Below are 111623 nucleotides of genomic sequence, written 5' to 3' on the forward strand. Positions count from 1 at the left end.
AGCGAGGGGCTGAGGTCCAGGGTCGTCCGCGAGTACCGCGAGGGCTACGCCCCGGCCGGGGTGGTCTGGGGGACCGACCCCGCCGTCGGCACCGCCGTGCCGGAGGGCACGGTCGTCACCGTCTACGCCACGCCCAGGGACGAGGAGCAGGTCCCGGAGGTCGTCCTCCCCGACCCGTCTTCCTGAGGTTCTCCTGGGCGGAGGGGCCGGCGACGAACCGTCCCCTCCCGGCGCCCTAGCCGAACCTGTGGTTCCGATCGACCATGTCGGCGACGAACGGGTAGCGGTAATCCGTCCCCTGGTTCACCTTGTACGCCGCGTAGCACTGGTGCACGATGGGGACGAAGGTCGCGAGCAGCATCACCGGGACGAGGAGCAATCCGATGACGACCAGGCTGAGGAGGGCCGTTATCGTCCAGCCCACGCCGAGGATCACGATCCACGCCACCTGGTACCAGAGCGATTGCATCGCGTGGAACGCGACCCTGTCCGAGCGGTCCTTGTAGACGAGCCAGATGACGAGGGCCGCGATCGGGCCGCCGATGCCGGTGATGAGGCTGAGCAGGACGCTCAGGTGCGAGAGCATGGACCACGTCCGCTCGTCCCTGGCGCTCAGGCTGGAGCCATCCGTCGCGGGCCCCTGGTCGCTCGTCCCGAAGGAGCCGTACTCGGAGCCGCCCCTGGTCTCGTCTCCGGTGTTGCCCTCGCCCCCCACCCTTATGCGGCGGAGCCGGGACTCCCCCTCGTTTCCGTAGTTCGGGTCCTGCTGCATGGGCCACTCCTTTGCTCGTTGTCCACGACACTACCCGCGCTTCCGGTCCTCGGCAAGCCCTCCCCCCGGCCCCTCAGAAAGCCGTTCGCCGGATCGCCACGTTGCGGTAGAGCAAGAAGACCGCGACCGCCAGGGCGCCGCCGTCGCTCTCGGGGAACGTCCCCCCGTAGCTCCGGCCCGCGAGGCCGCCCGAGAGCCTGACCTCGTCCCCGCCCGCAAGGAGACGCGCGACCGATACGTTGCGCAGAACGTTAGTCTCGGCCCCGTACGCCTTGCCGCCGCAGAAGATCCTGAGGGGCTCCCCCGGCCTCTCGGGGCCCGCGATGAGGGTCTGGGCGCCGCCGGTCCTCATCCGGTAGCGCGCCCCGAACTCGCCGGTGCGCTCGATCTCCGAGACGCTCCCCCCCGCGTGGACCTCGGCGGCGTACGAGCCCATCATCCGTAGCTCGCCCCACTCCTTGCCCCCACGGTCCAGCAGGGAGAACCGCGAGCCGAGGAGCCCGCGGGCGCGGGCGCGGAAGGAGCCGCCGAGGTCCCGGGCGAGCGCGTCCCAGACGGCTGCGGGAGAGGAGGTTCGTGAGGCTCCATCCATACACGCTTATACGCGCGGTCGCTCGTTGAAGTTTCGCCGCCGGGGGTAGTACATTAGGGCGTCGGGGCAACGAGAGAGCGAGGGGGGCCATGGAGCTCAAAAACAAGGACGAGCTCAAGACGGAGATCCTGCAATCCTGGCTGAGGAGCGCCTGGGTCTATCCGATGCGCAGCCCCGAGGGCTCCGGGCAGGAAGGGGTCTACATGCGCCTGACCCCCGGAGGACGCCTGAAGATGCGCCGCAGGATCGGGGAGCTCGAGGCCCAACTGGGCGTGAAGGGCACCGAGGTCGCCGACCAGGAGGAGGCCGGCACCCTCCCCGCCGAGCGCGACAAGGTCGAGCTCGCGATGATGGTCCAGGCCTACACCTCCGAGCGCCGCTTCATACAAAGCCAGGGCACCCCCCTGGGCACCGCGGCCATCGAGCTCGGCGAGGCAGCCGGGGAGGAACCCCCCGGCCCCGCGGCGACGCCCGCAGGGTAGCCTCCGGGGAACGCGAAACCGGGGTGCGGCTCCAGGCCGACAAGAGAGCGAACCGGGCCGCGGCGGCGGTTAAAGCGCCGCTCGTTTGTGGACGATAACTAGATCGTGCGCAGGACCGACGATACGCGATCCGGGTTCGACGGGGGGATCGCCCCCGGCACGTTCGGCGTGCTCGCGGGCGTCGCGGAGGAGGTCGTCGTGGAGCCCGAGAACCTCGAGGGTGCGCTCCGGAGGATGGTCGTGGGGCTCCGGGAGGGCCTGGGGCTGAGGGCGCTCACGCTCTCGGCCTCCGTGACCGAGGGGCGCGGCCTCGAGGCGAGGAGCGGCGTGGCGGGCGGGACGGCGGCGGAGCTCCCCATCCTCCGCGGCAAGAAACACGTCGGCACGCTCCGCGCCTACCCCGGCTCGCTCGACGACGGGCGGAGGGAGGTCCTGCGGGCCGCGGCGGGCGTCGCGGCGCTGGCCCTCGACGCCGCGTACGCCAGGGAGGTCGCCGCCCAGAAGACGGCGCAGGGGAGCGTCGTCCAGATCGCCTCGGAGGCCCTCGGCGTCATCAAGGAGGAAGGGGACCTCTACCGGACCGTGCTCGTCCTCACCCTGGAGCTCCTGGACGCCTCGGGCGGGGCGATCCTGCTCGGCGACGGCGGCGTCGTCTCCCTGGGCTTCGAGGGCTCCGAAGAGACCCTCGAAGCGTTGCGCGAGGTGCGTTTCCTAGGCCGAAGCCCCTGGATGGGGCGCATCGGCGGCCACCACCTCCTCGGCGTGGGGCTCGGCGGCGACGAGGGGGCGGTCTTCCTCACGCGCCCGACGCGGCCGTACACCGAGGCCGAGGGCGTCTCCCTGAAGCTCGTAGCCCGCCAGCTCGCCCGCGCCCGCGAGCGCAGCCGCCTCTACGCCTCCCTGGAGCGGACCTCCACGGAGGCCATCTCCGCGCTCGCCGCCGCGCTCGAGTCGCGCGACGACACCACGGGCGAGCACATAAGGAGGACGCAGGCCCTCGCCGGGGAGGTAGCCGAGGAGATCGGGCTGAGGCCCGAGGGGATCCGCGTCGTCAAGTACGCCGCCATGCTGCACGACATAGGCAAGATAGGCATCCCCGACTCCATCCTCAACAAGCCCGGCGGGCTCACCCAGGAGGAGTGGCGGGCGATGCGCCGCCACCCCGCGACCGGCGCCGACATCATCGGCAGGATCGCCGGCTTCGAGAACGTCGTCGAGGCGGTCCTCGCCCACCACGAGCGCCACGACGGGCGAGGGTACCCGGCGGGGCTCGCCGGCGACGAGGTGCCGGTCGCGGCGCGCCTGATCTCCGTGATCGACGCCTACGACGCCATGACCAACGACCGCCCCTACCGCAGGGCCATGACCCACGAGGAGGCCCTCGCCGAGATCGAACGCGGCTCGGGCACCCAGTTCGACCCCGCCGTGGTCGAGGCCCTCAAAACAGTCCTGCACCACGGAAGAAAGTGAGCTCCGCATGACCGAGGCCATCCCCTTCACGCAAGCCCAGAGCATAAGCGTCGGCGCCCACGTCTGCGCGATGCACGAGGCGCCCGGCGCCGTGCTCGGCGTGCTCGCCAGCACCTTCGCCGCCGGCCTCGAGCGCGGCGAGCGATGCGTCCTCGTCGCCCCGGAGTCCTCGGCCTCGGAGGTTCGCCGCCGCCTCCGGGAGGAGGGCGTGGACGTCGAGACCGTCGAGGGCGAGGCCCTGCTCTTCCTGACGGACCGAGACCCCCTGCTCGCCAACGGGGGGACCGAGTTCGACCCGGATCACCTCCTCGACGCCATCAAGGGCCTCTTCACGGCGACCGTCGAGGCCGGGTACAACGGCCTGAGGCTCTCCGCCGACGTCCCGTGGCTCACCCGCGACGTCCCCGGCGGCGAGCGGGCGATGGAGTTCGAGTCCAAGGCGGACGACCTCGTCAACGTCCCCGGCGTGCCGCTCCTCGCCATCTGCCAGTACCGCCTCGCCGACCTCGATCCCGAGGATTCCCTCGCCATCCTCGAACGCCACCCCCTCACGCTCGTCGGCGGAAGGGTCCACCAGAACGAGTCGTACGCGAGGCCGGACGGCTCTTCTCCCGCCTGAGACCCCCGGAGCCTCGCAAAACGCGCGTCCCTGATCGTGGCGTACACACGCCTGCTCCGGGTCCGGAGGTCCGTCGAGGGGCGGATCTGGCGGTGGAGCGAGGACGTCCCCACGCTCTCGTAGCTCTGCCGTCGTCGTCTCTGCGGAGACCCCGCGCCGGTACGGCCGAGCCCCCGCGTTCGTTTCGCCCGGCGGCGTAAGCGTTCGCGTCGCCTCTGCCGCGAGTTGGGCCGATCGGCCGGTACACAAGGGTTCGTGGTGGGTATATGCTCCCCCGCACAGTTCCGAGAGGAAGGAGCAGGACCCGTGTCGGAGAAGAAAGAGGCCGTACCCGAGCCCGCCGGTCTATCCAGGAGGAATGCCCCGGTGGGCACCAGCGACGAGTACTACGTCCCCGACTACGTCATGCGCGATTTCGGCGAGGCGGAGGAGACGTCGTCCCCGTCCGGCGGAACCTCCCGCGGACGCGCGGGCTCTCTGCTCTGAGACGGACCTCTTAGTTTTTCGAGAGTTTCGAAGTTCAGGCCGGGGCGACGGGGCCCCGGCCTCTCTCGTCTTCGCCCTTCGCCTCGCGCTCGCGGCGCATGGCCTCCGCCAGGTCCTCGACCCGTTTCAGCCCCGACCTGACGGCGTCCTGTACGTTCGTCGCCCCGCCCTCCGGCTCGGACGCCTCCTTGTAGGCCGCGCGGAGCTTCTCGAAGTCGGGGTGCTCCCTGAACAGCCCGATCGCCTCCTCGTGGTCGGAGGGCGGGACCAGGTACTCCCGCTGCACGGTGACGGGGTTGATCCAGGTGAAGCTCCCCTCGGGGTCCGAGTAGGTGAAGTTCTTATGCATACGCCCTCACGGTAGCATGCGCCCGGCCCTCGCGCCCGTCCCTCAGCCGCCGACGGTGGCGGGAAGCTCGTACAGCGCGCGGTCGGCGGGGGAAGAGGAGCGGCTCATGGCGGCACCGCGATTTTCCAGTAGGTCCGTGGCCCCCTCGGGGGTCGGTATGTTCTCGGTGCCCCTGACGAACACCGCCACGGGCCGCCGCTTGTCGCGCAGCTCGAAGACGCACTCGCCCGTCCTCCCGTCGCGCGCGAAGAACGCTATCCGGTACCCGTCGGACTCCGCCAGAAGCGGCACGACCTCGTTGTCGAGGCGCTCCGGGAGCCACGGCTCCCAGCCCTTCTCCTCGAACGTCTCCCGCACCTCGTCGAAACACCGCCACGCCTGCCAATCCCACATCGCCCGCTCTGCCTCCTCCGGGATCTCCATCCCCGTCTCCTCGTAGGAGCATCATGGTAGGCGGTCGAGGACGGGCGTCGCCTCGGACGGGGGGCCAAAGATCCGGGCCCCCGGGGGCGCGCGGGTCGGCCGAAGCTACAGCCGCCGCGCCCCGGCTCGATACAATGTGCCGCGACGTATACGTACGAGTCCTGGAGGACGCATGGCCGAGACGATAGACCTCTACTACTGGCCCACCCCCAACGGCTGGAAGGTCAGCATCGCCCTGGAGGAGCTGGGGCTTCCCTACAACGTCGTGCCGGTGAACATCGGCGCGGGCGACCAGTTCGAGCCGGAGTTTCTGAGGATAAGCCCGAACAACAAGATGCCCGCCATCGTCGACCCGGAGGGGCCGGACGGGGAGCCCATAAGCGTCTTCGAGTCCGGCGCCATCCTGCTCTACCTCGCCGAGAAGACCGGCAAGCTCTTCCCGAATGAGCCCCGCAAGAAGTACGAGGCGATGCAGTGGCTGATGTTCCAGATGGGCGGGGTCGGCCCGATGCTAGGCCAGGCCCACCACTTCCGCCAGTACGCCCCCGAGACCATTCCCTACGCCGTCGACCGCTACACCAACGAGGCCGCCCGCCTCTACGGCGTGATGGACCGCCACCTCGCCGGGAACGAGTACTTTGCGGGCGACGAGTACACGATCGTGGACATCGCGGTCTACGGGTGGGTCGTCCCCCACGAGAACCAGGGCCAGGACCTCGACGACTTCCCGAACCTCAAGCGGTGGTTCGACGCCGTGAGCGCCCGCCCGGCGGTCCAGAAGGGCGTCAAGGTCGGCGAGGAGTTGAGGCAGAACATCAACGAGCTCGACGAGGAGTCCCGGAACAGGCTCTTCGGCAACAAGCCCTCCGGGAGCTAGGAGGTCAGGCGTGGGGGCCGGCGCGGCCCCTACGCCGTTCTGCGGTTCAGGCGGCGTTCGAGGCCGTTCGCCAGGTAGATCAGGGGCAGGCAGATCGCGAGGTAGATGAGCGCGGCGGCGATTAGCGGCGTGCCGTTAAAGGTCTCGGACTGGAGGACGCGCGCGGCCCTCAGAAGCTCGGAGAGCCCGATCACGCTGACGAGCGAGGTGTCCTTGACGAGCATGACGAACTCGTTCGTCAGCGGCGGTATGACGCGCCGGAAGGCCTGCGGGACGATGATGTAGCGCATCGTCTGGGTGTAGGTGAGGCCCGAGGCCCGGCCGGCCTCCATCTGGCCCTTGTCGATGCTTTCTATGCCGGAGCGGAAGATCTCGGCCACGTAGGCTGCGCCGTTCAGGGCGAGCGCGGCCAGCCCCGCGAAGAACAGGCTCGTGAAGCGGATGCCCACGAGCGGGAACGCGAAGAACAGGATGATGATCTGGACGAGCAGCGGCGTCCCCGGAAGACGTCGATGTAGAGCTGCGCCGGGAAGCGCAGGAGGCGGCTCCTGGAGATCTTCATCAGCGCCAGCACGAGCCCGAGGACGATCCCGAGGACCTCCGCGAAGAAGGCCAGCGAGATCGTCACCAGCACCGCCTCCAGGATCGGGCCGAAGTTGTCGAAGACGAGACCGAAGTCCAGGAAGCGCTCCCTGAGCCGCCCCAGGTTGAAGTTGCTCGGGTTTATGTCTATCTGCAGGAGGTGCAGGTACGCCGCCGCGTTCATCGTGAGGCCCCGGTCCCCCTAGCCCCTACGGGATCTCCTCGGGCTGCACGCCGATGTGCCTCTCGTAGATCTCGGCGTAGGTGCCGTCGTCTTTTATCTCCTGCAGCGCCTCGTTGACCCTGCCCACGAGCTCGCTGTCCTTGGGGAAGGCGATGCCGTACTGCTCGCCGGTCGGGATGGTCTGCACGATCTCCAGCGAACCGCCGCTGGACTGCTCCCTGTCCGCCGAGACCGGGAAGTCGTTTATGACCGCGTCGACCGACTCGTTCTCCAGGGCCGCGAAGGCGTCCTCGACGGTGTCGAAGGTCGTCACCTCGGCGACCCCGCCCTCGTCCCTCAGGGCGGTCGCCTGGTCGGCGCCGGTGGTCCCTATCTGGACGCCAACGTTGGACTCGGCCAGGTCGTCGGTCGACCGGATGTCCGAGTCGGAGCGGACCATGAGCGACTGGTCGGCGTTGAAGTACGGGTCGGAGAAGTCCACGTCCTGCTGGCGCTCCTCGGTGATGGTCATCGCGGAGATGGCCGCGTCGTAGTTGCCGGACTGGAGGCCGCCGATGATGCCGTCGAAGGTGACGTTCTGGAACTGGGGCGTGAAGCCGGCCCTCTCGCCGACCTCGCGCATGAGGTCTATGTCGAAGCCGGCGGGCTCGCCGCCCTCGTCGTACTCGAACGGCGGGTAGGCTATGTCCGAGGCGACGACGATCTCCTCGGCCTGCTCCCCGCCACCGCCACCGCCGCCGCCGCAAGCGGCGAGCGACAGCGAGAGCAGCATCGCCAGCACGAGCAACGCCGCGCCCCTGAAGTTCTTCACCCTACCCACGTCCTTCCCGTATCCCTTGTAACCTCGAGCATCGTTCACCCGCCGTGAACCGGGGGTTGGGCGGATATTAGCGGTTGGGAGACCACCGGCGCAAACCCGCTCCTCACCCCGCCGCGCCGCACCAGTCCGCGAGCAGGAGCGCGACGGTCTTGGCGGCGGTCAGGAGGTCTTCTACGCTCAGGTGCTCGTCGGGGCCGTGCGCCACCCCACGTCCCCGGCCCCGTACATGACGCAGGGCATCCCCCGAACAGGACGAAGAGGCGCATGTCGGCCCCGTACGGGACGGCCTCGACCGCGGGCGCACGGCCCGTGACCCTCTCGTGGGCCCCGCGACCGATCTGGCGAGGGGAGAATCCGCGGGACCTCGGACGGGGCGAACTGGCCCCCGATCCACTCGAGCTCCGGCGGGTGCTCCCGGAGCCACGAGTCCCCTCCGGCGATCTCCGCGACCCGCGCGGCGACGAGGGCCTTGACGTCCCGGAGGTGCTCCCCGGGGATCAGGCCGATCCTACCCTCCGCGACGAGGCTCTCCGGCACGGTCGAGGCCCAGTTCCCCGAGCGCACGAGCCCGACGCTCAGGGGCGCCTTGTCCTCGATGCCCTCGTACAGGGGGTGCGAGAGCGAGGCCTCGCGCTCGCGCTCCAGCGCCCGCAGCCCCTCGAAGACCGGGACGAACTTCTCGAGCGCGGAGACGCCCCTGCCGCGCACCGCCGCGTGCACGGCGCGCCCCCTGACGGTCAGCCGGAAGACCAGGGAGCCGCCCTGCGCGGGGACGAGGGCGAGGCGCGTCGGCTCCGTGATGAGGGCCGCGTCCGCCCGGTAGCCCCTCAGCACGGTGGCGAGCGCCCCGAGGCCCCCGTCCTCCTCGCCGACGGTCGCCGCGACGGTCACGTCGCCCGCGAGCTCCACTCGTGCGTCCGCTAGCGCCCGGAGCGCGGCGATGTGGGTCACCAGGCCGCCCTTCATGTCGCAGGAGCCGCGCCCGTAGACCCGTCCCCCCTCCACGGCTCCGGCGAACGGGTCGTGCGTCCACGTCGCGGGGTCGCCGGCCTCGACCGTGTCGATGTGGGCGTTCAGGAGGATCGATCGCCCCCCGCCGCGCCCGCTACGGCGCCCGATCACGTTCGGCCGCCCCTCGTACCGGGCCTGCTCGCCGACGTGCTCCAGGTACGGCGCGACCTCCTCGGGCGTCGCCTCGAACGTCTCGACCGAGAGCCCGGTCTCTCGGAACGCCCACTCGACCGTGCGGGCGAACGGCCCCTCGCCGCCGGTTATGGAGGGGACGCGGACGAACTCCTGGAGGAGCCGGACGGTCTCGCCGCGGCGGGCGTCGACGGCGCGCGCCAGCTTCTCCGGGAGGGACGCCTCCAAGCTCGGCCCCTAGCGCGCCCCCGGGGTCCTGCGGTCCAGGCTGCGCTTCGTGAAGTAGTTGATGAAGTACAGGACGACGCCGGCGACGAGCAGGATGCCCGCCCTCAGGAAGATGGCGCCCTCCTGCTGGACCAGCAGCACCACGATCACGATGATGGCCACGATCGGGATGAACGACGGGGCGCTGAAGTGGTTGTGGTCCACCCGGTCGCGCTTGAGCGCCAGGACCGCGACGTTCACGACGGTGAAGACCAGGAGGAGGAGCACGACCGTCGTGTCCGCGAGGTCGCCGACGTCGCCCGAGGTGACGAGGGCGAGCAGGATCACGGCGACGAAGACTATCGCCACCCAGGGGGTCCCCCGCCCCCGGTGGGTCCGGCCGAGGATCGACGGCATGACGCCCTCGCGGGCCATCCCGTAGACGACGCGGGAGCCCATTATGAGGTTGGCGAGGGCCGTGTTCGTGATGGCGACCAGCGCGATGAGGCTGAAGATCTGGGACGGGAACGCGAGCGGACCCTCCGTGATCACGAGGCTCAGGGGGGCGGTCTCTTCCGCGGCGAGCCTCGCGGGGTCTATGACCATCGTGGCGGTGAACGCGACGAGCAGGTAGACGATGCCGGTGATGAGGATCCCGCCGAAGAGCGCCCTCGGGAAGCTGCGCGCCGGGTCTTGGGTCTCCTCGGCGACGTTCACCGAGTCCTCGAAGCCGACGAGCGCGTAGAAAGCGGTCGAGGCCCCGGCCAGCACCGCGAGCGCCAGGCCCGTGTCGGCCGAGAAGGTGAAGGGACGCCCGACGTCGGCGCTCCCGTCCGAGAGGGCGAGCACCCCTATGACGATGACCAGCAACAGCCCGGAGAGCTCGATGACGGTGAGGACGAGGTTCGTCTTCAGGGACTCCGAGATGCCGATAAAGTTGATGGTCGAGAGCACCGCCACGAACAACACCGCGACTAGCAGCGTCGGCAGGTTGACGAACGCCGACAGGTAATCCCCGCCGAACGCCCGGGCCGCCGCCCCCGCGCTCGCGAGCCCCGAACACACGACCGCGAAGGCGACCATGAACGAGAAGAACGGGTTTCTGAAGGCCCGGTTGGCGTAGAGGGCGGCCCCGCCGCCCCGGGTACTTCGTCACGAGCTCCGCGTAGGCGAAGGCGGTGAGGGCGGCGAGCACGAACGCGACGAGAAACGAGACCCAGACCGCCCCCCGACCTCCCCGGCCACGCTCCCGACGCGCACGTAGATGCCGGTCCCGAGCATGTCCCCGATGATGAAGAGCAGGAGGAGGCGCGGCCCTATCGCCCTGCGCAAGCCCCCCGGCTCTTCGACCCTGCTCTCCGGTACCCCTACCGAGTCCGACATCCCTACTCCTCCCTCTTATCCCGACGGTCTACCGCGCCGAAGGGGCCGCGCGGATCAGGCAAGAAACTCGAGGCCGGCGACGGTCGGCGGCTCCGCGGGCTCCTCGACGACCTCGAAGCTCGTACCGGGGAGGCCCCTCAGGTCCTCCTCCCGCAGCCGCGAGAGCTTGCCGCCCACCGAGAACGCGTTGACGCGGTTGAGCCCGTAGACGCCCGGCACGGTCTCCGGCGGGAGCGGCGCCTCGAGCATCACCCGGGTCCTCTTCGAGCCGTCCGCCGTCCACTCGCTGTTCTCCGCCGGGAAGTACGTGGCCTCGAAGTAGAGCTCCGTCAGGGGGTCCCGCTCGTGCGAGAAGGCCACGAAGACGCGAGAGAGATTCGACGCGTGCTCCAGGACCAGGCCCATCCTGACGACATCCCCCGCCATGTACCGCCGAACGCCGTCCACCCATTCACCTCCCGAAGAATGCCGGGGACATCCTAACCCAGGCCGCCCGCGCCCCGCCAACCGCCGGGGAGGATTCGGACGGGTGTGGGGGCGTAGCGCGGTCTCTAGGAGTGCAGGATCTGGCCGAGAAAGCGCTTCGCGCGCTCGTTCTCGGGCTCCCGGAAGAAGTGCTCGGGCGTCCCGGTCTCGACGATGCGGCCCTCGTCCATAAACACGACCCGGTCGGCGACGCGCCGGGCGAAGCCCATCTCGTGGGTGACGACGACCATCGTCATGCCGCCGCGGGCGAGGTCGGCCATCGCCTCGAGGACCTCGTTGATCATCTCGGGGTCCAGCGCCGAGGTCGGCTCGTCGAAGAGCATGATCCTGGGCTCCATCGCCAGCCCGCGGGCGATCGCGACGCGCTGCTGCTGGCCGCCGGAGAGGCTCTCGGGGTACTTGTTGGCCTGCTCGGGGATGCCGACCCGCGTCAACAGCTTCTCGCACCGCTCGTCGGCCTCGCCCTTGGAGACGCCTTTGACCTTCGTGGGGGCGAGCTTGATGTTCTCGGCGACGGTCTTGTGCGGGTAGAGGTTGAAGCTCTGGAAGACCATGCCTATCTCGCTGCGCAAGGTGTTCAGGTTCGTGCCCCTGTCGTGGACGCGCATCCCGTCCACGATCAGCTCCCCCGAGGAGATCTCTTCCAGGGCGTTGATGCACCTGAGGAGCGTGCTCTTGCCCGAGCCGGAGGGCCCGATCACGACGACGACCTCGCCCTCCTCGACGGAGAAGTCGATGTCCTTGAGGACCTGGAAGTCCCCGAAGTACTTGTTCACACCCCTGAACTCGATGATGCTCATCTATGCGCCCCGCCACCGTGTTAAGTTACGTAACAGTAGGAACAGCCCGTCGAATAATACATTGGAGGAGGTCCTTTGGACAGCCTGTTCGACGTCGCCGAGGCGGCGAGAACCGGGAGGAGAGGCTAGGAGAGCTCGCGCGTCAGGTCTCCGTGTGCACCCGGTGTGACCTGGCGCTCAACAGGACGAACACGGTCTTCGGCACGGGCGACCCGTACTCGCCGCTGATGCTCGTGGGGAGGGGCCGGGCGAGAACGAGGACGCGACGGGCCTCCCGTTCGTGGGGAGGGCCGGCAAGCTCCTCGACGACATCCTCAAGGCCGTCGACCTCACCCGCGACGACGTCTACCTCACGAACGTCGTCAAGTGCCGGGCGGCCCAGCCCGAGGGCGGCCGGATGAAGAACCGCCCGCCGAGGGCCGGCGAGGTCAACGCGTGCAACATCTACCTCGAGGGCCAGAGGGAGGCGATAAGGCCCGAGATCATCCTGTGCCTCGGCGGCCCCGCGGCTAAAGCGATCATCGACAAAGACTTCAGGATCACCAAAGACCGCGGCAAGTGGTACGAGGTGGGCGGCGGACTGGCGATGGCGACCTTCCACCCGGCCTACGTCCTCCGCCAGCGCGACGACGACCTCGTGCGCGCCAAGCGCGCCGTGTGGAAGGACGTCCAGGCGGTCTACGCCGAGTACCAGAAGGCGCTGGAGGCGCGGGACCAAGACCCCGGCCGGTAGCTCTCCCGCGGGGCGTGCCGGCGCGTCCCCCTCTCCCTTCTACGCCCCTCGCGGCCCGCGCTAAAGCTTTTCCGGGAGCCGTCCGATAAATCTGCGTGCGCCAATTCGTCTGGCGCCGATCGGTCGAAGAAGCGCGGATGCGGCGCGGAGAACAGGAGGGAAAAGAAAAGATGAACGAAGCAGAGATGGCAGTAATGAGCGGTGGCGTCGTGAACACCGCGTGGAGCCCGGTCCTGGTGGTGCTCTCGTACCTGATCGCCTCCCTCGCCGCCTACACGGCGCTGGACCTCGCCGGGCGGGTCGTGAACTCGATCGGCGTGGCGCGCAAGGTCTGGCTCTTCGGCGGGGCCGCGGCGATGGGCCTCGGAATCTGGTCGATGCACTTCGTCGGCATGATGGCGCTGAGCTTGAACGTGAACGGCGAGCAGGTCGGGATGGGCTACAACCTGCCCGTGACGGTCCTCTCCGTGCTTATCGCGATGGGCGCTTCGGCGGTCGCGCTGTACACCGTCAGCCGCGAGAGCATGGGCATCAAGCAGCTCGCGATCGCCGGCCCGATCATGGGCATCGCCATCGCGGGCATGCACTACACCGGCATGGCGGCGATGCGCATGGCGGTCGAGATCAACTGGAACTACGCCGTCGTGGGGCTCTCCGTGCTTATCGCGATCGCGGCCTCCGTCGTGGCGCTCTTCCTGGCCTTCCGCTTCGGCCGGACCGAGGGCAACCTGAAGTTCGTCCTGATGGGCGTCGCGGCGCTCGTCATGGGCGTCGCGATCGTCGGCATGCACTACACCGGCATGGCCGCCGCCTCCTACGCCGCGCTCGACCTCGCCCGCGTGATGGAGGGCAGCCACGCCAGCCACGGGTCGCTCGGCTACGGCGTCGGCTTCGCCACGCTCCTCGTGCTCGGCTTCGCCCTCGTGGCCTCGACCCTGGACCGCCGCTACGCCGCCCAGGCCAGGGCCCTCAACGCCCGCCTCGCCGCCCAGCAGCGGGCCCAGCAGGTGGCCTCTCAGGAGGGCTAGGGACCTCCCCGGCCGGCGCGCCGGGGCGCGGCCTCGGACAGCGCATCCGGCCAACGCGAGGCCCGGGCCCACCAGGCCCGGGCCTCGCGCCTCTTGCGGGCATGGACGTCCACCGCGAGGGCTGAGAAAATCCCGAGCGTTAGAGGCGTTACGCCGGTAGAATCGACGAGGTTACGCGAGCCGGAAGGGTTGATCGCAGGACATGAGACGCATCTTTGGCAGCAGGCCCACGAGGTTCGAGAGGGGCGACGCGGTCAGGCTCAAGACCGCCCTCCCCGCCAACGGTCTGGAGCGGGGCATGGTCGGCACGATCTCCGAGGTGCGCCGGACGAAGCTGCCGTCCTACGACGTGCAGTTTCTGAACGCGAGCGGGGTGGTCGGGCGCTCCGTGGTGGACGAGACCGATCTGATGCCGGCGGACGGCAGGAGGTTCGACGACAACGACGTCGTGAGGCTCAGGAGGGACGTGCCCTCCGAGGGGCTCGCGACCGGGACCGTCGGCATCGTCTCCGAGGTGTCGCCGGGGCCGCCCGTCAGGTACATCGTCGAGTTCGTGAACGCCAGCGGGGCCGTGATCGCCCGGTCCGCGCTCTTCGACGACGACCTCGCCTCGCCGGACGAGGCCCCCGAGAGCGACGCCGGAGCGCCGAGCGATGGGGGCAGCGGCGACGCGCCCGAAGAGACCGGCCTCGCGGACGACCAGCTCGACCAGCTTATCGCGGAGCTCCGGACGCAGGGACAGGCCATGCAGCAGCAGTCCGCGCAGGAGCAGGCCGCGCAGGAGCAGTCTGCGCAGGCCGGACCGCCCTCCCCGCAGGCCGAAACGCCTGCTCGGCAGGTCGAACCGCCGGTCCAGGAGCCGGACGAGCCTTCGGGCGTCGTGGACGATGCGCCGCCCTCGGACGGTCGGATCACCAAGTTCGTAAGGGGCGACGCCGTGCGGCTCAACGCGGCCCCGCCCTCGGCCGGCTTCGAGGCCGGGGCCGAAGGGACCGTGACGTGGGTGATCCTGGGCCAGCCCGTCGCGTACCTCGTCGAGTTCCGCAACGCGTCGGGCGGGACGGGCCCTCCCACGAAGGTGGAGGAGCCCTACCTCTCGTTCGCCAGGTAGGGGCCGCCCGGCGGGCGCGGGAGGTAAGCGTATTACTAACCGTTTCTGATCCTGGCTGTTATGATGCGCTAACAAGCAGTGTCAAAGCGTCGAGAAGGGCCGTTTATTTTGGTCAGCACAACTCCCAGCACACGCATGATGGACTCCGTAGACAAGGATCTGCTCAACCTTATCCAGCGCGAGTTTCCTCTGGAGCGGGAGCCGTTCGCGGCGCTGGGGCGCCCCTTGGGTCTGGCCGGGGACGAGGTGATACGGCGCATAGAGGCCCTCAAGAGGGGGCGCGTGATCCGTCAGATCAGCGCTATCTTCGATACGCGCGTGCTGGGTTACCAGTCGACCCTCGTCGCCGCCAGCATCCCCGCCGAGAAGCTCAACTCCGCCGCCAAGGCGATAAACTCGCACCCCGGCGTCTCCCACAACTACGAGCGCAACAACCCGTTCAACCTCTGGTACACCGTCGCCGTCCCGCCCGACTCCCGCCTGGGCCTCGAGGGGACGGTGGACGTGCTGCACAAGATCAGCGGCGCCGAGAAGACGCGCATCCTGCCGACCTTGAAGCTGTTCAAGATCGGGGTGACGCTGGACATGAACGCGGGCGCGACCGCCAAAAAGGAGGCCCCGCAGTACGGCGAGTCCGACCGCGCGGGCGCCGACCGCAACGTCTCCGACGAGGACAAGGCGGCGATCCAGGCGTTGCAGGAGGACATCCCGCTCACGCCCCGGCCGTTCGACCTCTGGGGCCGGCAGGTGGGCCTGGGGTACGAGGATCTTCTCGAGCGGGCCTACGACTTGCAGCGGCGCAAGATCATGCGCCGCTTCTCGGCGGTCCTCTACCACCGCAAGGCCGGCTTCCGGGCGAACGCGATGGGCGTGTGGAAGGTGCCGGAGGACCGGGTCGAGGAGGTCGGGCAGGCCTTCGCCCAGTACCAGGCGGTCTCCCACTGCTACCAGCGCCCGGTCTACGAGGACTGGCCCTACGCCCTGTTCAGCATGGTCCACGGGCGCAGCGAGGAGGAGTGCGAGGCGGTCCTGGACGCCATGGGCGAGGAGACGGGCCTCACCGAGCGGCTCTCGCTCTACTCCACCCGCGAGTACAAGAAGACGCGCGTGCGCTACTTCACGCCGGAGATGGAGGCCTGGGAGAGGCTCTACGCCGGCGTCCTCCGCTAGCGCCCCGCAGACGGCAGACCTCCACATGGACGCCCCCTCCCCGGTCTTCGGAGCCGGCGCGGGGGGCGTCTCTCGTCTTGGGAGATCTGCGTGCTGAGTGGTGCCCTGATCGTGGCCTTGCTCGTGGCGCTCCTGGCCGGGAGCGTCTCCGGGCTGACGGGGTTCGGGCTCGCCCTGATCGCGGTTCCACTCCTCTTGTTCGTCTACGAGCCCGCGACGGTGGTGGTGCTCGTCTTCGTGCTCTCGGTGTTTATCAACGTCGCGGTGGTATGGGACTCTTGGCACGATGCCGACCGTAAACTGGTGCTCGCGCTGCTCCCACCGGCGGCCGTCGGGGTCTTTGTCGGGGCGGAGGTGCTGTACTACGCGGACCCGCTCTACATCCGGCTCGGCGTCGGGATGATCGTGGTCTTCTCGGCGTTGCTGCTCCTGCGCGAGGTGAGGATACCGAGGGCGGAGGGATGGTTGGGCACGGTGATCGCGGGCTCGACGAGCGGTATGCTGTCGACCTCCACGGGCCTCGCCGGCCCGCCGATAGTCCTCCTCTTCGCCGCGCGCCACCTCCCCAAGCACGCCTTTCGGGGCTCCAGCGCCCTCTACTTTCTGGCGATGAGCGTCGTGGGCCTCGCCGCCCTCGCGAACCGCGGCCTGCTCGACTGGGCCCGGCTACCGCTCGCCCTCGCGCTCGTCCCCGCCGCCTTTCTTGGCAAGGTCCTGGGCACCGCGCTCCTCAACGAGGTCTCCGACAAGACCTTCCGCGTCGTGACCCTGGGCGTCGTGATCCTCACCGGAACTCTGGGCGCCGCCACCGCCGGGTGGGCGCTCCTGTAGACGGGGAGCGGCAACCACCGGTCGTGGCACCCGACGGAGAGTTTGCTACAATAAAGTAACAAAGTGTTTGGTCCGAAGAAAACGGTGGGCGCGGGACGGAAGACGACCGGACGGTTGTCTTTTTTCGTGCTGCTCGTCTCGCAGCTTGCGGCGACGGCCGGTTTCATGTTCGTCATGCCCTTCATGCCGCTGTACGTGCAAGGGCTCGGGGTGGAGGATGCGGGTCGCGCCGCGGCGTGGGCGGGCCTCCTGAACACGGCGACGGCCGTGACGATGGCGACGGCGGCCCCGCTCTGGGGCGGCTGGCGGACAAGTTCGGGCACAAGCCCATGCTCCTCAGGGCGACGCTGGCCGGGGCCGTCGTGGTGGGCTCATGGGGCTCGTGACGGCGCCCTGGCAGCTGCTCCTCCTCAGGCTCCTGCAGGGCACGCTCACGGGACGGTCGCCGCCGCGACTGTGCTCGTCTCGGCGACGGCGCCCGAGGGAGGGAGGGCCAGCGGCTCGGGACGTTGCAGATGGTCATCTTTCTGGCCGCCGCGCTGGGGCCGTTCGCGGGCGGGTTGTTCGCGGACCTCGTCGGCATTCGGGCGTCGTTCGGGGTGACGGCGGCGCTGCTCGCGGGCTCCGGGCTGATGGTCCTCTTCGGGGTAGGCGAGGCGAAGCCCGTCCGGGAGGCCTCGGACGAGGAGGACGGGGATGAGCCCCTCCACCTCAAGAGGCGGCTCGCGCCGGTGCTCGCGGCGCTCTTCGTGACACACCTGGCGATCACGGGCGTCGTGCCCGCGGTCCCCGGCTTTCTGGCCTCGCTCGTCGGGGAGACGGCGCGGGTGGCGGGGCTGGCCGGCCAGATTATCGGGGTCGCGGCGCTCGCGGCGGCCCTGGGCTCCCTCGTCGGGGGGAGGCTGGCGGCCCGCTTCGGGGCGCGGCGGGTGGTGATCGTCGCGCTGGTGCTCGCCGGGCTGGCTTTTCTGCCGCAGGCCGGGGTCGGGAGCGTCGCGGAGCTATGGGTGTTGAGGATCCTGTCGAGCTTCTTTCTCGGCATCGTGATCCCGGTCGTGAACCTCGCGGTGCGCTCCTCCGTCCCGTCCGCGCGCCAGGGGGCCGCCTTCGGGCTCTCCGCCTCCGTCACCTCGGCCGCGCTCGGCATCGGACCCTTAGGTGGCGGGCTCCTGGCGGCCCGCTTCGGCTTCGAGGCACCCTTCCTCGTGCCCGGGCTGCTCCTGCTGGGGGCGGGAGCGGCGCTGGCGGCGCTCGCCGTCGCGCAGAGGAAGCCGAGGTACGGCAAGATCTTTCGCCTGATCCTGGCGCACCTCGTCAGCCGCTGAGCCCGTCGGGATCGAAGCTCCGCAGAAGAAGGCGCCTCTTCGCTCTCGGCGACGAACTCCGACGGTACGCGCGGCATCGGGTCGAACGCGGAGCCGCGAGGTAGACGAGCAGCCTGGCTTTCCCCCGCTGTTTAAGCGCCGAGCTTCTCCGCGAGGTCCAGAAAGTCTTCGGCGTTGACGTCGAAGGAGGGGTCGGGGGGTTCCGGTTCCCGGTCGGGGCCCCACTCCATCTGGCGCAGCACGTAGGCGGTGCGCAGGCCGTGGGTGCGTGCGGCGCGGAGGTCGGAGGGGTGGGCGGCGACGAGCATCACCTCTTCGGGCTCAGGCCGAGGAGGTCCGGCACCATGAGGTAGGCCTCGGGGTCGGGCTTGTAGTGGCGGACGAGCTCGGCGGAGAGGACGAGGTCCCAGGGGAGCCCCGCGTTCTTTGCCATGTCTTTGAGGAGGGCCACGTTGCCGTTCGAGAGGGTGGTGACCGTGTAGACCTTCTTGAGGCGCGTCAAGCCCTCGACGGAGTCCGGCCAGGGGCGAGGCGGTGCCACGCTCTGTTGAGGTGGTCCCTGTCCTCCTCCGTCAGGCCCTCGATGCCGAACTCCCCAGAAGCTCTTCGAGGGAGGCCCGGTGGAGCCGGTCGAGGCTCTGCCAGGGCGTCTCGCCGCGCCGGACGCGGTCCATGGAGGGGCGTACCTCCCCGCCACGCGTCGGCGAAGGCGGGCCAGTCCACGCCGCGTAGGCCCTTCTCGCGGCCGAGGGCTTCGCCCTCGCGGATCACGGACCCCGCCAATCCACTACCGTGCCGAAGACGTCGAAGGCCAGCGCCTTCAAGGAGCCCCCGTCGCTCAACCGCTCACCCCTCCCCGTGTCCCCGCCCGTCACGAGGGCAGGATTATACCGGCGCCAGGGGCTCGCGTGGTCCGGGGCTGGTGCCGGAAGGGGTCCTACGGGCGGAGGGTAGCCAGGGCCGGCATCGCGCCCGCCGCGACCTTCCCCGCGTCGACCATGGTGCTGGCGAAGTCGTCGCTGCTCACGCCCAGGGGCGGCATCCCCGTGCCCTCGGCGATCCGGCGGGGGAGGGGGTCGATCACGACCCGGCTGATGTTGGCGTACGGCCCGTAGAGCAACGAGACGAGCTCTCCGGCCGTGGTCTCGCGGACCTGCCAGTCCGGGCCCAACTCCTCGAGGCCGAGGAACAGCTCCGCCTCCTCCTCGAAACCGAAGACCACCAGCGCCTCCCCGAGGCCGTCGGCGTCGACGGTGCATGCCTCCGCGTGACAGAAGCCTTCTCTGACCAACGTCCAGTACCTTGGACGCCTGATCTTCTCGTCCGTTACGCTCTCCGACATCTCTCTGCCCCTTTCCGGAGCGCGGACCCCATGCCCGCGTCCACGACCCTTTGGCACCCACCTCGCCGGTCGTCTCCGTAGACGGCATCTTAACGCCCGGAGACCACCGTCGAAAGCCGGCGCGGACGCTGCCCCGCGAGAATGGGCCGAAAGGTGTAGGGCGCGCGACGATGCCGCGAGGTTCTCAAGGTGTAGTGTTGCAGGCGCGTTTAAAGCCGTACAACAAGTGGTGATTCGGGTAGACCGATAGGTGTCGCGGGCCCATAATCCCCTGGGTTGGCAGCTTCCGGGAGAGGAGGACCTTTGTCCGTTAGGGTAGGCGCGCAGATTCAGCCGCAGCACACGGAGTACGGCCCGATGCGAGACACGTGGCTCAGGGTCGAGGAGATGGGGGCGGACACGCTCTTCACCTGGGACCACTTCTATCCGCTCTATGGGGAGCCCGAGGGCAAGCATTTCGAGTGTTGGACCATGCTTGCGTCGATGGCCGAGGCCACCGAGCGGGTGGAGTTCGGGGCGCTGGTGACTTGCAACTCCTACCGGAACCCCAACCTCCTCGCGGACATGGCGAGGACGGTGGACCACATCTCGGGCGGGAGGCTCATCCTCGGGATGGGGAGCGGCTGGTTCCAGAAGGACTACGACGAGTACGGCTACGAGTTCGGGACGGCGCCGGGACGCCTCAAGGAGCTCGACCGTTCGATGCCGGTGATAGAGGAGCGCATGAAGCGCCTCAACCCGCCCCCGACGCGCGACATCCCCGTGCTGATCGGCGGCGGGGGCGAGAAGGTGACCCTGCGGATCGTCGCCGAGCACGCCCACATCTGGAACGGCTTCGGCGACCCCGAGGCGGCCGGCCGCAAGAGCCGCATCCTCGACGACTGGTGCGACAAGGTCGGGCGCGACAGGGCCGAGATCGAGCGCTCCGTGCTGATACAGCCGGACAAGATCAAGCACGCGGACGAGTACGTGGAGAACGGCATCACCCACCTGATCTACGGCGTCGGCGGCCCCGACTACGACCTCTCCCCGCTGCAGGAGCTTATAGCCTGGCGAGACTCCCGGAACGGGGGCTAGCGGGACCCACCCGCGTCCCGAAGCGGCTCTTTCGCCTTCGGGACGCGGTCTCTGCCCACGGCTCTTCTGAAAGCCTTGAGCGCCGCGAGGGAGGGGAACGGGACCCTGCTGACCATCAGGGCCCCGAGGGCGAGCGAGGCCGCCAGCGCCAGGACCGGCGGGGGCCCGGCGGCGGCGAGCAGGGCGAGGGCGAGCCCGGCGGGCGGGATGGGGAGGCCGAGGTAGCAGTCCTCCCTCTTGACGAGCGGGAACCTGGCCAGCCGGGCCGCTCCGCAGGCCAGAAAGCCCGCCGAGACCGCGAGGCCGACGTAGGGCATGCCCTCCTGCAGCGTGCTCAGGTACAGGGCGAGGGCGGGGGCGGCGCCGAAGGAGACCACGTCCGCCAGCGAGTCGAGGTTGGCGCCGAACTCCCCCTCGACCGAGCAGAAGCGGGCGAGCGCGCCGTCCGCGAGGTCCAGGCCGGCCGCGAGCGCGACGAGGACGGCGGCCTCCACGAAGAGCCCCCCTGTGGCTAGCGAGAGCGCGACGAAGCCGGCCGTCAGGTTGCCGAGCGTCAGGATCGAAGGCAGGAGGTTGCTCAACGCCCGGTCCCCCCGGCGGGCGGGGTCGCGCGGCGCGCGATCGGGGTGAGCCCGGCCAGGACCCTCTCCCCCGGGGAGACCAGAGGCTCCCAGCCCTCGGGCAGGATCACGTCCGTGCGGGAGCCGAAGTGGATCAATCCTATCCTCCCGCCCGCCTCGACCTCGTCCCCGACCCCGACCCAGGAGGAGATCCTGCGGGCTATCGAACCGGCTTTGGGGATCACGACCGCCGACGTCCCGTCCCCGCCCTCGACGACGAGCCGGTTGCGCCGGTTGCCCTCCGAGCTCTCGAAGAGCGCCGGGGCGTACCCGCCCTCGATCTCCTCGAAGCGGGAGACCGTGCCCGCGATGGGGCTGCGGTTGACGTGGACGTTGTGCAGCGAGAGGAAGGTGCTTATGCTCAGGCCGCGTCCCTCGGGCAGCGCCTCCTCCTCGACGGGCTCCACGCTCTTGACGAACCCGTCCGCCGCGGCGTAGGCGACCCCGGGCTCGGGGACGAGCCTGCGCTCCGGGTCCCTGAAGAAGGCGAGGACGCCCAGGGAGGCCACGAGCCCCGCCCAGCCGAGCCTCCTGCGCCCGAGGACGAGGAGCAGGGCGCCGAGCGCGAGGGGGGGAGGAAGTAGGACCGGGCGACGGCCCAGCTTCTGCGCGTCATGCCCCTCCTCCTGAGGAGCTTTCGGTCTTCTCGCAGGCGAAGAGGAAGGCGGGGGGACGTTGAGGGGCGAGAAGCGGCGCCGGATCCCGCCGAAGAGGCGCTCCAGATCGGGCAGGATGTTCTTGGAGTACTGGAGGACGAGCATCGAGCCCCCGGGCCTCAGCGCGTCGCGGGCGGCGACGAGGATCTCCTCCTTCAAGCTCGCGGGCAGCGTCGTGAAGGGCAGGCTGCTCACCACCGCGTCGGCCTTGCGCCCGGAGAGGTAGCGCTCGACGTTCTCGGCGGAGTCGTTGATCACGGTGAGGCGAGGGTCGGGGAGGCGCGCGGCGACGGCGTGGGCCAGGCGCTCATCGACCTCGAAGGCGAGAAAGACGCCGTCCGGGCCGAGGCGCCTCAGGATCTCCTCCGTGTACACCCCGATGCCCGTGCCGAACTCGACGACGACGTCCGCCCGCGAGAGGTCCTCCATGTCCAGGAGGTCCGCGACCGCCCGCCGCCCCGTCGGCCAGACCGCGCCGACCCTTCTCGGGTGCAGGATCATGGACCCCAGAAAGAGCGCCCGGCGGTACAAGTCCTGGCCGAGGCGGGATCCCGGCTTCTTCAACACCAACCCCCAATCTCCCCGGTCTTCGGGGGACGCCCCTCCCGGGCAGATACGAAATCCGACAAGCTACGTCGGGGCAGTATAGGGGAGTGTCCGGCCTTGTTTCGTGAGCCTTTCCACCACCTTGTGCGCCTCTTCGCTACGGCCGGCGGTCGTCCGGCCTACAATCTCCTGGTGCAAGAGGGCCGGACATAACGAGCGCGGACGGTCCGGGGGGACGCCACGCCGTCGTCGTGGGCGCGGGATGGGGGGGCTGCTCGCGGCCCGCGTCCTGGCCCGGCACTTCGGGCGCGTGACGGTCCTCGACCGCGACGCCCTCGCCCCTCGCGGTTCGGACGGGGCTCGCCGCAAGGGGGTGCCGCAGGGGAGGCACCTCCACAGCCTCGCCACCCGGGGCGGGGAGATCCTGGAGCGCTACTTCCCCGGCCTCGACGCCGAGCTCGCCGCGGCCGGGTGCCCGAAGCTGGATCAGGCGGCGGACGCCGTCACCGACCTGCCGGCCGGGCGCCTGCCCCGCTTCCGCTCCGGCATAACGATGCGCGCCGCGAGCCGGTACGAGCTGGAGGCGCGCGTCCGCCGCCGCGTCGAGGCCGAGCCTTCGGTCCGCTTCCTCTCGGGCCGGGAGGTCGTCGGGCTGGCGACGGGCGGCGACGGGGCCGTCACAGGGGTGAGGACGCGGGCCCGGAACGGCTCGGTCGGCGGCGCGACGGAGGTTCTGGGGGCGGATCTCGTCCTCGACGCGAGCGGGCAGGGCTCGCGGGCGCCGCGCTGGCTGGAGGAGCTGGGGTACGGGGCGCCCGAGGAGGAGGTCGTCGACGCCAGGCTCGGCTACGCGACCCGGTGGTACAGGGTGCCGGAAGGGTTCTCGGGGGCTGGAAGGGCGCCTCGATCCTGCCCGGCTGGCCCCACAGCCCGAGGGCGGCACGATGCGCCGGGTGGAGGGCGGCTTGTGGACGGTCGTGCTCGTCGGGATCGGCGGCGACTACCCCCCGACGGACGAGGACGAGTTCGTCGAGTTCGCGCGCTCCCTGCACAGCCCCGCCATCTACGAGGCCATAAAGGACGCCGAGCCCGTCTCGCCCGTCTACGGCTACCGCCGCACCGCCAACCGCCGCCGCCGCTACGACCGCGCGCGTCTCCCCGAGAACTTCCTCGTGCTCGGCGACGCCGCCTGTGTCTTGAACCCCTCCTACGGGAGCGGGATGACCGCCGCCGCCCTCTCCGCCGAAGCCCTCGACGCGTGCCTGCGGGAGTCGCGGCGTCGCGGCCCCGTCTCGCACGGCTTCGGGCGTCGCTTCCACAAGCGCCAGCTACGGGCCGTCGCGCCGTGCTGGACCCTCACCGCGAACAGCGACAGGCAGTGGGCCTCGGCGACCCCGGAGGAACTCGGCCCCGCCCGCAGGGTCCTCCACCGCGTCTCGGAGGAGGTCATGGGCCTCGCGGTCGAGAGGGAGGACGTCGCCAGGGCGCTGCTGGAGACGAAGAACCTCCTCGCGCCGCCCTCCGCCCTCCTGAGGCCGGGGATACTCCTCCCGGCGCTGTGGCGGGCGGCGTTCGCGCCGCGCACGAAGCCCCGCGACCCGCGAGAGGAGGAGAGCGCGTGGACCTCGACGCCCACAGGGGCGAGCACCGGCTCTTCCTGACCTTCGCCGCCTCACGCCGGGACGGGGACCTTGCTCGCCAGGATCTCCTGCTGGAGGGGAGCGGCGACGGCTTCGCGGAGCGCGACCTCCGGCGCGGCGACCTCTTCGGGGACGGGACGGGGAACTTCGACGGGGCACCGGTCCCGCCCGCAGAGGTGGCGGCGGTGCGCGAGCGGTTCGGGGTCGAGCCCGGCGCCTTCACCGCCCTGCTCGTCGGCAAGGATGGTACGGTAAAGCACCGCTCCGACGAGCCGGTCGGTCTCGAGGAGCTTTATGCTCTGGTGGACGCCATGCCCATGCGCCGGCGGGAGATGCGCGAGAGGGGCGAGGCCTGACGCCGTCCGGAGCGGGGCACGAAACTTTCGGCCGCTTCCTGGGTATACGAGAGAGTCGGAGAGCAAGCTTCGGGCTCCCCCGTGCGGGGACCCGACACGGGAGAAGATCTTGCTAGAAAACATGGCCCAGTGGGTTCTGGACGTCGTCTCTGCGCTGGGGTACCTGGGGCTCGCGCTGCTGCTCATCGCCGAGAACCTGTTCCCGCCCATACCGTCCGAGGTCGTCCTGCCGCTCGCGGGGTTCCTCGTCGGGCGGGGGGACCTGAACCTCTGGGGGGCGCTCGTCGCGGCCACGGCGGGGAGCGTGCTCGGGGCCGTCGCCCTGTACTCCCTGGGAAGGTGGGGGGGACGCCGGCTCGTCCTGCGCTACGGCTCGTGGCTGCGGGTCGACGAGGAGAGCCTCGACCGGGCCGAGGGCTGGTTCCGGCGCTACGGCGACGCCCTCGTGCTCTTCGCCCGCGTCGTCCCGATCGCCCGGAGCATCGTCTCGATCCCCGCCGGAACGGCGAAGATGCCCCTCGTCCGGTTCGTCGTCCTCACCGGCGTGGGCTCCGCGGTCTGGAACGCCTTGCTCATCGGGGCCGGCGTGATGCTCGGCGCCAACTGGTCGGTAGTTCAGAACTGGATCGGCTCCTACTCGAACGCGGTCCTCATACTGGCGGCCGTCGGGCTCGCCGCCTACCTGCTCTTGCGCCACTTCCGCCGCTCCGAGGGCTGAGCCCGGCAGCAGCGGCGCTCCGAACTCCGGAGGGTACGCGGGGAAAGAAGTCACAAAGCGTTGCATGCGTGTCCCAAGCCTCGGGTAAAATACCCCTAAGAAGTCACGAATCGTTTCCAGTCGGAAGGGGCAGGTTTGTACTCGGAGCTGTGGCAGTTTGCGTCCTTACTAGGTTTCTTCGCTGTCGCATTCGTGCTTTGGATGTGGATCGTCTACCTCCCCGGCCGGACGCTCGAGCGCTGGGAGGACCGGCGCGTCGAGGCGCGCAAGGAGCCTCCGGTTCCAGGGAAGGGCGGCGTCTAAGAGCCTCACGGGCCGTCCCGATGCGGGGCGGCCTTTCTTCTACCCTCAGCCGCTGCGGAAGTGGCGGGACCAGATCGCCTTGTCCTGGCGGCCCTCGACGGCGGCTCTGAGATGATCGTTCAGGGGGGTATCCGGGTCCTGGGCGAAGGCCTCCAGGACCTCGTTGAACTCCAGGACGTGATCCCGGTTGCGTATCTCGCCGAGAAACGCGCCGGAGTCGGCCTCGCTCATGCCCTCCCGCTGCGCGAACTCCGCGATGACGGCGTTCATCAGGGCCATGAGGAAACGCTGGAAGTCCTTCTCTTCGAGGCTCGCCGGCGGCGCTTCGAGCATCCGCTCGTCGAACATGCGGCCGAAGACCAACGCCGCGTCGACTATGCGTCTGCGGTCTTCGGGGCTCCTGTCGGGCCCCCAGGCGAGGTCCATCGTCTCCTCGTCGAGCATCCCCAGGTAATCGGCGCACTCGCGCCTCCCGCCGGCGTATTCCGCGTCCATGAGCGGATGGTACCACCCGCGCTCGGGCCGACGGTTGGGGACGCGCAGCGGCGAGGGGATCGTGTGCAGCGTTCCATAAACCCTGAAGGCCATCCCCCGTCGGGGATCGGCGTCTACGTTCTCCGACGGGGGGGCAGGGGGGTGCGGTTCCGGGAGCCTTCGGGTGCCTGTTTAGTACCTGAGCAGGCCGGCGAGACCCTCGAACTCCTGACGGAGGACGTCGGCGGGCTCGTCGGGGACGCGCTCCTTCTCGATGTCCTCGTTGGGGGTCGCGGCGACCTCGTTGTGGGCGACAAAGTACTCCACGCGGGCGTCGCGCGCGGCGGCGAGGTCCACCAGGACGTCGTTCAGGGGGCGCACGCGGGTCTCGCGGCCGCAGTACGGGCACTCCTCCCGCGCCACCTCCGTGATGGCCAGCTCGTCGTGGTCGCACCAGCGGATCTCGGCGTCCAGGCCCCACAGGGCGAGAATCTGATAGACGCGACCCTCCTGGAGGGCCTCCACCGTGTCCTTGATGCCCCGCACGCCGTTCTCGCGGGCCGCGTTCAGGAGCTCCGCCTCCTCCTCGCGCTCGACGTGCTCGACGACGCCCTCGATCCTCTCGAAGATCTCGCCCAAAGCGGCCCCGGTAGCGAGGTGTTCCTCCGCCACCACCCTGTCCTGCACCTGCTGCGGGAGGGCTTCCCTGAAGGGCGAGGTCCTCTCCTTGGTCCCGGCGATTATGAGGCGCCGGACGTTGTCCCCGAACACGACCTTCTGCGTGACCTCGCCGGCCTGCTTGTAGAAGCGGTGCAGGTTGGCGTCCTGCTTGCGCCCGGCCGGGTCCATGTCGCTCGAGCCGCCGCTGACGGGGTACATCCCCGTGGGCTTGAGATCCACCTCGCGGAAGAACCCGCTCCCGACCGTCTCTCCCCGATCCTCCTCGGGGATGACCGGCGGCGTGGAGACGAAGAAGCGGAACTCCTCGGCCTCGACGATCGCGACGCCGTAGGGCTCGTGCTCGTCGACCGCGAGGACGAGGGGGGCGACGTGAGGGTCCCCGAAGCGGACGACCTCGGGGAGGTCGACCTGCAGGGCGTAGCGCTCGAAGAGCCCGTCCGCGGCGACAAAGAACACGAGCGTCCGCGCGCCGGGCGGCGGCGTCCCGCCCTCGACGTCCTCGCGCACGGGGCTCGCCACCTCCTCCGGCAGGTCTTCTATGCCCTTGAAGGCGTCCTTGAGGCGGATCTTGTAGGCCTGCCCCTGGTTCGTGTTGTATCGGGGGTTCACGCTCAGGTACACCGAGAGCACCGGACCCTCGTGCGCGTCGAGCCGCTCTTTCAGCTTCTTGATCTCCTCGGCCTGCGCAGCCATATGTCACCTCTCCGATCTTGATCTAGAACATCCCCGCGACGCGGCGAAACGTCGGTCCCGCACCACGGGTAACACAAAGGATTAATACCGCCGCGCCGTACCCCCAAAACCTGCGGGATAGGGTGCCGCGCCGGGGACGGGCCACCGCACGGATGCTCCCGTCCCCCAAGCCGAGCGATACCGCCGTCGCGCGGCACGGCACGGCGGGCGACGGCTCTAGAAACGGCGCGAACGCAGTCCAGAACGGGGACTTCTGCTCCCGTGCTGTGGCCCCAAGCGTTTTGGGACCGGACGTTCGACGCGCGGCGAAGGGGCATCGGGCCGTAGTAGACTCGTCTCCGTGCGCGTTTTGATCTCCGGCTGCGGCTACGTGGGCTCCGCCCTCGGCCTCCTGCTCGCCGCGGAGGGCCACACGGTCTTCGGCCTGCGCCGCAACACCGCCGCCCTTCCCGCCGGCATTACCCCCGTGCGCGCCGACCTCTCGGAGACCTTGCCGCCGGACGTCCTCCCCCGGGACCTCGACGCCGTCGTCTTCGCCGCCTCGCCGGGCGGGTCATCCGACGAGGCTTACCGGACCGCCTACGTGGAAGGTCCCCGACGCGTCCTCTCGGCCCTCGGGGGACGGGACGTAGGGCGCCTCGTGCTCGTCTCCAGCACGGGCGTCTACGGCCAGAGGGAGGGAGAGTGGGTTGACGAGGGCTCGCCGACGGAGCCGGGGGGCGTCTCCGGGCGGCGCCTGCTCGAAGGGGAGGGCCAGGTGCTCGGCGGGACCACCCCGGGGGTGGTGCTGAGGCTCGGCGGCATCTACGGGCCGGGCAGGAACGGCATGATCGAACGCGCTCTGCGCAACCCTCCTCCGGACGACGGCCCGCCCCAGTACACCAACCGCATCCACCGCGACGACTGCGCCGGCGCCCTCCGGCACCTCCTCCTGCTCCCCGACCCGGGGCCCGTCTACCTCGGCGTGGACCACGAGCCCGCCGACCGCCGGACCGTCGCCGAATGGCTCGCCGCCCATCTGCGCCGGGACCCGCCCGAGAACCTCGCCTCACCCCGGAACGGGGCGCGCGACCGGCCCGGACGGACGAACAAGCGCTGCAGCAACGAACGCCTCCTCCGCTCCGGTTACGAGTTCCGCTACCCGACCTTCCGGGAGGGCTTCGCCGCCCTGCTCGAAGAGACCGCCCGCCCCGACTAGAGGGCGCGCAACCGTGCGGGTGCCACGCGGGCCCCGAGCGTCGAGGCCCCGGATGCCGCAAGGTACCCGGCAGAGAAGCGGTTGCTCGCGGCCCGGAACCCTCGTCTTCGCCGCGCGAGGCGGCCGGGTAGATGGGAACTACTGACGGCTACGACCATCGGCTACGATCCGGGCCGTCCGGTGTAACGCAAGTTGGGCCGTATGGTTGATGCGCGGTCTCTCGGCCGCGTCGAAAATTATCCCATGAGGAAGACGCGAGTCCTGCTGGCGAACGCCCCGCGCTCCTACCGTGAGGTCATAGCGAGCGCGGTTCACGACCTGCGGCCGAACCTGGACGTCTTCGTGGCGGAGCCCGGGGAGATCGAGGGGAAGATGGAGAGCCTCGCCCCCGACGTGGTGATCTGCAGCGAGGTCTACCCGGCCGTGGAGCGGGGGGCGCGGGCCTGGATCCAGCTCTACCCCGAGGGCGAGCAGACGGCCGTCGTGAGCGTCGAGGGCGAGCGCGTCACCCTCCCGAACCTGGAGTTCTTCGGCCTCCTATCCGCCGTGGACAGGGCGGACGCGGCGCTCCGGCAAGGCACCGGAGCCCCCAGGAGGGACTGAAACCCCCACGCCCCTCCTAACCCGGCTCGGACGCCGATCCGTTCGCGAGGGGTGATCTAGAGCCCCCAAGCTCTAAAGCGGATGCGCCCTCTCGGGGTCTCGACCGGTGAGTACCGCCGCCACGTGCGTGTGCTTCACCGGACGTCCCCACACGTTCTTTCGAAACCTCGCCGCGGCATCTGCAACCCGCAGCGAGACCGGGGCTTGCGAGCGGAGCGGGCGGGCAAGGCGGACGCGGCTGGGAGGGGCGTGGAGGAGATCGAGACCGCGGGTCAGCGCAGCGGCAGCTCGTAGAAGGCCGTGTCGCACGGCCCCACCATCCGCCGTCCGACGCCGCGGAAGCCGTACTCCTCGTAGAAGCGGCGCAGCTTCGGACGATCGGCGGCGCAGTCCAGGCGCAGGTACGCCTTCCCCTGCTCCAGGGCCCTCGCCCTCGCCCAATCGAGCATCGCCGCGGCGGCCCCGCGCCCCTTCAGGCGCCTCGCCACGGCCAGCTTGTGGACGAACAGGGACTCGCCCTCCGGCGCGCCCGGCCAGAAGACCCCGTCGCTCTCCTGAACCACCATCGCCGCCGCCGGTTCCCCATCGAGCACGCCGAGGCGCATCTCCCGCAGGTCGTAGCGCTCGAGCAGGGCCCCTGGGGCGAGCTCGTCGGCCGTCCACATGGGACGACCCCCCGCCTCCAGCCACCCGGCGACCTCCAGCAGGACGCGGGAGAAACGCTCGAGTTCCTCTCCAGTGGTCACCGCTCGCACGTCTAGTCGCACGCGAACGAGTATAGCCGCGCGACGACGACCGGACGGCGTGTTCCCGCAACCGGAGCGTGTTGACATAGGGTAGGGGGGTATAGTAGTTTAGGGATATCAGAAGGCTTGCAGGAGGTTCGCGGGTGGGCGAGGGAGGACTGAGGAGGGTAGCCGTTCCGGTCACCGGCATGACGTGTGCTGCGTGCGTGCGCAGGGTCGAGAAGGCGTTGTCGAGGGTCGAGGGCGTCTCGGGGGCGAGCGTGAACCTGGCGACCGGGAAGGCCACCGTCGAGCACGGGCCGGGGGTGGGGACCGGGGATCTGGTCTCCGCCGTGGAGGGGGCCGGCTACGGGGCGGGCTTGGAGAAGACGACCCTGGGCGTGACGGGGATGACGTGCGCGGCTTGCGTGCGCAGGGTCGAGAAGACCCTCGGGAAGGTGCCCGGCGTGCTGCGGGCGGAGGTGAACCTCGCGACCGAGAGGGCGACGGTCGAGCACCTACCGGGGGAGGCGCCCTTCGGGGAGCTCCGGCGCGCCGTCGAGGGCGCGGGCTACGGGGTCGAGGAGCCGGAGGAGAGCGGGGGAGAGGAGCGTCCGGACGCCCGCGAGCGGGGGTACGCGGAGCTGAGGGCTCGCTTTCTCGTCGCGGCGGTGCTGACGGGGCTTATCCTGCTCGGGAGCCTGCCGATGATGCTCGGGTTCATGTCACCCGTGCCGGAGCGTCTGCTCGACCTCGGGCTGCTGGCGCTGGCGACGCCGGTCCAGTTCTGGGCGGGGTGGCGGTTCTACCGGGGGGCCTGGGGGGCCCTGAGGCACGGGACGGCCGACATGAACACGCTCGTCGCGGTCGGGACGAGCGCCGCTTACCTGTACAGCGCGGCGGTCGTGCTCCTGCCGGGGCTCTTCGCGGGGGCGGCGGGTGATCGGGCCGACGTGTACTTCGACACCTCGGCGTTGATCATCGCCCTGATCCTGCTGGGGAGGCTCCTCGAGGCGCGGGCCAGGGGGCGGACGAACGAGGCCATAAAGAGGCTGGCCGGTCTCCGGGCGAAGACCGCGCGGGTGCTCAGGGGCGGCGGCGAGGTAGACGTGCCCGTGGGGGAGGTCGTCGTCGGGGACGTCTTCGTCGTGCGGCCGGGGGAGAAGGTACCGGTAGACGGGGTCGTGCTAGGCGGCGAGTCGGCGGTGAACGAGGCCGCGATCTCGGGGGAGTCGATGCCCGTCGTCAAGCACGCCGGGGACGAGGTTATCGGGGCGACGGTCAACGGGACCGGCTCCTTCAAGGCGCGGGCGACGGGGGTGGGGGAGGAGACCGCGCTCGCCCAGATTATGCGCCTCGTGGAGGAGGCTCAGGGCTCCAAGGCGCCCATCCAGAGGCTCGCCGACAGGATCAGCGGGGTCTTCGTCCCCGTCGTGATGGCGCTCGCGGCGGCCACGTTTCTCGTGTGGCTCTTCTTCGGCCCGGAGCCCGCGTTCACGCACGCCCTGTTGAACTTCGTCGCCGTCCTCATAATCGCCTGCCCGTGCGCGATGGGGCTCGCGACGCCGACCTCGATCATGGTGGGGACCGGCAAGGGCGCCGAGAGGGGCATCCTCGTGAGGGGCGGGGAGGCGCTGGAGGGGGCGCACCGCCTCACCACCGTCGTCCTCGACAAGACCGGGACCCTCACGCTCGGCAGGCCCCGCGTCACCGACGTCGTCGCGGCGGACGGGCTCGCGGAGGAGGAGCTTCTCCGGCTCGCGGCCTCCGCGGAGAAGGCGAGCGAGCACCCCCTGGGCGAGGCGATCGTACGGGCCGCCGGGGAGAGGGGCCTGGCGCTCGAGGAGCCGGAGGGCTTCGACGCCCCGACCGGGCGCGGCGTCCGGGCGGAGGTGGGGGGCAGGAGCGTTCTGGTCGGGAACCGGACGCTCATGGAGGAGCACGGCGTCTCCGAGGACGGGCTCGCCCCGCGGTTCGAGGAGTTGTCGGTGGAGGGCAAGACGCCGGTCCTCGTGGCGGTGGACGGGAGACCGGTGGGCCTCGTCGCGGTCGCGGATACGGTACGAGAGGAGGCCCGGAAGGCCGTGGACGCCTTGAAGGGCATGGGCCTCGGGGTGGTCATGCTGACCGGGGATAACGAGCGGACGGCGCGGGCGGTAGCGCGGGAGCTCGGGATAGAGAGGGTACACGCCGGGGTGTTGCCGGGGGAGAAGGAGGGCGAGATCCGCGGCCTCCAGGCCAGGGGCGAGGTCGTCGCGATGGTCGGGGACGGCATCAACGACGCCCCGGCGCTCGCGCGGGCGGACGTCGGGGTCGCGATCGGGACGGGGACGGACGTGGCGATGGAGGCCGCCGACCTCACGCTCGTCTCCGGCGACGTGCGCGGGGTGGCGCGGGCGATAAAGCTCTCGCGGGCCACCATACGGAACATCCGGCAGAACCTGTTCTGGGCGTTCGCGTACAACGTGCTGCTCATCCCCGTCGCGGCCGGGGTCCTCTACCCGTTCCTCGGTGAGGAGGGCTTCCTGAACCCCGTGCTCGCGGCGGCGGCGATGGCGCTCTCGTCGGTGACGGTCGTGACCAACGCGCTCAGGCTCAGAAGGGTGGAGGTCTAGGTGGAGATCCAGGAGGGAGGAAGCGTGGAGCAGGGGCGAAGCAGGCCGGGGGGCATGCCCGTCACGGCTACATCAAGGCGAGGGACAAGGAGAAGATCCAGAACAGGCTCAGGCGCATCGAGGGGCAGGTGCGGGGCGTGCAGAGGATGGTCGAGGAGGAGGCGTACTGCGTCGACGTCCTCACGCAGCTCGGGAGCATCGTCTCGGCGAGCGAGAAGGTGGCGCTCCTGCTCTTGAAGGACCACACGGAGCACTGCGTGCGCGGGGCGATAGAGGACGGCGAGGGCGCCGACGAGAAGATGGAAGAGCTCATGGGCGCCATCGAACGCTTCCTGAGGGTGTAGGGGAGATGGCGACCGCCACGACTTCGACGCGAAGCCTGCCCCCCGGACCAAAGGGACGGCCCGTGGTCGGGAACCTCCTGGCCTACTCGCGCGACCCTCTGGGGTTTCTGACGCGCTGCGCCCGCGAGTACGGCGACGTCGTCCGGCTCGGGTTCCCGGGGCCGCCGGCGTACCTGATCTCGCACCCCAACGGCGTCGAGAGCGTGCTGGTGAAGAACAACCGCAACTTCGTCCGGGACCGCTACACCCGCGCGGAGCTCCGCATCCTCGGCGACGGCCTGCTGGTCAACGAGGGCGACTCCTGGCGGCGCCAGAGGCGGCTCGCCCAGCCCGCCTTCCACCGCCGCCGCGTGGAGGCGTTCGGCGAGACGATGGTCGCTTTCACGGAGCGGATGCTGGACGGCTGGCGCGACGGCGAGACGCGCGACGTACACGCGGAGATGATGCGCCTGACCCTCGAGATCGTCGCCAAGACCCTCTTCGACACGGACATCTCCCGGGAGGCCGAGGGGGTTGGCAGGTCGATGAACGCGATCATGGCGCGCTCCTCGGGCCAGGGCAGCAGCGTGTTTCTGAGGATGCTCCCCGAGAGCCTCCCCACCCCCGGCAACCTCGCCTACCGCAGGGCGACCCGCCGGCTCGACGGGCTCATCCACGCCCTCGTGCAGGAGCGGCGGAGGAGCGGCGCGGATGCCGGGGACCTGTTGTCGATGCTGCTCCGCGCGGAGGACGAGGACGGCGAGGGGATGAGCGACCGGCAGCTCAGGGACGAGGCGATGACCATCATCCTCGCCGGGCACGAGACCACCGCCATAGCCCTGTCTTGGACGTGGTACCTCCTGGGGGCGCACCCGGAGGCTGAGGCCAGGCTCTCGGCGGAGCTCGAGGAGGTGCTCGGCGGGCGCGCCCCGGCCGTGGAGGACCTGCCCCGCCTGCGCTACGCCGACGCGGTTATGAAGGAGTCCATGCGCCTCTACCCGCCGGCGTGGGCCGTCGGCCGCGAGGCGATCGGGGACTGCGAGATCGGGGGCTACCGGGTCCCCAAAGGGACGCAGATGTTCATCAGCCAGTACGTGATCCAGCGCGACGAGCGGTTCTTCCGCGACCCCGAGGCCTTCGATCCGGACCGCTGGACGAACGGCTCCACGGAGGGCCTGCCCCCTTACGCCTACTTCCCCTTCGGCGGCGGCCCTAGGCTGTGCATCGGCAACGGCTTCGCGAAGATGGAGGCCCTGCTCCTCCTCGCGACGGTGGCGCGGAGGTTCCGGCTGGAGCTCGTCTCCGGGCGGCCACCGGTGCCGCAGCCCTCGATCACGCTGCGCCCCAGGGACGGCATACAAACCGGGCTCCGCGAGAGATAGACGTTGGCGACCCCGAAGAGAGGAGAAAAGATGACCGAGAAGACGTTCAACGTGGAGGGCATGAGCTGCGGGCACTGCAAGGCCGCCGTCGAGGGGGAGCTGGGGAAGCTCCCCGGGGTCCGGCGCTCGAACGCGGACTTCGAGAGGGGGACCGTCGAGGTCTCCTACGACGAGGGCAGGGTCGGCACCGACGAGCTCGAGGGCGCCATCGAGGAGGCCGGCTACGAGGTAAAGGCTTAGGCCAGGGGAGGAAGATCATGGAACACGGGGCTTCGCTCAACAGGCTCGCGTTCAGTGCGACGGGACACTGCCTCACGGGATGCGCCATAGGCGAGGTCCTGGGGATGGTAATAGGATCGGCGCTCGGGTGGAGCAACGCCGCCACCATCGCGCTGGCCGTCGTGCTCGCCTTCTTCTTCGGGTACGCGCTGACGATGCTGCCGCTCGTGAGGTCGGGGCTCGCCCTGAGCGCGGTGCTGCCCCTGGCGTTCGCCTCGGACACGCTCTCGATAACGGTGATGGAGATCGTGGACAACGCGGTCATGCTCATGATCCCGGGCGCGATGGAGGCCGGGCTCACGAGCCCCCTGTTCTGGGGGAGCCTCGCCTTCGCCCTGGCCGTGGCCTTTGTCGTGGCCTTCCCGGTGAACCGCTACCTTATCGCGCGCGGCCGGGGACACGCCGTCGTCCACCAGTACCACGGGCGGCACGGCGGGCACGGGGATCGAGAGGAACACCACAACCACTGAGCGACGGTCGGCGGAGGGGTGCGAACGGATGGTAGAACGTCTCCCGTGAATGGCAAGCGCACAGCGGGGTACGGAGGCCCCGTGGCCGGGAGGGACAGGCTCGTCGCCGCCCTCCTGACCGTCGCGCTGCTCCTGTGCCACGGGGCCCTGGGCGCCCTGCACCAGTCCCCCTCGCAGCCGGCCGGGCAGGGCGCGGGCGGACATCACGTCTCGGCGGCGGGGTCGTCCGCCGAGGACCACCACGCGAAACACCACGAGGCCTCGCTGGCCCACGCGGACTACGCCGCCGCCCTGTTCGTCGTCTTGCTCGGGACGGCGCTCGCGCTGTTTCTGGGCCGGTTTCCGGCGCGGGGCCTCGCCGTCGCTCCCCGCCTCTTCTGGCGCGTCTTTCTGCCTCTATTCCTCCGCCCGCCGCGCGGCCCCACGCCCCCGCTCCTGCAGGTGTTCCGGCTGTAGGACGTCTGCTACGGCCCCCGAACGGGGGCGCGGATGGACGCAGCAGATCGCACCGAAATAGAGGAGATGTACGTGAAGGTTTCGAGAAGGCTCGGGCTGCCCGGGCTGCTGTTCGCGGCCGCGCTGGCGCTCGCCTCCTGCGGGGGCTCCGGCGGAGGATCCGGCGCGAGCACCCAGGCCTCCGAGCAGGCCGCTCCGGAGACGACCGGCGGCGGGATGTCCGGCATGGACATGGGCGGCACCACCGGTGGCATGCAGGGTATGGACGACGGCTCGTCGAGCCCGGAGGAGATGGCCCGCCGGATCGTGGCTCCGAACGGGGAGTACTCGGACGCCGCGTTCGTAGACTCGATGATCCCGCACCACGAGGGGGCCGTGGAGATGGCCGAGGTCGCCCTCGACAACGCCGAGCACGAGGAGATACGAACGCTCGCGCAGAACATCGTCGACTCCCAGCGGGCGGAGATACAGCTTCTCGGCCAGATGCGCGAGGAGCTCGGCGGCGCGACCACCACGAGCATGTCTCAGGAGGAGATGGAGGGGATGATGGGCATGTCGGAGGACCCGCAGGCCCTCGCCGAAGAACGCCCCTTCGACAAGGCCTTCATGGACGCCATGACGCCGCACCACGAGTCGGCGATCGCGATGGCCAACGTCGCCCTCGAGGAGAGCGAGGACCCGGAGATACGCCGGGTAGCGCAGGACATAGTCTCCGCCCAGGAGCGCGAGATCTCCGAGATGCGCCGGTGGCGCGAGGAGTGGTACCCCGAGGGCTAGGCGAGACCCCGGCGCATACTACGAGCTCCTGGCAAGCCGTCCGCGCCGCGGAGCCGCGTACGGCCCGCGGCGCGAACGGCGGGATCGAGTCGACTCCTGCGAGATCGAGCCGGCCGCCCAGTCCGTCCTCTTCCCCCTGGCCCTCGCCTCGCTGCTGAGCGGGATCTTGCAGCCGCGCTCGCCCTCGTAACGTTGCTCGCGGCGGCGGTGCTGGCGGTGTACAAGCCGCTGGCACGACCCCGTACGGGCAGCGCAAGCAGGGGGAGGAGAAGCGAAGGCGCGGCGGGGATCTCGGCAGGTGGCGTCCGGATCTTGGCGGCCGCATCGGTTACGCTCTCGGCTCGAAGAGTCGGGCGAGTTCGTCGAAGATCTAGACGAGGAGGTTTGGCCGGGCGTGCTCCCCTACGCGGGGCTTTTCGTTCTGAGCTTTCTGGCCGCGACCGTGCTGCCCCTGGGTTCGGAGGCGACGCTGGTCGCCGTGGTCGCTGCCCGCGGCGAGATCCTCGCGCCCGTGCTGGTGGCTACGGTGGGGAACGTGCTCGGCTCCTGCACCACGTACTGGATCGGCCGCAGGACGGCCGAGGCGTTCGTCCGTCGGCGCGGGCTCGCAAGAGGGGAGGAACGGGCGGCGCTGGTGCTCCGCCGCTACGGGGGATCAGCGTTGCTGATCTCGTCCCTGCCGGTGGTGGGCGATGCGCTGGTCGCCCTCGCCGGAGCGACGGGGATGGCCCGAGGTCCTTCCTGTTCTGGGTGACGCTCGGGAAGGGCCTGCGGTACGCGGCGGTGGCCTGGGTCGCCTCGTCCCTGTGACGCGCGGTCCGTGCCACGAGGTACGACGCTCGTCGCGGGCCGAGCCGCCGGGCAGGGGGTGCCCCTACCGGCCTCTTCCTGGCGCCCCGAGAGCGGGCGTTTCCCGCGCACCCCCGGTCCGGGAGACGTCGGCGACGTCCATGAGCCCTTTCGACGCGCAGGGGGAGCCGACTGGCTCCCGCGAATGGTCGAGTGCCGGCGCTAGGAGGGGGTAATGGGCGCCGGTACCCGTAACAAAAAGATCATACACCCAAGATGGCGGTTTATGACCCCCATGAGGCACAAAATGTTGGATTTTTTCGTCCGCGCGGGGGCTCGTTCCGCGTTTTCCGTTTGCGAGGACCAGTTGTGGGGGAAGAAGCTCGGAATCGAGTCGAAAGACATCTGATAGCGAGTAGTTAGAGGAGGAAAACGATGGCGAAACTATCCACGGCAGCCTGGGTCGCGCACGATCTGGGTCTCTCGGCCAGCTTTGGGGGCTTGCTCTTCGGCAGGACGGCCATGAACCCCAGCTTGAAGTACATCGAGTCTTCCAAGGCGGATCGCGGTAGGGTCCTGAACAAGACCTGGAACCGCTACAACGCCGTCAACGTCCTGTCCTTCGGGTTCGCAACGGCGAGCTGGTTCGCCGGCCGCGCCGCCCTCTCGGGCCGTTCGATCGGCAAGGACGCCGAGAACCTCTCCCGCATCAAGGACTTCCTGTACATCTCGGGGGCCGTGAGCGGCCTCGCCAGCGTGATAAGCGGTTACAGGCTCGCCAACCAGGCCCCGGACGGCGCGGTGCCGATCGAGGACGGGAGCACGCCCGCCGCCGAGACGCCCGAGCAGGCCCAGAAGCTTATAAGGACCGTCAACGTTCTCGGCAACGTGAACCTGGCGATCACCGGCAGCCTCATCGGTATCACCACGGCGCTCGCGATGAAGGCCCAGGAGTCCGGTGGGTGGACCATCACCTCCAAGCTTCTGCCGTAGACACCTAACCAACGCAGACCAACACGTCGCGCCCCCCGGACCACAAAGTCCGGGGGGCGCGATGCGTTCCGGCGGGGCGGCCCCCGACCGCGTGGCTCTTTCCGGATACCGGCGCGTCGGGAGGGGCAGACGCCGGTGCTGCTCGGCCTGGACTCTGGTGTGTCTTAGGAGGGGTACTTCCTGCTCGTCAGCGCCGCCAGCACGTCCGCGGTCCCGAGGGCGACGTGCGGCAGCCAGTAGCGGGTGCCCTTGCCGGCGAAGCCGAAGAGCCACGGCGAGGAGGCGAGCAGGGCGCCCTTGGCGGCGTCGAGGGCCAGGTGTACGGGCATGGGGATCCTCCTGACGAGCCCGAGCTCGTAGTCCGTCAGGAGGCTGTACACGGTGCCCGCGCCGCCGACGATGCGGGGCATGCGCGAAGCGGCCGGCGAGTCTTTCAGCCCCATTATGCTCGGGACGGCGAGGTTGAAGCCGCTGGCCGCGTAGTCGAGCACCCCGTGGACGCTCGTGGGTATGACCCGCGGCGGGTTTATCTTTCCGTGCCATCCTGGCGCAAGGTCCAGGCTTATCCTCGTCGTGGGCATCGGGCTGCTCCTGTTCGGTGGGGTTCGCGGGGGGTGTACCCGGAGCTCTGATGGCCGCAAACGAAGATCCGGGCTGGGCTTTTAGGAGGGGGGTAATTTTTGCCAGCCCGGTCTGAAAGGATAGACGCGGCCGGTAGCGAGATCGTTACACCCCTTCCCGGGGTTCCGTAGCAGGTTCCCCCGCGCCGCGCCCTTCGAGGAGTCGCGCCGCCTGCTCGGGGGTGGGTATGCGGCGGACCCTCACCTCGAGGTCTCTGTCGACGTCGTAGAGGTCGAAGACCGGCGGACGGGGCTCGCCGTCGGGACCGTCCGGGGCCGGCCAGGCGGCGATAGAGAGCCTCTGTGGGGCTTCGGAGGAGACGGAGACGGGTGCATCCGCGACTATCATCTCCATGTCGCTCGGGGTCGAGCAGATCGCGTTGCCGCCCCTGTAGCGTATCTCCCACCCCTTCTCCTGGAAGGCTCGTGCGATCTCCGCGTTGGTCACGACGCTCTCGTATCCTCCCGGTCCCGCCGGCGGTCGGGTCCCTTGCCGGTGGCGTCGGGGCCCACGGTCAGTTGCTCTGGACCCTGGCGCGCAGGGCGGAGAAGGCGAGGGCGAAGGAGACGGCGCCCACCGCCGCGACCGCGGCGAAGGCCGGGGCGAGGTCCGAGGGGACCCAGCCGGCGGAGATCAGGGACCGCAGGCCCGCGAGCAGGTAGGTGACGGGGTTGTAGTCCGCGACGGTGGCGAGCCAGCCCGTGAGCGCCTCCTGCGGCAGGAAGGTCGTCGTCAGGAACGCGAACGGGAAGAAGAGCAGAAACGACGAGTTGACGGCCGCCGGGTTGCCGGTGCGCAGGGCTATCGCGTACGGGAACCCGGTGAACGCGAGCCCCCAGAGGCCCGCGAGGAGGAGGAACGCGAGCACGCCCAGGGGTCCGGTCTCGAAGCCGACGCCGAGGGCGAAGCCCAGGGCCAGCACGGGCAGGCAGAGGGCGACGACGAGGACGAGGTCGGCGACCATCAGCCCGAGGAGCAGGCTGGAGCGGCTGATCGGAGAGACCAGCAACCGGTCGAAGTAGCCGGACTGGATGTCCGTGACGAGCGCCGAGGCGCGCGAGACGCCGGTCACGGCGAAGACGATGGCGACGGGGATCTGGAACGCCTTGAAGTCCCCCACCCCGGTGAACTGGGAGATGTCCGAGAGGGAGCCGACGTTGACTATAAAAAAGAACAGAGGGATGATCAGGGCCGGCACCAGCGCCTCGGGCTCGCGCGGGATGGCGCGCAGCGCCCTCCCGGCGACGCTCCAGAGGTCCCGCCAGAAACCGGCCGGGCGCGCGCCTATGCGATTCTTCGAGCTTCCTCCGCTGACCGTAGCAGCGCTCTTGACGCTCATCGCTCTCCCTCCTCGTCGGGGCTCATGTGGTTGCCGGTTACCTCCAGGAACACGTCGTCGAGGGTCGGGGTGCGCAGGGTGAGCCGCTCCACGGATATCCCCGAATCCTCGAGCGCCGCCGCGACCGGGCCGACGATCCGCGAACCGTCGTTCGTCGCGACGGTCAGCTCGCCGTCGCGCGCTTCTACCCGGTCCACCCCCGCGAGCCCGCGCAGCCGGTCTACCGTCCCGTTCCGGAGGCCCCCGGAGCCGTTGGCGCGCGTGCTGACGACCACGAGGTCCTGGCCGACCGAGCGCTTGAGGTCCTCCGGCGTGCCCTCCGCGACGATGCTCCCGCCCGAGATGATGCCGACCCGGTCGGCGAGGCGGTCGGCCTCCTCGAGGTACTGGGTCGTCAGGAAGATGGTGACGCCGAGCTCGTCGTTGAGGCGGCGGACCTCCTCCCACACCTTCGCGCGGCTGACCGGGTCGAGGCCGGTCGTCGGCTCGTCGAGGAAGAGCACCTGCGGGTTGTGGACGAGGGCCGCGGCGAGGTCGAGGCGGCGGCGCATCCCGCCGGAGTAGCCGCCCACGCGCCGGTCGAGGGCGTCGCCGAGGTCGATCAGGTCCCCGAGGTCCTCCAACCTGCGGTCGATCTCGCGCCTCTTGAGGCCGTAGAGGCGGCCCTGGAGGCGCAGGATCTCCCGGCCGGTCTGCTTGGCGTCGAGCGCCGCCTCCTGCAACGCGACCCCGATGCGGAGCCTCACCGCGCCGGGGTCGGCGACGACGTCCCGGCCCGCGACCGAGGCGCGCCCGGCAGTCGGGGCCAGCAGCGTGACGAGCATGCGGACGGTCGTGGTCTTGCCGGCGCCGTTCGGACCGAGGAAGCCGTAGATCTCGCCGGGCTCCACCGCCAGGTCGACGCCGCTCACCGCGACGTTCTCCCCGAACCTGCGGACGAGACCCTCGGCCAGGATCGCCGGTCCGGCCCCGTTCTTCGCGTCGAACCGTGCGCTCATACGCTCGCCACCTCCGGGTGTGCTCTGGTCTGGATCATGCTTCCTCCCACAAGGATTCTACGCGCGGCCCCTGGCCCTCCCAACGCACGCTTCGGCGGCTCTCGCCGGAGACCGACTCCTCCGCGAGCCCCTCGTCCACGACGAGCAAGATCTTGCCGCGGGCCCTCCCCTCCGCGCTGTAACGTTGCGCCTCGGCCGCCTCGGCCAGCCCGTAGGAGCGGTCGATCACGGGCTTCACGAGACCCCCGGAGATCCAGCGTCCCACCGTCTCCAGATCTTCCCCGCCCGGCCTGACGAGGATGGACTCCATGCGCCGGCCGCCCCTGAGACGGGCCAGCCAGCGCGGAGAGAGCTTCCCGATCACCGGGTTGACGGTGACGAAGACCCCGTCCGGCCGCAACGCCTTGCGGACCGCCCGGAAAGAGAGGACGTTGGCGGCGTCGAAGACGGCGTCGTAGCGCTCGCCCCCGGCGAGGACGTCCTCGCGGGCATAGTCGAGCACCTCCTTCGCCCCGAGGCTGCGCACGAGCTCGGCGTTCCGGCCGCTCGCCGCCCCTGTGACGCGGCCCCCCATCGCGGCGGCGATCTGGACGGCGAAGGTCCCCACGCCCCCGGACGCGCCGTTGACGAGCACGCGGTCGCCGGACCGGAGGTTCGCCCTGTCCCTGAGCGCCTGCAGGGCGGTGAGCGCGGCCAGCGGCACGCCGGCCGCCTGCGCGAGCGAGAGGCCGGGTGGGACCCTCGCCACGTCCCGCTCGGCGACGGCCGCGTACTCGGCGTACCCGCCCCCGGCCGTGTTGGGCAGCATGGCGTAGACGGCGTCGCCGGGCCGGAGACGCGTGACGGCGGGCCCGACGGCCTCGACTACCCCCGCGACGTCCGAGCCCGGCACGAACGGCATCTTCAGCCTCACCGCGAGGCGGAGTTGCCCGCTGCGCAGACGCCAGTCGGCGGGGTTGACGCCCGCCGCCGCGACCCTTATCAGGACGCCGTCGTCGGCGGGACGGGGCTTCGGTACCTCCGTCGGCTCCAGCACCTCCGGCGGTCCGTAGCGGCGGAAGCCGAGAGCCCGCATCTTCTGCTCCATCCGTTCTTCTCCTCTCCCGAGATCCATCAGTTGTCGCCCACTAGACGGCCCCGGAGCGCGCGGTCCCGACGGGGGACGGGCGGCCCCCGCCCGGCGCGCCGAGGACGACAAGCGCGACGACCACGATGGAGACCGTCGCGGCGACGGTTGTCAGGAACGAGGCGTCGTACTGGCCGACGACGACCCCGACGAGCGCCCAGAGCACGGTGGCGGCGTAGGCCCCGTAGCCCTGCGCCGGCCCCGACTTGCCGGCGGCGGCGATCGCGGCCGCCAACGCGCTACCGGCCAGCAGAAGAACGGAGCCCAGCAGGGCCTCGCCGGTGCCTCCTCCTTCCACGAGGCCGAAGCGGACGGCCTCGGAGTCCACGCTGACGACGTTGGCCGCCGTCAACCAGCCGAGGTAGATGCCGACCGTCGGGGCGACGATCCAGCGTTCGGCCGCGCTCAGAGCGCTGCGGTCGGAGCGGGCGAGGCGGAGGTAGGCCACGAGCAAGAGCGCGAAGGCGAGCGAGAGCATCGCCAGGGCGAGGAGGAGCTGTCCGGCGGGGACGAAGACCGACCACATGCCGATGCCGAAGAACGCCGCCGCCGTGGGCCACCCGACGCGCCGCAGCACCGGATCCGTGCGCTTCGAGGGCAGCGCCGCGTAGACGGCGTAGGCCAGGGAGAGGGCGAAGATCAAACCCCATATCCCGAACGCGTAGAGGGCCGGCTCTATCAGGGGGGTGCTGCGGCCGGTCTGCTCCTGGATCGCGGACGCCGCGGCGGCCGTCACCCCGACCTGAAACAGCGCCCCGCGACGTTGGCCGCCTGCCGCGCCACGTCCGCCCTCGTCCCGTTGCTCATCCTCCGCCGCCTCCCTCTGGGGAACGACCGGGGCGTTGCGCCGCCCCGATCCCCTGCGTTGCGGGCCCCGTCTCCGAACCCGGGCCACTACCCGCCCCCGCCCACGACGCGGACGACGTACACGGGGACGTCTCGCCGGAGGCCCCTCCCGCCAGCGCCCGCGCAGCCGGACGAGGTTGGAGCGCACGAGGGATCTGAACGCTGCGACCGCGTCGCCCTCGACCCCCGCCCGCGAGCACAAGCTCCGCAGGTCGTCGGGCCCCAGCTTCAGGGCCGCCTCCCCGCCGTCCCGGGATTCGGCCAGCGCCCGGCGCAGCTCCTCGAGCAGCGACCGCGTCTCCCCCCGGCTCGCCTCCGGGACGACGCTCGTCAGGCCGCCCCTTGCGTCTCTCCTCACGTCCTCCCTACCTCCTCCCTCTGCCTCGCGGAGAGGCCCCGCAGGGAGGCCTCGATCGCCGCTACCGTCTGGGCGGGTAGCTCGAGCTCGGGCGTGGCGCGCGCCCGGTTGATGAACGTCAGCGGAACGTCCGGGTTGAGCGCGGCGAGCCTCCGGCCGTTCTCCACCCCTACCTGGCGCTCCTCGGAGCCCCAGATCATGGCCGCCGGCACCGAAAGGTCGCGCACGTACGGGGCGAAGTCGTACCTGAGGTCCCCGGTGAGGAAGGGGAGCGCCGAGTACGCGGCCCCCGGCTTCCTCGCCGACCACAGAAAGCCGTCCACGACCTCGCGGCTGACGGCGCCGGGATCGTAGAACCCCTGCGAGACGAGCCACGAGCGTATAAAGGAGCGGCTGTGGAAGACGAGCCGGTAGAGCAACAGGTTCACCGGACGGCTGCGGGCGACCGGCGTGAGGGTGTAGCGCGCCAGCGGCCCGAAGGAGTCCCGGCCGAAGTCCTTGCCGCCCGAGGGGGACATCATCACGAGGCCCGCGACGGAGCCCGGGTCCGTCCTCGCCAGTCTTGCGGAGAAGCCGGCGGCGAGGGACTGGGCCACGACCACGGCCGGCTCCCCCACGGCCTCCCCGAGCAGCGCCCCGAGCCCGGCCACGTAGTCGTCGAACATCAGGAGGCGCCGCGGGTGCTCCGATTCGCCCCAGCCGACCAGGTCGGGCACTACCACCCGGTACCGACCCACGAAGGCGGGCGCGACCTTGCTCCAGATCCAGGAAGAGGCGCCGCCCCCTACCCCGTGCACGAACACGAGCGGCGCGCCCTCGCCGGCCTCGTGGTAGACCATCTCTCCCACCGGCGTCCGGACGCTGCGCCGCACGAAGCCGTGCGCCTCGTAGACGCCGCTGGGCTCCGCCGAACCCTCCCGGCGGAGCGCCCCGACCTCACCTACCGCCGAGATCCTGCGGAACGCCCCGACCGCGCCGGCCGCCGCCAACGCCCCGGCGGCGACCGCCAGAACCCGTCTGCCCGAAGTAGTCATCGATCTCTCCTCTCGCCCTCGTCGATTCGACCGTCCCCCGGCCCCGAAGCCGCCCGACGGTCCCCGAACTTCTCGCCCCGCAGGATCAACGTCCCATGACCGACACCTCCTCTACCGGCGTTTACAAACCTACCGATAAGTAAGTTGCTGGTCCAAAAAACAAGCCCCCGTCTCATGCGCGGGCGCCCCCCAGGAAGAGGTCGACCATCCGGTCCGGGAGGTCCGCGCCGTCCTCGGGGAGGATGGGGGAGTTTGGGGGCGTGTGCTCGATCTCCATCAGACCGGAGGAGAGGCTCAGGAACGACCAGGTCAGGAAGTCCGGGTCGTTGTCGCGGAGCTCTCCCGATTCGATGGCGGAGGAGATCACACGCCGTATCGGGCCGTACAGGGCCCGCGAGAAGCCCTCGCCCAGCCCCGCCCGGTGCTGCTCGTGCACGAACTTCGCGACGTCGCGGAGCTCGTCCATGGGCTGCCTGGGGTCGCGCTCCGCCATAAGCCAGCGCGCCGCCGCCCTGAGCTTCTCCTCCCCGGTGGTTCCTGCCGAGGAGATGGCGCGCTCCAACCCCTCCCGGTGCTGCTTGAGGGCGCGGTGCGCGATCTCCACGAAGAGCTGCTCCTTGCCCCCAGGGAAGTGGTAGTACAGCGCGGGCTTGCTCACCCCGACCTCCCGGGCGACCTCCTCCAGCGAGACCCCCAGGTACCCCACCCCCGCCAGCCTCGCCTCGGCGACGTCCATGGCCCGCTCCCGGGTGCCCCGAGCCCCGCCCCTCTGTCCATGTCCCTTCTCCACGATACCGGCATCGTACCACTTACCTATCAGTAAGTAAATAGGGAAGAGCGTCGAATCGGAGCGCCTGTAGACCCTCGGGCGCCAGGGGCGTGTTCCGCTCCCCCGGGGAGGAGTCCTCCCACCTCCTAGGTAGTCTGGCGGCTCCAACGCTCGACGAGCGGTCCCTGCGAGCCGTGCAGGGGGTCGGCGTCCGGCAGGGGGACGCTGCGGATATTCTCCAGGACCTCGGGGCGTTCGCCCTCCTCGCCGGTTCTGAGGTCGTAGGACTCCTGGCCGCGCGGGTAGGCCCCGAGCACGGAGAAGTCGCCGCTGGAGCCCTCGTTCTTGTGCCCCACCCCGGCCGGGATCACCACCACGTCGCCGGCCCGGACCTCGACTACCTCGCCCTCGGGCCGCCGAAGGCGATGCTCGCGCTCCCGCCGAGCACGCACAGGACCTCGTGGGAGGTCGAGTGGTAGTGGTGGTAGGGGAAGACCCCGTTCACCCATGCGCCCCCCCAGCCGTTCTCGGCGAGGATCTCCCTGCACCGGGACGGGGAGCGCTCCGGCCCCCGAGCGCCCCGGATAGTAGAGCAGCGGCAGCTTCGGGTTGTTCGGGATGCGGCCGTCGTCGTCGAACCGGTACTCGCGTGCCTCGGCCTTCTGCGCCCCTTCGCTCACCGTTGCCTCCCCTGTTCCGTCTCGTCGCCACCGGACGAAGCATGTTTACCACTTTCGTGTCGTGGCGGAGGCTAACCGGTCCTCCTGCCGCGTCTCCCCGCCCTCAGGAACGCGCCGGGGGAGGGGGAGACCCTCGGCGACGGTATGCTCCCCTTCAGGGCCTCCCGCAGGCTCCCTATCCTCTGCACCAGGAAGGCGAAGCCCCGAGCGTCGGTCCTCTCTACCCTGCCATCCAGGAGAAACGCCCCCTCGCGGTGGAGGAGGTGGCCGAACCTCTCGTAGACGGAGCGGAAGATCGTGGTCTGGAGGAGGCCCGCCTCGTCCTCGATCACCAGAAAGTACACGGGGTGGCCGCTCTTCGTCGGCGGGCTCTGGAGGCACTCGATCAGGCCTGCTGCGCGCGCCCGCGTCCCGTGGGGCAGCCGTAGCACTTCTCTGCCGGACAGGACGCCGAGGTCTTTTAGAGCCTCGCGGTAGGGCGAGAGGGGATGGCGCGAGACGTTCAGGGAGAGCGCCTCCCACTCCATCCCCTCCCGGGCCGTCCCGGAGACCGGTAGGCGCCTGACGCCCCGACCCTCCCTCGCCGCCCACCAGCTCGCCGGGTGCGGCATCGGCAGCTCCGGCTGGCTCTCGCGCCTGCCGCGCTTCTCCGGCAACTCTTTCGCCGCCTCCAGCGCCCCCGCCCGCCCGTTCGGGCCCGTCAGGGCGTCCAGAAAACCCGCCCTCGCAAGCGTCTCCAGCGAGTCCTTCTCCACCGCGGTCCTCCGGTACAGGTCCGCGACGGAGGCGAAGGGACGCCCGGAGCGCTCCGAGAGGATGGAAGACACGGCCGCCCGGGAGAGGCCCCTGGAGTAGGAGAGGCCGACCCTCAGCGCCGCCCCGTCCCCCTCGACCGTGAAGCCCTCCCCCGAGAGGTGGACGTCCGGCGGCAGCACCCCCAGGCCGATCCTGCGGGCCTCGTTGAGCAGGGTGCGCGGGCTGTAGAAGCCCATGGGCTGGCTGTTCAGGAGGCCGCAGAAGAACTCGGCCGGGTGGTGAACCCTCATGTACGCGCTCGCGTAGGAGAGCTCGGCGAACGAGGCCCCGTGCGCCGCCGAGAAGCCGTAGACGCTGAAGCCCTCCATCCACGAGAAGACCTCCTCCGCTTTCGCTTCAGGGACGCCCCGGGCCACGGCCCGCCCCACGAACTCCTCCCTCAGGGCCAGCATCGCCCCCGGGCCCCTCTCGCGGGTCATGGCGCGGCGGACGAGGTCGCCCTCGGCCAGGGAGAAGCCCGCAACCTTGTGAGAGATCTCCAGCACCTGCTCCTGGAAGACCATGACGCCGTACGTCGGCTTCAGGACCTCCGCGAGCTCCGGCAGCGGGACCGAGTACGGCTCCAGGCCGTTCTTGCGCCTCACGTAGGGGGTGACGAGGTCGCCCCTCATCGGGCCGGGGCGGAAGAGGCTGATCTGGGCGACGAGGTCGCGCAGGCGCCGCGGCTTGAGGCGCGTCGAGAGGTTCATCTGGCCCGGGGATTCGAGCTGGAACATCCCGGCGTTTCTGCCGGTCCGGATCAGCGCGTACGTCGCCCCGTCGTCCGGCGGCGGGGCGAGCGGGTTTATCTTCCTGCCGAGCTTCTCCGAGACGAGCTCCCCGGCCTTGCGCAGGGCCGTATGCATCTTCAGGCCCAGGAGATCCAGCTTCGGAATCCCCACGTACTCCAGGTCGTCCTTATCGTACTGCGCCCTCAAGAGCCCCTCCCTCCCGGAGGGCTCCAGCGGCAGGAGCTCCGAGAGGTGGCGCCCGCCGCTGCCGAAGACCGCGCCGCCGTTGTGGGTCCCCGCCTGCCACAGCCTGCCGTAGAGCCTCGCGGCGAGCTCCATGAGGAGCCCGTACCTCTCCCGGTCCTGCAGGGGATGGTCGCGCATCGCCGGCTCCCGGAGCGCCCTCTCCCAGCCCCGGATCGGACGGACGAGCGCGTCGCGGTCCCGCACCCTCGCGGGCACGTGGCGCGACAGCTCGTTCGTCTCCGCCGGGGAGAACCCGAGCGCCCTCGCCGCCACCCTGACGGCCCCGCGCAACGAGAGGGTGTTCGCCGTGGCGGCCACCGCGGCGCCGCTGCCCTCGTACCTCCGCATCAGCTCGTCCCTGACCCCGTCCCGCCCCTCCGAGTCGAGGTCCAGGTCTATGTCCGGCGGGTCCCTCCGCCCCTCGTGCATGAACCTCTCGAAGAGGAGCCTGTGGGAGAAGGGCTCCGGGCTCGTGAGCCCGAGGCAGTACGACACGAGCGAGTTCGCGACGCTCCCCCGCCCCGTCACCGGGACCTCCCTGTCCCGGGCGATCCCCGCCGCCTCGTGGGCCAGCAGAAAGTACGACGCGAACCCGAGCTTCTCTATGCACTCGAGCTCCTTCTTCAGCCTCGCCCGCACCTCCCCCCCCGGCCTCCTGCCGTACCTCCTCAGGACGCCTACCTCCGCGAGCCGGCGCAGCTCTCCCTCCGGCGAGACCCCGGGCGCGGGCCGGACGCCGGGCACGTGGACCTCCCCCGAGAGCTTCACGGCGCCCGCGCACCTCTCCGCCACCGCGGCCGCCGCCTTCAGGGCCTCCGGGCGGTCCTCGAAGACCCTCGCCATCACCCCCGGGGATCTGAGGTACAGACGGTCCGTCGGCCTGTACTCCGGGCCGGGCAGCCGCGAGAGGGCCGAGGCGGCGACGAGGGTCTCGTGCAGCCGGTGGTCCGCGGGCCTCAGGTACGCGACCTCGTTCGTCGCCAGGGTCGCCAGCCCCTCCTCGCCCGCGAACGCCGCGACCCTCCCGACCCTCCTCCGGCCCCCGGCGGTGCCGTCGTCCGACAGCTCCACGTAGAGGCGGCCGTCGTCGAACGCCTCGCGGAGCGCGCGGACCACCCCTTGGGCCTCCCCGGCCCTCCCCGACAGGACGAGCGCGGGACGAGTCCGAAGGGGATCGCCCCCGTCAGGCACACCAGCCCCCGGCGTGCCCGAGCAGGTCATCGAGCGAGCAGACGGGACGTCGCCTCTCGGCCGAGGAGCACCTGTAACGCGTGACGAGGCGGCAGAGGCTCCGGTAGCCCTCCATCCCCTCCGCCAGCAGGACCACGTGCCCCAGCAGCCCCCGGAAGCCCACGCTTACTTCGGCGCCCACCACCGCCCGAACGCCGCCCACCGTCGCGGCCCTCAAGAACCTCGGCACGCCGTAGAGCCCGTTCTGGTCCGTGAGCGCCAGGGAGCGCATCCCCATCTCCGCCGCCGCCCCCACGAGCTCCTCCGGCGTCGCCACCCCGTAGCCGTACGAGAAGCCGCTCCTCACGTGCAGGTGCGCGAAGCCCCCGGGGTCTGCCCCGGGGGACCGGCCGCTCAGTCCGCGGTCCCCACGAGGGACCACGCGCCGTCTTGCCGCGCGAGATCCACGACCGCCCCGTCCGAGAGGAGCACGCGCACGACCATCCTGTCCCTCGCCCCCTCGCCCACCACCCGCCGACCTCCCGCCAGCGGGCCAGGGTCTCCACCACCCTCGCCTCCCCCCGCCACCTCCCGCGGCCCCGGGGACGACGCACGACGACGAGCTCGCGCCCCCGGCGGTGCTCCACCTCGACGCTCTCGTCGAGGGCACGAACCGTCTCGCCGCCCCAGCCGGGCCTCTCCACCTCCGACGCCCTGCAGAGCCACGGCGCGCGCAGCAGGTGCTCCGCGACCGCCCTCCTGGACGCGCGGGTCGGGAACAGGGGCTCCTCGAACCCCTCCGGCCGCGCGGGGTAACGGTGTATCTCCGAGACGCCGACTCCCTCCATCTCTCCCCTTCCACAAGGGAGGAGCCAGCCGCCTCTGGGGTAGGAAGGGGTGGGAAGCCCGTCCCCTCCGGGTACAATCCGAGGGACGGGCGTCCTCATCTTCCCAATACCCTCGCAGACCGTTCCTGGTTGGCCGCCGGCCGGTTCGCGAGGCCCGGGGTGGGGGCGCTCCTCTTCTACGTCTTCTATGTTCTCCGCATCCACGCTACCACAAACCGTAGTTTGCGGTCCAGGGTGTTATGGGCTAGAGTGCCGTCGCGAGGTCCTTGGCGACGGGGGTGTGCGGTGGTGCCCGAGAACTGGAAGACGCGGATGGAGATGCTCCGGCACCTGGCTCGGGTGGCGGCGAGGGGCGAGGGGGCGCCGAGCGTGCGCGAGGTGGGGGAGGCCGTGGGCTTGAGGAGCTCGCAGACGGCGCACAAGCACCTCAAGAAGCTGGAGGAGGCCGGCTACGTCGAGCGGGAGGGCGCGTCGAGGCGTGCGCGCGGCATCCGCCTCACCCGGAAGGGCTGGGAGGCGGCGGGCGAGATGCCGCTCCTCGGCAGGATCGCCGCCGGGCGGGGCTTGGAGGCCGTGGAGGTGGGGGACGAGGCCTACTCGCTGGCCGCGGAGCTTCTCGGCTCGCGCTCCGGGAGGCCGCGCTACCTCCTCAGGGTGGTAGGCCAGTCCATGATCGGGGCGCACATCGCCGACGGGGACCTCCTGGTCGTCGAGGAGGACGAGGACCCGCCGGACGGGACGGTGGTGGCGGCGCTCATCAGGGGCGGCGAGGAGGTGACCGTCAAGCGGCTCTACCGCGAGAGGGACGAGGCCGGCGAGACCCTGAGGCTCAGGCCCGAGAACGGAGAGCACGAGGACCTCGTGGTGCCCGCCGAGGACGTGGCCGTGCAGGGGCGCGTCGTCTACGTGGTCCACCCGCCCAGGGGGAGGCGCTAGGTCCACGGGGGAGGCTCTGCCGCCGTCCTACCTCGTCCTCGCGATCGCTAGGGGACACGGGGCGACGACAGCCCTTCTTCGTAGGGCTCTGCAGGCACTCGATCGGAGATCGGACGCATACGACCCGCATCGGCCGATCGAAGTCGTCGACAGAGCAATCCGCAAGACGAGTCCTCGCAAAAGTCCTCTGTAGCGGGGCATACAGCCATGCCATAGACTACTAACCTGTACTACAACCAAGGTATCGACAGGAAGAAAAAATGGAAACCGTAAAATTATCCCCGAAGTACCAGATCGTTATACCGCGTTCGGTGCGCGAGGGGCTGAAGCTCGTTCCGGGTCAGGAAGTGGCGGTTATACGCTATCGCGGGCGGATCGAGTTGGTACCCATGAAGCCGGTGAGGGAGATGCGCGGCTTCTTGCGCGGCCTCGACCCCGAGGTCGGGCGAGAAGCGGATCGGGAGCTGTGAGCGAGGCCTCCGGCAGGAACGTCGTGGACTCGTCGGGGTGGCTCGAGTACTTCGCAGACGGGCCCAACGCGGACTTCTTCGAGGCTGCGGTCGAGGACGCCTCCTCGCTCGTGGTACCGACGATAAGCATCTACGAGGTTTTCAAGCGCCTCCTGCGGGAGTCCGGCGGCGAGGATGACGCCCTGAGGGTCGTGGCCGCGATGCAGCGCGGCGAGCTCGTGGACCTGGGGGCGGAGCTGGCGCTCGACGCGGCGAGGACGGCGCACGAGTTGAAGCTGCCGATGGCCGACGCCGTGATCCTGACGACCGCCAGGGCCTGGGGGGCGACACTATGGACCCAGGATGCGGACTTCGAGGGCCTCCCCGGGGTACGCTTCGTGCGCAAGGAAGGTTAGGGCCGCACGACGCGGATCGATGCGGGTACGGGCGGCTCCCCGCAACCCTTGTTTTCATCCGGCGGAGAAACGAGCCCGGGAGTTCCCCGGTGCAGGGGGGGAGGCGCCCGAAGGCGAGGGAGCGGGTCCCGAGAGCCCGGGCGGGGACGACAAGTCGTCCCTCGCGAGCCCATCGCTGATGGGGGAGCGACGAGGGATCGGTAGCCAGGCTGCTCTACCGCGTGGGCCCAGGACATCGCCGCGCAGGGACGTGTCGCCTGCGTCGTCCGTCCAGAGGGCGCCGGGGGTGGGCATAGAAGCCTGGCTCCGCCGTCCCGCTCTTGGGGGTAGAATCCGCCTTCGTCAGGCCGAGCGAGAGGTAGCCGCGAGATGTTCCGTGCGATAAAAGTATCTGTTCCGTCTTCCCACATAGTCATGGGGCAATGCCCGTGAGCGGGTTCGACGGGGGGGAGGGAGGTTCGGCGCCGCTGGCGCTCATGATCGGGACCGTCGACGAGCCCGGCATCCTGCACGAGTTGACCCGCGTGATCTTCGAGCACGGGGCGAACATAACCTACGTCGACATCGCCGAGCGGCGCGAGAGGCACTCGACCGTCTACTTCGAGCTGGAGGACGTCTCGGCGGGTTCGGAGGCCGCGGAGGTGCTGCTCCGGGACCTCAAGGCCCTGCCCGTCGTGCGCGAGGTAGAACGGGCGCCGTCCTTCGCCAAGGTCTACGGCAAGAGGATCATCGTCGTCGGCGGCGGGGCCCAGGTGGGGCAGGTGGTGGTCGGCGCCGTCGCCGAGGCCGACCGCCACAACATCCGGGGGGAGAAGATCTCCGTGGACACCATCCCGCTCGTCGGCGAGGAGGACCTCGCCGCCGCCGCCCGCGCCGTCGCCCGCCTCCCGCGCGCCGTGGCCCTCGTCCTCGCCGGGGCCCTCATGGGCGGCGACGTCGCCCAGGCCGTCCGCGAGGTCCGCGAGAAGGGCATCATCGTCCTCTCCCTGAACATGGCCGGGAGCGTCCCCGACGCCGCCGACCTCGTCGTCAGCGATCCCGTGCAGTGCGGCGTGATGGCCGTCATGGCCGTCTCCTCCAGTGCCCGCTTCGACATCCGCCGCCAGACGGGCCGACGCTACTAGAGCCCTGTGGGCTCCTTAGCCCCAGACCTCCTCGGCGACCTCGACGATCAGGCGGAGCTTGGCCCATTGCTGCTCCTGGCTGAGGGCGTTGCCCTCGACGGTGGAGGAGAAGCCGCACTGGGGGGAGAGGCAGAGCTGGCCTATGTCGACAAACTGGCTTGCTTCTTCGATGCGGCGCTTGAGGGTGTCCTTGGATTCGAGCTCGCCGTGTTTGGTGGTGACGAGGCCGAGGACGACGGTCTTGCCCTCGGGGACGAAGCGTAGGGGTTCGAAGCCCCCCGAACGCGGGTCGTCGTACTCGAGGAAGAAGCCGTCGACGTCGAGCTCGCTGAAGAGGGCCTCGGCGACGAAGTCGTAGCCGCCCTCGGCGACCCAGGAGGAGCGGAAGTTGCCGCGGCACATGTGGGTGGTGACGGACATGCCCTCGGGCCTTCCGGCCAGCGCGCGGTTTATGTTGCGGATGTAGGTCTCGTGCTGGTGCTCGGCGTCGCCGCCCAGGGAGACGATGTGCTCGCGCTGGCGCGGGTCGTTGAGGTAGGCGAGGCTCGTGTCGTCGAACTGGAGGTAGGCACAGCCTAAAGAGCCCAGAGCGCGGACCTCTTCGGCGTAGGCGGCGGTGAGGTCCTCCCAGAACGCTTCGAGGTCGGGGTAGACCTTCTCGTCTATGGCGGCGCGTCCGCCGCGGTAGTGGACCATGCTGGGGGAGGGGATGGTGAGCTTCGGGGTGGTGGAGTTCGCGGTCAGGGACTCGAGGTACTCGAAGTCCTCGCCGAAGATGGCCCGTTCGAGGCCGATCCTCCCCTTCACCTCGAGGGCGGCGGGGGTGAACTCGATGTCGCCCTCGGCGTTGTGGAACCGGACCTTCATGTCGCTGGGGGCCTTCTCGATCCCGTCCAGCTGGTACATGAAGTCCATGTGCCAGGAGGCGCGGCGGAACTCGCCGTCGGTGGCGGAGCGGAGCCCCACCTCCTCCTGCTTGCGCACCACGTCGCGGATGGCGTCGTCCTCGATGCCCCTGAGCTCCTCGGCCGGTATCCGCCCGGCGGCGAAGTCTTCGCGGGCGCGCAAGAGCTCCGGCGGGCGCAGCAGGCTTCCGACGTGGTCTGCACGGAACGGCGGCTTGTCGCGCATGAAAGGGACCCTCCTTGTAGCTTGACGAGATACCGCGGATTCTAGTGCTCGGAGAGACGCCGCGCCCGCGATGGAAGATCCCCCGTGGGCTTCCCGAGGTCCCGTCCTAGCGGACGCCCTTCTGGTGCTCCCACGCGTCGCGGGCCGCCTCTTCGGGGTCCAGGACGCCCCGGTAGCCGGCGACCCTGAAGCCCCTGGCCACGAGCACCCAGGCGTCGGAGGCGGTGGCGACCACCCGGTAGCCCTCCGGCAGGGGCGGCCACTCCGGCCTCTCCGTCTCGCCCCGGCCTCTCCTCGGGGTCCTGACGCCCCCGCGCGTGCCCGCGGGCGCCGGGGGGACGGGCCTCTCCTCTTGCGGGGGCTCTTCGGGCGACGGGGCCGCGGCCTCCGAGCTCGGCCCCACCATCCCGGCGAGGAACATCAGGACGTCGTCCCTGCGGGAGAGCTCGCGGCGCAGGTGGGTCACCTGGCTCTTGAGCTCGGCGATGGTGCGGTCTCTCGTCTCCGGGGCTTCGCGGTCGGACCCGTGCTTGCCGTGCCTGCGGGCCTGCAGGTCGAACGCGACGTTGTTCTCGTTGGGTTGCATGACGGGATAGCGTAGAACACTTCCGCCCCCCCGGACAGCCCGATTTCTCACGTACTCAAGATGTTGAGGTGGCCCGGGCAGGCCCCCCTAGCTCTTCGCGGCGGGCACCGCGAAGGCGGTGGCGAACGCGACGGCGCTCGCGGAGAGCCCGAGGCGGCGCGGCGGCGACGCTGAAGCGGCGCTCGAGGCCCGGGAGCCCCGGGGGCTACGGCTCGCAGTTCGGCACGTGAGCGGCCGAAGCGGAGCATCGTCCGTAAGCAGGGACGCGCGGGGAGGAGTTCGGTACGAGCGATCCCGGTCGGGCTATTGCTGGATGGACTCCACCAGGCGATCCGTGACCACCGTGGTCACGCGTTCTACGAGCTGCAAGAACAGGGCGCCGTCGTTGGCGACGAAAAGAAAGTAGAGGGCTCCGAGCGCCAGTATGGGGCCGACGAGTTTCACCGTTTCCTCCGGGGTTATGGGATGGGCGTGAGCAATGATAATGCTTTGGGGGCGAAATACGGGCCCGGAGAGCCCGATCGGGGGTCGTTCGTGGCTCGTTGCGCAGAAGATCCGGGGCCGCGACCTCTCGGAGCGGCAGAAACATGCCCGGAAGGCCGATGCTCGGCACATCGTGCGGTAGAATAATCCCTTGTACGGTCGCATAGGGCGGCCTTTTCTATTGCCTTGATTCCGACGCACGCGGTCTTGCAAGGCGCCAGGGACCAGCAAGGATCGGGTCAGGAGATTCTCATGGAATACCGCAACATTGCCATCATCGCGCACGTCGACCACGGGAAGACGACCCTCGTGGACGGGATGCTCACGCAGACCATGGAGCTCGGGCACGGGCAGGAGATCGCCGAGCGCGCCATGGACTCGAACGTCCTGGAGAGGGAGCGGGGCATCACGATCCTCTCCAAGAACACCGCCGTCGAGTATGGGGGCGTCAAGATCAACATCGTCGACACCCCGGGCCACGCGGACTTCGGCGGCGAGGTCGAGCGCGTCCTCGGGATGGTCGACGGCTGCCTCCTCCTCGTGGACGCGGCCGAGGGCCCGATGCCGCAGACGCGCTTCGTCTTGCGCAAGGCCCTTCAACTCGGGCTCAAGCCGATCGTCGTGGTCAACAAGATCGACCGGCAGGATGCCCGGCCCGAGGAGGTCGTGGACCTGACGTTCGACCTCATGGCCGAGCTCGGGGCCTCCGACGAGCAGCTGGATTTCCCGATCCTGTACGCCGTCGCGCGCGAGGGGAAGGCTTACGGGGACCTGGACGACCCGCAGGACGACATGCAGGAGCTCTTCGAGACGATCCTGTGGCAGATCCCGGCGCCCGAGGTGGCGCTGGAGGAGCCGTTCCAGATGGTCGTCGCGAACCTGGACTACTCGGACTACCTGGGGCGAATCGTGGTCGGGCGCGTCAGGCGCGGCAGGGTCAGGCGCGGGGAGTCGGTCAACCTGATCCACAAGGACGGCACGATGACGAGGACGCGCGTGGCGCAGCCGTTCACGCACCTCGGGCTGAAGCGGATCGAGGCCGAGGAGGTCGGCGCGGGCGACATCGTGGCGCTCTCGGGGATCGAGGACGCCCAGATCGGGGAGACGGTGGCGGACCTCGAGGACCCGAAGGCGCTCCCGATCATCACGGTCGACGAGCCGACGGTGAGCATGGTCTTCCAGCCGAACACCTCGCCGTTCGCCGGCAAGGAGGGCAAGTACGTCACGAGCCGCCACCTCGCCGACCGCCTGAGGCGCGAGGTCCAGACCAACGTCTCCCTGCGCGTCGAGGAGCTCAAGCCCGACGAGTTCCAGGTCTCGGGGAGGGGCGAGCTTCACCTCTCCATCCTGCTGGAGACGATGCGCCGGGAGGGGTACGAGGTTCAGGTCTCGGCGCCCGAGGTCATCACGCGCGAGATCGACGGCAAGAAGCACGAGCCGGTGGAGCACCTCGTGATCGACGTGCCCGAGGAGTTCGCATCTAGCGTGATCGGGGTCTTGAGCAGCCGCCGGGGGAACCTCTTGAATATGGAGATGCAGGGGAGCCGGACGCGGGTCGAGTTCAGGATCCCGTCGCGCGCCCTCTTCGGGTTCCGCACGCAGTTTCTCTCGATGACGCAGGGGACGGGGATCATGAACCACGTCTTCGACGGCTACGCGCCGTGGGCGGGCGAGTTCAAGACGCGCCAGAACGGCTCTCTCGTGGCGTCGGAGGCCGGCAGCGCCTTCGCGTACTCCATCTGGAAGCTCCAGGACCGCGGCAGCTTCTTTATCACGCCGGCGACCGAGGTCTACGTCGGGATGGTCGTCGGCGAGCACGCCCGCGAGCAGGACCTGAACGTGAACGTGTGCAAGAACAAGAAGCTGACGAACGTCCGCTCGGCCGGGGCCGACGACGCGTTGAACCTGACGCCGCCGCGCAAGATGAGCCTGGAGGACGCCCTGGAGTACATCGGCGGCGACGAGCTCGTGGAGATAACCCCCGCCTCCATCCGCCTGCGCAAGAAGGTCCTTGAGCCCGGCATGCGCAAGAAGTAGCCTCCCGCGGCCGAGCACCCCTCGCGGGGCGCGTATGGTCTACAATCGGTCTCCCCGCGGTTCTCCGAGAGGCATCAGGGAGAGGGAGGAAAGATGGTGGAGCACCCGGTCCGCCGGGACGATTCGGGCATCCCGTCGGACCCGGCGCGCGTGGACGAGACGGGCCGCAGGCCGATACGGGTGATCGGCCTGCTCCTCTTGCTGCAGGCGGCGGGGCTTGCGGGCGTCGTCCTCTACGAGCTGTCGCGGGTCGATTGGCGCCGTCTGGACCCCGAGTCGCCGTCCGCGCGGGCGATCGGGGCGGCGACCTCCCTGTTGTTCGCGCCGCCCGCCGTACTGGCGCTTCTGGCGGCTCTGGGCTTCCTGTTTCTGTCGCGTCGCGGCTGGATCCTGGCCGCGCTCTCGCAGGGGACGAGCCTCGCGATCTGCCTCTGGCTCTACACCGAAACGGCGCCGCTCTACGTCTACGGGGTGATGGTCTACTGCATCTTGATGGTTCTGTACCTGAACTCCCACGACGTGCGGGTGGTCTTTCATCATCCCGGGCGGGAGGACGTGGGACCGGCTTCCGGGGCGTCGAGCGATGACTGAGGCCGGCGGGGATCTCGCCCTGCTGAGGCGCTTCGAGCCCGTCGTCCGTTCCACGAGCGGAGACAAGTTCTACCCGATGGACGTCGAGCCTTACGTGCGGGCTTGCAGCCTCTGGGTCAAGCGGCCCGGCGAAGAGGCGGTCTGCGTGACCCCGGCCGGGGAGCTGACCCTGGAGCGGCTCCCGCAGCAGACCGTCGACGGGTTCGGGGCCGTCCACTTTCTTCGTTTCGCCGATCCTCGCAGCGAGGAGGGGCCGATCTCGCCCCTCACGCCCCTCCGCAGGGGCGCCGGGCTGAGGAAGACGCGCAAGGCCTTTCGCGCCGGGCGGAGCCGGCTGGCGCGCGTCGGGTACTTCTCCCGCATCATGGACGCCCTGTACTCCATCGTGCTGCTCGCCCGGGGACGGGTGCCGGGAGAGGCCGCGTCGCTCGCGGCGTCGCGCTACGAGCGCATCATGGAGGAGGAGGGCGAGCACTACCGTTACCACGGCCGGGTGTTCCGCCAGGACGACTGGGTGGTCCTGCAATACTGGTTCTTCTACCCGTTCAACGACTGGCGCTCCGGGTTCTTCGGGGCGAACGACCACGAGGCCGACTGGGAGTCGGTCTCCGTCTACCTCTCCGAACCGGAAGGGGAGGCACGCCCGGAATGGGTAGCTTATGCCTCCCACGAATACTCCGGCGACGACCTCCGGCGCCGGTGGGACGATCCGGAGCTGGAGAAGGTCGGGGAGCATCCGGTGGTCTACGTCGGAGCCGGTTCCCACGCCAGCTTCTACGTCGCGGGCGAGTACCTGACCGAGGTGCGTCTCCCCCTACCGGCGTTGCCCGCCAGGGCCGCGATCGCCGTGCGGTCTTTCTGGAGGGAGAAGATGCGCCAGTACGCGGGGTTCGGGGGACGATCTAGGCCGAACGAGGGAGGCGGGTACCTGCGCATCCCCTTCGTGGATTACGCGCGTGGCGACGGCCTGACGATCGGGGAGGGCGGGGACGAGGCCTGGGATCCCCCGCGGGTACTCACCGAGCCGCTGCCGGGCTGGGTCTCCGGGTACCGGGGGCTGTGGGGGCTCTACACGCGGGACCCCTTCGAGGGCGAGGACGCCCCCTCGGGCCCGATGTACAACCGCGACGAGAGCCCGCGCCGCGCCTGGTACGACCCGGTCGGGTGGGCCGGTCTCGACAAGGTGCCCACCTCGGCCGGGGAGCTGAGGACCGCCCTGGAGAGGCGAGCGGAGATCGAGTCGCGGTGCGCCGCCCTCCGCGCGGAGATCGAAGAGAAGAGCCGGAAGCTCAAGGGGCTCGGGGTGGAGGTCGCGGCGATGAGGGACAGGTCCCACCTCGACGCATCGTACGAGGACCGCATGAGGCAGACGGGGGAGCTCTCCGGCGAGATCAAACGGCTCCGGGCGCGGCTGGCCGCCGATATGGACGTCCGGGAGTCGCTCGGGGAGTACGCCGGACGGTTGAGGGCGGGCGAGCGCGGTCCCGCACGCGCCCACCTCTCCCGCCCGCACGCGCCCGCCTCCGACGCCGACCTGCGCGCCGGTCGGGTGGCCGAGGTGTGGGCCGCCGCGAGCGTGGGGCTCATGCTCGTCGCCCTCGTCTTGATAGTGATCCAGGCGCGCCAGCACCTCACCGCGGGGCTCGTCGCGGGCGTGGCGGTGTTCGCGTTCGTCGAGGCCGGCTTCAGGCGCCGGCTCACCAACCTCTTGAGCAGCGCGAACATCGGCCTCGCGGTGGTCGCCGCGCTCATCGTCGTCTACGAGTTCTTCTGGCCTCTCGTGGTCCTCGCCGTGCTCGCCGTCGGCGCCTACGTCCTGTGGGACAACCTCCGGGAGCTCCGCCGCAGGTGAGCCGCCTCCCGACGCGCGCGTCTCCGGTGTCGGGCAGGGCGCTCGCGGGTATGGGCCGTGGTAACCGAACACTCCGGGAGGATGCATGGCGCGCTACACGATGCGACAGCGGCTCGTCTCCATAGGCGAGGATTTCGACATCACCGACGAGGCCGGAAGACCGGTCTACAAGGTCGACGGCAAGGTCATGAGGCTGCGCGAGACGTTCGTGATCGAGGACATGCGGGGCCGCGAGGTGGCCACGATCCGCGAGAAGAAGCTCGCCCTGCGCGAGAGCATGAACATCCTGCGCGGGGGCTCGACGATCGCCACCATCCGCAAGGCGCGTTTCGCGCCCTTCCGCCACAAGTTCTCCATAGACGTGGCGGGCGGCGTCGACCTGACCGCCCAGGGAGACATCCTGCACCACGAGTACGCCATCAGCCGCCAGGGCGACCCCGTCGCCCGCATATCCAAGCACCGGCTCACCATGAGCGACACCTACAGCGTCGACGTCCTCCCGGGCGAGGACGACGGCCTCGTCCTCGCGGTGGCCGTCGCGATCGACGAGATGGCCCACGACTCGGACGACTAGAAGCCCGAGCCCCGGCTCGCGCGGAGCCTTCCACAGGCCGCAGGGCACGTCTTCCGGGTAGCCCATAGCGCCGATGCGTCATGGAGCGGCCCGAAGAGGCGCGCGAGTGGGCTCTCCCGGAGCGCTTCGTGCCCTTGCGAGGTAGGGGTAGATTTCGTCCTCTGCGGGTACGGAGCGGCGACGGGCGCTTCGGTGCGATCGAACGACGAAGGGATGCGCATGTTCTGGACGAGGCGGGGCAACACCAGGTTCGGCTGCGTAGTGGTGCCCTGCGGGTGCCTCGTGTCGCCGCTCTTGCTGGTACCGGGGGCGGTGCTCGCGTACGAGGTGCGCCGCCGCGGTATCGGAGGGTAGGGCGGTGGAGGCGAGGCCGGCCGCTCGAGCCCGGCTTCGCGCCTGAGGGATGCCGTTCCCCGATTTCCTCATCATAGGGGCGCAGAAGGCGGGCACGAGCTGGCTGGCCTCGAACCTGTCCCGCCACCCCGACGTGTGGACGCCGCCGCTGAAGGAGATCCACTACTTCGACCAGAGAGCCAAGGAACCGCCGTTCGTCGTCTCGCTGATGAGGCTCTGCCGCACGGGGTACACCGACGAGGACTGGTACCCCTGGTACTGGCGGAACCAGTCGAAGCGCCTCTTGCGGAGCATCCTTCGCCGATCCGGGAGGAAGCCCGAGCCGGGAACCCTGTCGTGGGCGCTCAAGTTCCTCTCCCTCCCGCCCTCCGATAGATGGTACGCCTCCCTTTTCGAGGAGGGCGGCGGCAGGAAGACCGGAGAGGCGACCCCGGAGTACGCGATCCTCGAAGAAGCGGAGGTCGCCCGCGTCCACGAGCTCATGCCGGACGCCAGGATCGTCTTCTTCATGCGCAACCCCATAGAGAGGCTCTACTCCTCAGCGCTGATGCGCCTCAGGCACCTGGCAGAGATGGGGAGGGAGACGGAGGCCGACGACCGGTTCTTCGAGCGCTTCTTCCGGGAGCCCGAAGTGGTCGCCGAGACGAAGTACCTCCGGAGCCTCGAGAGGTGGCGGCGCTTCTACGGGACGAGCAGATCTTCGTCGGGTTCCTCGAAGACGTCCACCTCCACCCGACCGTCTGCTGCAACGCCTCTACTCGTTTCTCGGGTAGATCCCGCCCGCGCCCTGCCGGTCGAGAGGCGCAAGGTCAACGCCGCGCACCGCGAGACCATGCCCACTCCTCTGGCCGTCCACCTGGCCCTCGCCTACCGCGAAGACCTGCAACTCCTGAGCGCGCGCTTCGGCGGCTACGCAAGCTTCTGGCTCCACTGCGCCGAGAAGCTGACGAGCAACCCCCCGGACGAAGAGACGTTGCCGTACCCGTTGTGGGAGTCGTGGCTGTGGGACGAATGGAAGAAGGGGCGCGGCCCGGCCGGACCCACGGAGACGGGGAAGAGCGAGGTCCAGAGCCGAGCCCTGGCCCCGTCTTGACTTCGAGTAGCGGCAGCTTGTCCTGGCTTCTTTGAAACCGAACGGTCGGTTGCTAATGCAGGCGTTGGGTTTGTAGAATAGGTCGGGAGATGCCATCGGGCTCGCGACTCTTTTTGCGACAGGGTTGGGCTTTGGGCGCCGGTGTTTCTTCGGTCACCCGTGGCGAGTTTTTGAGGAGAACGCTGTGTCGGGCTTCGTCGAAGGGATATACGTGGCCTCGCGGGCCGGGGCGAGGGCCGAGCGTGTCGGGGAGGCGCGTGCCCTGGTGGGCAGGGGCCTGGAGGGGGATCGCTACGCCGAGGGCGCCGGGCACTGGAGCCGGTTCGGCAGGTCGTGCGAGGTCACCCTCGTCGAGGCCGAGGACCTCGAGGCGATGGAGAGGGAGGCGGGGGTGCGCGTGATGGGGGGCGAGCACCGGCGCAACGTGGTGTTGCGGGGCCTCGGCCTCGACGGGGTGCGCCGCAAGAAGTTTCGCATCGGGGAGGCGGTCTTCGAGTACCAGAAGCCGTGCTCGATCTGCCGCTACGTGGAGCGGCTAACCGAGCCGGGCATGACCGAGGCCCTCAAAGGGCGCGGCGGCATCTGCGCCCGGGTCGTCGAGGAGGGGGAGATCCGGGAGGGAGATCCCGTCAGCGTGATGTAGGTTCGGGTCTAGCCCCCGACCTTCTGGCCCGCCGGGGCGCGATCCAGCCCGAAAGCCCCGGCAAGCTTCTCGTACGAGCGGAGCCTCTCCGCGTGGTCGTGGACCATCGTGGTGACCATGATCTCGTCCGCCAGAGTCTGCTCGGCGATCTCTTCGAGGCGTGTCTGCACGGAAGGCAAGCTCCCGACGATCTGCATGGAGCGGTAGCTCTCCAGCAGCCTGCGTTCGCCCGGCGTGTATGGATAGGCGAGCGCCTCCTCGGGGCTCGGCAAGGGGCCGGGCTTGCCGGTCCGCATGCGCACCCATGCGAGGCCCATCGACGAGGCCAGTTCCTCGGCCCGCTCGTCCGTGTCGGCGCAGATCACCGACGCCGCGAGGATGGCGTGGGGCGCCGGGAACCTCTCCGAGGGGCGGAAGTTGTCGCGGTAGGCGCCGAGGAGGGGCGTGGGGTCCACGGGGCTGAAGTGGGAGGCGAAGGCGTAGCCCAGGCCCATCTCGCCGGCCGCCTTCGCCGAGTAGCCGCTCGACCCGAGCAGCCAGATCGGCGGCAGATCCACGCCTTCGGGGGCGGCGGAGATCGAACGGAACGGGTGATCCTCGGGGAAGCCGTCGCCAGAGAAGGCCAGAAGCTCGCCGAACTGCTCCGGGAAGTCCTCGGCCCCCGCGCTCCCCCTCGGGCCGCGCAGCGCCGCCGCCGTGACGGGGTCGGTGCCCGGGGCGCGGCCGATGCCGAGGTCGATGCGGCCCGGGTGCAGGGCCTCCAGGACCCGGAAGGTCTCGGCGACCTTCAGCGGCGCGTGGTTCGGGAGCATGATGCCCCCGGCCCCCACCCTGATGCGGGAGGTCGCGTCCGCCACGTGCCCGATCATCACCTCCGGCACGGGGCTCGCGACGCTGGGCAGGTTGTGGTGCTCGGCGAGCCAGTACCGCTCGTAGCCGAGACCGTCGGCGAGCCGCGCGAGCTCCAGCGTGTTCCGAAGCGCCCTGGCCGCGTCCGAGCCGGAAGGGACCGGTGAGAGATCCAGAACAGAGAGTGAGAATGCCATCGTCGCTAGTACCTCCGTATCGAACGAATATCCGCCGCGTGCCCGTCGAGGGCGCCCAGCAGTTGCGAGGGGCCGCCGTCCCCGCTCCTTGAGGTTAGCACCCCGTGCCCCGATTCCGAACCGGCTGACGCGGGGTAGCCGTGCGTGCAGCAGGAGCGGGCCTCGCCCGCAACCGGTGCTTGCACAGGACGCCCCGCGCGTCGCCAACGGCGCCTTTCGGCTACCATCAGCTCGTGCCAGGTGGGAGGGCGAAGCCGGGCAAGCCTTTAGCAGGTTCGCGTTCTGGAGGACGCGGAGGGAGATCCCGGCGGCTCCAGCGCCGGTGGACGGAGAGCAGCGCGACGCCCGCCGCGAGCTTCGCCGAAGGGGGTAGAAAGGACGGACCGCGAAGACGCCGAGGAACATGACTTCGGGAGCCTGGCGTGGTCGGGTGGCTGAGAGGAGGTGGACCACGGAAGCGCGAGACGTGTATGGCAACCGCATAAGGTTGGGTAGGAACGGTCTCCGCTACGGCGAGGAGTTCGTGTCTTTCGACGACATGGGGGCGCAACCGGCGTCCTACACCTTCTGGAACCCCGCCACCAGCTTATCCGAGATAACGGTGCCCCGGCGGCGCGGGCCTGACCTGGTCCTGAGGAACCTGTCCCCTGAGACCGCTAACCGGCTCGGGGAGGCGATAAACGAAGCCCTGCGCAAGCACCGTGCGTAGAGCCCCGGGGCCGTGAGGCTCCATCGACCTTGCTGCAAAACGTCCGGTGCTGCCAGCAGGGGACTCCCCCGCCGTTTGATGTTGGGGATCCGGCGTCCCGCACGGCTTCGCGCGTCGGGGGCGTCCGGAACTCCCGGACTCGCTCTCGGGCTAGAACTCCTGACCCTCCACAGACCCTGAGCGCTTCAGACGCCCGTTCCGTAATTGCTCTGGGTGTCCTTATCCGGGCCCTTCGTTCTCCCTTTCTTGCGCTGGTAGACTCGGGTTCGATGGGTGAGCCCGAAGACGGACAGAGGGATCTGGAGCGCCGCAACCACGAGCTCTCCGTGCTTAACGCGATCGCGCGCGAGCTCAACCGCTCGGTGGACCTGAGCGATGCGCTGGAGTTCACGCTGGCCGAGGTCTCCGAGTTGCTGGGCTTGCGGACCGGGTGGATCTGGCTCGTCGCCGAGGACTCGCCGCAGACCTACCTGGCCGCCTCCCGGAACCTCCCGCCCGCCCTGGCGGAGGACCCGGCGCGCATGGACGGCTCGGGCTACTGCTACTGCCTCGACTCCTACAGGAGGGGCGACCTCGCGGGGGCCGCGAACGTCAACGTGCTCAAGTGCACGCGGCTCGGCGGCCTCGTGGACGGCACGGACGGCCTGCGCTACCACGCCTCCATCCCGCTCCACTCGGGGGAGGAGAAGCTCGGCGTCATGAACGTCGCGAGCCCCGACTGGCAGAGCCTCTCCGAGAGGGACCTTCAGCTGCTCTACACCATCGGCGACCTCCTCAGCATCGCCGTGGAGAGGGCCCGGCTCTTCTCCCGGAGCGCCCGCCTCGGCGCCCTGGAGGAGCGCAACCGGCTGGCGCGCGAGATCCACGACACCCTCGCCCAGGGCCTCGCCGCCACCACGCTGCAGCTCGAATCCGCGGACGCCCTGCTCGACGGCGGGGCGCCCGAGCCCGCGCGAACGCCCCTTCGCCGCGCCCTCTCGCTCACCCAGGCGAACCTGGAGGAGGCCCGGCGCTCCGTCCTGGACCTCCGGGCCGCCCCGCTCGAAGACCGGCCGCTCGCCGGGGCGCTCGAGGTCCTCGTGAAGGCGTGGGAGGCGGAGACGGGCGTCGGGGCGAGCTTCGAGGCGGTGAACGGCGCGCGTCCCCTGCCGCCCCGCGTCGAGGCGGCGCTGTACCGCGTTTGCGGGGAGGCGCTGGCGAACGTGGCCCGCCACGCGGGGGCCGAACACGTCACCGTCCGGCTCGTCGTCACGCCGGGGAGGGCCCGGCTCGCCGTCGAGGACGACGGCCGGGGCTTCGACGTCTCGGGGATACCCGCGGGGCGCCACGGGATCGTGGGCATGAGAGAGCGGGCCGAGAGGCTCGGCGGCGCGCTGGTTCTGAGAAGCGCGCCCGGCGGGGGGAGCGTCTTGGAGGCGACGGTCCCGCTGGAGGGGCTCTAGGGTGGAGGGCGAGAAGATCCGCATCCTCGTCGCCGACGACCACCCTATGCTGCGCGAGGGTCTCGTCGCCGTCCTCGGCACGCAGCCGGACTTCGAGGTGGTGGGCGAGGCGGCCGACGGCGCGGAGGCCGTGCGGCTGGCGGAACGTCTGCGGCCGGACGTGATCCTCTTGGACCTCGAGATGCCCGGCACGGACGGCGTAGCCGCCCTGCAACGCCTCAGGGAGAGCGGGGCCGAGGCCAGGACGCTAGTCTTCACCGCCTACGACACCGACCGGCGCATCCTGGCCGCCGTGCGCGCCGGCGCGAAGGGCTACCTGCTCAAGGGCGCCTCGCGCCGGGACATCTTCGAGGCCGTACGCGTCGTCCACGCCGGGGGCTCCCTGCTCGGCCCCGACGCGACGGCCGCGCTGCTGCGGCACGTGGAGGGGGACGAGGGGGGCCACGACGCCCTGACGCCCCGGGAACTCGAGGTGCTCCGGCTGGTCGCGGAGGGACTCTCGAACAGGGCGATGGCCGAGAAGCTGTTCGTCACCGAGCGCACGGTAAAGTTCCACGTCAGCTCGCTCCTGAGCAAGCTGGGCGCCGAGAACCGCACCGAGGCGGTAAGCATCGCCGTCAGGCGCGGCCTGATACGGCTCCCCGCCTAGAAAACCTGTACTCCCGTACAGGGACGGACCGTACTTCCGCGCGATGGCGCGGGGCCCCTCGCGAGGCATCCTCTAGGCATAAGCCAGAGAAGGAGCCCCACAATGACCTCGAACGAGAAGCGAACGGCCCTGATCACCGGCGCCTCCCGCGGCCTCGGACTGGCCCTGGCCCGCGCTCTCGCCGAAGACGGTTGGACCCTTATCGTGGACGCCCGCGGCGAGGGGGACCTCGAAGCCGCCCGCGCGGAGCTAGCGCGCTGGACCGACGTCGTCGCCGTCCCCGGCGACGTGACGGACGAGAGACACCGCCGGGCGCTCGCGGAGGCGGCGAGGGAGGCCGGTGGCCTGGACGCCCTCGTGAACAACGCGGGCATCCTCGGCCCGAGCCCGCAGCCCGCCCTGCTCGACTACCCGCTGGGGGCGCTCGCGGAGGTCTACGAGAACAACGTGTTCGCGCCGCTCGCCCTCATACAGGCCGTCGAGCAGGACCTGAAGCCCGGCGCCCGCGTCATCAACGTGACCAGCGACGCCGCGACGGAGCCCTATCCGGGTTGGGGCGGGTACGGGTCGAGCAAGGCCGCCCTCGAACAGCTCTCCAACATCCTCGCCGCGGAGAACCCGGGGCTGCGCGTCTACCGGGTCGACCCCGGCAACATGCGCACGCGCATGCACCAGGAGGCGTTCCCGGGCGAGGACATAAGCGACCGTCCCCCGCCGGAGGAGAGCGTGCCCGGTCTCGTCGAGATCCTGACCGGCAGCCTGCCGAGCGGGCGCTACGAGGCGCGCTTCCTTATCCCCGTGGACGGAGGTTGATGGTTCTATGACGCTACGATTCCTACCCGCCGAGAGCCCCAACGGCAAGCTTCGTGACCTCGCGCCGCTCGAGTTCGAGCTGCCCGCGGTCCTGGAGGCCGGCGAGCCGCCGGAGGCCCGCGGCCTCTCCCGGGACGAGGTGCGCCTGATGGTCTCCCACAGGGACGACGACCGGGTGTCCCACGCCCGGTTCCGTGACCTTCCGGACCTGCTGTCGGCCGGCGACGTGCTGGTCGTCAACACTAGCGGGACGATGAACGCGGCCGTGGAGGCCGAGCGCGAGGACGGCACGGTGCTGGAGCTGCGCCTCTCGACCCGTCTGCCGGCGGGCCTGTGGACCGTCGAGCTCCGCCTCCCGGCCGGGGACGCCACCGAACCGTTCCGCGGTGCGACGCCCGGCGAGACCCTCTACCTGCCCGGCGGGGCGACGGTCACGCTGCACAGGCCCTACCGCGAGGACAGCCCCCGGCTCTGGCTCTCTACCCCGAGCCTCCCGGAGCCGCTGATCGGGTACCTCGACCGGCACGGCTTCCCGATCCGCTACGGGTACGTCCGGGAGCGGTGGCCCGCGGGCTACTACCAGACCGTCTACGCCACCGAGAGGGGCAGCGCCGAGATGCCCTCCGCCGGGCGGGCCTTCACGCCGGAGCTCGTAACGCGCCTCGTAGCGGGCGGCATCATGGTGGCGCCCCTGATCCTGCACACCGGTGTCGCGAGCCTCGAGGACCACGAGCCGCCCTACGAGGAGTTCTACCGCGTCCCGGTCGAGACGGCGCGCCAGGTCAACGCCGCCCGCGGGCACGGCAAGAGGGTCGTCGCGGTCGGGACCACGGCCGTGCGGGCGCTCGAGACCGTCACGGACGCGGACGGGACGACGCACCCCGGGGAGGGCTGGACGGGCCTGATCGTGACCCCCGAGCGGGGCGTCCGCTCCGTGGACGCGATGCTCACGGGCCTGCACGAGCCGCGTTCGAGCCACCTGGCGATGCTCGAGGCGCTCGTCGAGCGCGGACGCCTCCGGCTCGCCTACGAGGAGGCCCTGCGCGAGGAGTACCTCTGGCACGAGTTCGGCGACCTGCACCTGATCCTGCCCTGACGAGATCCGCTCCACGAGACGCCCGGAAGGAGGAGAACGTGACCGAAGGAGTCGCACGCCTCCGACCTTCCCTGGGGACGCGGGGCGGCGGTGCGCCGCGCGAGGCCGGCTCCACCCCCTCGCGCGTCGCCTCCCCTCGCGCTCGGGCGCCCCGAGACCATCGGATCGGGGCTCCCTTGCCCGGTCGTCGTAATGCGGGGACGGCGCGGTAGGGCCCGGCGGGGAGGCGTGCGGAGGAGCTTCGCTGGCGGCGGACGCGTCGAGGAGTACCGCTCCGTCGGACGGCGACCTTCGGGAGGAATAGGGCGGAGGCGGGTAAGGTGGTCGTATCGTTGGACCGGTACGAAGGAGGACGCGTATATGACCGCTTCGAGGCGCATCGAGCCCTGGCTCACCCTCTCCGTTGCGCGGGGCAACGCCGTTCAGGCCGGCGGGCTCCTCGGCGCGGCCGCGCTCGCCTGGTACGCGGGCCGGAAGGGTTCGAGTGGCATGCCCTGGCTGATCTCCAGCCGTACCCTCGCGTACTTCTCGGAGCATGCCTTCTCCCACTATCTCGTCGGGCGCGCGTTCGGCATCCGCTTCACCGGGTACGGGCTCCACGGCACGAGCCACCCTCATCTCTACCCGCCGGGTGCGCGCTGGGTGTTCTCACGCCTCCCGTTGTTGAGCGCGCGTCGAGCCCGCGTCCCTCCGGGCGGCCTCGCCGACGGCGCGAGCCGCGATGTACTCGGCGGGGACGCTGGCGACCGTGGTCGTCGGCCTCGTGATCCCCGCCTACGGGTTGCGGCGCGGCGTCCCCGGAGCGCGGGGTTTGCTCGTCGCCTCTGGTGTCGTGACCAACGCGTTCGTGCTCCTCAGCGAGGCCCTGCGCCCCGGCGGGGACCTGGTCCGGGCCTGGCGGGCGTTGCGGCGAGGGTCGCGGGTGTAAAGCGCGGACTCGACGAAGCGGGGGCGAGGAGGGCTAGGCCCCCCCGTCGAATCGGACCTCGTGCGAGCCGGCGTTCTCCGCGACGAAGCGGAGGAGCCGCTCCCCTTCCTCGGCTAGGGCGTCGCGGTCCTGCGCGGTCAGGGTCTCGTACGGCTCGATCGCGAGCGTCGCCTTCGACCGGGCACGCTCCGTCCTCCACGTCCCGCGGAAGAAGCCGTCGACGAGCACGGCGGCCGGGACCATGCCGTTCTTGGAGGCAATGGCCCTGCGGTGCTCGTCGGCGATGACGCGGGTGCGGTCGGCGTGGGAGAGGATCAGGTTGTCGAACTCGGGCAGGAAGCGCGGCGGGGCCGGTACGTCCGCGCCGGGCCGCGGGGCTTCGGGCAGGTCGAACAGCTCCCTGCCCCCCTCGTCGCGGAAGGTCCGAAGCCGCGGCCGGAGCCGCTCGACGGCCTCGCCGAGCCGGGTCAGCCCCGACCAGGTCTGCACGTCCTTGATGGCGGCCGGTCCGAATGCCCCGAGGTAGCGCACGACGGTCTCGTCCAGCGAGGGTTCCGGGTCGAGCGGACGGCCGAGCCAGGCCTCCACCGTCGTGTGGGTGGCCTGCCCGCTCCTCCCCCAGACGCCGCGGGGCGGCACCTGCACGAGCGGCAAGAGATGGCGGACGGCGCGGGCGAGGGAGGCGGGGTCACGTCCCGGCCAACGCTCCCCGAGCAGCCCGCCGAGCTCCTTGGCGGTGAGCGGCCTCTCCTCGAGCAGCTCGCGGCCGGCGTCGGCGAGCGCCCCGAGGCCTACCCCCTCGAGGTTCGCGCGCTCGGCGCGGTTGGAGTACAAGCCGCGGTCTATGACCGGCTGCACGAGGGGACGGAGCCGTAGGCAGTCGCGGGCGCTGACCAGGTGAACGGTGTTGCGCATCAGCGCGACGCGCACCGCCCTGCGGTCCAGGATCAGGCGCGCCAGCTCGTCGGGGCGAAAGTCCTTCAGGCGCGTCCACAGGCCGACGTAGGGCGGCATCGGGGCCTGGGCCTGCAGGCCGACGAGATGCTCGATCGCCTCGTCGGCGGGTAGCTCCCCGCGGCCGAGCAGCATCTGCCGCGCCAGCGTGGCGCGATTGAGCGCGCGCCGGTCGAGCACGACGTCCGGTCCGCTCATCGGGAGCGGTAGACCTTCCGTGCGCTGCCCGCGAGCCGGTCGAGCGACCCCGTCACGGCGAAGTTCTCGTGCCCACGCTCGGGCGAAGCTGCGTTACTCCTCATGCTTCAATGATCCACCCCGGTACGCCTCTCCTCAAGACGCATTATCTCCCGAGCCGTCTCGTCGCGAGCTCGTCCGGGACCCCGCCCTCCCGCTTCGCCCTCGACGGGTTCGCCGCATCTCTCGACGCCCTTCGACCGCCGCTCCGGCGCCGCTCACGTCCGACGGAACGGCGCGCCGCCGCTTCTCGTCGCGTCCTCCCTCGGGGGCGCCGCATCTCCGTGTTGAGCTCGGCGCCGAAGAGCCTTCGGGTCTTCGGGCTTGCGGCCCCGCTCCTCGCGCCGGACCCCGGAAGCTTCGCAACCTCCACGCGGTCGAGCGCCTGCGGGGGGCGAGGCTCTCCTGGCCCTAACGGGTGGAACCTCCGTTGTCCGTCATCCGGGCCGTATGTCTGCCCGACCCGCGGCCGCGGGGGTCCCCGACCCGCTCGCGAGCCCTACCCCACGCACGAGACCGGTCTCCCCTCCGCCGGACGGAGGCCACCTCCCGGAGCGCCGATGAGGCGCTCCGTCCGGCGGCTCGTTTATCGCTCTAGCCCTGGGGAAGATCCGGGGTGTCCGCCGACGACGAGCACGGTCCGGTTCGCGTGGCGCAGCACCTCCTCGGAGACGCTGCCGAGCAGGGCGTGCTCCAGCGTCGACTTCCCCTCGGAGCCCAGGACGACGGGCTCCGCCCCGAGCTCCTCGGCGACGGCGACGATCGCCCGGGCGGGCCTGCCGAGGACGATCAGCTCCTCGAACTCCACGCCGGCCTTCTCGGCCAGGGCGCGCACCTTCCCGGCCGCCTCCCGGCCGTCCTCCGAGAGACGCCCGACGAAGTCCCCGTAGTGGATGCCGGAGTGGAACGTCAGATCCTCGTCGACGACGTAGAGGGCGAAGAGCCTGGCCCCGAGACCGCCGGCTACCTGCGCGGCGTACTCCGCGGCGCGCAGCGAGACCTCCGAGCCGTCCGTGGCGACGAGCACCGCCGGCCCCTCGAGCCCCGCGGCCTCTCCGTGGGTGAGGGTCCGGGCCTGCGAGGTCTGGTACGGCTCCGGGGTGACGAGGATCGGGCCCTTCGACTCTCCGAGCACCTGGTCCAGCGCCTCCCCCACCATCACGCGGCCGGCCCTTCCGAGGACCTTGGAGCCGAAGCAGAGGAGGGTGGGCTTCTCCTCCGCCGCTTGCAGGCAGAGGATCGTCTCCGGCACGTCCCCCACGGAGGTTCGCACCCTCGGGCGCAGGCCAACCGCCCCCTCTATCTCGTCCGCGCGGGCCTCGAGGGTCTGCTCGACGTCGCGCAGCTCCCCCTGAGCGTCGCCCCCCACCCCGACAAGCTCGACCTCGGCGCCCAGAGCCCGGCCGAGGCTCGCGCCCAGGAGACCCGCCCGCTTCGTGTCCTCGAAGGAGCCGTAACCGACGAGCACGCGCTCCGGCGGCCACGCCGCCTCCCCCTCGCGCACGATCAGCACCGGGCAGCGCGAGCGGTGGGCCAGCCCCATCGAGACGCTGCCCAGGGCCAGGCGCCCGAGCCGCCCGAGCCCCCTGCTGCCGGCGATCACGAGGCCCGCGCCGATCTCCTCGGCCTGCTCGACGATCTCCCCGACGAGGTGCCCCTCCCTCAGGTACGCCCCCGCGACCGTCCCGCCCTCTTCTCCTATGGAGCGCACCTGCCGGTCGAGCTTGTCCCGCCCGATCTCCTCCAGGCCCTTCCTTATGAAGCCCTTGGCGTGGGGGGGGGGACGTTGAACCAGACGTGGACGACGTGCAGCTCCGCGCCGCCCTTGTTCGCGAGATCCACCGCCGCACGCGCCGCGAGGGTCGTGTTCTCCAACCCGTCGGTCGCCAGCAGTATCTTCTCCGGGAAACCGTTCACTTCCGACCCCTTCCTGACCCCTCTCGGGCCGACGCAGGACCTTAGATCACGACCGCGGAAACGCTACGTATACTCCCGGCACTCCAACCGGAACCCTCGCGGGGGAATGCTTGTCACCTTCGGATGCACCTCGTCGGCGAGACCGCCCTCCGAAAGCGCCGGGAACGACCTGCCCTCCAGACCCGCGGCATGAGCACGCCCGCGATGGCGCGGGTGCTCGAACGAACGCGAAGCCGGAGACCGCCTCCCCCCGGCCTCCGCGATGCTCTCGAGCGTCGCTCCCCCGTAACCCCCGGGCGCGAACTCCTCGAACGCCGCCTCCAGAACCTGTGCCCGCCGATCCAACACCTCGGCCACCCAGCCCCCTTGATTAAACGTTCAATAACCACAGCCTAGCCGCGATCGAGCACCCCGTCAAGCAACGAGAGGGGCTTCTTGGTGAGAGCGATCGCAACGATGCTGGCGAGCCGCTCGGGCCTCGCGCCGCGTCGGGATCGCTGGCGGGTGCCGCCTCTGACCCGCGCCTGCGTCACGCGCCGAAGGCCGGGAGGTAATTCGGGGCGAAGGTGCGCTTCGGGAGCTCCGGACGGGGTGCTTTGGGCTACCATGTCCCCGGAAGGGAGGCAGGAATGGCACGTGCTTATCCCGGGGATCTCGCCGCCCTCGTGGCGTCGCGCTGGGACGAGGTAGCGCCCGTCGGGGAGCGGGGATCGGCGTGGGCGGGGAGCGGGGGGGCGGCGCCGAGCCTCGGCGCGCTCGAGGAGTTGCTCGACGCCTGCTACCAGGCGGGCCTCATGCGCGAGGAGGAGAGGACCGTCTCCTTCCGGCTCGTTCTGGCCGACCCCGAGGCCTTTCCCCTCGGTGGGGGACCTCCCTCGGGTTTCACAGGCTCGCCTTCCCGCGGGCACAGCCCCTCGACGAGGACGTATTGAGGCGCCTCTCCCCGGCCGCCGACTACCACCGCTCCCTCATCGGGGCTCGGGAGACCGCGGACGGCGGGCTTGAGGTCTGGGCCTGGTCCACTCCGGCCCGGGGTGGGTGAGGGCCACCCAGGGCGGGCGGGGCGCCCGGCGCCTCTCCCGCCGGCGCCCGTCGTGCACGTGACGGGCCCGGGGCGCGTCGTGGTGTCCAGGGGCGACCGGGCGGTCGCCGAGCTGAGGGGGGGCAAGCTCTCCGGTCCCAGGGCGGACGTCTTCGCCTCCAGGTGGCTGCCGGCGAGCTTCGCGCCGGTCAGGGCGGAGCTCGTCGAGCTGCACGACGAGGCGCGGCGGCGGGCCGCCGCCGCGGGGGAGCCCTGGGCGCCCCTGGACCCCGACCTGATCCGCCTCGTCGGCCAGCACACCATCAGGCGCGTGATCGCCGTGATGCGCGCCGTCCACCACGGCGGGACGCTCGTCTTCGTCCCGCCGGAGCTTACGGACGAGCTCTCGGGCGAGAACTCGTACTTCGCCTTCCGCCACCCCTTCGCCGAGGACGAGCCCCGCCGCCGCTTCAGGACGCTCATCGTCGGCGTCATGAACCGCCTGGCGCAGGTACACGGCAAGGGCGAGGAGGGCAGCTACCCGAGGGCGGTCGGCTGGGGGAGTACGAGGGGAGCCGGGACGAGGGGCTCGCCGCGCTCGACGAGGCCGTCTTCGAGGTGGCGCACCTTATCGCCGGGCTCTCGGCGGTGGACGGGGCGGTCGTGATGACCAAGCGTTTCGAGATCCTGGGCTTCGGCGCGGAGATCTCCGGGGCGCTCCCCCCCGCGAGGACGGTGGCCCGCGCGCTGGATCCGGAGGGGGAGAGGGTCCGGCGGGAGTCGACCGACGGCGTCGGTACCCGCCACCGCTCGGCCTACAGGCTGTGCGGGGCGCTGCCGGGGTCGGTGGCGGTCGTGGTGAGCCAGGACGGCGGCGTGAGGTTCGTCACGCGCAAGGACGGAGAGATCACGTACTGGAACCACGCGTGAGCTTCCGCGGGCAACGGGCGGGATGGATTCTTGCGCGGGGCGAGCGCCCGGCGCCGAGCCTCGTGGAACCCGAGCCTTCGCCACCTTCCACCGGATAGCGTCCGGCCCCGGGTCGGCCTGCGAAGCGCGGCCCGAAGGTGAGCCGCGCCTCGCAGGTCAGCACCACCGTCTCGGGCCGGCATCGATTCGTTCGAAGATGCGGCAGTGCTCGCGCCGCGGGACGCCCGCGGGGTTCGGTGCGTGCTACTCGCCGGGCGGGTCGTCGCGGACCACCGCCGGGTTGTCGTCGGTCGGGGGGTCCGCGCCCGGCGGGGGAGGCGACGGCTCGACCTTGCCCGAGCCCTCCTCTATCTGACGGCGGATCGACTCGAGCGTCTCCGAGATCCCGCGCGCCAGCGGGTCCTCGCCCTCGGGCGCCCGATCCCCGAGCTCGCCTTCTACCGAGCGCTCCCCGAAGGAGAGGTGGACCGTTACCTCGCTCCCGCCACCGCCGGACCCCGCGACGGTGAGCCAGCCCGAGTAGTCGCGCCCCGCCTCGGCGCCCCACTCCATGCGCCTCTGGCCCTCGTCCAAGGCCAGGTAGCCCTCGGCGTCGAAGGAGCCGTCGCCCCCGGGGTACTGCAGCGTCGTGCGCACCCTCCGGCCCGGAACCCCCTCGGCGGAGGGTCCCTCGATGGAGGCGTCCGTGACGGGGGGCAGGTACTTCGGGAGGTTGTCGACGTCGGAGAGCCAGCCGAATACCTCGTCGGGCGGGGCTCCCACGACCTGCGTCTGCTCGTACTCGCTCATGCTCTTCTCCCTTGGATGCTTCGGCGCCTGGTAGCCGCCTCTAGTGGTACCGATTCGGGTTCTCTTGAAGCTTGCGCGGGCGCCCGAAGACGCAGGTGCAACCGCGAGGTCTCCGCCGGGTCACGGCACGGGGCCGTCTCGCTGCGAACCCGCGTCGCGCCTCAACTCGCGCAGGCCCCGATCGGTGAGGCCCGCCACGTGCGCCGGCGCGGACCGGCCGGTGACCCCCTCGCGGTAGCGGCCGCGCAGGCGGACGTAGTTTCCCCGCACGAGGTCGCGGAACAGCTCCGCCGTCTCCGCCTCGTCCAGGCCCACCCCGGTCCCCATCCGGGCCAGGTCCCCCGGCCCGAGTTTCAAGGGGCCGGACCGTCCGCCCCCGTCGCCGTCATCGAGCATCCGTGCGTGGATGGCATCGAGCATCCGCACGAGATTCTCCTCCGCCCTCGGGTACGCTCCGCGCAACTGATCCGCCCTCCTCGTACTCGTCGGTACTACATCTATGTTCCCGTTGTTTGTATTTCTTAACTGTTCATATACTCACCGAGCCGGCGAAACCGTCGTCGCGTTTACTTGCCAGCGTTCGTGTAGGATTGCCGCTCGCCCGGTATCTGCTGAAGGGTCGGTGGTTTACACGAACGCGAGCGACAGCTCCCCCCGCTCCGTCACAGAGAAGCTGCGGCGGCTGAGCGCGGCCAACACGAGGTACGGGGCCGCCCTTGCCCGCAGGCTCGGCTTCGGCTTCACGGAGGCCGTCGCGCTGCAGCACCTCGCCCTGGCGGGGGCGGAGGGCCTCAGCGCTCGCGGGCTCGGCGAGCGGCTCTCGGTGACCTCGGGCGCGGTGACCGCCCTGGCGGACAGGCTGGAGCGCGCCGGACACCTCGAGCGACGCCCCAATCGCGAGGACCGCCGGAGCCTGGTGTTGATGCTGACGCCCTCCGGGCGCCGGGAGGCCGCCCGGCACGTCGCTCCACTCACCGAAGAGCTCGACGAGGCGGCCGCGAAGCTCGCGCCGGAGGAGAGGGCGCTCGTGGGGAGGTTCCTCGATGCCGTCGTCGAGATCACAGAGCGCAGGTCCCGGGCGGGCGGAGGCGCCAACGGGGGCTAGCGCGGCCCCTCGAAGTACGGGTGTCCGAGTGACGCCTCTCTCGTGCACCGCGACCGGAGGCCAGCAGGGAGCTGCAGGGAGAGGCCGGCTCGCGCTCCTGGGGAGACGATAGACGGTAGCGGAGCGGCAAGGATGCGTCTCTTCCGGGGTCGTGAGATCCGCGGCCCCGCTGTTTTCGGGCCCTCCACGCCCTCGACGACTTGCGCGACGCCGCCCCGCTCCTCCTCCGCGTGAGAAGAGGGCGATCGACCCTGAGCCTCCGGTACCGCAGGGGGAGGCGTGCCCCGTTCCGGAGTTGACCAGAGGGCTGCGGGGGGATACCGTGGGCGGCCGTGCCAGGATGCGGGCCGGTTCCGAAGACACGGGGGATGCCCTCCTGGATCTTCGCCGCGTTTCTTTGAAGAAGCCGCGTGCGGGAACGAGGCCGGGGTACGCCGCTCGCTCCCGGTCCGGGCCGGCACCTCGCGGTGAGCCCTCCGTCGCTACTCGGGGCGGCATCCTCGCGGGCAGTCGTAGACGAGCAGGAGGAAAAGTGGAACGTTCGCAGCCCAAAAACTACTTTATCGATATGGACGGCGTCCTCATGCGGGGCGCGGCGCCCATACCCGGTGCGGCGGACTTTATCGGCAGGCTCGTGGAGCGCGGGGCGAAGTTCCTTCTGCTCACGAACAACTCCCTGTTCACCCCGCGAGATCTCAGGCTGCGGTTGGAGCGCAGCGGCCTCGAGGTGCCGCCGGAGTCGATCTACACCTCGGCGATGGCGACCGCCCGTTTTCTGCACTCGCAGCACCCCGAGGGGACGGCGTACGTTATCGGGGAGTCGGGGCTGACGACGGCGCTGCACGAGGTCGGTTACACGCTCACGGACACGGACCCGAGGTACGTCGTGATCGGGGAGACGGCGTCGTACTCCTTCGAGCGCATCGCCAGGGCGATACGGCTCGTGGCCGCCGGCGCGAGCTTTATCGCGACGAACCCGGACGTAAAAGGACCGAGCGAGACCGGCCTGATCCCGGCCACCGGGGCGATGGCGGCGCTTATCTCCAGCGCCTCCGGCGTGAAGCCGTACTTCGTGGGGAAGCCCAACCCGCTGATGATGCGCACGGCGCTCAACGCCATAGACGCGCACTCCGAGGACTCCGTGATGATCGGCGACAACATGGACACCGACGTCATCATGGGCATCGAGAGCGGCCTGGAGACCATCCTCGTCCTCTCGGGCGTCACCCGGCGCGTGCACGTCGACGGGTACTCCTACAGCCCCACGCGGATCCTCGACTCGGTCGCCGACATAGAGCCGTAGGGCCGCCCCGGTAGGGGACGGATCGGCCGCGCAAGCATGGCGGCGGACCGAGGCGTACCGTTGCTCCGCAGCTCGTGTACCCTCGTACCCCAGCCTGCGCGGCGAGGAGGGTAAGCGAGGCGCTTACCCTCCCGCTCTCTACTCGGCGAGAAGTGTCGCGAGCGAGGAGCCGCCCGGCTCGACGCGCCCGCCCAGCACGTCGTCGAGGTGGTAGAGGAGCGGCAGCTCTTCCCTCCCCATCCCGACCGAGCGCGCGAGCGCGAGCGCGGGCGGGAGCGTGCCGAGGCCCTCGACGGTCGCGTTGTTCATCTTCTCCCGCGCCGCGTCGGGCGTGTTGCCCTCGCCGAGCAGGCGGCCGAAATCGCCGTTGCGCCCGCTCAGGCAGGTGACGTAGAGGTCTCCCGCGCCGGCCGGTCCGGCCGCCGTCTCCGTCCGTCCGCCGGCCGCGGCGACGAGCGCCGAGAGCTCACCGAGCGAGGTGCCGTAGGCGAGGGCGAGCAGGTTCGGGGGCGCCTCGCGTCCGGTGAGGTAGCCGAAGACGATCGCGTAGCAGTTCTTCAGCGCGGCGCAGAGCCCCAGGCCGAGGAGGTCGTCCGTCGTGCCGGGGAGGTAGTAGTCCGTCTCGACGGCGCGGGCGAGCTCGCGGGCGTGCTCCCGCTCCCCGCTGCCGTAGGCGGTCTGGGTGGGGGTACGTTGGATGAGGTCGATCGCCTTGACCGGACCGCCGACCACGACCACGGGATGGGAGCGTCCAAAGATCTCGCGCACCCTGACGACGGCCGGTACGATCTCCCCCCCGCGCTCGACGAGGCCCTTGGTGAACACGAGGACGGGGACGCCCTCGGGGACCGCCGCCGCGGCCTCTTCGGAGACCCATTCGGCCCCCTCAGATGTCACGGCCAGGGCGACAATCTCCGCGTCGCGGACGGCCTCGGAGATCTCCGTGGTCGCCTCGACGGGGGAGGGGAGGGCGGTCTTCAAGTCCGGGTGGGGGGCGCCGGCGGCCAGGGCCTCCAGCGCGGGCCCGTCGATCCAGTCGGGGCCCCAGTAGCGGAGATCGTGGCCGCGTTCGAGCGCCGGGGCGCCGAACGCCGAGCCCATCTGCCCGGCGCCCAGCACGGTTATCTTCACCGGCGTGCCCTAGGAGCTCGAGGCCGCGCCGTGGTAGCGGCGGTCTATAGCCTCCATCTTCTCGACCTTCTTCGCCGAGGAGCCGCCCGCGAACTCGGACTCCAGCCACGCGTCCAGGACCGTCTTCGCCGCCTCCGGCCCGATCACGCGCTGGCCCATGGTGAGGACCTGGGCGTTGTTGGACTTTCTGGCCCGCTCGGCCGAGTAGACGTCGTGGCACTGGGCCGCGCGCACGCCGGGGACCTTGTTGGCCGTGATGCTCATCCCCAGGCCCGTCCCGCAGCAGAGTATGGCCCGCTCGTGCTCGCCGCGCGCCACCGCCTCGGCGACCTCGACGGCGACGTCCGGGTAGTCGGCGCCCTCCTTGATCCCGTAGTCCTGGACCTCGTAGCCCTTCTCCTTGAGATGCTCGATGAGCACGCCCTTGAGCTCCAGGGCCGCATCGTCCGCGCCTATGCCTATGGCCGTCATCGCCCTTACCTCCTTCGGTCTCTTTCGTGCGTTTTTATACTACGCCTCCGCCCCGGAGGTCTGGGGCTTGAGCGCCTCGGTGAGCTTCGGGAAGAGGGGGCGCAGGCTCGGGTAGATCTCCTTGTACACGCCGTAGAGCCGGTCGTAGACCGCGGCCCTTGCTTCGTCCGGCTCGTAATGGGCGCCCGTCCCGCTCATGGCCTCGGCGGCCTCCTTGATGCTCCCGTGCATACCGATGGCCGCGGCGGCGAGCATCCCGGCGCCGAGGCAGGTCGACTCCGTCTCCTGCGTCACCGAGACCGGGCGCTGCATGACGTCCGCGATAATCTGGCACCAGAGCGTGCTCTGCGAGCCCCCGCCGAGGGCGAGGACGTGCTCGACGGGCTTCTCCAGCCCGGTCTCGGCGCCGCCGGTCATCAGGCGCTGCTCGAAGGCTATGCCCTCGAGGATCGCGCGGTAGGCGTGCGCCTTCCCGTGGGTCCCGGTCCAGCCGAGCATGACCCCGCGCGCGCTCAGGTCCCAGTAGGGGGTGAGGGCGTTGTTCCAGTACGGGACCGCCAGCAGACCGTCGGAGCCGGGCGAGAGCTGGGAGGCGGCGGCCTCCAGGATCTGCTCTGTCGAGAGGTCGAGGCCGAGTTCCTTCGCGTTGACGCCCGCGAACTTCTCCACAAACCAGCTCACGGTGTACGTCCCGGCGGCGAGCAGGGTCTCCAAGGTGTAGGTCTTCGGGATCGGGCCGGAGAGCACCCGGTACTCGTTGCCCCAGGAGTAGTTCTCGCTGTACGTCCCGGAGACGACCGCCGTGCCGAGGTTGAGGTAGGCCCGGCCGGGCTCCGTGATGTTCGCGCCCAGCCCTGCCGACTGCCCGTCCCCGACGCCGCTGACGATGGGGAGGCCCGGCGGGAGCCCGACCTCGCGGGCCACGTCCTCCTTCAGCTCCCCGATGATCTCCCCGGGCGGGTAGAGCTCGCACATCTGCTCGCGGCTCAGGCCCGCCGTCTGGAGAAGCTCGTCGGACCAGTCGAAGGACGCCATGTCCACGAGGCCCAGGGGGTCGGCGGTCGCCCAGGAGGTGCGCCAGAAGCCGGTCATGCCGTGCACGAGGTAGGCGTGCACGTCCACGACCTTGGCGGCGCGCTCGAGCACGCCGGGCTCGTGCTCGCGCAGCCACATCATCTTGTAGAAGCCGGGGGTCGGGTTCGGCGGCTTGCCGGTGATGCGGTGCACCTCCTCGGAGCCGAACCGGGCCACCTCCTCGCGAGGGCGCGAGTCGAGCCACAGGATGGCGGGTCGTATCGGGTGGTCGTCCTCGTTGAGGCACACGAAGCTCTCCCGCTGGTGCGTGATGCCGATGGCCCCGATCCGGCGCGTGTCCACCGAGCTCGCCGCGCGCCGCAGGGCGGTCTTCGTAGAACGCCACCAATCCTCGGCGTTCTGCTCCCCCCAGTCCGGCCGCGGGCTCGACAGCGAGAAGGTCTCCCGCCCCTCGGCCACCGCGCGCCCCTCCCTGTCCCAGACAACGGCTTTCGTCGCCGTCGTCGAGCAGTCGATCCCGATAACGTAGTCCGCTTCGGCCATGCATGCCCCCTTCCCCAAGAGCGATCAGCTTGCGCCCGGCCACTATAACAAACAGCACATCGCCGGCGAGGGCGAGCTTGAGAGTCGCGCCCGCCCGGGATATGCTCGTGCCCTCCTTGTCGCAGACGCTCGCGGAAGGCCCGCCGCGTCCCGTTCGGAGAGGGGAAGGGATGAACCACGCGGAGCACCAGGACCTGCGGGAGATGGCGGCGGTCGCGCGGCGGCTCGTCTCCTCGGGGCTCGTCACCGGTACCCCCGGAGACGCCGGCGCGCGGACGCCCGAGGGCGACGTCCCGATCACCCCGACCGGCCTCCCCCGCGAGGTCGTCGGCCCGGAGAGCATCGTGCTGGCCGACCTCGACGGCGAGCTCCCGGAGCCACCGGTGCACAACGGGATACAAGATGCGGCCAGCCGTGGAGGCCGTGGTCCACACCCACTCGCGCTGCGCGGCCGCCCTCGCGCGTCCGGGATGGCCCGTCCCGCCGGTCCACTGCGTGCTCACGACCCTCGGCCCCGGCGTAGAGAAGGGGGTGTTGCCGGTGCGCCCCGCGACCGGCGAGGGCAGAAGATCCCGTGTCGGGAGAAGCGGGAGATAAACTAGAAGAGTTAGAGTGGTGGGGTCGACGGGCGCGGGGAGTCCGTCGAGGGGACCCGGGCACCGGTGGTAGTCGGGGAAGGCATCCCGGTAGCCGGCACGAAGAAGGAGGAGAGAGATGGCCGAGGGACCGTACCTGATGGGGATAGACGGCGGGACGGGCGGGGTGAGGGCCGGCATCTTCGACCGCGAGGGCACGGCGCTGGTCTTCCACGGCGTCGAGCATGGCACGCGCTTCCCGCGCCCGGGCTGGGCCGAGCAGGACCCGGCCGACTGGTGGCGGTGCCTCGTGGAGGCGGTCAGGGGGGCCGTCGAGAAGAGCGGCGTCTCGCCCGAGGAGATCGCGGGCCTCTCCACGGACGCCACGACGTGCACCGTCGTCGCCATGGACCGGCAGAACAGGGTGATGAGGCCGGCGCTCCTGTGGATGGACGTGCGCGCCTCGGACCAGGCGCGGCGCGTGCAGGAGACCGGCGACCCGGCGCTCAAGTACAACGGCTTCGGCCCCTCCTCCGCGGAGTGGATGCCGTCCAAGACCCTATGGCTCAAGGAGAACGAGCCGGAGACCTACAACGGGGCGGCGCGCATCTGCGACTACGCGGACTGGATGACCTTCCGCCTGACCGGCGAGTGGACCGCCTCCATAAACACCGCGAGCTTCCGGGCGTACTACGACCGCGACGCGGGCGGCTGGCCGGAGAGCCTCTACGGGGCCCTGGGGATCGGCGACGTGCTGGAGAAGTTCCCCCCGAGGGTGCTCGATATGGGCACCGCCGTCGGCGGCCTCACGAGGGAGGCGGCGGAGGAGCTCGGCCTGCCGGAGGGGCTCCCCGTGGCCCAGGGCGGCGGGGACGCCTTCGTGGGCGCCCTCGGGCTCGGGGTGACGGAGCCCGGCAAGCTGGCGCTCATCACCGGCTCCTCGCACGTGATCGTCGGGCAGGCCGCCGAGCCCCACTACGGCCAGGGCTTCTTCGGGTCGTACACCGACGGCATAGTGCCGGGCCAGTACAGCGTCGAGGGCGGGCAGGTCTCGACCGGCTCCATCGTGGCCTGGTTCAAAAACCAGTTCGCCGCCGACGCCGCGGCCGAGGCCCAGAAGCGCGGGGTCGACACCTACGACGTCCTCAACGAGCTGGCCGGGAACGTGCCGATAGGCTCCGACGGCCTCATCGTGCTCGACTACTTCCAGGGCAACAGGACGCCGTACACCGATCCTCTGGCGCGAGGCATGATCTGGGGCCTCTCCCTCGGGCACACCCCGGGCCACGTCTTCCGGGCGATCCTCGAGGGCATCTGCTACGGCACCGAGCACATCTTCCGCACCATGCGCGAGCACGGCTTCCAGCCCGGGGAGGCCGTCGTCGCCGGCGGTCCGACGAAGAGCGAGCTGTGGATGCAGATGCACGCCGACGTCTCGAACATCCCCGTCTCGGTGCCGCGCGAGAGCGAGGGCCCGGTCCTGGGCTCGGCGATGCTGGCCGCGGTCGGGGCCGGGGTCTACCCGAACGTCCAGGAGGCGGCGGACAACATGGTGCACACCGAGCGCACCATCGAGCCGAACCCCGAGGCCCACGAGCAGTACAAGTTCTACGTGGACCGCTACGTCGAGACGTACCCGCAGATGCGCCCCCTGATGCACGAGCTGGCGCGCCACGAGGCGAGCAGCGGAGCCGCGGCCGCGGCGGGGGCTTAGGTCTTGCTCGGGGCCGTGTTCCGCGGCCCCGGCCGCCTCGAGGTCGGGGAGATGGAGACGCCCGAGATCGGGCCGGACGAGGTCCTGGTCAAGGTCGGGGCGAACACGGTCTGCGGCACGGACGTGCGGATCCTGCGCGGGGAGAAGACGAGGGGGATAGGCCGCGACGTGGTCCTCGGCCACGAGCTCGCCGGCCACGTCGCCGAGGCGGGCAGGAACGTCCGCGGCTACGAGGTCGGCGCGCCGGTGGCGCTCGCCCCGGCGATCTCCTGCCTCAGGTGCTTCTACTGCCGCCGGGGCATGGAGAACGTCTGCGTCAACAAGAGGATCGTGGGCAACGTCGTCGACGGGGGGCTCGCCGAGTACGTCCGCGTCCCGGCCGAGGCCGTCCAGGCGGGCAACCTCTTCGTGGCCGAGAGAGACCTGCCCTCCGAGTACCTTGCCCTGGCAGAGCCCTTGGCGTGTTGCGTCCGTGGCCTGGAGAACTACCGGGTCGAGCTCGACGACGTTGTCCTCGTCATGGGCGCCGGCCCGATCGGCCTCTTCCACCTCCAGCTCGCGCTCCTGGCCGGGGCGAGGACCGTGATCGTGAGCAACCGCTCCGAGGAGCGCCGCGCGTTCGCCAGGGAGCTGGGGGCGAGCGTCACCGTGGACCCGACGAGCGAGGACCTCTCGGAGGTGGTGGCCGAGCACACGCACGGGCTCGGGGTGGACGTCGCGGTGGTCTGCATCGGCGTCGCGTCGCTCGTGAACGACGCGCTTGGGCTGGCGCGCAAGGGGGGGCGCGTGAACCTCTTCGCCGGGTTCGCGGGCGAGGGCGTGGCCGAGGTGGAGGCCAACCTGATCCATTACAACGAGCTCGTGGTCTCCGGCGCCTCGGACACCCGCCGCGCCGACTACGAGACGGCGCTCAGGCTCATAGAGTCGGGCAGGATCGAGGTGGAATCGATGGTCACCCACCGGTTCCCGCTCGGGGAGGCCGCCGAGGCCATCGAGGCGTCGGCCAGGCGGGAGGGCATCAAGGTGGCGGTGGTGCCGTGAAGGGGAACCACATAGATGCTGGCGAGGAGGAAAAGAAGGGAGCTACATGAAAAGGGTACTGACGAACGACCCGAGGTCGTTCAAGGACGAGATGGTTGAGGGGTTCTTGGCCGCGTACGGGCGCTACGTGCGGCGCGTGCCGGACGCCTCGGGGGTTATGGCCGTCGGCGCGCCCAGGCGCGGGAAGGTCTCCGTCCTGATCGGGGGCGGCTCCGGGCACTACCCGGCGTTCGCCGGGACGGTCGGCCAGGGCCTCGCCGACGGCGCGGTGATCGGGGACATCTTCACCAGCCCCTCCGCGGAGCAGGTCTACCGCTGCACGAAGGCGCTGGACGGCGGCGCGGGCGTGCTCCTCTCCTACGGCAACTACTCGGGCGACGTGATGAACTTCGACATGGCCCAGGCGCGCTGCCGCGACGAAGGCATGGACGTCCGCACCGTGATCGTCACCGACGACGTGGCCTCCGCGCCCAGGGGCCGCGAGGAGGAGCGGCGCGGCGTGGCCGGCGACCTCTACGTCTTTAAGGTGGCGGGCGCCGCCGCCGCGCGCGGCGACGACATCGACGGCGTCGAGGAGGCGGCCCAGAGGGCCAACGCCGTCACCCGCAGCATCGGCATAGCCTTCGCCGGCTGCACCCTGCCGGGCCAGACCGAGCCCCTGTTCACCGTCGAGCCCGGCAAGATGGAGGTCGGGATGGGGGTCCACGGCGAGCCGGGGATACGGACGGCGGACCTGCTGCCGGCGCGCGGCATCGCGGAACTCCTGGTGGACACGCTGCTCGAAGACGCCCCCGAGGGCGCGGGAAGCCGGGCCGCCGTCATGCTCAACGGGCTTGGGAGCACCAAGTACGAAGAGCTGTTCGTCCTCTTCAGCGACGTCAACCGCCTCCTCCGGGAGAGGGGCGTCGAGGTGCACGAGCCGCTCGTCGGCGAGCTGGTCACCTCCCTGGACATGGCGGGCTGCTCCCTCACCCTGATGTGGCTCGACGGCGACCTGCAAGAGCTGCACGACGCGCCCGCCGCAACCCCGGCCTTCTCGCGCGGCAGCCTCGAACTACCGCAGGAGACTGGCGAAACGATCTCGGCCGCCCCGACCTCCAGCGCGGCGGCGACCGACGCGGGCGGCGACCTCTCCGAGAGCGGCGCCGTCGCGCTCGACGCCCTCGAACGTGCCCTCGGGGCCCTCCAAGACGCCGAGCACGAGCTAGGGAGGCTGGACGCGGCGGCGGGCGACGGCGACCACGGCGCGGGCATGGTCCGCGGCATGGGGGCCGCCGTCGAGGCCGCGCGGGGCGGCGGAGGGTCGGCCGGGCAGGTGCTCGCGAGGGCGGGCATGGCCTTCTCCGGCGCGGCCGGCGGCGCATCGGGCGCGCTTTACGGCGCCTGGATCTCCGCGATAGGGCAGTCCCTCGGCGACGGCGAAAAACCCGACGCTTCGGCGGTACACCGGGCCCTGGATTCCTCGCTGGCCTCCCTCCGAGATATCGGCAAGGCCAAGCCCGGGGACAAAACCATGATCGACGCGCTCGACCCGTTCGTCCGCTCCTTCGGCGAGGCCGTCGGAGGCGGCGCGTTGCTCGACGACGCCTGGCGGCAAGCGCTTCCCGCCGCCGAAAAGGGCGCGGACTCGACCGCGGACATGATCAGCACGCGAGGCCGGGCCTCGAAGCTCGGGGAGAGGAGCCGCGGTCACAAAGATCCCGGGGCCGTCTCCATGCTCTACGTGCTGCGCGCGGCGGGCGACGCGCTACCGAAGAAGTAGAGGAGCGCGAGCTCGCGCTCGAAGGAAGGGGAAGATGACGCAGAAAGGCACACAGGCATCGGGGAGCGACCCGATCCGGGTCCCCGACAGGCTCTACGAAGGCTACGTCTTCGATCTGGACGGGACGATCTACCTCGGCGACGAGCTTTTGCCGGGGGCGAAGCGCCTGATCCTGAAGCTGCGCGAGCTGGGCAAGAAGGTGGTCTTCCTCTCCAACAACCCGACCAAGGACCCCGAGCAGTACTCCGAGAAGCTCACGAAGCTCGGGCTCCCCACGCCGCAGGAGGAGACCGTCAACACCGTCGTCACGATGACGCAGTGGCTCGTGCAGAACCACCCGGACGCCACGGTCTTCCCGATCAGCGAGGAGCCGTTGAAGAAGGCCCTGCGGGGGGCCGGCATCAAGATCTCCGAGGACCCGGAGGAGATAGACATCGTCATCGCCTCCTACGACCGCACCTTCGAGTACAGAAAGCTCCAGATCGCCTTCGACGCCATCTGGTTCCACGGGCGCGCCTTCCTCGTGACCACCAACCCGGACCGCTACTGCCCGTTCCCCGGCGGCCGGGGCGAGCCGGACGCGGCGGCGATCGTCGGGGCGATAGAGGCGTGCACGGGCACCAAGTGCCAGGTAAACGTCGGCAAGCCCGACCCGATCATGCTGGAGACCATCATGGGCATGGTCGGGCTCGACGCAGCCGAGTGCGTAATGGCCGGCGACAGGTTGTACACCGAGATCCGGATGGCCCTCGACGCCGGGATGCCGTCTGCGGTGGTGCTCACCGGGGAGACCACCCCCGAGATGCTCGCCGCGGAGGCCGAGGAGAACAAGCCCGATTACGTGCTCGACAGGATCGACCGCTTGATCCCCGAGGGGCTGTGGGAGGAGTTTGGCTGGACCGAGGACGAAGGGTGACGGCCGCGGGGGCAGGGCCGTCCCTCCGAACGAGAACGGGAGGCAGCGTATGAACGACGAACGGATAGCCGCCGCGCTACGCGACGCGACCGACACGAAGGAAGTCCTGATCGCCCCTGGGGCGCTCGCCTCGGTCGCGGAGGTTTTCGAGAAGGGCTTCGGCGACAGCAGGGCCGTAGTGGTCTCGGACGAGAACGTGTTCGCGGTGGCGGGCGAGGAGGTGCAGCGGCGCCTCGAGGAGGCCGGGCGCGAGACCGTCCAGCCCTACGTCTTCCCCGGCAAGCCGACGCTCTACGCCGCATACTCGCAGGTCGAGATCCTCGTGGAGTCGCTCCGCGGGCACGACGCGATCCCCGTAGCCGTCGGCTCGGGGACCCTCAACGACGTCGTCAAGCGGGCGGCCTACGAGTGCGAGAGGCCGTACATGAACGTCGCCACCGCAGCCTCCATGGACGGCTACACGGCGTTCGGGGCCTCCATAGAGAAGGACCACAAAAAACAGACGCTGACCTGCCCCGCGCCGCGCGTCGTGCTGGGCGACGTGAACATCCTGGTGAACGCGCCCGGGGCGATGACGGCCTCGGGATACGCCGACCTCCTGGGCAAGGTGCCGGCCGGGGCGGACTGGTTGATCGCCGACGCCCTGGGGGTCGAGCCCATCCCCCCGAAGGTCTGGTCGATGGTGCAGGACTCCTTACGCGAGTGGACCGGTAAGCCGGCCGAGCTGGCCGCCGGCGACGGGGAGGCTATGGACGCCCTCACGGAGGGTCTGATCATGTCCGGCCTCGCGATGCAGGCCCACCAGTCCTCCCGCCCGGCCTCCGGCGCCGAGCATCAGTTCAGCCACCTGTGGGAGGGGGAGGGCCTCGGCCGCGACCTCGACCCGCCGCTCTCTCACGGCTTCAAGGTAGGGATCGGCTCGATCTCCATCGCCGCCCTCTACGAGGTCATCCTACGGCGCGACCTTGGCTCCCTGGACGTGGACGAGGCCGTCGCCAAGTGGCCACCCTGGGACGAGGTGGAGCGAGGGGTGCGCGAGGCGTACTCGGGCTCGAAGCTGGAGGAGGCCGCCGTGAACGAGACGATGGCCAAGTACCTGGAGGCCGACGCGCTCAGGGAGCGGCTGGAGGGGTTGCGTCGGGCGTGGCCGGAGCTGCGCGAGAAGGTCGAGGCGCAGCTTATGCCGGCCGACGGTCTGCGCGAGCAGTTGCGGGCGGCCGGGTGTCCGACGAGCCCCGAGGAGATCGGGCTGAGCATCGAGGACTTCAGGGCGACCTACCGCAGGGCGCAGATGCTCCGCAAGCGCTACACCGTGCTCGACGTCGCGGCCGAGGCCGGCATCCTCGACGAGTGCGTGGAGGAGCTGTTCGCGCCGGGCGGGTTCTGGGCGCGCGACACGGCGGAGAAGGCGACCTGATGGAGCATGGGGTAGCGGCGTTTCGGGGGGAGGTGAGGGGCTACCGGGAAGGAGGGGCCGTCCGCGCGTAGGGCTGGTCGTGCCGGATCGCGCGGGCCGTGACGAGAACAGCGAACCTGGGGCAGGGGAAAGGGAAGGGAACGATGGCTGAAGGACCGTATCTTTTGGGGATCGACTTCGGGACCGGCGGGGCGAGGGTCGGCATCTTCGACCGCGAGGGGACGCCGGTGGCGTTCCACGCCGGCGAGTGGGAGACGCGGTACCCGCGGAGCGGCTGGGCCGAGCAGGACCCCGCCGAGTGGTGGTCGTGCCTCGTGGAGGCCTCGCGCGGGGCGATGCAGAAGAGCGGGCTCTCGCCCGAGGAGATCGCGGGTATCTCCGTGGACGCCACGGCCAGCACCGTCCTCGCGGTCGACGAGAACGACCGGCACCTCAGGCCGGCCATCATGTGGATGGACGTGCGCGCCTCCGACCAGGCCGACAGGATCGCCGGTACCAGCGACGAGGCCCTGAAGTACAACGGCTACGGGCCTGTCTCCGCCGAGTGGGGCCTCCCGAAGGCGATGTGGATAAAGGAAGAAGAGCCGGAGACCTATGCGAAGGCCAGGCACATCTGCGACTGCGGCGACTGGCTCATCAACCGCCTGACCGGCGAGTGGGCCGGCTCCGTCAACATGGCGAGCTCGAAGTACTACTACGACCGCGACGAGGGCGGCTGGCCGGAGAGCCTCTACGAGGCGGTGGGCGCCTCGGACCTGATCGAGAAGTACCCCGGCAACATAATGGACCTCGGCGTCGTGGTCGGGGAGCTTCGCAGAGAGGTCGCCGAGGAGCTGGGGCTCAGGGCCGGCACGCCCGTGGCGCAGGGGGCGATCGACGCCTACGCCGGGGCCTTGGGGCTCGGGGTGGTGGAGCCCGGCAAGATGGCCCTCATCACCGGCTCCTCGCACGTCATGATCGGGCAGTCCGCCAGGCCCGTCCACAACCAGGGCTTCTGGGGCGCCTACACGGACGCCATGATCCCGGGCCAGTACACGGTGGAGGCGGGGCAGGCCTCGACCGGGTCCGTCGTGGCATGGTTCAAGAATCAGTTCGCCGCCGACGCCGTGGCCGAGGGCAGGAAGCGCGGGGTAGACCCCTACGACGTCCTGACCGAGATGGCGGAGAGGGTGCCGATAGGCTCCGAAGGGCTCATCGCGCTCGACTACTTCCAGGGGAACCGCTCGCCCCACACGGACCCCCTGGTGCGCGGCGCGATCTGGGGCCTCTCGCTCGGGCACACGCCGGGCCACATCTTCCGCGCGATCCTCGAGGGCATCTGCTTCGGCACCGAGAACATCTTCCGCACCATGCGGGCCCAGAACTTCGAGCCCAGGGTCAACGTCGTCTCCGGGGGACCTGCGAAGAGCCGGCTTTGGATGCAGATGCACGCCGACGTCTCCAACGTGCCGATAGCGTTCACGAAGGTGAGCGAGGGCCCCGTGCTCGGGGCGGCGATGCTGGCCGCGGTCGGGGCCGGGATCTACCCGAGCATCCAGGAGGCCGCCGAGAACATGGTGCACACCGAGAGCACCATCGAGCCGGACGCGGCGCGCCACGAGGAGTACATGTTCTACATGGACCGCTACACCGAGACGTACGAGAAGATGCGCGAGTCGATGCACAAGATGTCGCGCCACGAGGCGAACGTGGGCAAGGCCACTGCGGAGGCCTAGCGCGAGCGGTAGAACATGGTCGGGGCCGCGAACCTCGCCGCCCCGGCCGATCCCGAAGAGGACGCGCCGATGATGACGGGGCCGTGAATCGGGGTAGAAGGGACTCTCGACCGGTGGCAGTGCTCGAGGAGAGGAGACGATGGCGACGGTAAGCGTTTTGGGGTCGGGGATCATGGCGACGGCGCTTGCCTTCCCGCTGACGGACAACGGCCACGAGGTGCGCCTGGTCGGCACCCATCTGGACCGCGAGATCATCGACGGCATCAAGGAGACCGGCGTGCATCCCGGCCTGGACCTCGAGCTGCCCGAGGGCGTGCGCGCCTATCAGTTGGAGGAGGCCGAGGAGGCGTTCGACGGGGCGGAGATCGCCATGAGCGGGGTCAACTCCTTCGGGGTGCACTGGGCGGGCGAGAGGCTCGCGTCGCTGTTGAAGCCGGGGATGATGGTGATCGCCGTGACCAAGGGGATGGAGGCCGACGAGAACGGCGACCTCAAGATCCTGCCGGACGTGCTGGCCGAGGGGTGCCCCAGGAGCTACGGGAGAGCGTCTCCTGGTCGGCCATAGTCGGCCCCGCCATCGCCGGCGAGGTTGCGGTGCGCCACGAGACCTGCGTCGTCTTCACGGGTCGGGACGGGGAGGTCCTGGAGAAGCTCGCCGCGACCTTCCGCCCCCCTACTACCACGTGTGGACCAGCACCGACCTCGTAGGGTGCGAGGTGTGCGCGGCGGTCAAGAACTGCTACGCCTTCGGCGGGGGGTTCATGGATGGCCTGCTGGACAAGGAGGGCAAGTCCGACGGCAGGTACCGCCGCTACAACTACGGGGCGGCGCTCTTCGGGCAGGCGACGCTCGAGCTCGGGCAGTGGGTCGAGCTTCTGGGCGGGGAGCCCGAGACGCCGCGTGGCCTGCCTGGCGTCGGGGACATGTTCGTCACCACCATGGGGGGACGTAACGTCAAGGCCGGGCGCCTCGTCGCGTCGGGAATCCCTTCTCCGAGGTGCAGAACGAGAAGATGAAGGGCGTGACGCTGGAGGGGTGGCGGCGATCCGGGTGATCGGCGGCGCGCTGCCGAAGCTGACCGAGCGCGGGATCGTCGGGCCGGAGGACTTCCCGCTCATGCGCCACCTCCACGCCGTCGTCGCGGAGGACGAGCCCCTGAACATGCCCTGGGAGAAGTTCTTCGGGGGCGAACCGACACAGAAAGCAGGGAAGGTACGGAGATGACCTCACGCATACCGCACGACCTAGGGACCAGAACGTTCGACGTGGTAGTGATCGGCGCCGGCATAAACGGCGCCGGCGTCGCGCGCGACGCCGCGATGCGCGGCCTGCGGGTGTTGCTGCTCGACAAGGGCGACATCTCCAACGGGACGACGCAGTGGGCGACGCGCCTGATCCACGGCGGCCTGCGCTACCTGGAGCACTACGAGTTCGCGCTCGTGAGGGAATCCCTGAGGGATAGGGAGGCGATCCTCCACGTGGCGCCGCACCTCGTCCATCCCCTGGGCTTCATGGTCCCGATCTACGACCGGAGCAAGCGCGGCCCGCTCCTCGTCCGGCTCGGCATGACCCTCTACGACGTCCTCTCCTACGACAAGAGCATGGCCAACCACAAGATGTTCAACCGCAACCAGGCCCGCGAGCGCGAGCCGGGCCTCAACCCCGAGGGCCTGAAGGCGGCGGCCTTCTACTACGACGCCCAGGTGGAGTACGCCGAGAGGATCGCCGTCGAGAACGCGGTCTCCGCGCGAGATCACGGCGCCACGGTCATAACCTACGCGAACGTCGAGCGCCTGCTCGTGGAGAACGGCGACGTCAGGGGCGTGGAGTTCTCGGACGTGCTGGGCGAGGGCAAGCGCTACACGGTCCGAGCCCCCGTCACGGTGAACGTCACCGGCCCCTGGGTGGACGAGATACTCGCGGAGCTGCAGCTCCCCGGCACCGGCGAGCACTCCGGGCGCTTCATGGGGGGGACGAAGGGGAGCCACCTTATCGTGGACCCGTTCCCGGGCGCCCCGAAGGGCGAGGCGCTGTACGTCGAGGCCAGGAAGGACGGACGGCCGTACTTTATCGTGCCGTGGAACGGGCGCTACCTCATCGGTACCACCGACCTGCGCTACGACGGCGACCTCGACTACGTCTCCGCGACGGAGGACGAGATCCAGTACCTCCTCGACGAGACGAACTACGTGATCCCGTCGGCGAACCTGACCCGCGAGGACGTGCTGTTCACCTACTCCGGCGTGCGCCCCCTCCCCTACAACCCGGAGGGCGAGGCCGGCGGCGTAACCCGCAGCCACGTCGTCTTCGACCACGCCAGGGGAGAGTCGGCGGCCGGCGGCAAGGTGACGAGCGCCAGCGCCGAGATGCCGCAGGTCGGAGGCCTCCTCTCGATCATCGGCGGCAAGCTGACCACCTACCTGAACCTCTCGCGCCAGACGACCGACGCCGTCTTCAAGAAGCTCGGCCGCAAGGCGCCGAAGAGCACGTCGCGCAAGGTCCCGCTCCCCGGGGGCGCGACCTCCGACTTCGCCTCGTACGCCGCGGGCTTCAAGGCCGCGACCGCCATCCCCGAGGTGCTGGCCGAGAGGCTCCTCAAGCTCTACGGCGTGCGGGCCGCCGAGGTCTTGCGGCTCGCCGGCGACGACCCGGAGCTCAACACCCCGCTCTCCTCGAGCGTGAGCGTCGAGACGGCGCTTATCGGGGCGGAGGTGATCTGGGCCTTCCGCGAGGAGATGGCCGAGACGCTCTCGGACGTCCTGTTGAGGCGCACGATGGCCGGGTACGGCCCCGACGTCGCCCTCGACGTCGCCGACGCCGCGGCCGAGGTAGCGGTCAAGCACCTCGGGTGGTCGCAGGAGCGCGCCGAGCGCGAGGTGCGCCAGTACCGCGAGTGGATCGAGCGCTACACCCCGAAGCAATACCGCGAGCGCGAATCCGCACGGGCCTAGAGAACGGCGTCTTTGGGACGAAGACCATGACCTCCACCGCGATCTTCGACCAGGACGACGCCCCAGCGACGGAGCCCTTGCGCCGCTCCGTCGCCGAGAAACACACGGGCTGCCGGGGCGCCGCCTTCGACGCGGACGGCCCCGGGCTCTGAAGGACCCTGTGGGGGTGGAACGGTGAAGTTGTTCTCCGGTCTGGGCGACAGGGTGGTCGGTGGTCCCTCGATCCTCGCGGCCGACTTCGCCAACCTGGCCGAGGACGTGCGCAGGGCGAGGGACGGCGGGGCGGGGTTCGTGCATTTCGATGCGATGGACAACCACTACGTGCCGAACCTGTCCATCGGGCCGCTCGTAGCCGCCTCGCTCGTCCCGCGGACGGACCTTCCCGTGGACGTCCACCTCATGGTCGATAACCCCGACAACCTTATTCCCATGTTCCTGGACGCCGGGGTGGCGAGCATCTCGGTCCACCCGGAGGCGGTGACGCACCTGCACCGCGTCCTCGGGATGATCCGGGCCGGAGGCGCCGAGGCCGGCGTGGCGCTCAACCCGACCACCCCGCCCGAGACGCTGGAGTGGGCGCTGCCCTACCTCGATTACGTCCTCCTGCTGAGCGTCAACCCCGGCTTCGGGGGACAGACCTTTATCCCGGAGACGACGGAGAAGATCCGGCGCCTGAGGGAGATGACCGATCTTCCCATCGCGGTCGACGGCGGCATCAACGCCCAGACGGCGCCCCTGGTGGTGGAGGCCGGGGCCAGGGCGTTGGTCGCCGGCTCCGCCGTGTACAAGGGCGACCCGGCGACGGAGATGCGCAAGATTATCGAGTCGGGGCGACGAGCCGCCGAAGGGTAGCGGGAGCGCCGCGCTCGTGGGCCGAGGAACGCGAGGGTCTACGCGGGCGAAAGCTTCGTCATCGAAGCGTACGGGTTCCGAGCGTGTAGGGGCCTCACGGCGCCTCCCTACTCGCGTTCGCGGAAATATGGTCGAGCCTTTTGCTAGGGTGTGCGCCGTGACCACTCCACGGAGGATCGAGCAGAGGGCGGCGGGATGAAGGGCGCGGGCAGGACGGGCACGGCCCTCGTGCTCGTCGCGCTGCTGCTGTCCTACGCGGGGTCTTTCGGTGCTCCCGCGCTCGCCCAATACGACGTCGCGCCCCCCGCCGAACAGTACGGCGCTCCCGCCGAGGAGCCGTACGATCCCCTGGCGCCCGCCACGGTCCCGGAGGACCAGTACGACGCGCCACCTGAGGACGGCGGCGGCGCGGGCGGCGACACGGAGGGCGACGCGGGTGGCGATACGAGCGGCACTGTGCCCGCCGAGGGGGACAACGAGGAGGACGAGGGCGTGAACGAGGCCGGCAGGACACCGGACCGTCCGTCCCCCGGCGATGGCGGGCTTCCCGGATACCTGGACGGTGTCCTGCTGGACGGGTTCGTGCTGCTCGCGGTGGCCTCCGTGATCGCCACCCTCGTCCTCCTCGCCGATAGGTTCAAGGACCGTCTGGGGCTGTAACGGGCCGTTCCGGTTGGATCTCCACGGGTTACTATCTCCCGGCCTGCGTCGACCCAGAAGGTCGTATCGTACCTGCCCACTACCGCTATTCTCTCGAGGGCGACCGTTTCCCGCGGCCCGGCCGGGGGCAAAAGACGCATAGATAACATGAACCGAGTAGGACGGAGGCCGACCATGGTCGAAGTACTGGTCCGGGCCCGGTGGCTGGCCAAGGGTGCAGCAGGGGCATCGGCGGAAAAGCGACGCCCTTCGGGGACCGCAGCGAGTTTCAGACGACGTCGGACTGGTCGGTCCTGGATCCGGTAGAGCCCGCCGGCAGCACGTATCTGCGCGACGGGCTGCTATTGCTCGGCGTCGTGGCGGCGGGGCTCCTGCTGGGTCGCCGGGGCACGTGGGCGGGGCGTCGCCCTTCCCGTCCACCGGTGCCGGGGAGGAGGGCGCCGACGCGGTCGAGCCGACGATCCCGGAACCCGCCGGGGACCCCGGTCCTCCCCCGAGCGTACCCAGGAGCTCACGGACGAACCCGGGGACCGGTCCTGCGCCAGCCGGAACCGCAGGACGCCGTCCCGCCCACGCCCGCCTCCCCGGTCGAGCCCTCGCGCCCGGAGGAGCCGTCCGGCCGGCTCGACGAAGACCTCGATCGGGCGTCTGCTGAGGAAGCTCCCCGGGACGGTCCGCGGGCACGCCTCCTTCCGGGGAGCCGGCCGCCACCGCCGAGGAACCGCCCGCGGCCCAAGAGACGGAGCCCCTCGCCGAAGAGGCGTCGGGGGTGGCCGATGAGCCGTCTCCGGCCCTCGAAGAGGGGGAGGTGGATCTGTCACCGCCACCCCCGTGCCCAACATCCTCGACGAGCTGCCACCGCCGCCGGTCCCGGAGGAGCAGATCGTCGGCGACGTGGCGCCGGCACCGCCGGAGACGGAGCCGACGGCAGAGCCTCCCGCCGAGGTCCCGCGGGCGGGAGAGCCTCGGGGCAGGAGGCGTGTGACGGCTACCTCGGCGGCCCGGCGCAGGGCCAAGGAGCTCGGCGTAGATCTCTTCGAGGTCGAAGGGACCGGTAGGGACGGCAAGATCACGGTCGACGACGTGCGCAGGTCGAGCGAGCAGAAGCGGCCTTAGCGGATCTTCGTGGTAGCGCCCGCGCGGGGCGCCGGGAATACCTCCCCGGTCCCGGCTACCCGGTAAATCCTTTAGGATTGCGGTAGGGAGAGGAATACGACAGTGAGGTGACCGATAGTGCCCTTCGTGCTGCTGGCGTTCTTTGCGGTCTTCATGGTCCTGGGGCTGGTGGCGTTCGTCTACTACCTGACCCGGCGATGGTGAATCCCGGCGGGGGTATCGTTTGCATCCCCGTGGCATACAGGAGGGTACGGAAACGGACACCGGCGATCGACCTGTCTCTGGCCCGGCGGCGGGACGACGGGTCCCCGGTGCTCCGTGCTTTCCTCGACACGTTCGCGAAGGTCTCCGAAGGGAGCATTAGAGGAGCCTGACCAGAAATTCCTTAAGGGGAGCGGTACGAACGATGCCATCTTCAGGATGCACTGCTCGTCCGAAGACGGCCCCTTGGCTCCGGGTCGATCTCGACATCTCCGCGAGCGTCGTTCTCCAGCGCTACCGGGAAGCGTACGACGCCGCAGAACTGTAGCTTGGCGGCTTACCGTGCCCGCGCCGTGTTAGGCAACCGCTGCAACCTTACGTCTCCATCTCCGAAATCCTCACCGGTGGCGGATCTCCGCGTGGGGGACCCCGGCCGAGAACGGAACCCGTATACTACGAGTAATCTGCTTAACAGCTTGTTGCATCTGATGGCGGGTTCGTCGGGCGAGGAGTGGGTCAGGTTGGATAAGATCGAGAGAACCTCCCTGGCCGACGCCGTTACGGACAGGGTCATCTCCCAGATACGGGAAGGCCGGTACCGTGCCGGGATCGTCTCCCGACCGAGAGGGAGCTCGCGGAGCAATTGGGGTCGGCAGGACCTCGGTGCGCGAGGGACTACGGTTCCTGGAGAAGCTGGGCATACTGGAGATCCGCCAGGGGACGGGGACTGTGGTGCGCTCCCTCTCGCTGGGGGAGGTCTTCGAGCACCTGCTCCCCGTTCAGACGATCATCGAGCTCCCCGACAGAGACGTCCGCAACATCATGCACGTGAGGCGTGTCCTGGAATCCGAGTCGGCCCACCTGGCGGCGCAGCATGCGACCGAGGAGCAACTCGAGCGTCTGGGGGAGCTTCTCGATGGCATGGCCGCTTCTCTGGAGAGGCCCAGAAACTACCTGGAATTGGACCTCGAGTTCCACGTGCTGGTCGCCGAAGCCGCGGCCAACCCCGTGCTGGCTCAATTGATCAACCTGATCCGCGACATCTACACCAGGTACTTCGAGATCGTGCTCGAGGACCCCGACATGAACACCACCTCGCTGGAGTTTCACCGCCAACTGTACGCGGCCCTTCGCGAACGCAACGCCGACGCCGCCCGCCGACACATGCTCGCCCACCTGCGCCAGGCCGAGAGGGACGTGCTGAAGCTGCTCGACCCCACGGGCGAGAACGGCAACGGCTCCCCGCCGCCGTAGAGCTCCTCGTTCCTCGTTATCCGGGAGGAACGCGCTCGATTCGAGGCGTACCGTCGAAGAACGGGTCGCCTCCGGGTCGGCGTCAGGCACGACACGAGGCGAAACGATCGGCGCAGTCGCCCCCGCGCAGCGGTATCTGCCGCTGACCCCTTCGAGATGGTCGCGTTGGCTGCGTCGACGATCTAGCACGTCAGCAAGGCAACGACCGTCCCGACCCTCGTCGAACAGAGGCCTTTCGAGTCTTGCACGATAGCAACAAACGCTGTTAGAGTGCTTCGCAGATGGTCCAGTGAACTGATAACCAGTACATCAGACCAAACACGGGGAGAGGTTGTAAGGCGAAGGACCAGGTGGAAGGTGGTAATAGACCGAGCTTGGCTTGCGCACGGGGGAGGAGGACGTGCTGTTTGAAGAGGTAGCGTTCGAGGCCGCGTTGGAAGGGGCGTCGGAGGTGGAGCTAGAGTCGGAGGTGAGGAGATAGGCCGCCGGCTGAGACGTTGCCTTCGTTGTACGGCCGGGGTAGTGCTCCGGAGTGAGGGGGAGGGAGCCTTCTTCCGGGCACGCGTGGAGGGTTCTGTCGCTGAGTACCTTTGCCGGCCAATGCAATCAAGGTAACATTACGAGGGGTTGAAGCATTCGCGTCGGTCGAGACGCGAGGGGAAGGAGGAAAGGTGGCTGCGGGAAGTACCAGTTCTGGGAGCGCCGAGAGGCGCAGGTTCGTCAACGTCGCGGCGGCGATTACGGCGACGGGCGGGTTGCTGTTCGGCTACGACACGGGCGTGATATCGGGCGCCTTGCCGTTCATCAGGGACGACTTCGGTATCTCCGCCTTCACGCAGGGCGTCGTCGTTAGCTTCCTGCTCGTAGGCGCGATGGTCGGCGCGCTCTCGGGGGGGCCGCTCTCCGACAGGATCGGGCGCAGGTCGACCGCGCTCATCGCCGCCGTCATCTTCGGGGTGGGGGCGTTGGTCGTTGCTCTTGCGCCGAGCGTCGCCGTCATTATCTTGGGCCGCTTCGTGCTCGGTTTAGGGGTCGGTCTCGCGTCGATGATCGTGCCGCTCTACATAGCGGAGATAGCTCCGGCCGACAGGCGGGGCGGGCTCGTCTCGCTCAACCAGCTTCTGATCACCGTCGGCATCCTCGTCTCCTACATCGTCGGCGTGATCTTCGCTCCGGTCGAGGGCTGGCGCTGGATGTTCGGCGTCGCCCTGATCCCGGCTCTCGTCCTGTTCTTCGGCATGCTCAGGTTGCCCGAGAGCCCGCGCTGGCTCTTCGAGCAGGGGCGGACGGATCAGGCCCGCTCCGTGCTCAGCCGCTCCCGTAGCGAAGCGGAGATAGAGCGGGAGATCCAGGACATGCAGCAGATAAAGGAGCAGGAGCTCCAGCAGTCGCAGGCGGGGTACGGGGAGCTCCTGGCCCCCTACGTGCGGCCCGCGCTCGTCATAGGCATCGGGCTCGCGATCTTCCAGCAGGTCACCGGCATCAACACCGTCATCTACTACGCCCCCACGATCCTGGAGAGCGTGGGCTTCTCCGTGCAGGGCGCGCTCGTCGCGAACGCTCTGGGCGTGGGGCTGGTCAACGTCGGGTTCACCATCCTCGCCGTCCGCATCATTGACCGCGTCGGACGCAGGCCGCTGCTCCTCATCGGCCTCGTCGGCATGACCATCAGCCTCGCCCTGCTCGCCATAGTCTTCACCGTGGGCGGCGAGTCGGTGAGCACCGGCCTGGGCATCCTGGCGACGGTCTGCCTGGCGCTCTACATCGCGTCGTTCGCGATCAGCCTCGGGCCGGTTTTCTGGCTGATGATCTCCGAGATCTACCCCTTGAGGATCCGGGGCACCGCCATGAGCGCGGCCTCCATCGCCAACTGGGGCTCGAACTTTATCGTCGCCCTGTCGTTCCCGGTCTTGCTGGCGGCTCTGGGCGGCGCGACCTTGTTCTGGGTGTTCGCCGTGCTCGGCATCGTGGCGTGGGTCTTTATCTACTTCCGCGTGCCCGAGACGAAGAACCGCACCCTCGAGGAGATAGAGGCGAGCTTCCGCGGTACGCAGGTGGCCTCGAGCCGCGTGCGCTAGAAGGGGGGATCCAGCGTGGCATTTACCGGAGCTATCTTCGACGTCGACGGGGTGTTGGTCGACTCGCCGCACGAGAAGGCGTGGCGCGAGGGCCTGAGGCAGCTCATGGAGGGCGACTGGAGCGACATAAGGGAGCAGACCTCCTGGTCGCCGGAGGCGTTCACCCCGCAGGTCTACCAGAGGGAGATGAGCGGCAAGCCGCGCTTCAAGGGGGCGCAGGCGGCGCTGGAGTACTTCGGCGTCCCCGACGCCGAGCGGCGGGCCCTGGAGTACGGCAACCGCAAGCAGGAGATGATTGTCGAGCTTATCGAGGCCGCCGACTTCGAGGAGTATCCCGACGCCCTGCGCTTCGTGCTCGAGGTCAAGGCGGCGGGCATCCTGATCGCCGCCGCCTCCTCGTCCAAGAACGCCGGCGCCTTCCTCAGGCTCGTCCGCCTGGATGCTTTCGCCGAGAAGGAGGGCCTCGGCTACGATTTTCTGCGCCCCGGTTACACGCTGCTCGACATCCTCGACGGCGACGTGAGCGGGCGCGACTTCGCTCAAGGCAAGCCGCACCCGGAGATCTTTCTGACCGCCGCCGGGGAGCTGAGCCTCGCGCCCGGGGAGTGCTTCGTGGTCGAGGACGCCGTCAACGGGGTGCAGGCGGCGAAGGCCGGCGAGATGACCGCCCTCGGCGTCGCGCGCGCCGACGACGAGGAGGCGCTGGCCGAGGCGGGCGCGGACCTGGTGGTGACGAGCCTCGACGACGTCTCCGTCGGCGCGCTCGCCGAGGGGCGCCTGGAGCGGGCGAGCGTGCGGTGACGGAGCCTCGCTGGCGCCCGTCCGTATAGAAGGACGAGGAGGTAGAGGATGAACGCCATTGGGGTGGACGTCGGCGGGACCAAGATAGCCGCCGCGGTGGTTTCCTCGGAGGGCGAGATCCTGAACGAGGTCAGGTATCCGACGCAGGCGGTCCCGCCGAACCGGTTGGTGGAGACGATAGCCAGGGCGGTCACGGAGGTCAAGGACGGCTACGCGGTGGGCGGGGTGTGCCTGGCCGTTCCGGGTCTTATCCTGGCCGCAGAGAACAAGGTCGTCTTCTCGCCCAACCTCCACGAGATAGAAGACATCCGTCTCGACGAGGAGATGGGGCGGAGAACGGGCCTGTCGGTGACCGTGGAGAACGACGCGAACGCGGCCGCCTGGGGGGAGTTCCGGTTCGGCGCCGGCAAGGACGTCGATCATCTCGTCTTTATCACCCTCGGCACCGGGGTCGGCGGCGGGGTCATCACCCACGGGGTCCTGCTGAGGGGCTCCCAGGGGTCCGGCGGGGAGTTGGGGCACGTGACCATAGACCCCGCGGGGCCGCGTTGCGGCTGCGGCAACCACGGCTGTCTCGAGGCCCTCGCCTCGGGCACGGCCATCGAGCGCCGCGCCCGCGAGGTCGCCAGCGAGCTGCCGAACTCCGCGCTGGGGCGGCTCGCCATCCAGAGGCGCGTGCTCGGGGAGGACGTGACGAGGCTCGCCCAGGAGGGCGACGAGGCCGCCTTGCAAGTGCTGCAGGAGACCGGCATGTGGCTGGGGATCGGCCTGGCGGGGTTCGTGAACGTCTTCAACCCGGAGGTGATCGCCGTCGGCGGCGGCGCCTCCCGGGCGGGGGAGTTCGTTCTTGGTCCCGCGCGCAAGGAGGTGCAACTCAGGGCCCGCTCCCCGTCGCGGGATCTGGTCCAGATACAGGAGGCGAGCCTCGGCCCGGAATCCGGCGTGCTCGGCGCCGCCGCGCTCGCCCGGGGCGAGGACGGGGAGTACGTGCTCGGTCCCTCCAAGCGCGTGACATGAGAGAGGGGGAGTTCGTGGCCAGAAACATCGGCGACCTGCCGCACGCGCTCCACGACGGCGAGGAGTTGGCCCGGCGCCTCGCGGGGAAGCGGCCGGCCGTGTTCCTCGACTACGACGGGACGCTGACCCCGATCGTGGACAGGCCGGAGGACGCGATCATCTCGGAGAGCATGCGAGACGCCGTGCGTGGTCTGGCCGGCCGGTGCCCGGTGTGCGTGGTGAGCGGGCGAGACAGGCAGGTCGTGCAGGAGCTTATGGGCGTGGACGACCTCATCGTCGCGGGCAGCCACGGCTTCGACATCTGGAGCCCCTCGGGCGGCGAGATCCAGCGCGAGGAGGGCGCGGGGTCCAGAGACCTGCTCGACGGGGTGAAGGAGAGGCTGCGCCGGGAGATCGGGTCGATCGAAGGCGCGCTCATCGAGCCGAAACAGACCTCGGTCGCCGCCCACTACCGGCTCGTCTCCGAGGAGGAGAGGCCGAAGGTCGCGGCGGTCGTCGAGGCGGTCCTCTCCGAGCACCCGGACGAGTTGAAGGTGACGCCCGGCAAGATGGTCTACGAGATCCAGCCGAAGATAGATTGGGACAAGGGGAAGGCCGTCCTCTACCTGCTGCACGCTTTGGAGCTCGACAGCGATGACGTCGTGCCGATCTACCTCGGCGACGACATCACCGACGAGCACGCCTTCGAGGCGCTCGCGGGGGCGTCGCCGAAGGGCATCGGCGTATTCGTCGGCCGCGCCGACGACCCGGAGGTGGCCGGGAGGACCACCTCCGCCGACTACGTCCTCAACACGATGGGGGAAGTGGAGCGGTTCCTGGACACGCTCGCGCGCTGAGTTCGACCGGTCACCACGAGACGCCTAAGGAGCAAACGATGCTGGAAGAGAGAGCAGGAACCACGGGGCCGAACTGGACCCTCGCCTACGACTCCTTCGAGCCCGAGCAGGAGGGGCTGCGCGAGGCCCTGACCTCCACCGGCAACGGCTACTTCTGCACGCGGGGTACCCTGGCGTGGGCCGAGGCCGACGGGGTGAGCTACCCGGGCACCTACACCCACGGCGGGTTCAACCGGGAGACCACCATCATGAACGGGGTGCCGGTCCTCAACGAGGACCTGGTAAACCTCCCGAACTGGCTCTTGCTCGAGCTCAGAATAGAGGGGGAGGAGGCCGTCGACATGAGCAACGTCGAGCTCCTCTCCTACCGCCACGAGTACGACGTCCGAAACGCGGCGCTCCGGCGCGTCTCGAGGTTCCGCGACCGGGCGGGCCGCGAGACGACGCTGGAGACGCGCCGCTTCGTCAGCATGGCCGACATGCACCAGGCGGCGATGCAGTGGACCGTCACGCCGGAGAACTGGTCGGGCAGGGTCGAGGTGATCTCCTCGCTGGACGGGCGGGTCACGAACGGGGGCGTCGCCCGCTACAGCAGGCTCGAGGGTCGCCACCTCGACCCCGTCTCCCCCAGGACGTTCGGTCCCGAGATCATCGCCCTCGAGGCACGGACCCGCCAGTCGCGGATCTACGTCGCCGAGGCGGCCCGCACCCGCGTCTACGGCGAGGACGGCGGGGTGCTCGACGTACGCCGCGGCCTCTACCAGATGCAGGACTACATCCACCAGGTGCTCTCCTTCGAGGTCGAGGAGGGGAGGCCCGCGCGGATCGAGAAGATGGTCTCTTTCTACACGTCGCGAGACAGCGCCATAAACGAGCCGCTGACCAACGCCGGCAAGGCCGTCGGCCGCTACGGGACGTACGAGGAGGCCTTCGAGCGCCACGCCCGGGCGTGGGACGAGTTGTGGGACGTGTGCGACGTGCTCGTCCCCCGGGACGACCGGGTGCAGCTCCTGCTGCGCCTGCACATCTCCCACGTCCTCCAGGTCTGCTCGCCCCACACGGCCGACCTCGACGCCGGCGTCCCGGCCCGGGGGCTCAACGGCGAGGCCTACCGCGGCCACATCTTCTGGGACGAGCTCTTCATCTACCCGTTCCTGAACTTCCGGCTGCCCGAGATCACGCGCGGCCTCCTGATGTACCGCTACCGCAGGCTAAACGAGGCCCGGGCGGCGGCGAAGGAGGCCGGTTACGAGGGGGCGATGTACCCCTGGCAGAGCGGCTCCGACGGGCAGGAGGAGACCCAGACCGTACACCTGAACCCCAAGTCGGGGAGGTGGGAGCCGGACCTCTCCCACAACCAGCGCCACGTCAGCGCGGACATCTTCTACAACATCTGGCGCTACTACGAGGCGACGGGCGATTTCGAGTTCCTGCTCGACTACGGCGCCGAGATGATGCTCGACATCGCCCGCTTCTGGGCGAGCATCGCCCACTACAACCCCGAGCGAGACCGCTACGAGATCCACGGCGTCATGGGCCCGGACGAGTTCCACGAGAAGTACCCGGGCTCGGACGAGGAGGGGCTCAGGAACAACGCCTACACCAACGTGATGGTCGCTTGGCTCTCCGAGATCTCCCTGGAGGTGCTGGATCTCCTCACCGAGCGCCACCGGAAGGCGCTGAGCGCCAGGATCGGCCTGACCGACGACGAGGTGGGAACCCTGGAGGAGATGAGCCGCAAGATGTTCGTCCCGTTCCACGGCGACGGGATCGTCAGCCAGTTCGAGGGCTACGAGGACCTCGAAGAACTGGACTGGGAATCCTATCGGGAGAAGTACGGCAACATCCAGCGGCTCGACCGCATCCTGAAGGCCGAGGGGGACGACCCGGACAAGTACAAGCTGACCAAGCAGGCCGACGCCGTGCTGCTCTTCTTCCTGTTCCCGTCCGACGTCCTGCGGCGGCTCTTCGAACGGCTCGGCTACGACTACGAGCCCGAGATGGTGCGCAAGAACGTCGACTACTACGACGGCCGGACCTCCCACGGCTCCACCCTGAGCTTTATCGCCCACGCCGGCATCCTCGCCGGCATCCACCCCGAGAGCTCGTGGACCCGGTACATGGTGGCTTTGGAGAGCGACGTCGGCGACGTGCAGGGCGGCACCACCCAGGAGGGCATCCACATGGGGGTGATGGCGGGGACGCTGGACCTCATCCAGCGCGGCTACCTGGGCACCGAGATCCGCGACGGGACGCTCTACTTCGACCCGAAGCCCGTGGGGAACCTGGACGGGCTGTCGTTCCCCATGCGCTTCCGCGGGACGCCGCTGGAGGTGACGCTCGAAGGGGGCGAGCTGAGGGTCGCCGCGCAGGCCGACGGCCTCAACCAACCCGTCAAGGTCGGCGTCAACGGGACCGTCGAGGAGATAGAGGCCGGCGAGAGCCACACCTTCGTCCTCTGAGATGCGTGGGGGGCGGACCGTATGGATTATCTTCGGCGCGAAGGAGGAGTATCCGTGGTAGAGCGCATAGTGATCTTCGGGGCCACCGGGGACCTGACGGGGCGGTACCTGATGCCCGCCCTGGCCAAACTCTACGAGGCCGGCAAGCTGCCGGGCGGGATCAGGATCACCGGGGTGGACCGCAGGGGGTGGGAGGACGACGAGGCGGGCTTCCGCCGCCTGGTGCTGGACAACCTGGAGCGCCACGCGGGCGGCGTGTCGGCGAGCGTCCGCGAGAAGATGGCCCTTGAGGTCGTGGAGTACCGCCGGGCCGACGTGACCGACGCCGAGAGCGTCATCTCCGCCCTCGGGCCGCTGACGGGGCCGATCCTGGCCTACCTGGCCCTGCCGCCGGCGGTCTTCGCCCCGACGATCGAGGCGTTGAAGGCGGCCGACCTTCCGGAGGGGAGCCGCGTCGCCGTCGAGAAGCCCTTCGGGGTGGACCTGGAGTCGGCCCAGAATCTCAACCGGCTGCTGCACGAGTTTCTCCCCGAGTCGGCCATTTTCCGCGTGGACCACTTCCTCGCCTGGCAGCCGTTCCCCACGATCATGGGGCTGCGCTTCGCGAACGGGATCTTCGAGCCGCTCTGGGACCGCAACTTTATAGATCGCGTCGAGATCGTCTGGGAGGAGACCCTGGCGCTGGAGGGGAGGGCCGGCTACTTCGACCACGCCGGGGCGTTCAAGGACCTGATCCAGAACCACCTCCTCCAGCTTCTGTGCCTGACCGCTATGGAGGCCCCGACCGCCCTCCACCGGCGCAACCTGCGCGACCGCAAGGTGGACCTCCTGCGGGCCATCCGGCGCCTCTCCCCCGAGGAGGCGCGCCTTCAAACCGTGCGCGCCCGCTATTCCGCCGGCAAGATCGGGGAGAGGAGCATCCCGGCGTACGCCGACGAGGAGGGGGTGGACCCGGACCGCGGGACCGAGACCTTCGCCGAGGTCACGCTCTCCATAGAGAACCTGCGCTGGGCGGGGGTGCCGTTCGTGCTGCGCGCGGGCAAGGCCCTGAGCGGTTTTCGCGGCGAGATCGCCGTCCACTTCAAGCCGGTGCCCCACCTTGCGTTCCAGCGCGCCGACGACCCCCGGCCCAACGTGCTCCGCGTCGGGCTGGAGCCGAACAGGGTGACTTTGAACCTGAACGTCAACGGACCCTACGACCCCTTCGACCTGGAACAGATAGAGCTCGGCGCCGCCCTCGACCCTCAGGAGTTTTTCGCCGCCTACGAGGCCCTCTTCCTCGACCTGCTCGAAGGCAACACCACCCTCTTCGTGCGGGCCGACGAGGCGGAAGAGGCGTGGCGCGTGAGCGAGCCGATCCTGGACGCGTGGGAGAAGGGGCTGGTGCCGCTCCTCGAATACCCCGCCGGCTCGAACGGCCCCGCCGAGGCGCCGGCCGAGCCGGAGCCGTCCAGGAGCGGCGCGGGCCGCGAGGAGCCGACCCCGTGGGCCCGCTGACGCCGTCCCAGAGACGCGCGGCTCGCGCTCCGCACGAAGAGGGCCCCAACGCTTGAACATGGTGTGGCGAAGGTTGCCGGAGCCGCCCCTGCGCGCGACGGACGTCTGCCGAAGGGCGTGAGCAGACCGCGTCGCGTCCGGTGCCGGCCGGTCTTGGAAGAGGAGGTCCCTCGTGGACGATAGCGGCTCCCGAAAGCCGGTTGGAGAAGGCTGGATCGACGTCTCCGTCCCGCTGCGCAGCGGGATGGTCCGCTGGCCGGATAACCCGCCGGTCGAGATCGAACGGACGCTCGACATGGAACGCGGGGACGTCGCCAACGTCTCCCGGCTCTCGTTCGGGTCGCACACGGGCACGCACATGGACGCGCCGCTCCACTTCGTGCGCGGCGGCGATGGGCTGGACCTGATGCCCCTCGACGCCACGGTTGGGACGGCGCGGGTGATCGGTATCGAGGACCCCGTCTCCGTCAAGCGCGAGGAGATCGAACCGCACGGTATCGGCCGCGGCGAGCGCGTCCTGTTCAGGACGCGAAACTCGGCCCGGCGCTGGTGGACCGAGGACTTCATGGAGGACTTCGTGTACGTCTCGGAAGGGGCGGCCCTGTACCTCGCGGAGCGCGAGGTCAGGACCGTCGGCGTAGACTACCTCTCGGTCGGGGGGTTCCACGAAGACGGCGTAGAGACGCACGAAGCGCTCCTCGGCGCCGGGATCTGGGTCATCGAGGGCCTCGAACTCTCCGGGGTAGAGCCGGGCGGGTACGAGCTGGTCTGCCTGCCGCTCAAGGTCGCAAACGGCGACGGCGCCCCCGCCCGGGCGATCCTGCGCAAGCTCGAGGAGACGTAATACGAGGGATGCCGACGGATGGCCGCAACCCGCGCGGCGGGTCGATGGCCACCGGAGCAGCGACGCTCCCGTCGCGGGGAGGTTGGGGAAGATGAGCACTTTGCAACTGACGACCCTGGGCGAGGCTCTGGTGGTGATGGACCCCGTCTCCAGGGGGCACCTCAGGCACGTCGGCGGGTTCGAGAAGAACCTGGGCGGGGCCGAGCTCAACGTGGCGGTGGGCCTCTCGAGGCTCGGGCACCGGGTCGGGTGGGCGGGGCGGCTCGGCGACGACGAGTTCGGGAAGGAGATCCTGACCTTCGCGCGGGGAGAAGGGGTGGACGTCTCCGGGGCGGCCATGGACACCGAGGCCCCGACCGGCCTCTACTTCAAGGAGTGGAGGGCCCTCGGCCAGCTGCGCGTCTATTACTACCGGGCGGGCTCGGCGGCGAGCCGGATGCGTTTCGAGGACCTGGACCTGGAGCACCTGCTCTCCGGCGAGATCCTGCACCTCACCGGCATCACGCCCGCCCTCTCGGAGGGCTGCCACGACCTGGTCGAGCGCCTCCTCTCCGCGGCCAACGAGCGGGGCGTCGCCGTCTCCTTCGACGTCAACGTGCGGTGGAAGCTGTTCGAGGGGCGCGACCCGCGCATGGTCCTGGGTCCCCTCGCCGCCCGCGCCGACCTCGTCTTCCTCTCGGACGAAGAGGCCGAGCTCCTGTTCGGGGGGAGCGATCCGGCCTCCATCCAGGAGGCCATGCCGGGCACAAGGGCCGGGACCGTGGTCGTCCACGGGGCGGCGGGCGCCTTCGCCGTGGAGGAGGGAGGCGTCTTCGAGAAGGCGTCCTACCCGGTGGAGGTGGTGGATACCGTGGGGGCGGGCGACGCGTTCGTCGCGGGGTTTCTCTCCGGGCGGCTGAGGGGTTGGAACGCGGAGGAGTGCCTGGACATGGCCAACGCCTGCGGCGCGTGCGCGGTCACCGTGCCGGGGGACCTCAAGGGGCTCCCCACGACCGAAGAAGCCCTGGCGCTCATGCGCGGTCGTCCGGGCGTCGAGCGCTAGGGAGGGAGACGGGAGCATGGAGCGAGATTCGATCCTGAAGAGGACCGGGGACCTGGGGCTCGTGGCCGTGGTTCGGGGGGAGTCGCGGGAGGCCGCGCTGGAGGTGGTCGACGCCCTCGTCGAGGGCGGCGTCCTGGGCATCGAGATCACCTTCACCACCCCCGATGCCCCGCTGGTCATACGGGACCTGAACGAGAAGTACGGAGACGACATCCTCCTCGGCGCCGGGACCGTGATCACCCGCGGACAGGCGGAGGAGTCGGCGAGGGCCGGGGCGACCTTCCTCGTCAGCCCGGGCTCGGACCCGGAGCTTCTGCCCGCCATGCTGGACACCGGTCTCCTGGTGCTGCCGGGCGCCCTCACACCCTCTGAGGTAATGATCGCCCGCAGGCTGGGCGCGCAGGCGTTGAAGCTCTTCCCGGGCTCCCTGGGCGGTCCGTCCCACCTCAAGGCCCTGCGCGGCCCCTTCCCCGACGTGCCCTTCATACCCACGGGCGGCGTCTCCTTGGACAACATCGCCGACTGGTTCGCGGCCGGTGCCCTCGCGGTCGGCGCCGGAGGAGCCCTGGTCCCGTCGTCGCTGGGGGGGCGAGACCGCGGCGAGGTAGTCGAGACGGCGCGGCGGTTCGCCGAGGCCGTGCGTGCGGCCAGGGAGCGCTGAGCGGGCAAAGCCGTTCGGTAGGTACGGTGGGATGAGAGGAAAGAGGCAGGGGCGCGGGCTCAACCACCTGGTCGGGACGTCAGGGGCAGAGACCTGGCCGGTCGCGTCTTCGCGGAAGCGGAGACGGCGAGGAACGGGCAGACCTTGGAGATAACGGACGTAAGGACGGCCGTGGCGTAGGCAAACCCCGACGCCAAGACGGGCGTACCGCCGACGAACCGGCGATGCATGGTTCTCTCGACGCTCCTACCTCTCGCAGGTCTCGCCCTTGGGGAGGTCCCCTACGGCGCGCTCCCTCCCGGTGCGTTCTGGTAAGGTCCGGGGCGTCCGTGTATGTCGAGCGTAACTGGCGGTTCTGGTGAAGCCACCGAGCGACGAGAAGCGAAGGCTGCGGGACGATCCGGACCTCCGGGAAGACCTTCGACGGCGTCTGGACCGGTACCTGGACCTGCCGCTAGCCCTGGCCTCCGTGCTGCTGATCTTGATAGCCGTGATCGAGCTGGGCGGTGAGCCGTCCGGGCCCTGGAGCGGCCGCCTGATGGTCCTGGGATGGGTCTTGTGGGGGCTCTTCTTCGCCGAGTTCGTCGCGAAGTTCGTGCTGGCGCCCAACAAGCGTGCGTACCTCAAACACCATCCTCTGGACCTGCTGGTCCTGCTGGTGCCCTTCCTGCGCTTCCTCCGGGTGCTCCGCGTCCTGCGCGCCACCCGGGCCTTCCCCGTGTTCCGGCTCCTGGTCTTCGGCGGCCGGGGGTCGGGCGCGGCCCTCGTCCTCCTCCGACGCCGCAGGCTCGGACAGCTCGCCCTCGTCTCCGTGATCGTGGTCCTCATCGGGGCCGCGGCCGGGTTCGCCCTGGAGGCCGGAGCGCCCGGTGCGGTGATAACGGATCTCGGCGACGCGTTGTGGTGGTCGGCCGCTCTCCTCACCACCGTCGGCAGCGAGCTCTACCCCGTGACGGCCGCCGGCCGCGTCCTGGGCTTTCTCCTGATGCTGTACGCCGTCGGCGTCTTCTCCTACCTCATCGCCTCCGTCGCCTCCATCCTCGTCGGCCTCGACGCCGGGGAGGCGCGGCAAGAGGAAGCGCCGCCTCGGGGGAAGAGCGTCCGGATCACCGCGGACGAGGTCGAGACCCTGCGTCGCATCGTCGACAAAACGAGAGAATAAAGCCAGCGGATCGTCTCTTGAGGGCGACCAGGAAGACGAAGCGCCAGAAGGATACCCTGGAGAGACCCGACGCGGCGGGCATCCGGCCGCCGTGGCCTCGACGCTCCGTCGCGTCCGCTTCGCCGCGGCTTCGCGGGGGGAGGGCACGCGATGAGCCTCCCCGTCGAGGCCGTCCTTACCCTCCAAAGAAGCTCATCGGTCTCTGGACGGCGTCCCGCGCGCCGAGATCCGGGGCTCCGCGCCCGGGTCGGGCTGGGCCGGCAGGCGTCCCAGGACCGCCAGCCGCTCGGTGGCCCGCAGGCTTCGGGGCGCGGGCTTCGGGTGTCTCCAGAGCTCCGTCCGGATCTCCGTGCCTTCCAGGTAGACGCGCGCGTGGGTCTGCACGAACTCCGACACGTACACCGGGGGGCCGCCGAAGCGCGCAGGGACCGGCCGGAGCTGCCTGAGCCAGCAGCCGGAGTTGATGACCACGGCCTCCCCGGCCTCCCTCGGGATGCGGGAGAGCGCGGGCGCGTGGGTGTGCCCCGAGACGAAGACGTCGATCTCCCGGCCCGGGAGGTCCCGCCGTTGCGGCGGGTGGCCGTCGGACCCGAGGAGGGCTTCTATCCCGTCGGCGGACGAGCCCGTTCGGGGGGCGTTGCTCGCCTCTCCGGGCAACCGCGAGGTCACGGAGGAGATCGTGCGGGTCGCCGCCCGCCGGACCGCGAGGAAGAAGAGGACGAGCACGGTGACGAGCAGCAGCCCGTCCCAGGCGACCTCCCCGAAGACGGCCTGCACGACCGGCAGCGTGGCGTAGCTGTCCCAGAAAGAGACGGCCCGCGAGCCGCTCGACGAGACGGCGATCCCGTACGCGACGATCCTGTAAGCCGCGTACCCGACGAGCAGCGGCAGCAGCAGGTAGGTCGCCACCCGGCTCAGGAGGTCGTAGAAGACGCGGCCGGCCACCCACTCGGGGATGCCCACCACCGGGTAGACCATGCCCATGTCCCGCAGATCCAGGTCCCTGCCTATGCGCCCCGCCGGCGCGATGCGCCGCACCACGTCGGTGACGATGTGGTCCCCGAAGGGCGTGTCGAGGGGATCTTCGTAGTCCGTTATCGTGTTGGCCGGGTCGAACTGGTTGCCGTGCTCGCAGTAGATCAGCCCTTCCGGGGCCGACCCGAACCGGGCGGCGTACGAGAGCGCGAACTCGTCCACCAGCCCCTCGTCGCGCAGCGTGTACCGGATCTCCTCGTTCCACCAGACCTCCGCGTCGTGGTTGCCCGGCAGGTAGAGGACCCGGCGGTCCGGGCCGCCCGCGAGGGACCGCAACGCGGAGAAGAGCCGCCGGTACTCCGGGCGCGAGATCGTCATCGAGGCCCGGTTCTCCCCGGCGGGCACCTCGCCGATCTTCAGGAAGTCGAAGAAGTCCCCGGCCAGCACCAGCTCCACGGGCCCGTCGTGGCCCGAGACCTCCCCGAAGAGGGCGGCGAGCTCCTCGGGCGACTCGAAGTAGTCCTGGCCCGGGTCGCCGCCGATGTGGGCGTCCGAGACGAAGACCACGAGCGTGTCGTCCCGGAGCGTCCTCGTGCCGGCGGGAGGGCCTGCTCCTTCCCCGGCCTCGCTAGGCCGGGTCATGGCGACGTTCCGAAGGTCGCGCGGGCCGGAGAACCGCCGACGTTGGTTCCCGGTTCGCGCTTCCCTTCCACTGCTCTCGCCTCTCCTCCTGGCGCTAGATATGGCTCAGGTACTCGTGTACTTGCTGGATGGCGACGGACCCCTCTCCGACGGCCGAGGCCACCCGCTTCACCGAACCATACCTCACGTCCCCCACGGCGAAAACGCCGGGCATGCTGGTCTCCATGAGCAGCGAGGGGCGCCGCGTCGACCGTCCTTCCGCGGTCCCTTCCCGCGTCAGGTCCTGCCCGGTGGCTACGAAGCCCCCCTCGCCGCGCTCGATCTCCCCCGGCATCCAGCCCGTTCGCGGCCGGGCCCCGATAAGGACGAAGAGGGCCGCGGCCGGGACGGTCTCCGTCCGTCCGGTGGAGGCGTCCCGGAGGACGAGGCGCTCGAGGCGTCCCGCGCCCCCGCCGCCCACGACGCGGGTGCCCAGGCGCACCCGGACGTTCTCCGAGGCCTCGATCTGCGTGACGAGGTAGTCGGACATTCGAGCGGACAGGGAGTCGCCGCGCGCGAGGAGGGTGACGCGCGAGGCGTACTTCGAGAGGTGTATCGCCGCCTGCCCGGCGGAGTTCGCGCCGCCGACCACGTACACCTCCTGGCCCGTCATGGCCGCGGCCTCGGTCGTCGCGGCGCCGTAGAACACCCCGACGCCGCTCAGCGCCTCTAGCTCCGGGACGTCCAGGCGCCGGTAGGAGGCCCCCGTCGCCACGACTACCGCCCGCCCGGAGACCTCGGTCCCGTCCGAGAGGGCGACCGCGAGCTCTTCGCCCTTCCGCCGCAGTCCGACGGCGTCGCGCATCAGCTTGAAGCCGGCGCCGAAGGAGGCCGCCTGATGGAAAGCATCCCTGGCCAGCCGCTGGCCGCTGACCCCCCGCGCGAAGCCGAGGTAGTTCCGGATCAGGGAGCTCTTCCCGGCCTGGCCGCCCACGGCCTCGCCCTCCACGACGAGGGTGGACAGCCCCTCCGACGCCCCGTAGACCGCGGCGGCCAGCCCCGCGGGCCCACCGCCGACGACGACCAGGTCGAAGCTTTGCCCTTTGGGGAGGGCGTCCGCGCCCGCGTAGGCGTCGGCGACCTCCTCGTTCGAGGGGTCTTGCAGCACCCGCCCGTCGGGCATCGCGAGCACCGGCCACCGCACCGCCGTCCGGTCCGTCCCCCCGAGGATCTCGGCGCCCTCCTTCGAGTCGGCGGGGTAGAAGGCGGACGCGACCAGGTAGCGTTCGAAGATGTCCCTCAGCTCGTGGGTGCGCGGGGACCGCCGCTCGCCGACGATGCGGACCGCGGGGTTCGTCTCGGAGCGGTGGGGCCAGCTCCACTCTTCCAGGAGGTCCGTGACGGCCCGGTGGAACCCGTCGTTTGGGGGCGGCCCCGGCCTGGGCTCGAAGTGGTCGATCCGCCCGAGCGCCATGGCCTGGGGCAGTACGGTCCCGGTGCTCCTCTCCGTCGGCGCGGTCAGGAGCAGCCGACGGGCGGTGGGATCTACCCCTTCACGCGCGCCAGGAAACCGACGCCGTCCGTCCCGTCTAGAAGCTGGTCCGCCAGGACGAGGGCGACGCGCGCGCCGGCGGCCTTCAGGTCCTGCAAGGACCCCAACGCCCGCTCCGGCGACTCCTCGCACGCGACGCGGTAGTCCTCGGCGTAGCGGGCGTGCAGCTCGCGCGAGATCGTGCGCAGGTCCTCCGGCCGGTCGCAGACGGCGAGGATCACCGGCTTGGTGGGGCGCGGCCTCATGCCCCGCGCCTTCGGAGCCGGCGCAGCGCGCGGTCCCCGTAGACCTGCCAGAGCCCTCCCAGAAACAGGGCGTCGAACCGTCCGATGGCCGCGGCGCGTGCCGCCGGCGAGTCCCCGC

The 111623-nt window shown here is 70.1% G+C and carries 116 protein-coding genes and 3 pseudogenes (2 of these 119 running past the window's edge); 73 read left to right on the top strand and 46 right to left on the bottom strand.

The features are described 5' to 3' along the window. Window positions 1-186, top strand: the end of a protein-coding gene (locus GBA65_RS01220; protein ID WP_166395027.1) for a protein kinase domain-containing protein. The gene continues 1242 nt to the left of window position 1, outside the view; the window shows 186 of its 1428 coding nt (coding positions 1243-1428); the start codon falls outside the window, past its left edge; its stop codon occupies window positions 184-186. 49 nt (window positions 187-235) lie between these two features. Here GBA65_RS01220 and GBA65_RS01225 read toward each other — a convergent pair whose 3' ends face one another. Together GBA65_RS01225 and GBA65_RS01230 are read right to left on the bottom strand one after the other, a co-directional pair. Then, window positions 236-772, bottom strand: a complete 537-nt coding sequence (locus tag GBA65_RS01225; protein WP_166395028.1) for a DUF4870 domain-containing protein — start codon at window positions 770-772, stop codon at window positions 236-238. A gap of 73 nt (window positions 773-845) precedes the next feature. Continuing rightward, window positions 846-1364, bottom strand: coding sequence for a hypothetical protein (locus tag GBA65_RS01230; RefSeq protein ID WP_166395029.1), 519 nt, complete (start codon window positions 1362-1364; stop codon window positions 846-848). Between the two features lie 89 nt (window positions 1365-1453). Between GBA65_RS01230 and GBA65_RS01235 the strand changes: the two genes are divergently transcribed. The 3 genes from GBA65_RS01235 (at window position 1454) to GBA65_RS01245 (ending at window position 3935) form a co-directional block, all read left to right on the top strand. Next, complete coding sequence (locus GBA65_RS01235) at window positions 1454-1846, top strand: hypothetical protein (protein WP_166395030.1); 393 nt, start codon at window positions 1454-1456, stop codon at window positions 1844-1846. A gap of 105 nt (window positions 1847-1951) precedes the next feature. Next, on the top strand, window positions 1952-3316 hold the full coding sequence (locus tag GBA65_RS01240) for an HD-GYP domain-containing protein (RefSeq protein ID WP_166395031.1): 1365 nt from the start codon (window positions 1952-1954) through the stop codon (window positions 3314-3316). Window positions 3317-3323: 7 nt separating this feature from the next. Further along, window positions 3324-3935 (top strand): MEDS domain-containing protein, encoded by a 612-nt coding sequence (locus GBA65_RS01245; RefSeq protein WP_166395032.1) that lies wholly within the window; start codon window positions 3324-3326, stop codon window positions 3933-3935. Between the two features lie 520 nt (window positions 3936-4455). Here the strand turns inward: GBA65_RS01245 and GBA65_RS01250 are convergent. Together GBA65_RS01250 and GBA65_RS01255 are read right to left on the bottom strand one after the other, a co-directional pair. Beyond that, the gene (locus tag GBA65_RS01250) at window positions 4456-4770 is read right to left on the bottom strand and encodes a hypothetical protein (RefSeq protein WP_166395033.1); all 315 of its coding nucleotides are present in this window, start codon (window positions 4768-4770) and stop codon (window positions 4456-4458) included. A 42-nt stretch (window positions 4771-4812) separates the two neighbouring features. Next, the gene (locus GBA65_RS01255) at window positions 4813-5193 is read right to left on the bottom strand and encodes a hypothetical protein (protein ID WP_166395034.1); all 381 of its coding nucleotides are present in this window, start codon (window positions 5191-5193) and stop codon (window positions 4813-4815) included. Between the two features lie 172 nt (window positions 5194-5365). Between GBA65_RS01255 and GBA65_RS01260 the strand changes: the two genes are divergently transcribed. Continuing rightward, window positions 5366-6070, top strand: coding sequence for a glutathione S-transferase family protein (locus GBA65_RS01260; protein ID WP_166395035.1), 705 nt, complete (start codon window positions 5366-5368; stop codon window positions 6068-6070). Window positions 6071-6099: 29 nt separating this feature from the next. Here GBA65_RS01260 and GBA65_RS22595 read toward each other — a convergent pair whose 3' ends face one another. The 8 genes and pseudogenes from GBA65_RS22595 to GBA65_RS01290 all read right to left on the bottom strand — a co-directional run bounded on the left by GBA65_RS22595 (window position 6100) and on the right by GBA65_RS01290 (window position 11669). Further along, the gene (locus GBA65_RS22595) at window positions 6100-6519 is read right to left on the bottom strand and encodes an amino acid ABC transporter permease (RefSeq protein WP_266096533.1); all 420 of its coding nucleotides are present in this window, start codon (window positions 6517-6519) and stop codon (window positions 6100-6102) included. After that, complete coding sequence (locus tag GBA65_RS22600) at window positions 6465-6836, bottom strand: hypothetical protein (protein WP_207956040.1); 372 nt, start codon at window positions 6834-6836, stop codon at window positions 6465-6467. Before GBA65_RS22600 ends, GBA65_RS22595 begins: the two co-directional genes overlap by 55 nt. A gap of 25 nt (window positions 6837-6861) precedes the next feature. Next, entirely contained in the window at window positions 6862-7656 is a 795-nt protein-coding gene (locus GBA65_RS01270; RefSeq protein ID WP_166395036.1) for a basic amino acid ABC transporter substrate-binding protein, read from the bottom strand. 177 nt (window positions 7657-7833) lie between these two features. Further along, on the bottom strand, window positions 7834-9027 hold the full coding sequence (locus GBA65_RS01275) for an ArgE/DapE family deacylase (RefSeq protein WP_166395037.1): 1194 nt from the start codon (window positions 9025-9027) through the stop codon (window positions 7834-7836). Between the two features lie 9 nt (window positions 9028-9036). Next, window positions 9037-10092, bottom strand: a pseudogene (locus GBA65_RS01280) (APC family permease); the annotation flags it as partial. 66 nt (window positions 10093-10158) lie between these two features. Next, entirely contained in the window at window positions 10159-10389 is a 231-nt protein-coding gene (locus GBA65_RS22605) for a hypothetical protein (RefSeq protein ID WP_207956041.1), read from the bottom strand. Between the two features lie 54 nt (window positions 10390-10443). Beyond that, window positions 10444-10836: a hypothetical protein gene (locus tag GBA65_RS01285; RefSeq protein WP_166395038.1), complete on the bottom strand. Its 393-nt coding sequence runs from the start codon at window positions 10834-10836 to the stop codon at window positions 10444-10446. Window positions 10837-10940: 104 nt separating this feature from the next. After that, a complete protein-coding gene (locus GBA65_RS01290; protein WP_166398270.1) occupies window positions 10941-11669 on the bottom strand; it encodes an amino acid ABC transporter ATP-binding protein in 729 nt (242 codons plus the stop codon). Between the two features lie 286 nt (window positions 11670-11955). Here GBA65_RS01290 and GBA65_RS22610 point away from each other — a divergent pair, with 286 nt between their 5' ends. From GBA65_RS22610 to GBA65_RS01325, 7 genes are all read left to right on the top strand, one after another. After that, entirely contained in the window at window positions 11956-12408 is a 453-nt protein-coding gene (locus GBA65_RS22610; RefSeq protein WP_207956311.1) for a uracil-DNA glycosylase, read from the top strand. Window positions 12409-12578: 170 nt separating this feature from the next. Beyond that, window positions 12579-13436, top strand: a complete 858-nt coding sequence (locus GBA65_RS01300) for an MHYT domain-containing protein (protein WP_166395039.1) — start codon at window positions 12579-12581, stop codon at window positions 13434-13436. A 202-nt stretch (window positions 13437-13638) separates the two neighbouring features. Then, the gene (locus tag GBA65_RS01305; protein ID WP_166395040.1) at window positions 13639-14547 is read left to right on the top strand and encodes a DUF4926 domain-containing protein; all 909 of its coding nucleotides are present in this window, start codon (window positions 13639-13641) and stop codon (window positions 14545-14547) included. Between the two features lie 108 nt (window positions 14548-14655). After that, on the top strand, window positions 14656-15717 hold the full coding sequence (gene ahbA, locus GBA65_RS01310; protein WP_228281588.1) for a siroheme decarboxylase subunit alpha: 1062 nt from the start codon (window positions 14656-14658) through the stop codon (window positions 15715-15717). Between the two features lie 90 nt (window positions 15718-15807). After that, window positions 15808-16548 carry a sulfite exporter TauE/SafE family protein gene (locus GBA65_RS01315; protein ID WP_166395041.1) on the top strand — a complete coding sequence of 247 codons (741 nt, stop codon included), beginning with the start codon at window positions 15808-15810 and terminating at the stop codon, window positions 16546-16548. Between the two features lie 236 nt (window positions 16549-16784). Continuing rightward, window positions 16785-16934 carry a multidrug efflux MFS transporter gene (locus GBA65_RS01320; RefSeq protein ID WP_166395042.1) on the top strand — a complete coding sequence of 50 codons (150 nt, stop codon included), beginning with the start codon at window positions 16785-16787 and terminating at the stop codon, window positions 16932-16934. Window positions 16935-17063: 129 nt separating this feature from the next. After that, complete coding sequence (locus GBA65_RS01325; RefSeq protein ID WP_166395043.1) at window positions 17064-17873, top strand: MFS transporter; 810 nt, start codon at window positions 17064-17066, stop codon at window positions 17871-17873. Between the two features lie 131 nt (window positions 17874-18004). Here GBA65_RS01325 and GBA65_RS25955 read toward each other — a convergent pair. Beyond that, window positions 18005-18697: pseudogene (locus GBA65_RS25955) on the bottom strand (haloacid dehalogenase type II). 113 nt (window positions 18698-18810) lie between these two features. Then, window positions 18811-19215 (bottom strand): hypothetical protein, encoded by a 405-nt coding sequence (locus tag GBA65_RS01335; protein ID WP_166395044.1) that lies wholly within the window; start codon window positions 19213-19215, stop codon window positions 18811-18813. 357 nt (window positions 19216-19572) lie between these two features. Here GBA65_RS01335 and GBA65_RS01340 point away from each other — a divergent pair, with 357 nt between their 5' ends. After that, window positions 19573-20292 (top strand): LLM class F420-dependent oxidoreductase, encoded by a 720-nt coding sequence (locus GBA65_RS01340; RefSeq protein ID WP_407691128.1) that lies wholly within the window; start codon window positions 19573-19575, stop codon window positions 20290-20292. Here GBA65_RS01340 and pssA read toward each other — a convergent pair. Beyond that, window positions 20289-20873 carry a CDP-diacylglycerol--serine O-phosphatidyltransferase gene (pssA, locus tag GBA65_RS01345; RefSeq protein WP_166395046.1) on the bottom strand — a complete coding sequence of 195 codons (585 nt, stop codon included), beginning with the start codon at window positions 20871-20873 and terminating at the stop codon, window positions 20289-20291. The two genes, GBA65_RS01340 and pssA, sit on opposite strands and share 4 nt — an antisense overlap. Continuing rightward, window positions 20870-22135 (bottom strand): phosphatidylserine decarboxylase, encoded by a 1266-nt coding sequence (locus GBA65_RS01350; protein WP_228282034.1) that lies wholly within the window; start codon window positions 22133-22135, stop codon window positions 20870-20872. Before GBA65_RS01350 ends, pssA begins: the two co-directional genes overlap by 4 nt. Before the next feature lie 923 nt (window positions 22136-23058). On the opposite strand from GBA65_RS01350, the gene GBA65_RS01355 reads away from it, so the two are divergent. The 3 genes from GBA65_RS01355 (at window position 23059) to GBA65_RS01365 (ending at window position 24828) form a co-directional block, all read left to right on the top strand. Continuing rightward, a complete protein-coding gene (locus tag GBA65_RS01355) occupies window positions 23059-23775 on the top strand; it encodes an NAD(P)/FAD-dependent oxidoreductase (protein ID WP_166395048.1) in 717 nt (238 codons plus the stop codon). Further along, window positions 23733-24110: a DUF4174 domain-containing protein gene (locus tag GBA65_RS01360; protein WP_166395049.1), complete on the top strand. Its 378-nt coding sequence runs from the start codon at window positions 23733-23735 to the stop codon at window positions 24108-24110. The genes GBA65_RS01355 and GBA65_RS01360 overlap by 43 nt, the downstream gene beginning before the upstream one ends. A gap of 109 nt (window positions 24111-24219) precedes the next feature. Beyond that, the gene (locus tag GBA65_RS01365; protein ID WP_228281590.1) at window positions 24220-24828 is read left to right on the top strand and encodes a DedA family protein; all 609 of its coding nucleotides are present in this window, start codon (window positions 24220-24222) and stop codon (window positions 24826-24828) included. Window positions 24829-25176: 348 nt separating this feature from the next. Here the strand turns inward: GBA65_RS01365 and GBA65_RS01370 are convergent, their stop codons facing one another. Together GBA65_RS01370 and GBA65_RS01375 are read right to left on the bottom strand one after the other, a co-directional pair. Beyond that, window positions 25177-25719, bottom strand: coding sequence for a hypothetical protein (locus GBA65_RS01370; protein WP_166395050.1), 543 nt, complete (start codon window positions 25717-25719; stop codon window positions 25177-25179). A 78-nt stretch (window positions 25720-25797) separates the two neighbouring features. Next, entirely contained in the window at window positions 25798-26979 is a 1182-nt protein-coding gene (locus GBA65_RS01375; protein WP_166395051.1) for a baeRF10 domain-containing protein, read from the bottom strand. A 340-nt stretch (window positions 26980-27319) separates the two neighbouring features. Here GBA65_RS01375 and GBA65_RS01380 point away from each other — a divergent pair, with 340 nt between their 5' ends. Then, on the top strand, window positions 27320-28177 hold the full coding sequence (locus tag GBA65_RS01380; RefSeq protein ID WP_166395052.1) for an SDR family oxidoreductase: 858 nt from the start codon (window positions 27320-27322) through the stop codon (window positions 28175-28177). A 243-nt stretch (window positions 28178-28420) separates the two neighbouring features. Further along, complete coding sequence (locus GBA65_RS01385; RefSeq protein ID WP_166395053.1) at window positions 28421-28780, top strand: hypothetical protein; 360 nt, start codon at window positions 28421-28423, stop codon at window positions 28778-28780. Window positions 28781-29052: 272 nt separating this feature from the next. Here GBA65_RS01385 and GBA65_RS01390 read toward each other — a convergent pair whose 3' ends face one another. Continuing rightward, complete coding sequence (locus GBA65_RS01390) at window positions 29053-29526, bottom strand: GNAT family N-acetyltransferase (RefSeq protein WP_166395054.1); 474 nt, start codon at window positions 29524-29526, stop codon at window positions 29053-29055. Window positions 29527-29669: 143 nt separating this feature from the next. Here GBA65_RS01390 and GBA65_RS01395 point away from each other — a divergent pair, with 143 nt between their 5' ends. The 9 genes from GBA65_RS01395 (at window position 29670) to GBA65_RS01435 (ending at window position 37589) form a co-directional block, all read left to right on the top strand. After that, entirely contained in the window at window positions 29670-32120 is a 2451-nt protein-coding gene (locus tag GBA65_RS01395; protein WP_228281592.1) for a heavy metal translocating P-type ATPase, read from the top strand. 71 nt (window positions 32121-32191) lie between these two features. After that, window positions 32192-32464: a metal-sensitive transcriptional regulator gene (locus GBA65_RS01400; RefSeq protein ID WP_166398273.1), complete on the top strand. Its 273-nt coding sequence runs from the start codon at window positions 32192-32194 to the stop codon at window positions 32462-32464. Window positions 32465-32526: 62 nt separating this feature from the next. Continuing rightward, window positions 32527-33825: a cytochrome P450 gene (locus GBA65_RS01405; RefSeq protein ID WP_207956045.1), complete on the top strand. Its 1299-nt coding sequence runs from the start codon at window positions 32527-32529 to the stop codon at window positions 33823-33825. 30 nt (window positions 33826-33855) lie between these two features. Continuing rightward, on the top strand, window positions 33856-34065 hold the full coding sequence (locus GBA65_RS01410) for a copper ion binding protein (protein ID WP_166395056.1): 210 nt from the start codon (window positions 33856-33858) through the stop codon (window positions 34063-34065). Window positions 34066-34082: 17 nt separating this feature from the next. Next, entirely contained in the window at window positions 34083-34574 is a 492-nt protein-coding gene (locus tag GBA65_RS01415) for a DUF4396 domain-containing protein (RefSeq protein ID WP_166395057.1), read from the top strand. 81 nt (window positions 34575-34655) lie between these two features. Beyond that, window positions 34656-35030, top strand: a complete 375-nt coding sequence (locus GBA65_RS01420) for a hypothetical protein (RefSeq protein WP_166395058.1) — start codon at window positions 34656-34658, stop codon at window positions 35028-35030. A gap of 72 nt (window positions 35031-35102) precedes the next feature. Continuing rightward, complete coding sequence (locus tag GBA65_RS01425; RefSeq protein WP_166395059.1) at window positions 35103-35807, top strand: DUF305 domain-containing protein; 705 nt, start codon at window positions 35103-35105, stop codon at window positions 35805-35807. A gap of 394 nt (window positions 35808-36201) precedes the next feature. Next, window positions 36202-36561 (top strand): YqaA family protein, encoded by a 360-nt coding sequence (locus GBA65_RS01430; protein WP_207956046.1) that lies wholly within the window; start codon window positions 36202-36204, stop codon window positions 36559-36561. A 470-nt stretch (window positions 36562-37031) separates the two neighbouring features. Beyond that, the gene (locus tag GBA65_RS01435) at window positions 37032-37589 is read left to right on the top strand and encodes a hypothetical protein (protein WP_166395060.1); all 558 of its coding nucleotides are present in this window, start codon (window positions 37032-37034) and stop codon (window positions 37587-37589) included. Between the two features lie 164 nt (window positions 37590-37753). On the opposite strand, the gene GBA65_RS01440 is transcribed toward GBA65_RS01435, so the two are convergent. The 11 genes from GBA65_RS01440 to GBA65_RS01490 all read right to left on the bottom strand — a co-directional run bounded on the left by GBA65_RS01440 (window position 37754) and on the right by GBA65_RS01490 (window position 48744). Continuing rightward, window positions 37754-38170 (bottom strand): SPW repeat domain-containing protein, encoded by a 417-nt coding sequence (locus tag GBA65_RS01440; protein ID WP_207956047.1) that lies wholly within the window; start codon window positions 38168-38170, stop codon window positions 37754-37756. A 145-nt stretch (window positions 38171-38315) separates the two neighbouring features. Continuing rightward, on the bottom strand, window positions 38316-38657 hold the full coding sequence (locus tag GBA65_RS01445; RefSeq protein WP_166395061.1) for a hypothetical protein: 342 nt from the start codon (window positions 38655-38657) through the stop codon (window positions 38316-38318). Between the two features lie 67 nt (window positions 38658-38724). Then, window positions 38725-39549 (bottom strand): ABC transporter permease, encoded by an 825-nt coding sequence (locus GBA65_RS01450; RefSeq protein ID WP_166395062.1) that lies wholly within the window; start codon window positions 39547-39549, stop codon window positions 38725-38727. Beyond that, complete coding sequence (locus GBA65_RS01455; protein ID WP_166395063.1) at window positions 39546-40547, bottom strand: ATP-binding cassette domain-containing protein; 1002 nt, start codon at window positions 40545-40547, stop codon at window positions 39546-39548. Before GBA65_RS01455 ends, GBA65_RS01450 begins: the two co-directional genes overlap by 4 nt. Before the next feature lie 34 nt (window positions 40548-40581). Beyond that, window positions 40582-41634, bottom strand: coding sequence for an NAD(P)-dependent alcohol dehydrogenase (locus GBA65_RS01460; protein ID WP_207956048.1), 1053 nt, complete (start codon window positions 41632-41634; stop codon window positions 40582-40584). Between the two features lie 40 nt (window positions 41635-41674). Continuing rightward, the gene (locus tag GBA65_RS01465; RefSeq protein WP_166395064.1) at window positions 41675-42877 is read right to left on the bottom strand and encodes a hypothetical protein; all 1203 of its coding nucleotides are present in this window, start codon (window positions 42875-42877) and stop codon (window positions 41675-41677) included. Beyond that, complete coding sequence (locus GBA65_RS01470) at window positions 42874-43911, bottom strand: alpha/beta fold hydrolase (protein ID WP_166395065.1); 1038 nt, start codon at window positions 43909-43911, stop codon at window positions 42874-42876. The genes GBA65_RS01465 and GBA65_RS01470 overlap by 4 nt, the downstream gene beginning before the upstream one ends. A 172-nt stretch (window positions 43912-44083) precedes the next feature. Continuing rightward, complete coding sequence (locus tag GBA65_RS01475; RefSeq protein ID WP_207956049.1) at window positions 44084-44701, bottom strand: TetR/AcrR family transcriptional regulator; 618 nt, start codon at window positions 44699-44701, stop codon at window positions 44084-44086. Between the two features lie 125 nt (window positions 44702-44826). Continuing rightward, window positions 44827-45360, bottom strand: a complete 534-nt coding sequence (locus GBA65_RS01480; RefSeq protein WP_207956050.1) for a hypothetical protein — start codon at window positions 45358-45360, stop codon at window positions 44827-44829. 71 nt (window positions 45361-45431) lie between these two features. Further along, window positions 45432-48248 carry a DNA polymerase III subunit alpha gene (gene dnaE, locus GBA65_RS01485; protein WP_166395066.1) on the bottom strand — a complete coding sequence of 939 codons (2817 nt, stop codon included), beginning with the start codon at window positions 48246-48248 and terminating at the stop codon, window positions 45432-45434. A gap of 67 nt (window positions 48249-48315) precedes the next feature. Next, window positions 48316-48744: a PHP domain-containing protein gene (locus GBA65_RS01490; RefSeq protein WP_166395067.1), complete on the bottom strand. Its 429-nt coding sequence runs from the start codon at window positions 48742-48744 to the stop codon at window positions 48316-48318. Window positions 48745-49462: 718 nt separating this feature from the next. Here GBA65_RS01490 and lexA point away from each other — a divergent pair. From lexA to GBA65_RS01510, 4 genes are all read left to right on the top strand, one after another. Beyond that, window positions 49463-50086 carry a transcriptional repressor LexA gene (gene lexA / locus GBA65_RS01495; RefSeq protein ID WP_207956051.1) on the top strand — a complete coding sequence of 208 codons (624 nt, stop codon included), beginning with the start codon at window positions 49463-49465 and terminating at the stop codon, window positions 50084-50086. A gap of 260 nt (window positions 50087-50346) precedes the next feature. After that, the gene (locus GBA65_RS01500; RefSeq protein ID WP_166395069.1) at window positions 50347-50556 is read left to right on the top strand and encodes an AbrB/MazE/SpoVT family DNA-binding domain-containing protein; all 210 of its coding nucleotides are present in this window, start codon (window positions 50347-50349) and stop codon (window positions 50554-50556) included. Next, window positions 50553-50951, top strand: a complete 399-nt coding sequence (locus GBA65_RS01505) for a type II toxin-antitoxin system VapC family toxin (RefSeq protein ID WP_166395070.1) — start codon at window positions 50553-50555, stop codon at window positions 50949-50951. The genes GBA65_RS01500 and GBA65_RS01505 overlap by 4 nt, the downstream gene beginning before the upstream one ends. Window positions 50952-51427: 476 nt before the next feature. Further along, entirely contained in the window at window positions 51428-52075 is a 648-nt protein-coding gene (locus GBA65_RS01510) for a DUF5612 domain-containing protein (RefSeq protein WP_407691129.1), read from the top strand. A gap of 15 nt (window positions 52076-52090) precedes the next feature. On the opposite strand, the gene GBA65_RS01515 is transcribed toward GBA65_RS01510, so the two are convergent. From GBA65_RS01515 to GBA65_RS01525, 3 genes are all read right to left on the bottom strand, one after another. Next, the gene (locus tag GBA65_RS01515) at window positions 52091-53206 is read right to left on the bottom strand and encodes a 5-methyltetrahydropteroyltriglutamate--homocysteine S-methyltransferase (RefSeq protein ID WP_166395072.1); all 1116 of its coding nucleotides are present in this window, start codon (window positions 53204-53206) and stop codon (window positions 52091-52093) included. Between the two features lie 106 nt (window positions 53207-53312). Then, window positions 53313-53792, bottom strand: a complete 480-nt coding sequence (locus tag GBA65_RS01520; protein ID WP_166395073.1) for a hypothetical protein — start codon at window positions 53790-53792, stop codon at window positions 53313-53315. A 303-nt stretch (window positions 53793-54095) separates the two neighbouring features. Next, window positions 54096-54236: a hypothetical protein gene (locus GBA65_RS01525; RefSeq protein ID WP_166395074.1), complete on the bottom strand. Its 141-nt coding sequence runs from the start codon at window positions 54234-54236 to the stop codon at window positions 54096-54098. A 291-nt stretch (window positions 54237-54527) separates the two neighbouring features. Between GBA65_RS01525 and typA the strand changes: the two genes are divergently transcribed. From typA to GBA65_RS01555, 6 genes are all read left to right on the top strand, one after another. Continuing rightward, window positions 54528-56312, top strand: coding sequence for a translational GTPase TypA (gene typA / locus GBA65_RS01530; protein ID WP_166395075.1), 1785 nt, complete (start codon window positions 54528-54530; stop codon window positions 56310-56312). A gap of 93 nt (window positions 56313-56405) precedes the next feature. Next, a complete protein-coding gene (locus GBA65_RS01535) occupies window positions 56406-56903 on the top strand; it encodes a hypothetical protein (protein ID WP_166395076.1) in 498 nt (165 codons plus the stop codon). Then, a complete protein-coding gene (locus GBA65_RS01540; protein WP_166395077.1) occupies window positions 56896-58755 on the top strand; it encodes an AAA family ATPase in 1860 nt (619 codons plus the stop codon). The genes GBA65_RS01535 and GBA65_RS01540 overlap by 8 nt, the downstream gene beginning before the upstream one ends. A gap of 85 nt (window positions 58756-58840) precedes the next feature. Next, complete coding sequence (locus tag GBA65_RS01545; RefSeq protein ID WP_166395078.1) at window positions 58841-59329, top strand: LURP-one-related/scramblase family protein; 489 nt, start codon at window positions 58841-58843, stop codon at window positions 59327-59329. Between the two features lie 403 nt (window positions 59330-59732). Next, entirely contained in the window at window positions 59733-60776 is a 1044-nt protein-coding gene (locus tag GBA65_RS01550) for a sulfotransferase (RefSeq protein ID WP_166395079.1), read from the top strand. Window positions 60777-60960: 184 nt separating this feature from the next. After that, complete coding sequence (locus tag GBA65_RS01555) at window positions 60961-61419, top strand: MOSC domain-containing protein (RefSeq protein ID WP_228281599.1); 459 nt, start codon at window positions 60961-60963, stop codon at window positions 61417-61419. Window positions 61420-61427: 8 nt separating this feature from the next. Here GBA65_RS01555 and GBA65_RS01560 read toward each other — a convergent pair whose 3' ends face one another. After that, window positions 61428-62465 carry an LLM class flavin-dependent oxidoreductase gene (locus GBA65_RS01560; RefSeq protein ID WP_166395081.1) on the bottom strand — a complete coding sequence of 346 codons (1038 nt, stop codon included), beginning with the start codon at window positions 62463-62465 and terminating at the stop codon, window positions 61428-61430. Window positions 62466-62895: 430 nt separating this feature from the next. On the opposite strand from GBA65_RS01560, the gene GBA65_RS01565 reads away from it, so the two are divergent. From GBA65_RS01565 to GBA65_RS01590, 6 genes are all read left to right on the top strand, one after another. Next, the gene (locus tag GBA65_RS01565) at window positions 62896-63174 is read left to right on the top strand and encodes a hypothetical protein (RefSeq protein WP_166395082.1); all 279 of its coding nucleotides are present in this window, start codon (window positions 62896-62898) and stop codon (window positions 63172-63174) included. Window positions 63175-63443: 269 nt separating this feature from the next. Further along, on the top strand, window positions 63444-64616 hold the full coding sequence (locus GBA65_RS01570) for a GAF domain-containing sensor histidine kinase (protein ID WP_166395083.1): 1173 nt from the start codon (window positions 63444-63446) through the stop codon (window positions 64614-64616). Window position 64617: 1 nt separating this feature from the next. Beyond that, a complete protein-coding gene (locus tag GBA65_RS01575; protein WP_207956052.1) occupies window positions 64618-65265 on the top strand; it encodes a response regulator in 648 nt (215 codons plus the stop codon). Window positions 65266-65367: 102 nt separating this feature from the next. After that, entirely contained in the window at window positions 65368-66078 is a 711-nt protein-coding gene (locus GBA65_RS01580) for an SDR family NAD(P)-dependent oxidoreductase (protein WP_166395084.1), read from the top strand. 7 nt (window positions 66079-66085) lie between these two features. After that, window positions 66086-67174, top strand: a complete 1089-nt coding sequence (locus GBA65_RS01585; RefSeq protein ID WP_166395085.1) for an S-adenosylmethionine:tRNA ribosyltransferase-isomerase — start codon at window positions 66086-66088, stop codon at window positions 67172-67174. A 721-nt stretch (window positions 67175-67895) separates the two neighbouring features. Beyond that, the gene (locus GBA65_RS01590; protein WP_166395086.1) at window positions 67896-68102 is read left to right on the top strand and encodes a hypothetical protein; all 207 of its coding nucleotides are present in this window, start codon (window positions 67896-67898) and stop codon (window positions 68100-68102) included. Window positions 68103-68135: 33 nt separating this feature from the next. Here the strand turns inward: GBA65_RS01590 and GBA65_RS01595 are convergent, their stop codons facing one another. From GBA65_RS01595 to GBA65_RS23855, 3 genes are all read right to left on the bottom strand, one after another. Beyond that, the gene (locus GBA65_RS01595) at window positions 68136-69254 is read right to left on the bottom strand and encodes a winged helix DNA-binding domain-containing protein (RefSeq protein ID WP_166395087.1); all 1119 of its coding nucleotides are present in this window, start codon (window positions 69252-69254) and stop codon (window positions 68136-68138) included. 625 nt (window positions 69255-69879) lie between these two features. Continuing rightward, window positions 69880-71004, bottom strand: a complete 1125-nt coding sequence (locus GBA65_RS23850; protein WP_228281602.1) for a universal stress protein — start codon at window positions 71002-71004, stop codon at window positions 69880-69882. A gap of 44 nt (window positions 71005-71048) precedes the next feature. Next, on the bottom strand, window positions 71049-71210 hold the full coding sequence (locus GBA65_RS23855; RefSeq protein WP_228281604.1) for a universal stress protein: 162 nt from the start codon (window positions 71208-71210) through the stop codon (window positions 71049-71051). A 629-nt stretch (window positions 71211-71839) separates the two neighbouring features. On the opposite strand from GBA65_RS23855, the gene GBA65_RS01610 reads away from it, so the two are divergent. From GBA65_RS01610 to GBA65_RS01620, 4 genes are read left to right on the top strand one after another with little or no spacing between them, the layout of a single operon-like run. Then, complete coding sequence (locus GBA65_RS01610; protein WP_166395088.1) at window positions 71840-72142, top strand: putative sensor domain DACNV-containing protein; 303 nt, start codon at window positions 71840-71842, stop codon at window positions 72140-72142. Then, on the top strand, window positions 72139-72252 hold the full coding sequence (locus tag GBA65_RS25730; RefSeq protein WP_323127068.1) for a hypothetical protein: 114 nt from the start codon (window positions 72139-72141) through the stop codon (window positions 72250-72252). The genes GBA65_RS01610 and GBA65_RS25730 overlap by 4 nt, the downstream gene beginning before the upstream one ends. Before the next feature lie 52 nt (window positions 72253-72304). Next, window positions 72305-72898 (top strand): hypothetical protein, encoded by a 594-nt coding sequence (locus GBA65_RS01615; RefSeq protein ID WP_166395089.1) that lies wholly within the window; start codon window positions 72305-72307, stop codon window positions 72896-72898. Next, window positions 72850-73161, top strand: coding sequence for a diadenylate cyclase (locus tag GBA65_RS01620; protein WP_166395090.1), 312 nt, complete (start codon window positions 72850-72852; stop codon window positions 73159-73161). The genes GBA65_RS01615 and GBA65_RS01620 overlap by 49 nt, the downstream gene beginning before the upstream one ends. A 243-nt stretch (window positions 73162-73404) precedes the next feature. Here the strand turns inward: GBA65_RS01620 and GBA65_RS01625 are convergent, their stop codons facing one another. Together GBA65_RS01625 and GBA65_RS01630 are read right to left on the bottom strand one after the other, a co-directional pair. Then, entirely contained in the window at window positions 73405-73950 is a 546-nt protein-coding gene (locus GBA65_RS01625; protein ID WP_166395091.1) for an SRPBCC family protein, read from the bottom strand. A gap of 120 nt (window positions 73951-74070) precedes the next feature. Next, window positions 74071-74412, bottom strand: coding sequence for a hypothetical protein (locus tag GBA65_RS01630; protein WP_166395092.1), 342 nt, complete (start codon window positions 74410-74412; stop codon window positions 74071-74073). Window positions 74413-74572: 160 nt separating this feature from the next. Between GBA65_RS01630 and GBA65_RS01635 the strand changes: the two genes are divergently transcribed. Further along, on the top strand, window positions 74573-75055 hold the full coding sequence (locus tag GBA65_RS01635; RefSeq protein WP_166395093.1) for a MarR family winged helix-turn-helix transcriptional regulator: 483 nt from the start codon (window positions 74573-74575) through the stop codon (window positions 75053-75055). A gap of 568 nt (window positions 75056-75623) precedes the next feature. Beyond that, window positions 75624-76358, top strand: a complete 735-nt coding sequence (locus GBA65_RS01640) for an HAD-IIA family hydrolase (RefSeq protein ID WP_166398279.1) — start codon at window positions 75624-75626, stop codon at window positions 76356-76358. A gap of 138 nt (window positions 76359-76496) precedes the next feature. Here the strand turns inward: GBA65_RS01640 and GBA65_RS01645 are convergent, their stop codons facing one another. From GBA65_RS01645 to GBA65_RS01655, 3 genes are read right to left on the bottom strand one after another with little or no spacing between them, the layout of a single operon-like run. Then, window positions 76497-77489 (bottom strand): NAD(P)H-dependent glycerol-3-phosphate dehydrogenase, encoded by a 993-nt coding sequence (locus GBA65_RS01645; RefSeq protein ID WP_166395094.1) that lies wholly within the window; start codon window positions 77487-77489, stop codon window positions 76497-76499. Window positions 77490-77498: 9 nt separating this feature from the next. Next, window positions 77499-77960, bottom strand: coding sequence for a ribose 5-phosphate isomerase B (gene rpiB / locus GBA65_RS01650; RefSeq protein ID WP_166395095.1), 462 nt, complete (start codon window positions 77958-77960; stop codon window positions 77499-77501). Between the two features lie 39 nt (window positions 77961-77999). Next, window positions 78000-79538 carry an FGGY-family carbohydrate kinase gene (locus GBA65_RS01655; protein ID WP_166395096.1) on the bottom strand — a complete coding sequence of 513 codons (1539 nt, stop codon included), beginning with the start codon at window positions 79536-79538 and terminating at the stop codon, window positions 78000-78002. Window positions 79539-79708: 170 nt separating this feature from the next. On the opposite strand from GBA65_RS01655, the gene GBA65_RS26975 reads away from it, so the two are divergent. The 24 genes and pseudogenes from GBA65_RS26975 to GBA65_RS01770 all read left to right on the top strand — a co-directional run bounded on the left by GBA65_RS26975 (window position 79709) and on the right by GBA65_RS01770 (window position 108112). Then, complete coding sequence (locus tag GBA65_RS26975) at window positions 79709-80140, top strand: class II aldolase/adducin family protein (protein ID WP_166395097.1); 432 nt, start codon at window positions 79709-79711, stop codon at window positions 80138-80140. Between the two features lie 112 nt (window positions 80141-80252). After that, window positions 80253-81827: an FGGY-family carbohydrate kinase gene (locus GBA65_RS01665; RefSeq protein WP_166395098.1), complete on the top strand. Its 1575-nt coding sequence runs from the start codon at window positions 80253-80255 to the stop codon at window positions 81825-81827. 3 nt (window positions 81828-81830) lie between these two features. Continuing rightward, entirely contained in the window at window positions 81831-82868 is a 1038-nt protein-coding gene (locus tag GBA65_RS01670) for a zinc-binding dehydrogenase (protein WP_166395099.1), read from the top strand. A 46-nt stretch (window positions 82869-82914) separates the two neighbouring features. Further along, on the top strand, window positions 82915-84630 hold the full coding sequence (gene dhaL / locus GBA65_RS01675; protein WP_166395100.1) for a dihydroxyacetone kinase subunit DhaL: 1716 nt from the start codon (window positions 82915-82917) through the stop codon (window positions 84628-84630). A gap of 34 nt (window positions 84631-84664) precedes the next feature. Next, the gene (locus GBA65_RS01680; RefSeq protein ID WP_166395101.1) at window positions 84665-85546 is read left to right on the top strand and encodes an HAD-IIA family hydrolase; all 882 of its coding nucleotides are present in this window, start codon (window positions 84665-84667) and stop codon (window positions 85544-85546) included. 49 nt (window positions 85547-85595) lie between these two features. Then, complete coding sequence (locus GBA65_RS01685; protein ID WP_166395102.1) at window positions 85596-86963, top strand: sn-glycerol-1-phosphate dehydrogenase; 1368 nt, start codon at window positions 85596-85598, stop codon at window positions 86961-86963. A 143-nt stretch (window positions 86964-87106) separates the two neighbouring features. Then, window positions 87107-88678 (top strand): FGGY-family carbohydrate kinase, encoded by a 1572-nt coding sequence (locus GBA65_RS01690; protein WP_166395103.1) that lies wholly within the window; start codon window positions 87107-87109, stop codon window positions 88676-88678. A 139-nt stretch (window positions 88679-88817) separates the two neighbouring features. Then, window positions 88818-89902: pseudogene (locus tag GBA65_RS25970) on the top strand (NAD(P)H-dependent glycerol-3-phosphate dehydrogenase). Then, window positions 89899-91629, top strand: a complete 1731-nt coding sequence (locus GBA65_RS01700; protein ID WP_166395104.1) for a glycerol-3-phosphate dehydrogenase/oxidase — start codon at window positions 89899-89901, stop codon at window positions 91627-91629. Before GBA65_RS25970 ends, GBA65_RS01700 begins: the two are co-directional and overlap by 4 nt. Window positions 91630-91655: 26 nt before the next feature. Beyond that, window positions 91656-91781 carry a hypothetical protein gene (locus GBA65_RS24885; protein ID WP_266096534.1) on the top strand — a complete coding sequence of 42 codons (126 nt, stop codon included), beginning with the start codon at window positions 91656-91658 and terminating at the stop codon, window positions 91779-91781. Between the two features lie 28 nt (window positions 91782-91809). Then, complete coding sequence (gene rpe, locus GBA65_RS01705; protein WP_407691131.1) at window positions 91810-92481, top strand: ribulose-phosphate 3-epimerase; 672 nt, start codon at window positions 91810-91812, stop codon at window positions 92479-92481. 195 nt (window positions 92482-92676) lie between these two features. Continuing rightward, window positions 92677-93141, top strand: a complete 465-nt coding sequence (locus tag GBA65_RS01710; RefSeq protein WP_166395105.1) for a hypothetical protein — start codon at window positions 92677-92679, stop codon at window positions 93139-93141. A gap of 981 nt (window positions 93142-94122) precedes the next feature. Beyond that, entirely contained in the window at window positions 94123-94257 is a 135-nt protein-coding gene (locus GBA65_RS22640; protein ID WP_207956056.1) for an E3 binding domain-containing protein, read from the top strand. 864 nt (window positions 94258-95121) lie between these two features. Then, window positions 95122-95712 carry a FadR/GntR family transcriptional regulator gene (locus tag GBA65_RS01720; RefSeq protein WP_166395107.1) on the top strand — a complete coding sequence of 197 codons (591 nt, stop codon included), beginning with the start codon at window positions 95122-95124 and terminating at the stop codon, window positions 95710-95712. Between the two features lie 671 nt (window positions 95713-96383). After that, window positions 96384-97790, top strand: coding sequence for a sugar porter family MFS transporter (locus tag GBA65_RS01725; protein WP_166395108.1), 1407 nt, complete (start codon window positions 96384-96386; stop codon window positions 97788-97790). 15 nt (window positions 97791-97805) lie between these two features. Continuing rightward, the gene (locus GBA65_RS01730; protein ID WP_166395109.1) at window positions 97806-98591 is read left to right on the top strand and encodes an HAD family hydrolase; all 786 of its coding nucleotides are present in this window, start codon (window positions 97806-97808) and stop codon (window positions 98589-98591) included. 48 nt (window positions 98592-98639) lie between these two features. Then, window positions 98640-99608 carry an ROK family protein gene (locus GBA65_RS01735; protein WP_166395110.1) on the top strand — a complete coding sequence of 323 codons (969 nt, stop codon included), beginning with the start codon at window positions 98640-98642 and terminating at the stop codon, window positions 99606-99608. 14 nt (window positions 99609-99622) lie between these two features. Further along, window positions 99623-100444, top strand: coding sequence for a trehalose-phosphatase (gene otsB / locus GBA65_RS01740; RefSeq protein ID WP_207956057.1), 822 nt, complete (start codon window positions 99623-99625; stop codon window positions 100442-100444). Window positions 100445-100482: 38 nt separating this feature from the next. Continuing rightward, on the top strand, window positions 100483-102906 hold the full coding sequence (locus GBA65_RS01745; protein WP_166395112.1) for a glycoside hydrolase family 65 protein: 2424 nt from the start codon (window positions 100483-100485) through the stop codon (window positions 102904-102906). Window positions 102907-102960: 54 nt separating this feature from the next. After that, window positions 102961-104403 (top strand): glucose-6-phosphate dehydrogenase, encoded by a 1443-nt coding sequence (locus GBA65_RS01750; RefSeq protein ID WP_207956058.1) that lies wholly within the window; start codon window positions 102961-102963, stop codon window positions 104401-104403. A 172-nt stretch (window positions 104404-104575) separates the two neighbouring features. Next, on the top strand, window positions 104576-105247 hold the full coding sequence (locus GBA65_RS01755; RefSeq protein WP_207956059.1) for a cyclase family protein: 672 nt from the start codon (window positions 104576-104578) through the stop codon (window positions 105245-105247). A gap of 91 nt (window positions 105248-105338) precedes the next feature. Then, window positions 105339-106289 carry a sugar kinase gene (locus GBA65_RS01760; protein ID WP_207956060.1) on the top strand — a complete coding sequence of 317 codons (951 nt, stop codon included), beginning with the start codon at window positions 105339-105341 and terminating at the stop codon, window positions 106287-106289. A gap of 16 nt (window positions 106290-106305) precedes the next feature. Then, complete coding sequence (locus GBA65_RS01765; RefSeq protein ID WP_166395114.1) at window positions 106306-106950, top strand: bifunctional 4-hydroxy-2-oxoglutarate aldolase/2-dehydro-3-deoxy-phosphogluconate aldolase; 645 nt, start codon at window positions 106306-106308, stop codon at window positions 106948-106950. Window positions 106951-107308: 358 nt separating this feature from the next. Continuing rightward, window positions 107309-108112 carry a potassium channel family protein gene (locus tag GBA65_RS01770; RefSeq protein ID WP_166395115.1) on the top strand — a complete coding sequence of 268 codons (804 nt, stop codon included), beginning with the start codon at window positions 107309-107311 and terminating at the stop codon, window positions 108110-108112. A 192-nt stretch (window positions 108113-108304) separates the two neighbouring features. Here GBA65_RS01770 and GBA65_RS01775 read toward each other — a convergent pair whose 3' ends face one another. The 4 genes from GBA65_RS01775 to GBA65_RS01785 all read right to left on the bottom strand — a co-directional run. After that, window positions 108305-109729, bottom strand: coding sequence for a metallophosphoesterase (locus GBA65_RS01775; protein ID WP_166395116.1), 1425 nt, complete (start codon window positions 109727-109729; stop codon window positions 108305-108307). Window positions 109730-109823: 94 nt separating this feature from the next. Then, entirely contained in the window at window positions 109824-111182 is a 1359-nt protein-coding gene (locus tag GBA65_RS01780; RefSeq protein ID WP_207956061.1) for an NAD(P)/FAD-dependent oxidoreductase, read from the bottom strand. A gap of 71 nt (window positions 111183-111253) precedes the next feature. Continuing rightward, window positions 111254-111505: a response regulator gene (locus tag GBA65_RS22645; RefSeq protein WP_207956062.1), complete on the bottom strand. Its 252-nt coding sequence runs from the start codon at window positions 111503-111505 to the stop codon at window positions 111254-111256. Then, on the bottom strand, window positions 111502-111623 hold the 3' portion of the coding sequence (locus GBA65_RS01785; protein ID WP_166395117.1) for a hypothetical protein. The gene runs 532 nt beyond the window's last position; only the last 122 of its 654 coding nucleotides appear in the window; its start codon lies beyond the right edge, outside the window; the stop codon is at window positions 111502-111504. The genes GBA65_RS22645 and GBA65_RS01785 overlap by 4 nt, the downstream gene beginning before the upstream one ends.

Origin of the sequence: Rubrobacter marinus (genome assembly GCF_011492965.1) — a bacterium.
In the GTDB taxonomy this organism is placed as follows: domain Bacteria; phylum Actinomycetota; class Rubrobacteria; order Rubrobacterales; family Rubrobacteraceae; genus Rubrobacter_F; species Rubrobacter_F marinus.

Excerpts from the sequence above, each read along its gene's own strand:
- GBA65_RS01410 (WP_166395056.1), top strand. The coding sequence starts at position 33,856 with ATGACCGAGAAGACGTTCAACGTGGAGGGCATGAGCTGCGGGCACTGC.
- GBA65_RS01780 (WP_207956061.1), bottom strand. The coding sequence starts at position 111,182 with ATGGCGCTCGGGCGGATCGACCACTTCGAGCCCAGGCCGGGGCCGCCC.
- GBA65_RS01700 (WP_166395104.1), top strand. The coding sequence starts at position 89,899 with ATGACCTCACGCATACCGCACGACCTAGGGACCAGAACGTTCGACGTG.
- GBA65_RS01235 (WP_166395030.1), top strand. The coding sequence starts at position 1,454 with ATGGAGCTCAAAAACAAGGACGAGCTCAAGACGGAGATCCTGCAATCC.
- GBA65_RS01520 (WP_166395073.1), bottom strand. The coding sequence starts at position 53,792 with ATGCAACCCAACGAGAACAACGTCGCGTTCGACCTGCAGGCCCGCAGG.
- GBA65_RS01440 (WP_207956047.1), bottom strand. The coding sequence starts at position 38,170 with ATGCCCACGACGAGGATAAGCCTGGACCTTGCGCCAGGATGGCACGGA.
- GBA65_RS01510 (WP_407691129.1), top strand. The coding sequence starts at position 51,428 with ATGATCGGGACCGTCGACGAGCCCGGCATCCTGCACGAGTTGACCCGC.
- GBA65_RS01415 (WP_166395057.1), top strand. The coding sequence starts at position 34,083 with ATGGAACACGGGGCTTCGCTCAACAGGCTCGCGTTCAGTGCGACGGGA.
- GBA65_RS01735 (WP_166395110.1), top strand. The coding sequence starts at position 98,640 with ATGAACGCCATTGGGGTGGACGTCGGCGGGACCAAGATAGCCGCCGCG.
- GBA65_RS26975 (WP_166395097.1), top strand. The coding sequence starts at position 79,709 with ATGAACCACGCGGAGCACCAGGACCTGCGGGAGATGGCGGCGGTCGCG.
- GBA65_RS01610 (WP_166395088.1), top strand. The coding sequence starts at position 71,840 with ATGGCACGTGCTTATCCCGGGGATCTCGCCGCCCTCGTGGCGTCGCGC.
- GBA65_RS01560 (WP_166395081.1), bottom strand. The coding sequence starts at position 62,465 with ATGGCATTCTCACTCTCTGTTCTGGATCTCTCACCGGTCCCTTCCGGC.
- GBA65_RS01595 (WP_166395087.1), bottom strand. The coding sequence starts at position 69,254 with ATGAGCGGACCGGACGTCGTGCTCGACCGGCGCGCGCTCAATCGCGCC.
- GBA65_RS01375 (WP_166395051.1), bottom strand. The coding sequence starts at position 26,979 with ATGGCTGCGCAGGCCGAGGAGATCAAGAAGCTGAAAGAGCGGCTCGAC.
- GBA65_RS01470 (WP_166395065.1), bottom strand. The coding sequence starts at position 43,911 with ATGACTACTTCGGGCAGACGGGTTCTGGCGGTCGCCGCCGGGGCGTTG.
- rpiB (WP_166395095.1), bottom strand. The coding sequence starts at position 77,960 with ATGACGGCCATAGGCATAGGCGCGGACGATGCGGCCCTGGAGCTCAAG.
- GBA65_RS01515 (WP_166395072.1), bottom strand. The coding sequence starts at position 53,206 with ATGCGCGACAAGCCGCCGTTCCGTGCAGACCACGTCGGAAGCCTGCTG.
- GBA65_RS01545 (WP_166395078.1), top strand. The coding sequence starts at position 58,841 with ATGGCGCGCTACACGATGCGACAGCGGCTCGTCTCCATAGGCGAGGAT.
- GBA65_RS01775 (WP_166395116.1), bottom strand. The coding sequence starts at position 109,729 with ATGACCCGGCCTAGCGAGGCCGGGGAAGGAGCAGGCCCTCCCGCCGGC.
- GBA65_RS01580 (WP_166395084.1), top strand. The coding sequence starts at position 65,368 with ATGACCTCGAACGAGAAGCGAACGGCCCTGATCACCGGCGCCTCCCGC.
- GBA65_RS01550 (WP_166395079.1), top strand. The coding sequence starts at position 59,733 with ATGCCGTTCCCCGATTTCCTCATCATAGGGGCGCAGAAGGCGGGCACG.
- GBA65_RS01585 (WP_166395085.1), top strand. The coding sequence starts at position 66,086 with ATGACGCTACGATTCCTACCCGCCGAGAGCCCCAACGGCAAGCTTCGT.
- GBA65_RS01225 (WP_166395028.1), bottom strand. The coding sequence starts at position 772 with ATGCAGCAGGACCCGAACTACGGAAACGAGGGGGAGTCCCGGCTCCGC.
- GBA65_RS01260 (WP_166395035.1), top strand. The coding sequence starts at position 5,366 with ATGGCCGAGACGATAGACCTCTACTACTGGCCCACCCCCAACGGCTGG.
- GBA65_RS01455 (WP_166395063.1), bottom strand. The coding sequence starts at position 40,547 with ATGAGCGCACGGTTCGACGCGAAGAACGGGGCCGGACCGGCGATCCTG.
- typA (WP_166395075.1), top strand. The coding sequence starts at position 54,528 with ATGGAATACCGCAACATTGCCATCATCGCGCACGTCGACCACGGGAAG.
- GBA65_RS01230 (WP_166395029.1), bottom strand. The coding sequence starts at position 1,364 with ATGGATGGAGCCTCACGAACCTCCTCTCCCGCAGCCGTCTGGGACGCG.
- GBA65_RS01760 (WP_207956060.1), top strand. The coding sequence starts at position 105,339 with ATGAGCACTTTGCAACTGACGACCCTGGGCGAGGCTCTGGTGGTGATG.
- GBA65_RS01370 (WP_166395050.1), bottom strand. The coding sequence starts at position 25,719 with ATGGCCTTCAGGGTTTATGGAACGCTGCACACGATCCCCTCGCCGCTG.
- GBA65_RS01690 (WP_166395103.1), top strand. The coding sequence starts at position 87,107 with ATGGCTGAAGGACCGTATCTTTTGGGGATCGACTTCGGGACCGGCGGG.
- GBA65_RS01535 (WP_166395076.1), top strand. The coding sequence starts at position 56,406 with ATGGTGGAGCACCCGGTCCGCCGGGACGATTCGGGCATCCCGTCGGAC.
- dhaL (WP_166395100.1), top strand. The coding sequence starts at position 82,915 with ATGAAAAGGGTACTGACGAACGACCCGAGGTCGTTCAAGGACGAGATG.
- GBA65_RS01640 (WP_166398279.1), top strand. The coding sequence starts at position 75,624 with ATGGACGGCGTCCTCATGCGGGGCGCGGCGCCCATACCCGGTGCGGCG.
- GBA65_RS01450 (WP_166395062.1), bottom strand. The coding sequence starts at position 39,549 with ATGAGCGTCAAGAGCGCTGCTACGGTCAGCGGAGGAAGCTCGAAGAAT.
- GBA65_RS01685 (WP_166395102.1), top strand. The coding sequence starts at position 85,596 with ATGAACGACGAACGGATAGCCGCCGCGCTACGCGACGCGACCGACACG.
- GBA65_RS01325 (WP_166395043.1), top strand. The coding sequence starts at position 17,064 with ATGGTCATCTTTCTGGCCGCCGCGCTGGGGCCGTTCGCGGGCGGGTTG.
- GBA65_RS01625 (WP_166395091.1), bottom strand. The coding sequence starts at position 73,950 with ATGAGCGAGTACGAGCAGACGCAGGTCGTGGGAGCCCCGCCCGACGAG.
- GBA65_RS22600 (WP_207956040.1), bottom strand. The coding sequence starts at position 6,836 with ATGAACGCGGCGGCGTACCTGCACCTCCTGCAGATAGACATAAACCCG.
- GBA65_RS01570 (WP_166395083.1), top strand. The coding sequence starts at position 63,444 with ATGGGTGAGCCCGAAGACGGACAGAGGGATCTGGAGCGCCGCAACCAC.
- GBA65_RS01300 (WP_166395039.1), top strand. The coding sequence starts at position 12,579 with ATGAACGAAGCAGAGATGGCAGTAATGAGCGGTGGCGTCGTGAACACC.
- GBA65_RS01680 (WP_166395101.1), top strand. The coding sequence starts at position 84,665 with ATGACGCAGAAAGGCACACAGGCATCGGGGAGCGACCCGATCCGGGTC.
- GBA65_RS01655 (WP_166395096.1), bottom strand. The coding sequence starts at position 79,538 with ATGGCCGAAGCGGACTACGTTATCGGGATCGACTGCTCGACGACGGCG.
- GBA65_RS01255 (WP_166395034.1), bottom strand. The coding sequence starts at position 5,193 with ATGGAGATCCCGGAGGAGGCAGAGCGGGCGATGTGGGATTGGCAGGCG.
- GBA65_RS01385 (WP_166395053.1), top strand. The coding sequence starts at position 28,421 with ATGAGGAAGACGCGAGTCCTGCTGGCGAACGCCCCGCGCTCCTACCGT.
- GBA65_RS01245 (WP_166395032.1), top strand. The coding sequence starts at position 3,324 with ATGACCGAGGCCATCCCCTTCACGCAAGCCCAGAGCATAAGCGTCGGC.
- lexA (WP_207956051.1), top strand. The coding sequence starts at position 49,463 with ATGGAGATGCTCCGGCACCTGGCTCGGGTGGCGGCGAGGGGCGAGGGG.
- GBA65_RS01500 (WP_166395069.1), top strand. The coding sequence starts at position 50,347 with ATGGAAACCGTAAAATTATCCCCGAAGTACCAGATCGTTATACCGCGT.
- GBA65_RS01250 (WP_166395033.1), bottom strand. The coding sequence starts at position 4,770 with ATGCATAAGAACTTCACCTACTCGGACCCCGAGGGGAGCTTCACCTGG.
- GBA65_RS24885 (WP_266096534.1), top strand. The coding sequence starts at position 91,656 with ATGACCTCCACCGCGATCTTCGACCAGGACGACGCCCCAGCGACGGAG.
- GBA65_RS01765 (WP_166395114.1), top strand. The coding sequence starts at position 106,306 with ATGGAGCGAGATTCGATCCTGAAGAGGACCGGGGACCTGGGGCTCGTG.
- GBA65_RS01435 (WP_166395060.1), top strand. The coding sequence starts at position 37,032 with ATGGCGAAACTATCCACGGCAGCCTGGGTCGCGCACGATCTGGGTCTC.
- GBA65_RS01540 (WP_166395077.1), top strand. The coding sequence starts at position 56,896 with ATGACTGAGGCCGGCGGGGATCTCGCCCTGCTGAGGCGCTTCGAGCCC.
- GBA65_RS01340 (WP_407691128.1), top strand. The coding sequence starts at position 19,573 with ATGCGAGACACGTGGCTCAGGGTCGAGGAGATGGGGGCGGACACGCTC.
- GBA65_RS01335 (WP_166395044.1), bottom strand. The coding sequence starts at position 19,215 with ATGTCGGAGAGCGTAACGGACGAGAAGATCAGGCGTCCAAGGTACTGG.
- GBA65_RS01305 (WP_166395040.1), top strand. The coding sequence starts at position 13,639 with ATGAGACGCATCTTTGGCAGCAGGCCCACGAGGTTCGAGAGGGGCGAC.
- GBA65_RS01590 (WP_166395086.1), top strand. The coding sequence starts at position 67,896 with ATGTACTCGGCGGGGACGCTGGCGACCGTGGTCGTCGGCCTCGTGATC.
- GBA65_RS01745 (WP_166395112.1), top strand. The coding sequence starts at position 100,483 with ATGCTGGAAGAGAGAGCAGGAACCACGGGGCCGAACTGGACCCTCGCC.
- GBA65_RS01355 (WP_166395048.1), top strand. The coding sequence starts at position 23,059 with ATGCGCCGGGTGGAGGGCGGCTTGTGGACGGTCGTGCTCGTCGGGATC.
- GBA65_RS22605 (WP_207956041.1), bottom strand. The coding sequence starts at position 10,389 with ATGTCGGACTCGGTAGGGGTACCGGAGAGCAGGGTCGAAGAGCCGGGG.
- GBA65_RS01460 (WP_207956048.1), bottom strand. The coding sequence starts at position 41,634 with ATGGAGCAGAAGATGCGGGCTCTCGGCTTCCGCCGCTACGGACCGCCG.
- GBA65_RS01665 (WP_166395098.1), top strand. The coding sequence starts at position 80,253 with ATGGCCGAGGGACCGTACCTGATGGGGATAGACGGCGGGACGGGCGGG.
- GBA65_RS01710 (WP_166395105.1), top strand. The coding sequence starts at position 92,677 with ATGAAGGGCGCGGGCAGGACGGGCACGGCCCTCGTGCTCGTCGCGCTG.
- GBA65_RS22645 (WP_207956062.1), bottom strand. The coding sequence starts at position 111,505 with ATGAGGCCGCGCCCCACCAAGCCGGTGATCCTCGCCGTCTGCGACCGG.